The 115,343-nt window shown below is 46.4% G+C and carries 89 protein-coding genes and 1 pseudogene (2 of these 90 cut by a window edge); 28 read left to right on the top strand and 62 right to left on the bottom strand.

What is annotated here, in order from left to right; all coding sequences use genetic code 11:
* The 7 genes from ACUUHJ_RS09825 to ACUUHJ_RS09795 form a co-directional block, all read right to left on the bottom strand.
* On the bottom strand, window positions 1-488 hold the 5' portion of the coding sequence (locus tag ACUUHJ_RS09825; protein ID WP_472298811.1) for a phage lytic cycle repressor MrpR family protein. The gene continues 469 nt to the left of window position 1, outside the view; 488 of the gene's 957 nt are visible here — the first part of the coding sequence; it begins with the start codon at window positions 486-488; its stop codon lies off the left edge, out of view.
* 249 nt (window positions 489-737) lie between these two features.
* Window positions 738-1,391: a DUF3885 domain-containing protein gene (locus ACUUHJ_RS09820; RefSeq protein ID WP_472298810.1), complete on the bottom strand. Its 654-nt coding sequence runs from the start codon at window positions 1,389-1,391 to the stop codon at window positions 738-740.
* 384 nt (window positions 1,392-1,775) lie between these two features.
* The gene (locus ACUUHJ_RS09815) at window positions 1,776-2,285 is read right to left on the bottom strand and encodes a hypothetical protein (protein WP_472298809.1); all 510 of its coding nucleotides are present in this window, start codon (window positions 2,283-2,285) and stop codon (window positions 1,776-1,778) included.
* Between the two features lie 25 nt (window positions 2,286-2,310).
* A complete protein-coding gene (locus ACUUHJ_RS09810; protein ID WP_472298808.1) occupies window positions 2,311-2,979 on the bottom strand; it encodes a hypothetical protein in 669 nt (222 codons plus the stop codon).
* A 57-nt stretch (window positions 2,980-3,036) separates the two neighbouring features.
* Window positions 3,037-4,269, bottom strand: a complete 1,233-nt coding sequence (locus ACUUHJ_RS09805) for an IS110 family RNA-guided transposase (RefSeq protein ID WP_472298807.1) — start codon at window positions 4,267-4,269, stop codon at window positions 3,037-3,039.
* 139 nt (window positions 4,270-4,408) lie between these two features.
* A complete protein-coding gene (locus ACUUHJ_RS09800; RefSeq protein ID WP_007722200.1) occupies window positions 4,409-4,648 on the bottom strand; it encodes a hypothetical protein in 240 nt (79 codons plus the stop codon).
* Window positions 4,649-4,662: 14 nt separating this feature from the next.
* On the bottom strand, window positions 4,663-5,442 hold the full coding sequence (locus ACUUHJ_RS09795; protein ID WP_472298806.1) for a recombinase family protein: 780 nt from the start codon (window positions 5,440-5,442) through the stop codon (window positions 4,663-4,665).
* A gap of 159 nt (window positions 5,443-5,601) precedes the next feature.
* On the opposite strand from ACUUHJ_RS09795, the gene ACUUHJ_RS09790 reads away from it, so the two are divergent.
* Complete coding sequence (locus tag ACUUHJ_RS09790; RefSeq protein WP_047071214.1) at window positions 5,602-5,808, top strand: helix-turn-helix domain-containing protein; 207 nt, start codon at window positions 5,602-5,604, stop codon at window positions 5,806-5,808.
* A gap of 283 nt (window positions 5,809-6,091) precedes the next feature.
* Here the strand turns inward: ACUUHJ_RS09790 and ACUUHJ_RS09785 are convergent, their stop codons facing one another.
* From ACUUHJ_RS09785 to ACUUHJ_RS09735, 11 genes and pseudogenes are all read right to left on the bottom strand, one after another.
* Entirely contained in the window at window positions 6,092-6,532 is a 441-nt protein-coding gene (locus tag ACUUHJ_RS09785; RefSeq protein ID WP_472298805.1) for a hypothetical protein, read from the bottom strand.
* Between the two features lie 63 nt (window positions 6,533-6,595).
* Entirely contained in the window at window positions 6,596-7,006 is a 411-nt protein-coding gene (locus ACUUHJ_RS09780; protein WP_472298804.1) for a hypothetical protein, read from the bottom strand.
* 163 nt (window positions 7,007-7,169) lie between these two features.
* Complete coding sequence (locus tag ACUUHJ_RS09775) at window positions 7,170-8,126, bottom strand: phage lytic cycle repressor MrpR family protein (RefSeq protein WP_472298803.1); 957 nt, start codon at window positions 8,124-8,126, stop codon at window positions 7,170-7,172.
* A 174-nt stretch (window positions 8,127-8,300) separates the two neighbouring features.
* Window positions 8,301-8,792 carry a hypothetical protein gene (locus ACUUHJ_RS09770; protein WP_472298802.1) on the bottom strand — a complete coding sequence of 164 codons (492 nt, stop codon included), beginning with the start codon at window positions 8,790-8,792 and terminating at the stop codon, window positions 8,301-8,303.
* A 7-nt stretch (window positions 8,793-8,799) separates the two neighbouring features.
* Complete coding sequence (locus ACUUHJ_RS09765; RefSeq protein WP_472298801.1) at window positions 8,800-14,259, bottom strand: RHS repeat-associated core domain-containing protein; 5,460 nt, start codon at window positions 14,257-14,259, stop codon at window positions 8,800-8,802.
* 69 nt (window positions 14,260-14,328) lie between these two features.
* Complete coding sequence (locus tag ACUUHJ_RS09760; protein ID WP_472298800.1) at window positions 14,329-15,315, bottom strand: RCC1 domain-containing protein; 987 nt, start codon at window positions 15,313-15,315, stop codon at window positions 14,329-14,331.
* 16 nt (window positions 15,316-15,331) lie between these two features.
* Entirely contained in the window at window positions 15,332-27,046 is an 11,715-nt protein-coding gene (locus tag ACUUHJ_RS09755) for an Ig-like domain-containing protein (RefSeq protein ID WP_472298799.1), read from the bottom strand.
* 357 nt (window positions 27,047-27,403) lie between these two features.
* Window positions 27,404-28,036, bottom strand: coding sequence for a hypothetical protein (locus ACUUHJ_RS09750; RefSeq protein WP_472298798.1), 633 nt, complete (start codon window positions 28,034-28,036; stop codon window positions 27,404-27,406).
* A 51-nt stretch (window positions 28,037-28,087) separates the two neighbouring features.
* A pseudogene (locus ACUUHJ_RS09745) lies at window positions 28,088-28,945 on the bottom strand (RHS repeat-associated core domain-containing protein); the annotation flags it as partial.
* Window positions 28,933-29,238, bottom strand: a complete 306-nt coding sequence (locus ACUUHJ_RS09740) for a hypothetical protein (protein ID WP_472298797.1) — start codon at window positions 29,236-29,238, stop codon at window positions 28,933-28,935. The gene ACUUHJ_RS09740 and the pseudogene ACUUHJ_RS09745, both read right to left, overlap by 13 nt.
* Window positions 29,239-29,413: 175 nt before the next feature.
* Complete coding sequence (locus ACUUHJ_RS09735) at window positions 29,414-30,310, bottom strand: PhzF family phenazine biosynthesis protein (protein ID WP_472298796.1); 897 nt, start codon at window positions 30,308-30,310, stop codon at window positions 29,414-29,416.
* Between the two features lie 127 nt (window positions 30,311-30,437).
* Here ACUUHJ_RS09735 and ACUUHJ_RS09730 point away from each other — a divergent pair, with 127 nt between their 5' ends.
* Together ACUUHJ_RS09730 and ACUUHJ_RS09725 are read left to right on the top strand one after the other, a co-directional pair.
* The gene (locus tag ACUUHJ_RS09730) at window positions 30,438-31,307 is read left to right on the top strand and encodes a LysR family transcriptional regulator (RefSeq protein WP_289677101.1); all 870 of its coding nucleotides are present in this window, start codon (window positions 30,438-30,440) and stop codon (window positions 31,305-31,307) included.
* A gap of 18 nt (window positions 31,308-31,325) precedes the next feature.
* Entirely contained in the window at window positions 31,326-31,703 is a 378-nt protein-coding gene (locus ACUUHJ_RS09725) for a DUF3899 domain-containing protein (RefSeq protein WP_056497658.1), read from the top strand.
* Between the two features lie 51 nt (window positions 31,704-31,754).
* On the opposite strand, the gene ACUUHJ_RS09720 is transcribed toward ACUUHJ_RS09725, so the two are convergent.
* The 10 genes from ACUUHJ_RS09720 to gmd all read right to left on the bottom strand — a co-directional run bounded on the left by ACUUHJ_RS09720 (window position 31,755) and on the right by gmd (window position 45,932).
* Window positions 31,755-32,705, bottom strand: coding sequence for an ABC transporter ATP-binding protein (locus tag ACUUHJ_RS09720; protein WP_472298795.1), 951 nt, complete (start codon window positions 32,703-32,705; stop codon window positions 31,755-31,757).
* Entirely contained in the window at window positions 32,702-33,724 is a 1,023-nt protein-coding gene (locus ACUUHJ_RS09715; RefSeq protein ID WP_472298794.1) for an ABC transporter ATP-binding protein, read from the bottom strand. The genes ACUUHJ_RS09720 and ACUUHJ_RS09715 overlap by 4 nt, the downstream gene beginning before the upstream one ends.
* A 20-nt stretch (window positions 33,725-33,744) precedes the next feature.
* Complete coding sequence (locus ACUUHJ_RS09710) at window positions 33,745-34,680, bottom strand: ABC transporter permease (protein ID WP_039960745.1); 936 nt, start codon at window positions 34,678-34,680, stop codon at window positions 33,745-33,747.
* A 9-nt stretch (window positions 34,681-34,689) separates the two neighbouring features.
* Window positions 34,690-35,622, bottom strand: a complete 933-nt coding sequence (locus ACUUHJ_RS09705) for an ABC transporter permease (RefSeq protein ID WP_472298793.1) — start codon at window positions 35,620-35,622, stop codon at window positions 34,690-34,692.
* Window positions 35,623-35,637: 15 nt separating this feature from the next.
* On the bottom strand, window positions 35,638-37,071 hold the full coding sequence (gene pepV, locus ACUUHJ_RS09700) for a dipeptidase PepV (protein ID WP_472298792.1): 1,434 nt from the start codon (window positions 37,069-37,071) through the stop codon (window positions 35,638-35,640).
* Complete coding sequence (locus ACUUHJ_RS09695; protein WP_472298791.1) at window positions 37,068-39,143, bottom strand: sigma-54 interaction domain-containing protein; 2,076 nt, start codon at window positions 39,141-39,143, stop codon at window positions 37,068-37,070. Before ACUUHJ_RS09695 ends, pepV begins: the two co-directional genes overlap by 4 nt.
* 75 nt (window positions 39,144-39,218) lie before the next feature.
* Entirely contained in the window at window positions 39,219-40,889 is a 1,671-nt protein-coding gene (locus ACUUHJ_RS09690) for a peptide ABC transporter substrate-binding protein (protein ID WP_472298790.1), read from the bottom strand.
* Window positions 40,890-40,968: 79 nt separating this feature from the next.
* A complete protein-coding gene (locus ACUUHJ_RS09685; protein ID WP_472298789.1) occupies window positions 40,969-41,994 on the bottom strand; it encodes an asparaginase in 1,026 nt (341 codons plus the stop codon).
* A 361-nt stretch (window positions 41,995-42,355) separates the two neighbouring features.
* Complete coding sequence (locus tag ACUUHJ_RS09680; protein WP_472298788.1) at window positions 42,356-44,809, bottom strand: BMQ_0737 family morphogenetic spore coat protein; 2,454 nt, start codon at window positions 44,807-44,809, stop codon at window positions 42,356-42,358.
* A gap of 154 nt (window positions 44,810-44,963) precedes the next feature.
* Window positions 44,964-45,932, bottom strand: a complete 969-nt coding sequence (gene gmd, locus ACUUHJ_RS09675; protein ID WP_472298787.1) for a GDP-mannose 4,6-dehydratase — start codon at window positions 45,930-45,932, stop codon at window positions 44,964-44,966.
* A 191-nt stretch (window positions 45,933-46,123) separates the two neighbouring features.
* Here gmd and ACUUHJ_RS09670 point away from each other — a divergent pair, with 191 nt between their 5' ends.
* Window positions 46,124-46,918, top strand: coding sequence for a glycosyltransferase family 2 protein (locus ACUUHJ_RS09670; RefSeq protein ID WP_472298786.1), 795 nt, complete (start codon window positions 46,124-46,126; stop codon window positions 46,916-46,918).
* On the opposite strand, the gene glf is transcribed toward ACUUHJ_RS09670, so the two are convergent.
* Window positions 46,919-48,040, bottom strand: a complete 1,122-nt coding sequence (gene glf, locus ACUUHJ_RS09665) for a UDP-galactopyranose mutase (protein ID WP_472298785.1) — start codon at window positions 48,038-48,040, stop codon at window positions 46,919-46,921. It abuts the gene before it with no gap.
* Window positions 48,041-48,145: 105 nt separating this feature from the next.
* Between glf and ACUUHJ_RS09660 the strand changes: the two genes are divergently transcribed.
* Window positions 48,146-49,882, top strand: coding sequence for a phospho-sugar mutase (locus ACUUHJ_RS09660; protein WP_472298784.1), 1,737 nt, complete (start codon window positions 48,146-48,148; stop codon window positions 49,880-49,882).
* A 6-nt stretch (window positions 49,883-49,888) separates the two neighbouring features.
* Here the strand turns inward: ACUUHJ_RS09660 and ACUUHJ_RS09655 are convergent, their stop codons facing one another.
* Window positions 49,889-50,617, bottom strand: a complete 729-nt coding sequence (locus ACUUHJ_RS09655) for a hypothetical protein (RefSeq protein WP_472298783.1) — start codon at window positions 50,615-50,617, stop codon at window positions 49,889-49,891.
* 179 nt (window positions 50,618-50,796) lie between these two features.
* Between ACUUHJ_RS09655 and ACUUHJ_RS09650 the strand changes: the two genes are divergently transcribed.
* The 6 genes from ACUUHJ_RS09650 (at window position 50,797) to ACUUHJ_RS09625 (ending at window position 57,589) form a co-directional block, all read left to right on the top strand.
* Window positions 50,797-51,654, top strand: a complete 858-nt coding sequence (locus ACUUHJ_RS09650; protein ID WP_289677084.1) for a hypothetical protein — start codon at window positions 50,797-50,799, stop codon at window positions 51,652-51,654.
* Window positions 51,655-51,779: 125 nt separating this feature from the next.
* A complete protein-coding gene (locus tag ACUUHJ_RS09645; RefSeq protein WP_472298782.1) occupies window positions 51,780-52,751 on the top strand; it encodes a GDP-mannose 4,6-dehydratase in 972 nt (323 codons plus the stop codon).
* 45 nt (window positions 52,752-52,796) lie between these two features.
* On the top strand, window positions 52,797-54,032 hold the full coding sequence (locus ACUUHJ_RS09640; RefSeq protein WP_289677082.1) for a glycosyltransferase family 2 protein: 1,236 nt from the start codon (window positions 52,797-52,799) through the stop codon (window positions 54,030-54,032).
* A 30-nt stretch (window positions 54,033-54,062) separates the two neighbouring features.
* Window positions 54,063-55,019: a GDP-L-fucose synthase family protein gene (locus ACUUHJ_RS09635; protein WP_472298781.1), complete on the top strand. Its 957-nt coding sequence runs from the start codon at window positions 54,063-54,065 to the stop codon at window positions 55,017-55,019.
* The gene (locus ACUUHJ_RS09630; protein ID WP_472298780.1) at window positions 55,016-56,122 is read left to right on the top strand and encodes a glycosyltransferase family 4 protein; all 1,107 of its coding nucleotides are present in this window, start codon (window positions 55,016-55,018) and stop codon (window positions 56,120-56,122) included. The genes ACUUHJ_RS09635 and ACUUHJ_RS09630 overlap by 4 nt, the downstream gene beginning before the upstream one ends.
* A gap of 27 nt (window positions 56,123-56,149) precedes the next feature.
* Window positions 56,150-57,589 carry an FkbM family methyltransferase gene (locus ACUUHJ_RS09625; RefSeq protein ID WP_472298779.1) on the top strand — a complete coding sequence of 480 codons (1,440 nt, stop codon included), beginning with the start codon at window positions 56,150-56,152 and terminating at the stop codon, window positions 57,587-57,589.
* 51 nt (window positions 57,590-57,640) lie between these two features.
* Here ACUUHJ_RS09625 and ACUUHJ_RS09620 read toward each other — a convergent pair whose 3' ends face one another.
* The 6 genes from ACUUHJ_RS09620 to ACUUHJ_RS09595 all read right to left on the bottom strand — a co-directional run bounded on the left by ACUUHJ_RS09620 (window position 57,641) and on the right by ACUUHJ_RS09595 (window position 63,422).
* Window positions 57,641-58,528: an NAD-dependent epimerase/dehydratase family protein gene (locus tag ACUUHJ_RS09620; protein ID WP_472298778.1), complete on the bottom strand. Its 888-nt coding sequence runs from the start codon at window positions 58,526-58,528 to the stop codon at window positions 57,641-57,643.
* A gap of 36 nt (window positions 58,529-58,564) precedes the next feature.
* On the bottom strand, window positions 58,565-59,158 hold the full coding sequence (locus tag ACUUHJ_RS09615; protein ID WP_012685468.1) for an FkbM family methyltransferase: 594 nt from the start codon (window positions 59,156-59,158) through the stop codon (window positions 58,565-58,567).
* Between the two features lie 13 nt (window positions 59,159-59,171).
* Entirely contained in the window at window positions 59,172-59,951 is a 780-nt protein-coding gene (rfbF, locus tag ACUUHJ_RS09610; protein ID WP_472298777.1) for a glucose-1-phosphate cytidylyltransferase, read from the bottom strand.
* Between the two features lie 24 nt (window positions 59,952-59,975).
* Window positions 59,976-61,067 (bottom strand): CDP-glucose 4,6-dehydratase, encoded by a 1,092-nt coding sequence (gene rfbG, locus ACUUHJ_RS09605; RefSeq protein ID WP_472301165.1) that lies wholly within the window; start codon window positions 61,065-61,067, stop codon window positions 59,976-59,978.
* Window positions 61,060-62,463: a sugar phosphate nucleotidyltransferase gene (locus tag ACUUHJ_RS09600; RefSeq protein WP_472298776.1), complete on the bottom strand. Its 1,404-nt coding sequence runs from the start codon at window positions 62,461-62,463 to the stop codon at window positions 61,060-61,062. The genes rfbG and ACUUHJ_RS09600 overlap by 8 nt, the downstream gene beginning before the upstream one ends.
* A gap of 113 nt (window positions 62,464-62,576) precedes the next feature.
* Window positions 62,577-63,422 carry a hypothetical protein gene (locus ACUUHJ_RS09595; RefSeq protein ID WP_289677075.1) on the bottom strand — a complete coding sequence of 282 codons (846 nt, stop codon included), beginning with the start codon at window positions 63,420-63,422 and terminating at the stop codon, window positions 62,577-62,579.
* A 208-nt stretch (window positions 63,423-63,630) separates the two neighbouring features.
* Between ACUUHJ_RS09595 and ACUUHJ_RS09590 the strand changes: the two genes are divergently transcribed.
* The gene (locus ACUUHJ_RS09590) at window positions 63,631-64,479 is read left to right on the top strand and encodes a DUF1698 domain-containing protein (RefSeq protein WP_289677073.1); all 849 of its coding nucleotides are present in this window, start codon (window positions 63,631-63,633) and stop codon (window positions 64,477-64,479) included.
* A gap of 123 nt (window positions 64,480-64,602) precedes the next feature.
* The gene (locus ACUUHJ_RS09585; protein WP_289677072.1) at window positions 64,603-65,790 is read left to right on the top strand and encodes a glycosyltransferase family 2 protein; all 1,188 of its coding nucleotides are present in this window, start codon (window positions 64,603-64,605) and stop codon (window positions 65,788-65,790) included.
* Between the two features lie 4 nt (window positions 65,791-65,794).
* Here ACUUHJ_RS09585 and ACUUHJ_RS09580 read toward each other — a convergent pair whose 3' ends face one another.
* Window positions 65,795-66,142 carry a DUF1360 domain-containing protein gene (locus ACUUHJ_RS09580; protein ID WP_289677070.1) on the bottom strand — a complete coding sequence of 116 codons (348 nt, stop codon included), beginning with the start codon at window positions 66,140-66,142 and terminating at the stop codon, window positions 65,795-65,797.
* 95 nt (window positions 66,143-66,237) lie between these two features.
* On the opposite strand from ACUUHJ_RS09580, the gene ACUUHJ_RS09575 reads away from it, so the two are divergent.
* Window positions 66,238-67,344 (top strand): peptidoglycan-binding protein, encoded by a 1,107-nt coding sequence (locus ACUUHJ_RS09575; RefSeq protein ID WP_289677069.1) that lies wholly within the window; start codon window positions 66,238-66,240, stop codon window positions 67,342-67,344.
* Window positions 67,345-67,399: 55 nt separating this feature from the next.
* Here the strand turns inward: ACUUHJ_RS09575 and ACUUHJ_RS09570 are convergent, their stop codons facing one another.
* Entirely contained in the window at window positions 67,400-68,761 is a 1,362-nt protein-coding gene (locus tag ACUUHJ_RS09570; RefSeq protein ID WP_289677068.1) for a hypothetical protein, read from the bottom strand.
* Window positions 68,762-68,897: 136 nt separating this feature from the next.
* Here ACUUHJ_RS09570 and ACUUHJ_RS09565 point away from each other — a divergent pair, with 136 nt between their 5' ends.
* The 4 genes from ACUUHJ_RS09565 to ACUUHJ_RS09550 all read left to right on the top strand — a co-directional run bounded on the left by ACUUHJ_RS09565 (window position 68,898) and on the right by ACUUHJ_RS09550 (window position 77,038).
* Window positions 68,898-69,782 (top strand): glycosyltransferase family 2 protein, encoded by an 885-nt coding sequence (locus tag ACUUHJ_RS09565; RefSeq protein ID WP_012685457.1) that lies wholly within the window; start codon window positions 68,898-68,900, stop codon window positions 69,780-69,782.
* A 108-nt stretch (window positions 69,783-69,890) separates the two neighbouring features.
* The gene (locus tag ACUUHJ_RS09560; protein ID WP_041749331.1) at window positions 69,891-71,093 is read left to right on the top strand and encodes a BMQ_0737 family morphogenetic spore coat protein; all 1,203 of its coding nucleotides are present in this window, start codon (window positions 69,891-69,893) and stop codon (window positions 71,091-71,093) included.
* Between the two features lie 149 nt (window positions 71,094-71,242).
* Window positions 71,243-76,360, top strand: a complete 5,118-nt coding sequence (locus ACUUHJ_RS09555; protein ID WP_472298775.1) for a hypothetical protein — start codon at window positions 71,243-71,245, stop codon at window positions 76,358-76,360.
* 288 nt (window positions 76,361-76,648) lie between these two features.
* Window positions 76,649-77,038: a M67 family metallopeptidase gene (locus ACUUHJ_RS09550; protein ID WP_472298774.1), complete on the top strand. Its 390-nt coding sequence runs from the start codon at window positions 76,649-76,651 to the stop codon at window positions 77,036-77,038.
* A 36-nt stretch (window positions 77,039-77,074) separates the two neighbouring features.
* Here the strand turns inward: ACUUHJ_RS09550 and ACUUHJ_RS09545 are convergent, their stop codons facing one another.
* From ACUUHJ_RS09545 to ACUUHJ_RS09515, 7 genes are all read right to left on the bottom strand, one after another.
* The gene (locus tag ACUUHJ_RS09545; protein ID WP_472298773.1) at window positions 77,075-77,263 is read right to left on the bottom strand and encodes a hypothetical protein; all 189 of its coding nucleotides are present in this window, start codon (window positions 77,261-77,263) and stop codon (window positions 77,075-77,077) included.
* Window positions 77,264-77,279: 16 nt separating this feature from the next.
* Window positions 77,280-77,576: a ferredoxin family protein gene (locus ACUUHJ_RS09540; RefSeq protein WP_012685452.1), complete on the bottom strand. Its 297-nt coding sequence runs from the start codon at window positions 77,574-77,576 to the stop codon at window positions 77,280-77,282.
* Entirely contained in the window at window positions 77,576-78,871 is a 1,296-nt protein-coding gene (locus ACUUHJ_RS09535; protein WP_472298772.1) for an FAD-dependent oxidoreductase, read from the bottom strand. The genes ACUUHJ_RS09540 and ACUUHJ_RS09535 overlap by 1 nt, the downstream gene beginning before the upstream one ends.
* On the bottom strand, window positions 78,864-79,886 hold the full coding sequence (locus ACUUHJ_RS09530) for an electron transfer flavoprotein subunit alpha/FixB family protein (RefSeq protein WP_012685450.1): 1,023 nt from the start codon (window positions 79,884-79,886) through the stop codon (window positions 78,864-78,866). Before ACUUHJ_RS09530 ends, ACUUHJ_RS09535 begins: the two co-directional genes overlap by 8 nt.
* Window positions 79,883-80,713, bottom strand: coding sequence for an electron transfer flavoprotein subunit beta/FixA family protein (locus ACUUHJ_RS09525; protein WP_142495607.1), 831 nt, complete (start codon window positions 80,711-80,713; stop codon window positions 79,883-79,885). Before ACUUHJ_RS09525 ends, ACUUHJ_RS09530 begins: the two co-directional genes overlap by 4 nt.
* Before the next feature lie 217 nt (window positions 80,714-80,930).
* Window positions 80,931-82,193, bottom strand: coding sequence for a group II intron reverse transcriptase/maturase (gene ltrA / locus ACUUHJ_RS09520; RefSeq protein ID WP_106834678.1), 1,263 nt, complete (start codon window positions 82,191-82,193; stop codon window positions 80,931-80,933).
* Between the two features lie 609 nt (window positions 82,194-82,802).
* A complete protein-coding gene (locus ACUUHJ_RS09515) occupies window positions 82,803-85,064 on the bottom strand; it encodes an immune inhibitor A domain-containing protein (protein WP_472298771.1) in 2,262 nt (753 codons plus the stop codon).
* A 397-nt stretch (window positions 85,065-85,461) separates the two neighbouring features.
* Here ACUUHJ_RS09515 and ACUUHJ_RS09510 point away from each other — a divergent pair, with 397 nt between their 5' ends.
* The 8 genes from ACUUHJ_RS09510 (at window position 85,462) to istB (ending at window position 93,436) form a co-directional block, all read left to right on the top strand.
* Window positions 85,462-86,220, top strand: coding sequence for a TrmB family transcriptional regulator (locus ACUUHJ_RS09510; protein WP_289677057.1), 759 nt, complete (start codon window positions 85,462-85,464; stop codon window positions 86,218-86,220).
* A gap of 414 nt (window positions 86,221-86,634) precedes the next feature.
* Window positions 86,635-87,348: a response regulator transcription factor gene (locus tag ACUUHJ_RS09505; protein WP_472298770.1), complete on the top strand. Its 714-nt coding sequence runs from the start codon at window positions 86,635-86,637 to the stop codon at window positions 87,346-87,348.
* A gap of 4 nt (window positions 87,349-87,352) precedes the next feature.
* On the top strand, window positions 87,353-88,294 hold the full coding sequence (locus ACUUHJ_RS09500) for a sensor histidine kinase (RefSeq protein ID WP_472298769.1): 942 nt from the start codon (window positions 87,353-87,355) through the stop codon (window positions 88,292-88,294).
* Between the two features lie 83 nt (window positions 88,295-88,377).
* A complete protein-coding gene (locus tag ACUUHJ_RS09495) occupies window positions 88,378-89,301 on the top strand; it encodes an ABC transporter ATP-binding protein (protein WP_173608570.1) in 924 nt (307 codons plus the stop codon).
* A complete protein-coding gene (locus ACUUHJ_RS09490) occupies window positions 89,294-89,989 on the top strand; it encodes an ABC transporter permease (RefSeq protein ID WP_289677055.1) in 696 nt (231 codons plus the stop codon). Before ACUUHJ_RS09495 ends, ACUUHJ_RS09490 begins: the two co-directional genes overlap by 8 nt.
* Window positions 89,990-90,015: 26 nt before the next feature.
* Entirely contained in the window at window positions 90,016-90,186 is a 171-nt protein-coding gene (locus ACUUHJ_RS09485; RefSeq protein WP_173608571.1) for a hypothetical protein, read from the top strand.
* A 1,031-nt stretch (window positions 90,187-91,217) separates the two neighbouring features.
* A complete protein-coding gene (gene istA / locus ACUUHJ_RS09480) occupies window positions 91,218-92,720 on the top strand; it encodes an IS21 family transposase (RefSeq protein WP_472298768.1) in 1,503 nt (500 codons plus the stop codon).
* Window positions 92,717-93,436, top strand: a complete 720-nt coding sequence (istB, locus tag ACUUHJ_RS09475) for an IS21-like element helper ATPase IstB (RefSeq protein ID WP_289677051.1) — start codon at window positions 92,717-92,719, stop codon at window positions 93,434-93,436. The genes istA and istB overlap by 4 nt, the downstream gene beginning before the upstream one ends.
* A 297-nt stretch (window positions 93,437-93,733) precedes the next feature.
* Here the strand turns inward: istB and ACUUHJ_RS09470 are convergent, their stop codons facing one another.
* Window positions 93,734-94,459 (bottom strand): CPBP family intramembrane glutamic endopeptidase, encoded by a 726-nt coding sequence (locus ACUUHJ_RS09470; RefSeq protein ID WP_289677050.1) that lies wholly within the window; start codon window positions 94,457-94,459, stop codon window positions 93,734-93,736.
* A gap of 507 nt (window positions 94,460-94,966) precedes the next feature.
* Between ACUUHJ_RS09470 and ACUUHJ_RS09465 the strand changes: the two genes are divergently transcribed.
* Entirely contained in the window at window positions 94,967-96,154 is a 1,188-nt protein-coding gene (locus ACUUHJ_RS09465; RefSeq protein WP_289677049.1) for an MFS transporter, read from the top strand.
* A 123-nt stretch (window positions 96,155-96,277) separates the two neighbouring features.
* Here the strand turns inward: ACUUHJ_RS09465 and ACUUHJ_RS09460 are convergent.
* Together ACUUHJ_RS09460 and ACUUHJ_RS09455 are read right to left on the bottom strand one after the other, a co-directional pair.
* Window positions 96,278-97,608, bottom strand: a protein-coding gene (locus ACUUHJ_RS09460; protein ID WP_472301122.1) for an IS1182 family transposase whose coding sequence is annotated in 2 segments (ribosomal slippage) — window positions 96,278-97,068 and window positions 97,068-97,608 — 1,332 coding nt in all. Because the reading frame shifts where the segments join, the coding sequence is not laid out codon by codon here.
* Between the two features lie 197 nt (window positions 97,609-97,805).
* Window positions 97,806-99,140, bottom strand: a complete 1,335-nt coding sequence (locus ACUUHJ_RS09455) for a sensor histidine kinase (protein ID WP_289677048.1) — start codon at window positions 99,138-99,140, stop codon at window positions 97,806-97,808.
* Between the two features lie 241 nt (window positions 99,141-99,381).
* Between ACUUHJ_RS09455 and ACUUHJ_RS09450 the strand changes: the two genes are divergently transcribed.
* Entirely contained in the window at window positions 99,382-100,566 is a 1,185-nt protein-coding gene (locus ACUUHJ_RS09450) for an amidohydrolase (RefSeq protein WP_472298767.1), read from the top strand.
* A 57-nt stretch (window positions 100,567-100,623) separates the two neighbouring features.
* On the opposite strand, the gene ACUUHJ_RS09445 is transcribed toward ACUUHJ_RS09450, so the two are convergent.
* From ACUUHJ_RS09445 to ACUUHJ_RS09380, 14 genes are all read right to left on the bottom strand, one after another.
* Window positions 100,624-101,787, bottom strand: a complete 1,164-nt coding sequence (locus ACUUHJ_RS09445; RefSeq protein WP_472298766.1) for an FAD-dependent monooxygenase — start codon at window positions 101,785-101,787, stop codon at window positions 100,624-100,626.
* 15 nt (window positions 101,788-101,802) lie between these two features.
* The gene (gene cysK / locus ACUUHJ_RS09440; protein ID WP_173608576.1) at window positions 101,803-102,717 is read right to left on the bottom strand and encodes a cysteine synthase A; all 915 of its coding nucleotides are present in this window, start codon (window positions 102,715-102,717) and stop codon (window positions 101,803-101,805) included.
* Window positions 102,718-102,853: 136 nt separating this feature from the next.
* A complete protein-coding gene (locus ACUUHJ_RS09435) occupies window positions 102,854-103,906 on the bottom strand; it encodes a hypothetical protein (RefSeq protein ID WP_472298765.1) in 1,053 nt (350 codons plus the stop codon).
* A 261-nt stretch (window positions 103,907-104,167) separates the two neighbouring features.
* Window positions 104,168-104,842 carry a hypothetical protein gene (locus ACUUHJ_RS09430; RefSeq protein ID WP_472298764.1) on the bottom strand — a complete coding sequence of 225 codons (675 nt, stop codon included), beginning with the start codon at window positions 104,840-104,842 and terminating at the stop codon, window positions 104,168-104,170.
* A gap of 110 nt (window positions 104,843-104,952) precedes the next feature.
* Window positions 104,953-105,939: an ROK family protein gene (locus ACUUHJ_RS09425; protein WP_289677040.1), complete on the bottom strand. Its 987-nt coding sequence runs from the start codon at window positions 105,937-105,939 to the stop codon at window positions 104,953-104,955.
* A 27-nt stretch (window positions 105,940-105,966) separates the two neighbouring features.
* A complete protein-coding gene (locus ACUUHJ_RS09420; RefSeq protein ID WP_472298763.1) occupies window positions 105,967-106,791 on the bottom strand; it encodes a sugar phosphate isomerase/epimerase family protein in 825 nt (274 codons plus the stop codon).
* Between the two features lie 5 nt (window positions 106,792-106,796).
* Window positions 106,797-107,771, bottom strand: coding sequence for a Gfo/Idh/MocA family protein (locus tag ACUUHJ_RS09415; protein WP_472298762.1), 975 nt, complete (start codon window positions 107,769-107,771; stop codon window positions 106,797-106,799).
* Between the two features lie 15 nt (window positions 107,772-107,786).
* A complete protein-coding gene (locus ACUUHJ_RS09410; protein ID WP_472301163.1) occupies window positions 107,787-108,761 on the bottom strand; it encodes a Gfo/Idh/MocA family protein in 975 nt (324 codons plus the stop codon).
* 19 nt (window positions 108,762-108,780) lie between these two features.
* On the bottom strand, window positions 108,781-109,770 hold the full coding sequence (locus ACUUHJ_RS09405) for a Gfo/Idh/MocA family protein (RefSeq protein ID WP_472298761.1): 990 nt from the start codon (window positions 109,768-109,770) through the stop codon (window positions 108,781-108,783).
* Window positions 109,771-109,798: 28 nt separating this feature from the next.
* Window positions 109,799-110,614 (bottom strand): carbohydrate ABC transporter permease, encoded by an 816-nt coding sequence (locus ACUUHJ_RS09400; protein ID WP_026133913.1) that lies wholly within the window; start codon window positions 110,612-110,614, stop codon window positions 109,799-109,801.
* A gap of 57 nt (window positions 110,615-110,671) precedes the next feature.
* Window positions 110,672-111,631 (bottom strand): carbohydrate ABC transporter permease, encoded by a 960-nt coding sequence (locus ACUUHJ_RS09395; protein WP_472298760.1) that lies wholly within the window; start codon window positions 111,629-111,631, stop codon window positions 110,672-110,674.
* A gap of 71 nt (window positions 111,632-111,702) precedes the next feature.
* A complete protein-coding gene (locus ACUUHJ_RS09390; RefSeq protein WP_472298759.1) occupies window positions 111,703-112,983 on the bottom strand; it encodes an ABC transporter substrate-binding protein in 1,281 nt (426 codons plus the stop codon).
* A 152-nt stretch (window positions 112,984-113,135) separates the two neighbouring features.
* Window positions 113,136-114,341, bottom strand: a complete 1,206-nt coding sequence (locus ACUUHJ_RS09385; protein WP_472298758.1) for an ROK family transcriptional regulator — start codon at window positions 114,339-114,341, stop codon at window positions 113,136-113,138.
* A 409-nt stretch (window positions 114,342-114,750) separates the two neighbouring features.
* Window positions 114,751-115,343 carry the end of a YcdB/YcdC domain-containing protein gene (locus ACUUHJ_RS09380; protein WP_472298757.1) on the bottom strand. Its footprint extends 940 nt past the window's final position, so only the last 593 of its 1,533 coding nucleotides appear in the window; the start codon falls outside the window, past its right edge — the gene reads right to left on this strand; its stop codon occupies window positions 114,751-114,753.

The following is a 115,343-nucleotide window of genomic DNA, read 5'->3' as shown; positions in this document are numbered from 1 at the left end:
ATCAATATCACTGTTCGTTTCTCATCATTGACTTGTTCACGTTTTAGATTGCGTAGTTCACTTACCTCTCTTCCACCCGCACCTTCGAATAACAGGGAGAGAATCACTGAATCTTGATCGTTATTACATTGGTCAATAATTGCATCGATTTCTTGCTTCGTAATAAATTGTTGGTAGGTGTTTCCTACCATGTTCTTAAACCATTCTTTTGAAACGGACTCCAGTGGATTGGTGTCCTCTCTAAGCCCCTCTGCCCTTGCCCAATTCAAGTAAGCAGAAATCGTTCTCCCAGCGGTATTGAGAGAATCTCCTGTAGAAGCATGGAAGCTGTGCAGGGCAGTTTCAATCTCATCCAATGTAAAGTGGTACAAATCCTTATCCTTTTCCATCTCAAACTTCATTGTCAGGTTGAAGACTCTTGAATAGGCTTTCTGGGTATTCTCTTTGTATCCTTGTAGAAAGGCTGTTTTTATTTCGGGGTTAAACATGGTTACACACCTTTCCAAATGGAACAGGGTTACTATAAATTTGTAGTTTGAATTCCTTGGATTGATAATACTATAAATTTACAACTTAAATCAAGAGGTTTTTACTTTTTGGTTGGTCAACTTTTTTATGAGCGTTTACGGCTAGGTGGTCAAGAATTGGATTAGCATTTACAATTGCCGCCCGATTTATTCGGCACTGGATGGGGCACAAGAAAAAACCTTGGAGAGAGTCACCTCTCACAAGGCCAGTCAGGAAAATATTACGTCAACCCTATTTCGATCATAATCTAATATCCAACTATCGTATTGCTGATAAACTTTCCGTAAAGTCTCTGTTTTTTCAGCCACAATATCCAAACCTCTGTCGTCATAAAGATGATAAATAGTACTATTCGTCTCATTTATCAAATATATGTCACCCGTAATAATGGGTTTCAAACCAAGAGTTCGATTTGCAATTGCCCTAATCAGACTTTCCACCTTCATATCTTGGACTTTCACCTTGGCACAGTACCTAATAGTTACTATATTATCAATCTCATCTACGTCTTTATATCGAAACTCCTGTTCTTTCTTAGATATTTGGTCTAAGTCTATTCCATCAACATAATTACCGAATGTCTCAAAAACATCATCCTCCAAGGAATTAATTGATTCATCACCCCAACGATCAACAAATAGCACAAAATAAATAATATTATCGTATTTATTTACCGTGTCAAATAAGGTTATCGTCCTCTTTTTTACCTGTTCTACTCGTTTTTCGGGTATATCAATGTCTCCACCCATTTCAAATCTAATGCCGATTGAAGCATTATAAAATAAAGGTTTTTTTAAATGGGTTCCTTCAAACATAACGCAATAGAAAGTTATCCAAATTTTGATTGCATTCCATCTCATCATCCCCAGAGAGTAGCCGTAAAGAAGACTTATCGTTCCCTTTACGGCACTAATATTAAACTTTATACCTTATTTCGCATGGTTTATTCTGCTTTGGTTAAACTGTTCGTGGAGATGAAAAATCATTGACAAATGTTCATTTATACCCTTCCTGTTCTATTTGAACACTTTTCCGAAGCAGATTCTCGTACAATGTCTGTCAAACGCCTTCTCATCCATTACCGCCAGTTGAATATGCCGAGTAATCTTGGTACTTATTATTAAAAATTGCTTCCTCCCTTTTCCCCGTGTGTCTTCAAGCAGCAGAACGAGCAAGAAAGAAAGAACCCCCGACGAGCGTTGATTAGTCGAGGGTTAAGATATGTTATAAAACTCTTGCTAAGTAAATCATTCGGAACTAGCTTCTAATTCTATTTCTGTTAATGCCATTGATTCTCCCCCCATTAAGTTATCTTCCCATAATTTTTTCACACCTAGCCCACCAATATTAAGCCCTAAGCTGGTTGGGTCTATAAAAATATCTTGTCCATTCGCTAACCTTAAATTTATAGCAACGCATCTTAAATTTCGTTCACTAACTTCAAGATCAAAAAAATGCATATTAATTACTTTATTAATATTTAACGGATTATCTAAAATGATTTCTGTAATTCTTGATTTACTTGGTATAACATCCTCAAAATCTATTTGGTGCCTAATTGAATCCACAATAGTAATACCTAATCTTGAATACTGATCGATAGACTCAAATTCTATTAAATGATTACCGAACTTGAAGTAAACTAAACTAGAGTTAGCTACAAATTCAGCAATACCATTATCGATGTCCACAAACCCCGTTAAATAGATGTCTTCAATTTGATTTACACCTATAATTGACCTAACTTTTTCTAGCATTTTATCTACACCCCTCTTAAATATTTTATTTGAATATGATATTTAAATCCATTCCAAGACCAGTTTCGAGCAAAGTAACCCATTCACCACTAGGTTTTGTAACAACTGTAATACCATTTCCTCGGTAAATATTCATCACTTCCGAATTTTTATTTAATGTACCTTGTCCTACAAACTTAACTGTACCGTCATCAATAATTCGTCCAATATCCTGTAAAAACTTAGGTCCATCTTCTTTTAGTTTCGAATATTTTGTACCAAGAGTTGTTTCAAGGAGTTTTTTGTGCCTTAGAAAATGATCCTTGAAATTTTTACCCCCGGTAATTACAGTTACAGCCTCTTTACTTACATTCTTTGTTACCTCTGTTATTAAGGCTTTACCAGCATTTCGAACTATCTTCACTCCGCCATATCCAGGTAGCATTGAGGCTGGATCTGCCATCATTCCTACGATCTCACGATGTTCCTCTGGTATGGCGTCTGGTCCATAAGTGTTATAAATGTGGATATAGGCGTCCCTTGTCCTCTCATCCAGCATTATATTATGTCCTATTTGCTGAGATGTTAGCGAATTTCCAATTTCAGTATACTGATTACCACTCGCATCAACATAACGCAAAGGATTATTCGCAACATACGTATACCGATGCAACGACAACGGATTATTCACTTGCCCTTTATAAGTATCCTCCATGATAAAGCGCTCAATAGATAAAGGTTAGGTGGCAACCTTTCCGCTACCACCCTGCTACTACGCCGCCTGTTCTGTAAGGACTGGCATCTTATATTCCGTCTTATACTTCATCATGCTGTATATGACATTGACCAATTTACGCATTACACAAATAATCGCTTGCCACTTGGTTTTCCCTTCTGCCATCTTTCTCTCATAGTAGGAATGGTAAACAGGATGATTGGGTTTCTTCGCCCTTGATACACCAAGTTGACGAATGGCAAGGTTATAGAAGATATCATAAAGGCTACGGTTGCCTAACTTGCTCTTTTTACTCTTCTGCTTGTTCCCTGAACTATGCTGCACAGGTGCAATCCCTGCAAAGTTCGCTAGTTTGTCAGCACTGGAAAAACGTGAAATATCGCCAATCTCCGCGATTAGTTCCGCTGCCGTGACCGTACTAATTCCGTGCATGGTCTCTAGTTTGTAATCCAGTAAGGCAAGATGCTTCGCTAACGCTGTGTCAATTTGCCTTAGTTGATGCTCTCGAATAATCAAGTCCTGAACCACATTTTTGACAAGAAAATCATTGACTCCTTGATAATCTTTCGATGTGTCTCCGTCTTGCTGTACGAGAGATAGAATGTCCTCTGCCTTCTTGGTAGACATGTTGCGATTGCTCTTCTTATACAGAAAGGTAGCCAATTCATCCACACTCACCCCACGCACACAACTTGGAGAAGGATACTTCAGCCAGAAAGCTAATGCTGTTTTCCCATCTACTTGTGAGAAAAATTTCTTGTAACTTGGATAGTGATAGCCTAGCAACTGATGAAGCTGCAACTTGATTCCTGTTACAACACTCACAATGTTCTCTCTTCTTGTGACAAGCTGTGAGATTGCATAATAAAGGTCATGTGGATTCGCAGTCGGCAGTGTATCCAAGTTGGAAATCAGAATGCGAGCCACACACTCTGCATCCCATGCATCTGTTTTCTTGTTATTTGGACTGCTTCTCCGAATAGATATCGTAAGGGCAGGGTTAACCGATTTTACTTCATACTTGTGTTCGTTAAGGAACATGGTCAATCCTCTTCCGTAGCCCCCAACATCCTCCAAGCCAAACACAGGGGTCAAGCCTTCCTTCTTGGCTAGTTTTTCTACTTGTTGCAGAAACTTCGGAAACGCTGACGGCTTGTTCTCGAATTGGATTTCGTCTCTCTTTTCATGGAAACAGGTCATCATCACCGCTGTATGATGACGTTTATGTAAGTCTACTCCGATATATAGGTACTTCAATTTATGATGCAAAAAGACTTCACCCCTATCTTTGATAAGTAATGATGTAGAGAAAAGAATGCCAGCACCCTCCGAACAAGCATTATTCAAAGATGAACACGCACGGATACGTTAGCTCGTACATTCTTTTCATGTCATTATCGTTCTATCATTACGGTTGTAATTTGGTGCTAGACAATGCCTTCGCTAAACGGATTTGCAGCAAGTATTCTCGTTGATGTAGTTCCACCTGAAAGATGGCTTTTATTATTTCCTCTATCGTAGCGATGTTAAATACAGCGTTCTCTTGTTGAACATAGTCAAAAATTAATTGTGTACCTATTTCGCATGTCTGAATCTTATCAAGAGAGCGTATCTCTTCCTGTTTATAATGAGTGAATTGAGCTTCCACGTTCGTTCCTCCCGCTACATAATGGCTTGGTGAAGTCCATTTGCTTCAATCTGACCGTAGCGGTAGGTGCCCCTGTAGAAGGCTTCACGATCAATGATTCGTTTGACCTGTACCTTGGTAAAGGATTTATCGTGTGTCGTAGTATACCCCTCTGTATTCAGTTGGACAGCCAATTGGGAGAGTGACCAAGTGGGATGCGTTTCACGTAAGGAAAACAATCTCCGCACAGTCTCCGCCTGTCTCTCATCTATCTGAATGGCTTTTTGTCCTTTCGTTGCCGTATATCCGAAAGCAACGCCACCTCCTGCATATCCTCCTTGTTGCGCTTTCTTTTTTCTTCCCCGCCCTAGTTTGAGTGCGATCTCCAAACGTTGGTATTGATCGAGTAATTCCATCATGCCATTGATTAGAAAATCATTCGGGTCATGGGCATAAATACTATAGTTGGGCTGTTCAATTGCTTTTACGTCTACGCTGTGCCGTTTTAATTCTCTTTGAATGAGGACTTTCACCATGTCGGCTCTCCACAATCGGGAAGTGTTGAGAACGATAATATGGCTTACTTTTTGATAAGTAAAACTGGATAAGAGTTCTTGTAACCCTTCCCGTTCAATGGTCAATCCATCCTCATCCACTTTTGCTCCACTTATCCCCTCATCCTTGTAGATGTTCAGTAATTCTAGATTATTATCCTGACAATAACGCTGAATCTCCTCTACTTGGTAGGCTAGACTATACCCATCTTTAACTTGTCCTTTTGTCGATACTCTGACATATCCCACTACTTTTTCCATACTATTCCCCTTCCCGTTACAGGAATTTGAATCATTGTAACGCCTAGTAGATACAAAACAATTATATATCGCTTAGCAGATACAATCAACGACCTTTTCCTCGTGCTAAAATTGCACGTATAATGGATAAAGAATGTTCACGGGAAAGAAGGACTCAAAATGCCTATAATTGTAAAGTTAAAAGAAATCCTTGATCAGAGAAATATGTCTCAACGAGAGTTGGCAAGACTCACTGGTCTTAGACCGAATACAATCAGCCATCTCTGTTCCAGCCAAGTAGATAGGGTTCACCTTAGTACATTTGAAACGATCTGTAAGACATTAGATATTGAGTTGCATGAATTGCTGGTGTTGGAGGGAGAGTAATTTTCCACCTCAAAACTTAATCGCCTAAAATCCAACCTACCTATGGGACTAGATGTGTAATGCCCCTATTTCATGTCCATTCACTATATAGAGATGTAAAATACCCCCGAATGGCAGCAGGTTGTATCGATACGGTATCGTAGAGAGACACATTTTCTTTGTAAGGACTGCTCTATTTGCTTATTTTTCTTTATTAGTAAGCTCTGTCCATTCAAAATTTATCCAAAGTTCTCTAATTTTTATCGTTATCGTGTTAACAACAATACGGTGTGAGTGGATGTCTTCAACCATGAATTGAATCAACAATCTCCAATCTTTTTAACCCTTCCTTTTTCGGGATGGTTATTTTCTTTGCCAAACTCCTACGATTAGGAAGAGTGGATGTTGTATAAATTGCTCTTATTCCACTTTCTTGGAACAAATTTTTGATCATAGTGAAACCTAGATAGATCTCAATCTTTGATATTTCCTCCTTGTTTTCCAAAAGCCATTCATAATCAATGGTTTCCACATTTTCTGTGTATGGCAATCCCTCAAGTGTCCTTTTGATTATGTAGGTAAAAAAGGAATGAGTGACGAGATGAATGGCTCTCTTCTCTTTGGTATATTTCTTCATGTCATTGTCGCTAGGTCTAATTTCTAATCGTAAAATTCCCTTGGATTGCTCAATGATCTCCTTCGGTTCCTTCACTCGTTTACATTGCTTGTATTTATCGTATAGCATGACTCTGCTACTCTTGTTATAAAATTCTACTGTTTCGTCATGATTAAAATTTCGCGTATCTTTTTAGGGCATTTTCCCTTTGCTCAACTGACGAACATACTCCCCTGTTCGATTCCCAACATGGAAATTGCAGCATACATCTAAACGGGTAATTCTCCAATCTTCATGGGCAATATGGATACCGAATAATTGCTGTAATCGTTCTTGTACTCGTTGAAAGAAGATAGGAATATCTGATTCGTTGATTACTTTGACATTATTTCCATAAAGCAGCTTAGGAATGGAAACTTGAATAGTTAAAGTGCCGCTTGCTTCTTGATATTTGATATATGGAATGATCTCGTCTTGCATTTGGAATGTGGTTATAACACCTGCTTTCTGATTACGGTATGTAAAAGATGCAAAGTTATATTGTCGTAATATTTCAGGTTGAATAAATACGGAACTTACTTTCATTTTGATGGAATCAAACAATTATATACTCTCCTTTTTACTATAAATTTTAATATATTGGATATGATTTGGACTGTTATAACAAAAGATAACAACTCATGTGTTTGATCACCTCCCTTATCGATTTACAATAAATTTTTAGTTTTATCTTGTTTTCCCAGAGGAATTACATCCTCTAGGTGCGTTACTCGTACAATGCAGCAATCATGTCTGGATTAACGAAGTCTTTTAATCCCCACCACATATACTCTAGCTTGTTTCCATTCATGACTTGGCTAATGCCGAACTGTTGGCATATCTCATAATACTGCTCTTTTCCGAGTTCACCATCACGTTCAAGCAGTTGCTTTCCCATCCAAATCATCCCGCTACGTTGAATCGTTTTCACTCGTAGATTGTCCAAACCAAAGTATTCTTCTAATGCATGTAATCTCCCATAAATCAGATGAGGACTGACTTGTTCCATATGAACATTTCTTGTCTTGGCTGGCCTGATTACATAGCCTGTTTCAATTAATTCACTTGTTTCTTTGAGATGATCTCGTCTCATCTCCCCATTCCCTTTGAGATAATCCTTTTGCTTGATTGCGCCATTTATTAATTTCAGACACTGCTCGGATATTTGAATTTCTCTTGTTTCTTCTTTATCGTTAATCAATATCAATGTTCGTTTCTCATCATTGACTTGTTCGCGTTTTAGATTGCGTAGTTCACTTACCTCTCTTCCACCCGCACCTTCAAATAACAGAGAGAGAATCACAGAATCCTGATCGTTATTACATTGGTCAATGATTGCATCGATTTCTTGCTTCGTAATAAATTGTTGATGGGTGTTTCCTACCATGTTCTTAAACCATTCTTTTGAAACGGACTCCAATGGATTGGTGTCCTCTCTAAGCCCCTCTGCCCTTGCCCAATTCAAGTAAGCAGATATCGTTCTCCCAGCCGTATTGAGAGAGTCTCCTGTAGAAGCATGGAAGCTGTGCAAGGCAGTTTCAATCTCATCCAGTGTAAAGTGGAGCAAATCCTTGTCCTTTTCCACTTCGAACTTCATTGTCAGGTTGAACACTCTTGAATAAGCTTTTTGGGTATTTTCTTTATATCCTTGAAGAAAGGCTGTTTTTGTTTCGGGGTTAAACATGGTTACACACCTTTCTTGATGAAACAGAAATACTATAAATTTATAGTTCGACTTCCTTGAATCGATATTACTATAAATTTGCATTTTAAATCAAGAGTTATTTACATTTTTATGAAAAAAAGACCCCTAACGAGCGTAGATTACTCGTTTGGGGTGTAATTCTTTTTCGTAGGATTAGTCCCTATTCCCTTTGTATGTATACTTTTCTGGATTTCTTACATAGTCGCCAGTCAATACACAATTATTTGTTTCAAATGACACTGTCACTTTTCCAGTTGCGTTAATACCTAGTTGACAATAACCACTTGGCCAGTCTAATACTCCACCAAGATGATATTGATATTCTTCTTGATCTAAAGGCTCCCCCCAGCTTTTTGTTAACTTTAAATATCTGTCATTGTTAATCTTAATAAATTCATTTCCGTTAGGGTGGTATACCGAAACTTCTAATAGACTAGATGTCACACCTTCAAAGCTGATAGTAGAAATTCCAGATACATAGTAATCCTCATTTTTTTGTGTTCCTTCTAATGAAAGCCCCCACACTTCAATTTCTATTGACTCAGGTAATTTTCTATAGCAGTGGAAGAATAATGTCGATTCTGTAAAATCCACTTGATCAAATAATTTACCTGTAACATCAAGTACTTTCCTAATTTTACTCACCCATTTCTTAATCAAAATGTAATTTATATAATGTAATCTGTTTTAAAGTGTCTGGATCAATTGCTTTACCACTCGTTGTAAAACTAGTTAGTAAATCATCCGCAGGCTTTCCTTTATACATTAGACCAAAACCAGCATTCCTAAGTTCTTGCTCTGTTGCATTGAAGACATTTTTAAAATACTTATTACCATAGTTACCCACAATAGTAAATGTTCCACCTTCTTTTAAAACTCTAAACGCGTCAGATGTTAACGGATCAAATCCAAAAGGGCTAACAGACACAATTGCATCAAAAGAAGAGTTCTGAAAGGGTAATTTATTTGCATCTGCAATAACATTTACTCCTTTGCCTGCTTTTATGTCCACATTAATTGCTCCAACAATTGGGTTATCACCTGATGCTAAATTCAATAGTTTAAACGTTGACGTGGAAGGTACTCTTGAATATTTCATTATACTCGATAACGTTGAAGCTCCACCTTTATCAGGAGCAAAAATACTTCGAGACATGCCGTACAAAGCCTGAGCTTTTTGCTTATCTGTGCTATCAGGGTTAGTAAGAACCCACATAGCTTCATACGGAGTTAAATCTCTTGAGTCTTTCCAATTTCCGTTGCTAGGTGCCACACCTAGACCTTGTTCAGGTGCATGCCCACTTGGATCCACAAACCTCAATGGATTATTATGCGTGTACGTATAACGATTCAACGACAACGGATTATCCACTTGCCCTTTATACGTATCCTCCGATATAAACCGCCCTATCTTCGGATCATAATACCGGGCCCGCAAATAATAGAATCCGCTCTCTTTGTCAAACATCTCCCCCGCATACATAAACGGGTTGGAAATCGTCTCTTTGACCTTATCCGCAATCAGATTGCCCCAAATGTCATAATCATACGTATTCAGGACGTTGCCGTTCGGGGCTTTGATTTTAACAACATCGCCGTGGCTGTTGTAATAGTAGGTACCTTCAAGATTCGACGCATAGTCTTTTCGCCAAATCAACTGGTTACCAAACACATTCCGCGCCTTGACCCTGCCATCCTGCGTCAGCTCTTCAATGACTTGCCCATCCAAATAGACGTAGTGAGTCGTATCCGTCACGCTACCAGTCTGTTGCTTGGTCGCACGCAGCCCACCTGGATAATACGTGTATGTCGTCGTCCCCTTCTCGTCCTTGTACTCCTGTAAACGATTAAACAAATCGTGCTTCATTTCATAGGAGCGCAGGATATCTACCGGGGCATTTGCATACACTTGGCGGTTGCCGCGCTTGTCATAAGCGTATTGCTTAACGTTACCCTCGACCGATTCTTCCTTGATCCGGGAAAGCTTGTCGTACACAAACAATCCATAATTCGTACCGGAGCGCTTTTGACTGGTGATATTCCCAAACAGATCGTAGCCATTTGACTCATTCCAGCCGTCTGCGTGATTCAAGGCTGTTTTTTCACCAAATGAGCTAACCGATTGCTGCATCGCTTTCGGTTGACCCGGATACGATACTTCATTGGTTTCTCCTGAGTTACTGATATCGTACGTGTACGTGGTTGTTCCGACTCCCGGGATCGCCACCGAATTTAAGCGGTTCGCGTTGTCATAGGTGTATCCGACACTTAGAGATGGGGCTGAACCAGATACCGCCCCCCTTGCTGGGTATACGAGTGTATCTATCGTATCGTCGTTGTCGGAATATAGAAGCTGGTAATCCTTACCCATCATCGTTTGGCGATTCTTCCGATGGAACCCATCGTAGCCATAGCTAATAGAGTTTCCTGTGTGATTATTTTCGCTCAAAAGCAGACCAGACTGTGGATCGTACACCCGGTCTTCATAGAAAGAAGCGCCAGAAGAAACTTTCTTCAACTCATGGAAAGGCGTGTAGTCGTAGTTAAATGTGACGCCGTTTTTGTCCTTGTAACTCTTCACAAGACCGCTTTTTTCGTAGGTGTACGTCTCCGCTTTTGTCTCTGGATTCTTCTCCGAGAGCTTCCACGACAAACTATTGTAGGTATACTCTGCCGTAGTCGTGCCATTCTCCAATACACTGGTGAGATTGCCTAGCCCATCGTACCCGTATACATTTACGTTATTTTCCGGGTCCTGCAAATAAACCAGGTTGTCGTTATGGTCGAAGCGCATACTCCACGCTTGGGAAGTTTTGCCGTCTGAGATTTCTTTATTGGTTACTTTCCCGAATCGATCCGTCTGGTAGTTCGTCACGCGATGGTGACTGCCGCTTTGCGTCGTCTCCTCCGTGCTCTCCACTTTTCCATACAAATCACGGTACGTGGTCGCGATATACCCATTCGGAGAGAGCGTTTGTTCCGTCAGACGGGGTAAGTATCTTGTTCCATCCGAGTAGGCATTGTTTCGATGGCTCTTAGTAGTTCCTAAGGAATTCGTCGTTTGGTACACAAAACCGTCCCAGTCATACAGGTACGAGGTGCTTTGCTCCTGCTTCCCGTAAGGAACCGTGCGACTAATCTCCATTCCATCTGGCGTAAACTCGTTTTCTACCAATGGACGCTTCGCACCTGACGTGCCCACTTGCTCTTGGTAGGCGGTATCTCCATATGGGGTGTAGTAAGTGATCAGCTTCGATTGATCCGGGGCAATTTTCTCCACGATGCCCGGTCCCTCTGAACTCGATCCAGAAGCTTCGCCATCCCGATACACATACGTAATGGTTCGTTTTGCGCCTTGATTGTGAAAAGTCTCCGATAACGGTCGGCCTAACTCATCGTAATCATATGTAGCTTTGCTTCCGTTTGGATAGATCTGGCTTTTGATTTGGCCTTTGTCATCGATGTCGTAGGAAAAATTCAATACATCCGATTTACTGCTTTCCAACTCAACACCTGCGAGTGCGATTTGTGTTGGCTGAACGCCATATTGATCATAGGCGGTAAAGGTCTGCGTCCTTGTCTTTGCTCCGCCAAAGTTTTCCGTAATTGAATAGAGCTGATTATTGGTGTACTCATATGTCCGTTCGATCGATTGGCTCTTGTGATTATTGATCAAATTGGCAGGGAACGAGTTGATCTCCGTTTCCTTCCGAAGCAAATATTGATTGTTGTACTCGAATGTCGTATTCGAATAATACGGATCGCCCGAGGCGGAGGTTGATTGCGTTCTGGCTGCCTTTAATACGGAGAAGGTCCGGAATCCCCATGGATTTACCCCTTCTGCATCATATGTCCATGTACTTACAATCCCGTCCGGTGCAATCTGCTTGGTTAGCTGTCCGTAATCGTTATATTCCAAATACGTCTCTTGAGCGTAATTGTTGATCTTCGCCGCATACCGTGAGCGATTGGAAAGGTTCGGGTCTTTCAAGTAGGAATTGTAAACATCTAGATCGCTCACCGCCGATGTCGGTTCCAGGAAAACGTATTGATACGTCGGCTTTGTGTTCCGGCCGGAATAGGCATAGGTTGTGTACGTAGTTGGATTGTACTCCACCCGATACTTCGCGCCAGATACATTCGTTCCGCCTTTGCTCACGCCTGTTGTCTTAACGCTTCGCAGCAACGTATTTCCGTCTTGATTGACCTTGTAAATAGAATTCTTCGTGTAACGGGAAGCCTCAGATTCTGTGACCTGGATGGTATCCCCATGACGTTCCGCAAAATTCTTTAATCTGGGCAGTTGTTCCTTTGGTACCTTCCATATCTCGCGGAGGTTGTCATTATTGGCATAGCTCTTTTCCAGCTTATACGTATTGGTTCCTTTCGGCGTTTTCTGCGTATAGCTGTACGATACTTTATTGACTGGATGATAGGCTACATAGCTCAGTGCATACTTGTCTTGAAAAATCCGTACGAGACCGTCATTGAACGTCGTTTGACCTAGTTGGTAGGGACGATATTCGTAGTTGATTTTTAATCCTTGCAACGGATAGGAAACCTCTTGCATGAGCAAGTAATCGATTTCCTTACGCTTCTTTGTATCCGATTCCCAATACTTTGCTGAATCTTGAAGGCTTTGATCAGTTGGGAGCTTATCCAGCGTATATTCTTTGTTTAAGTTGAAATAAGCAATACCCTTGGTAGTAGGATTATGATAGGAATAATTTGCTACTGTATAAGAACCGCTTCCACTCCCTGCTGTCGGCAAGACTTCTACTCGGACGAGCTGAAAGTAACCGTTCAATGCTAGCTTTCGTTCAAAGTGGTAGCGAATGTGCTTGAGCACGGTGGTCTCTGTCTTGTCTTTGTAGACAATCAAGTCTTGCGTGGTGTCGTTTTGCTTTCGTTTCAGCACGACATAACGGCCGACACTGTCTTCAATGCTGACTGGCTCTCCATCGCTGTTCAGGTTGTACTTGATCGTGTCCCCATAAATATTGGATTTGACGACCGTTCCCAGCTTTACATCAAATTCATACTTCAGATTACGGTAATGCAGCGTGTACTTTCGATTCACGTCGTCCGTGATGAACATGATGTCTTTATATGGATAATTCACAAACTTGTTAAAACGATATTCTAAAGATGTCCCGTCCTCTAGGCTAATGTAATAACGATTCGCCGTTGGACTCTTGTCTACTTTGGTGGAGTAAATTTGCTGGCCTGGATTATATGGGTCGTCCCTTACCGTGGCTGCCTGCTCACGCGTGACGATATCCAGTCTTGGCATATTAAAATCCCAACCGGTTGCAAATTTTTCATTGTCCCTTAGGGCTTCATTCTTGTCTAGATCATCATCCCAGCTTGGTGCACTGATTTTACTGCTCATGGAGTGGTATCTGCGTTTTATATCCAGATCCAGTCCATGCTTTCCTGGTAAGTAGAGATCTTGCTCGACCAAGTTGGCAGAGCGATATACATCATCTACGGCTTGCTCTGTTTTTGAACGAGCAAAGCGAAACTCCTGATCTTTTTCCGAGTAGAGAACTTCTGGAGGAGTTGTATTCACTGCTTGAATGTCGAGCGTTTCTTCCAGACTCTTGAGTTCATTTACTTTCGATGCTACAAGGGGTGTAAGGCGATTTAAGAGGGCCTTATTTTCCTGACTGAAATGATCGAATTGAGAAATGAGCTGGTCACTGGAAAAAGCATTTACTTCTGAGTGTTCTTCTGTTGAAAGTAGCTGCAATAGATCTGGATAGAAATAGGCAGCGTATTTTAGTAAGGTTCGGTCGAATGTTTGGTGGATTTCGATTGCTGTGTTTGCATCCAGCTGAGTCCATGTTAGTGAAGCGATGTCCTCGGCGTTATATGATGCGGGATTTTTTGCTTCTGTTTTTTCTGGTAAAGGGTTGAGATTTTGCTCTGAGATGGATTGCTGGATTTCATTTATTGTTTCGGTTGGAATTGGTGGTTCTATACTTTGTGTATTATCCGAATTCGGCAGTGACAGATCATTCGCGAGGATACTTGCTGGTGATATCATGGTCGTTATTAGAGAACTGCATACCAAAAAGATCAAGATTGACTTTATCGACAGGTGTTTCATAATGCCTCCAAGAGAGAATATTATTCCCCCCTTTAGGAGAAGGGGGGAGTCTTTGGAACCATGAGGTGATTATGGAATTGTTGTGATTTTTATGGGTTTATTACTACTAGTAGTTGTACCATTCCCTATTTGTCCATAATAATTGGATCCCCAAGCATAAATTGAACCATCTTTACTCATTGCTAAACTATGACCCGAAGAGGGTCCACTTGCGATTTCCTTAATATCTTTTAGATCTGGAATTTGCACTGGAGTAGTCCGCTGAGTATTTGTACCATCTCCTAGCTGTCCAGAATCATTATTTCCCCAAGCGAATACTTTCCCATCTACGTCTAGAGCTAGGCTGTGCTGCCGCCCAGCAGCTACAGATACAATATTTGCGAGATTGTATACTTTATTTGGAGATAACCCCGGACCAGTATGATTAAGTCCTAATTGTCCACTATGGTTATCTCCCCAAACCCAAACTGTTCCATCTTTTTTTAGTGCAAGACTATGCCCAGATCCTGCAGCTATAGCCTTAACATCTGTTAAACCATCTACTTTAATTGGTCTATTACTTTTATATTGACCCGTTTCCCCCCAGATCCACACTGTTCCATCTTTCTTTAATGCTAATCCAAAATAACTCCCAGCTGCAATTTCTGTTACATCCGTAAGGCCAATTACTTGCACTGGTGTAACACTATTGTCTTTGGTGTCATTCCCCAATTGCCCCTTTGGGTTCCATCCCCAACTCCAAACTGTTCCATCGGTACGTAACGCTAAACCATGATCTCCTCCTGCAGAAATTCTTGTTACATTAGTTAATCCTTTTACCTGAACAGGAACATTTTTTTGTTCAGTTGTGCCATCACCTAATTGCCCATTATAGTTATACCCCCAGGCCCAGACTGTACCATCTCCCTTAAGAATCAAAGAGAATCGATCACCTGCTGCACTACTTACCGCATTTGCTGCAGCAAGAGCCGACTCTTCAGATAAGAAAAGTACTGTGAAAATAATTAAGATAACATTACATATCCTTTTTGATGTTTTTATTAGTTTTTTCCCCATTTAGTTTCACTCCATATTAATTTACTTGTGTTTTTACAGGAATTAAACTGTTTAGTACACTATTAATCCCTAGTTGTCCTTTTTCATTGTAGCCCCATGCCCATACACTTCCGTCTTCCTTCACCATCAGCGTGTGTGCTCCACCTGCGGACAAGCGATTGACTTTCACTTCGATATCCTTGACTTCGACTGGGATCATAGTCGATTTGTTATAGTAGCTCACTGTAATGCTCGTTGTCCCTACCGATACCGCTGTGATCACACCTGCTGCATCTACCAATGCTACCGCTGGGTTACTGCTCTCATACGTCGACTGCTTCGTGACATCTTGCGTGCTGTTATTTGCATAGGTCGCCGTGATTTGCAATGGCTTGCTCTGAGACGTCGGCAGCAACACCGTACGTGGACTCGCTACCAGTTGCTGCGCCGAAATGACCAGCATACTTTCTATTGGCGTTGTCCGATTTTGTACCGTTCCATCTCCTAGTTGCCCCTTCTCATTTTGACCCCATGCCCATACACTTCCGTCTTCTTTCACCATCAACGTATGTGCTCCACCTGCGGACAAGCGTTTGGCTGTCACTTCAGTTTCCTTGACTTCCACAGGGACCGTGATTGTTTTGTTATAGTAGCTGACTGTGATGTTCGCTGCCCCTACCGATACCGCTGTGATCACACCTGCTTCATCTACCAATGCTATCGCTGGGTTACTGCTCTCATACGTCGACTGCTTCGTGACATCTTGCGTGCTGTTATTTGCATAGGTCGCCGTGATTTGCAATGGCTTGCTCTGAGACGTCGGCAGCAACACCGTACGTGGACTCGCTACCAGTTGCTGCGCCGAAATGACCAGCATACTTTCTATTGGCGTCGTCCGATTTTGTACCGTTCCATCTCCTAACTGCCCCTTCTCATTTTGACCCCACGCCCATACACTTCCGTCTTCTTTCACCATCAACGTATGTGCTCCACCTGCGGACAAGCGATTGACTTTGACCTCTGTCTCTTTGACTTCTACAGGGACCGTAATCGTTTGGTTATAGTAGCTGACTCTGATGTTCGCTGCCCCTACCGATACCGCTGTGATCACACCTGCTGCATCTACCGATGCAACCGCTGGGTTACTGCTCTCATACGTCGACTGCGTCGTGACATCTTGGGTGCTGTTATTTGGATAGGTCGCCGTGATTTGTAATGGCTTGCTTTGGGACGTCGGCAGCAACACCGTACCTGGACTCGCTATCAGTTGCTGAGCAGAGATGACCAGCATACTTTCTATTGGCGTCGTCCGATTCTGTACTGTTCCATCTCCTAGCTGCCCTTTCTCATTTTGACCCCACGCCCATACACTTCCGTCTTCTTTCACCATCAACGTATGTGCTCCACCTGCGGATAAGCGATTGGCTTTGACTTCTGTCTCCCTGACTTCCACAGGAACTGTGATTGTTTTGTTATAGTAGCTGACTGTGATGTTCGCTGTCCCTACCGATACCGCTGTGATCACTCCTGCTGCATCTACCGTTGCTACCGCTGGGTTACTGCTCTCATACATCGACTGCGTCGTGACATCTTGCGTGCTGTTGTTTGGATAGGTTGCCATGATTTGCAATGGCTTGCTTTGGGACGTCGGCAGCAACACCGTACTTGGACTCGCTACCAGTTGCTGCGCTGAAATGACCAGCATACTTTCTATTGGCGTCGTCCTATTTTGTACCGTTCCATCTCCTAGCTGACCCTTCTCATTTTGACCCCATGCCCATACACTTCCGTCTTCTTTCACCATCAATGTATGTGCTCCGCCGGCAGACAAGCGATTGGCTTTCACATCTGTCTCCCTGACTTCTACAGGAACTGTGATCGTTTGGTTATAGTAGCTGACTGTGATGTTCGCTGTCCCTACCGATACCGCTGTGATCACACCTGCTGCATCTACCGATGCTACCGCTGGGTTACTGCTCTCATACGTCGACTGCGTCGTGACATCTTGAGTACTGTTATTTGCATAGGTCGCAGTGATTTGCAACGGCTTGCTTTGAGAGATTGGCAACAGCACTGTGCTTGGACTCGCTACCAGTTGCTGCGCCGAAATGACCAGCATACTTTCTATTGGCGTCGTCCTATTTTGTACCGTTCCATCTCCTAGCTGACCCTTCTCATTTTGACCCCATGCCCATACACTTCCGTCTTCCTTCACCATCAATGTATGTGCTCCGCCGGCAGACAAGCGATTCGCTTTCACATCTGTCTCCCTGACTTCTACAGGAACTGTAATCGTTTGGTTATAGTAGCTGACTGTGATGTTCGCTGTCCCTACCGATACCGCTGTGATCACACCTGCTGCATCTACCGATGCTACCGCTGGGTTACTGCTCTCATACGTCGACTGCGTCGTGACATCTTGGGTACTGTTATTTGCATAGGTCGCCGTGATTTGCAACGGCTTGCTTTGAGAGATTGGCAACAGCACTGTGCTTGGACTCGCTGCCAGTTGCTGCGCCGAGATGACCAGCATACTTTCTACTGGCGTCGTCCGATCCTGTACCGTTCCATCTCCTAGCTGCCCTTTCTCATTCTGACCCCATGCCCATACACTTCCGTCTTCTTTCACCATCAATGTATGTGCTCCACCTGCGGACAAGCGTTTTATCTTATCTTCTTTCAATACTTGGGCTACTTTTACATTCGCGCTTACCTTGGTTCCCAAATAGTCAATGGTTATTGAGGTGGTTCCTTCCTTTATTCCTGAAAGGAGACCACTTGCAGAAACAGATGCTATAGATGGATCCGCCATTGTAAACAATGATTTATCCGCTACATCTACTTCAGTACCATCCGCAAGCTTCAATAGCACATTTAATTGTTGTGTTGTCCCCTCTTGAAGAATGATGTCTTCCGGGATGACCTTGATGTTCTGAACCGGAATTTCTGCTGTAACAACAACAGGCACAGCCACATTTGCTCCCCCAAAGGTAACAGTGATGTTCGTACTACCTGCCTTAACAGCCGTAACCACTCCATTCGCATCAACAGTTACCACTGTGGCATCTCCTGGCAAGTAGACTGCTTGCCCCGAAACATCCATGTTCTTGCCATCCTTATAGGTCGCTGTAACTTGTAGCTGCTGAGTCTTCCCAACCAACATGTTCAGACTGACAGGTGTAACAGACAAGCTCTGCACAGGCTCTTGCGTCTCTGTAACCTGAATAGGAACGGTAACGACTTTCCCACCAAAAGATATGGTTACAGTAGATGACCCGACCGCCACCCCAGTGACGGACCCACTTACTCCAACACTGGCAATAGCAGGTTGCGAACTCTGATAAGTCGCCTGATTCGTTACAATCGTTTGGCTGTTATCACTGTAGATCGCCTTCACTTCCAACTGCTGGCTGGCTCCTTTGCCAATGCTCACTGTCGCTGGCGTAACAGCCAAAGACACGAGAGAGATGGCATTTCCTGAAACCGTAACAGGAATGATCGTACTTTGCCCACCGTAGCTTACCGTGATTTGCGTAGCTCCTGGCGAAAGTGCTGTTATCAGTCCACCACTATCCACTGATGCAACATTGGCATTACTACTTGAATACACAGCTTGCTTTGAAATATTTTCTTCGGCCCCGTTCGAGTAAGTCGCCATGACACTAAGCTGTTGAGTACCACCTGCAACCAACGACACTTGCACGGGGGTCCCTTTTATTTCTTGGATGGTAGCCCCTTGAACAGTTATCTGGCTGGATGCGTTTTTACCATCATAAGAAACGGTAATCGTCGCTGTTCCTGCTTTGATACCCGTTACGACACCTTGGCTGCTCACTTGCGCAACAGATGAATTCGAGGTGTCAAAGCTGGCAACGCTGCTGATATCTTTGCTGTTACCGTCTGAGTAATAAGCGGATGCGTACAAGCGTTGGATTTGGCCTTCTGTTATCGTTGATTGTCCTGGTGTAAGACTGATCGATGTCAAATGAACGGATGGTGCATCAACGGTAATGGCAAAAGTCTTCGACTGCCCACCGAAATACAACCTGGCCTTCGTCGTCCCGCCGTTCACTGCATACACAATCCCCTTGTTGATATAAGCAACCGAAGGATCCTCCACGACATATACAGCCTGCGCGCTTACATCTACCTGACTCCCGTTGTCCAACGTTGCCATGACCTTGATTGATTTGGAGTTACCGGGTGATACATCCACCTTCTCCAGATCAAGACTCAAGGCTTTGGCTTTCTGTGGTGTAGATGCGTTTTGCTTTACGCTTTTTGTGATATTTCCGTTCTCGTCATGATAAAAAATGACGCTTTCGACTCCGTTTTCTTTGATCGCCTTGATTCGATTGTTTTGATCGTATACATACTCGTAAACCGTTCCCCCAGCCGCTGGAGCAAAAACTGTAAATAATACATTGACTGGATTACTTTCTGTATTGGTCAGCTTAATCGTATAGGCACCTGCCGCCAAATCATAAATGACCTCCGCTGCACTTGGCTTCTCCCTTGGCGACACTTGAACCCCATTGGAATAGACCGTTACAGCAGGATACTTCTGACTTGGATTTTTCAATTGCGTAACCATGCGATACTTTCCAGGAATGATAACATTCATGGCGATTTCTACCGTTTGTCCACCTGGAATCGTGATATCGTTTGGCTGATTAAAAACAAAGGCTTCGCCTCCTGGCTTTGCCAGAAGCGTAGCGTAAAACGCACTTTTTCCTACAATCTTCACATAATACGTTTTTCCGGCAGCAAATACTGGATTCACTCTCCCATTACTTCCTGAAGATATCTCCTCATGATCCAGCAAGCTCGCCCCTTTATAAACAGATATATTCGCATCTGCCGCTAATCCCGAGTCGTTATTTAACGTGAACTGATAAACTCCGCTCGTCTTCGCTGTGATTTTAAAGTATTTTGCCTGATTGACAGGAAAATGCATCCGTACCGGATTATACTCTACCAACAGATTAAAATTGCTTTCTGCCGGTTTCGTTTGGACTGTGTAGGGGCTACTGCTATAGCTGCTAGTACCGGATGAATTGTACGCCCAAAGTATGATTGTATAAACGCGATCCGGTTGTAGGCCCGTGATGGTATAAGTGGATACGTTGCCTACCCGCTTGATCCCGCCGCCATCTACTTGAATGCCGTAGTCTGTTGCTCCTGCGACAGGACTCCAAAATACTTTAAGAGAATTCGTCTCTGCCTCTACTTTAATAATGTTAGGGGCATCTGGTTTCTTCTCGATGGTCAAGCTTCCGGGATAAACCGCTACAAAACCGCCGCGATTGGATACTTCGATGTTCGGATAGGTGCCTTCTCCAAGATCCCTGCCCCTCCAACTAAGGCTCCAATGACCTGAGCTACCAGTAGTAGTAAATTCCTGCGGATTTTTAAGACGATTCATCCTTCCAGATATGACATCGCCTGCTTGAAGATGGGTATAGACCCCTTCCAGAGTAAAGGTCTCATCAATGTCCATGACCCTCTTTGCCCCAGGGGTATAAATGACGATCTTCGGGAGAGCATCTTCCAATCGGGATGTGTAATTCGCTGGTGTAGTCCATGCCCCGCGATTATCCTGAGCTTGAACTGTCCAATACACGGTTTGATACAACATTTCTTTTGTGATGGGGAAAAAATATCTGCCGGACGCATTCCCATTTTGGCTCGATTCGGAAATCGCCTCTTCTTTCTCACCCAGCTCGTTTCCGCCTTGAGTCAGTCCCACTCTTAATTTTGTTGATACGATTTTGTCTGAAACATCATTATCTCTAAGCGAATAATTGATTAATCCTGTACGGCCACTATCCATGATGACAAGCTCAGTATTTACGACGACAGGCGCTTGATTCGTGGCTAATAGATAAAACTCCAATTTAGCGGTACTGCCTTCAAGGATTTTCGGGGCATCGCTCTTCATTACCGCTTTTAGGCGCACATCAATGAGTGCGTTTTTTTGTATATAGCTTGTATCAAATACATAAGAACGGGCTGTACCTGTTAATTTCTCCCGTTTTGTAGAAGTGACATGCCCGCCCTCGCTGATATAAATGATTAATTCTTGCGAGGCTATATAACTTGGATACCCTTTACCGTTGTAGTAGTCCCAATCCAACGTAATCGACTGCCCTTTTGGTATTTCTGCTCGATCTTTCGGATATTTCCAATTCGCAGAAATGGTTATCGGGTCCTTTTCAGCTTGCGCTCTCATATCCAAGCTAATATCGACTTTTTCGACGAGAGATTTACTGGATTTCTGATCGACTGCCCAAACACGAAGTGAGTAGAGATGATCTGGTTTCAAATTTCGGATGGGCAAGTTATACGAAAATTCATTTGCGCTCTCAGACGCCGTAAAACGAGTCAGTTCATGAGGATCTTCTTCATCTAACTGATACCAAATATGAACTTGGTCTCCGATATTCGGATCCATCGCAATGCCTGATATGGTGATGACATCCTCTGAATGAACAGTAGTGACAGCCTTCCCTACCACTGGTGAGATCAAATAGACTTGGGGAGCAGAATTATCGTTCACCTCGGTCGTTATGTAGGTGATTTCAGGTGTCCATTTGAGAAGATCCCCAACATTGTTTTCTTTCTGGTTGACCTGAAAAATCAGGGCGTCTCCTTCTTCAATGGAAAGCTCCTCCTGAAGTTCCACACCAATCTCATCGTTAAAGTCAATCGATTGCCAGCCTGAGGAAGGCCAAATTTGAGCATCGTTTTTCAGTAGTCGAACGTTGACTCCGTCTCCCTCTTCCACTTGAATTTTGGAAATCCAACCGCTTACGTGAATTCGACCTGAACGCGGTGCCTTCCATTTCAAGATTGGATCTGAGCTCCCGACTTTTATCCACGTATTTCCGATTGCCGTCTCGTTTTGATTACTCTTCCATTCCTCGGCAGCTTTGTCCCATTCCAAGTCAGTGAAGCGATCTCCGCTTACTTCCTGATAAGACCAATTGTTCTGTCCTTGCTGATTAGAAAATTGCAGCCAAAAAGCATACGTGTCATGTATGGGTTCAACAATCGTGATTGTCTTCTCCATACTCGTTTGCTTCCCATCTTTTTCTGTGACCAGCACCTGTAATTGGTGTTCCCCTACTTGCATCTGGTCAACTTCCAGCAGATAGGAGAAGCCTGGTTTTAGATGTGGTGCGTCTGGGTATTTGCGCTTTATATCTGGTCGTGCAAGCCCATATTTCGCCTCGCCCAGCTTATCTCCATCCATCAAAACCTCGATTTTCTCCACTTCACCAGAAGAAACGAACCATCCTGTTATGTTGTAATTCCTACTGATCAGTTCGTTATCTTGCGGGGTGTCAATGGCGCCCCCTGTTACCAAGACGTCGCCTTTTACAGTGACAGGGTATTGCTTCACGATGCCAGCATAAGACACGGTAAGAACTGCACTTCCTGATGAGAGGCCTGTTAGTAGTCCTGTTGCATCTATTTTGGCAATAGCTGGATTATCGATCGTGTAGGTCGCTTCTCCTGTTACATCCTTGGTACTCTTATCTCGATAAGATGCAACGACCGTGAATGCTACGCTCTTGTCTTTTTCTAAAGTAACTTCCGAATAATTCGCTGTGATTCCCGTAACGGGACCAATTATGATGTTACTTTCCAGCACGAGACTCTCCGCACCCGTTTTATCCGTTACTTTTATGGTCAGTTTGTGATTCCCTTCCGCAAACAAGGACGTATCCAGTAGATATTGAAAACCAGCATTTGCATTCTGGTAGAGTGGATACATGGCGAAAATGTCTGGACGAGGTCCGCCATATACGGCAGTTCCCTGTAATTGTCCATCCACCAAAACCTCGATTTTGGAGACACCGCTCGGGTCCAGAATCCATCCTTGTATGGTTGTGATTCCACCAATAACTGTGCCCTCTTTTGGGATATCCATTTGCCCTTTGGCAACCAGCGAGCCTGATTCTGATTCTGTGACAACAACTGGAATCACCAATGACTGATTTCCGTAATTCACATAAATCTTTGTCATTCCAACCTTCAGACCTGTAACGATTCCCAGTGGACTGACATAAACGACATTCGGATCTTCTACTGTATAAACAGCTTCCCCTGTAATGTCCTTTGGATTTTGCCCTTCAAAATTGGCCGTAATCTGCAATCTCTGCATAGCGTCTTTTGCTACGCTAATAGTTGATTCTGTAGTTTGCAGACTAATGGCTGGAGCAACTTTTCCAATCACGAAATTTCTTTCTGGTAGTGGATGTTGCTTTCCTTCGCTATCCGTTGCGATCACAGAAACGGTATGATTACCCGGTTGCAGCTCGTTCAGATCAACGGTATAGCTGAATCCTGCTTGCGTATTTGTATATTCCGGATGAAGCAGGGCAATATCCGGTCGAGCAAGGCCCGATTTTGCTTTCCCATGTTCTACCCCGTCAATGACAACCCGATAGTCTGAGATAGCAGAAGGATGTAAAAACCAGCCTGAAATCGTATAGGTGCCATTAACAGTAGAACCATTTACAGGCGTTTCTATCTCTCCCAAAGTTTTAAGTGCTTCCGCTTCCGTAACCTTAATAGGAATGCTGATACTTTGATCCCCATATTTTATAGTGAGACTCGTACTTCCTTGGGCTAGAGCCGTGACCAAGCCATCTATGCTCACCTTTGCTACGGAAGAATTCTCTATGTTGTATAGGGCCAGCTTGGTTACATCATGACTGCTCTGATCCTCCAGTACCGCCATGACAGTCATTTGATGCGTTTTTCCTTGAGGAACGATTACCTCTGTAACGTTTGCCTTTAATCCGATTGCTGGTAGCAAGGTAACGACTTGAATCGTTCTGTTCCCCAGCATTACCTGATTTCCACCCTTGCCTGTTCCTCTAACAGAAAGAGTATGTGTGCCTTCCCGCAATTTTCCTGTATCGAGATTATAGTGGAATCCTACGTTTCCATCCGGTTTAGAAGCATCCATAATTTCTATTTCCGGACGAGAAATGCCATAGGTTGCTTCACCACTTACGGATCCATCGACCAGTACTTCAATCTTTTCAACACCAGTAGAGTCAATAAACCAGCCTGTGACAGGGTAAACTCCACTGATTAATGCATGGTCTGCGGGACTGTCAATGCCTCCCCGAGCCAGCCCCCCTGCTGCTTTGACCCAAACAGGTATCGTAAGCGTTTGTTCCTGGTATTTCACGATGATATTGGTTTGACCGATTTCAATCCCCGTAACGATCCCTTTATCTGAAATACTAATGATCGTAGGATTCTCAACCGTGTATTGAGCTTCTCTTGTCACATCTTTCGTTTGTTGATTCAGTAAAACAGCAGAAATGGCTAATTGCTGTGTATTCCCTTGTATCAAATCTACCTTGCTTATATTTGCCACAATACTTGTGGCCGGTTCAGCACGCCCAATGAAAACAGCTCGCTCTGTCAGAACTTGCTCAGCGCCGTCTTTATTTACAGCCGTAACCTTAATCGAATGCTGCCCTTCCATTAGCTGCGTTGTGTCTAAACGGTACTCAAATCCGGCTTTAGCATTCTGATATTGTGGATACGAGGATTCAATATCAGGGCGGGTATGCCCATAAGAAGCTTCCCCTACTACTGTTCCATCCACATGAACCTCTATCTTGGAGACACCTGATGGATCTAGGTACCAGCCTTTGATGAGTGTGACGCCTGTCATCATGGAATTACTGGTTGGCGCTTCTAACTCCCAACGCGGTATCAGTGGCTCATCCTTTTTGATCGTAACGGGGATCGTGATTGATTGACCATCATATCGAATGGTCACAATCGTCGCGCCAGCCCCCATTGCTTTTACAAGCCCAGTAGCGTCTACTGTTACGACACTTTCATCTGATGAAGCGTACTCTGCAAGACTTGTAACGTCTTTCAGGGTGTTATCTTCTAAAACTGTAGATACCACCAACTGATGCGATCCTTCATTCGTTAGTTCCAGCTTGGTCACATCAGCATGCAGACCATTCAACGGCTCCACGTCACCAATGTAAAACGTCGTTCCATCCATTACGGTTTGTTGTCCATTCGTATCTTGAACTTCCACCGTAATGCTATGTGTGCCTGCCATTACATTTCGAGTATCCAGTTGATAGTGAAATCCAGCATTGCTATTCTGATAAGCTGGATATTTCGCTTCAATATCTGGTCTCGGGTCGCCATAAGATGCCTCTCCCACATTCGTACCATCAATCAGGATACTGATTTTCGATACTCCGTCTGGATTGAGATGCCATCCTTTAATGGTATACGTACCACTGATTAACTCGCCTTTTTGGGGAGTGTCGAGCCCACCTATTGGGCTCAAAGGAGCTCTTTTTGACACCACTATCGGGATCTCAATCGTTTTGTCACCCAACTCAGCGATTAGTTGCGTATCTCCCATTCCACTTCCTGTGACGAAACCTGAAGGTGTAACCGTAGCAATTTTTTCATCCTTGCTCGTATACGTAACTTCCTTGCTGACATCTCTGGTGTTGCCATTTGTCATGTTCGCCGTAATTTTCAGTTGATAATTCTCACCTTCGGAAAGCCGCAATTCGTTCGGCGTCGATTCCAGTGAGGTAATCTCAGCGGAGTCTTCATTCCCTAGTCCCAGCGCTTTCTCCAGGTTTACAAGCCCTTTTCCGTAAAAACGTGATTCCCCTAAAGTTGTTGCGCTATCGACTAAACGATCACGCACTTCGCGATTGGTGGCTCCACCCATTTTTGACCAAATAACAGCTGCTGCACCGGTTACGTGAGGAGCTGCTAAAGATGTGCCTGAACGTTGCTCATAGTCTCCATGGAGGGACGTACTTAGAATATCAACGCCAGGAGCCATCAGGTCTAACCCACTGCCAACACTTGAAAAGTCAGCCCGTTGATTGTCCTGATTAATCGCACCAACGGACAATGTCTCAGCATATTTCGCAGGATATAACTGGGTATCCTCACCCATTCCTCGATTCCCTGCTGCTGCAATAACCAGTATCCCTTGTTGATTCGCTCTTTTTATCTGGTCGTGTAGCGCTTGACTGTCAATTCTACCACCAGCACTAATGGAAACGATGTCCATGTCATTCTGTATCGCCCATTCAATCCCTTGAATCATGCTGGAATATGTGCCGTGACCTTTTTCATCAAGGACTCTAATGGCATAGATTTCAGCTTCTGGTGCAACACCAACAATCCCAACATCGTTATCTTTACCAGCGATAACACCAGCCACCGCAGTTCCATGCCCGTGCTCGTCATCAAAATCTGATTTTCCTTCTACATAGGAAATGCCTCCTTTTACTTGGAGGTCTTCATGATTGGATATACCTGTATCAATAATTCCAATTTTGATGTTTTGGCCTTTGTAATGTTTTTCGTGAGCTTGATTCGCCCCGATGTGCTCAATCCCCCACGGAATTTCCTGCTTTTCTGTTCTGTTTGTTTCTGCTAACTCTATTTCACTATCTTCCTCAATATAGGCTACATTCTCGTCCTGAGACATTACCTCCATTTCATTCTCTGTTAATTGAGCAACCATCACTTCCGTGCTAAGTTGCTGGATCGACGATCTTTGAATAGCCCTTACTTTTGTTTTCTTGTTTTCTTTAAAACCAATTAAATACGTTTTACTACTAGCGCTTGCGATAGCGTGCTCCGGGACAAGTTGCAAAAACAGTAAAGCAAGCAGTAGGAATAAATTGAAACTACTGATTAAGCGGATGAATCTAGGGTTCATTCCTGTAACTCCTTGTCATATTTGTCTTGAGCTTTGGTATCATTTCTTTTTTACTCTTTATCTCCTCCCCAAAAATAAGTACAGAAAAAATGTAAATTTTACCTAAACAGCATTTAGAATTATAGTGAAATCCTGATATTGGTTCAATAGGAACGTACCAATATGTTTTGACTAACAAATTACTAGTCAGCCAATATTACTGATTAGCAGAAGTGATTTTCCAAGTTAGTATATGTTTCCCTTGCTTGTAGGTCAGTCTTGCTCTCTCAAAAGCAGATTGTTTCCGAAGTTTCCTTCTTCAGACAAAAAAGAACCCCAAACGAGCGTAGATTACTCGTTTAGGGGATAGAGGTAGTTCTATTCATTGTTTATTTTTACTGCTGTTTTCTCCAGTATATTAATTTCATATTTCTCATTTGGAAAAGGAAACTCCTCGGTAGTGTTAAGTATGTAAATATTTGAGTTAGTAGTTGGTTCGAGCTTAACAAAGTAATTTACATCACCCCAAGATACACCTGTGATCTCCTTTGTAGGAAACTCTAAATGAATTCTTATTTCCTCCAATGTCTGGGTATTCTTTAAATATAAGCGAGCTGAACTATTTTTCTGAAACAAATTAATTAGTTCCATGCAGTATTCAAATCTACCATCCGGTGTCTGCTGTATGGAATCAGTTCTTATTTTTTCTGTTAACCACCCACTCGTCTCTACGTTTTTATACAAATGTGGTGTCATTAAAAGCATGGTAATGATGATAATTAAAACCCCAATGAACTCCCACCACCTAGATGGACTCCACTTTTTCAATAATAGAAAACTAGAAACGACTATCAATAAAATTGAGGGTATACCTAGATACAAAAGTATTACCGTGGAAATCAAGTCTATACCGCGTTGAAAATTTGCAGTCGAGCCAAGTACAAACCAGATAACACCTGATAAATTAACGAGTATAGTGATGATCCAAATTAACTTCACCCACAATCGCATTGGGCATTCCCCCTCCTGCTAATTAATCTAGTTTCGCAGTAAGATTATTTTTTACCTTTTTGGTTCCACATAAAATTTTGCGAGATACGGCGTTATATATTTTTTCCACCTTTCAACATTAGAGTGCATTGCAGAGTGAGCCTCAATTGGGTCGTACTCCTCCCCTAATTCAATTTTTATATTTGCTGCATTTGTATACTCCCGTTTGGCTTCGCCAAGTAACCATACGCTTCCCCCATTTACCTGTACACCATCTCGTTCATTGTAAACATGTAGATGCTGTCCCACTGGATACTCTAAATAATATTCAAGTTCCCTTACAGGAGTAGCAATAGTAACAAGCGTTTCCACCTGAATTCCTTCATGTTCCAAAACATTTGCTGCTAAAATTGATACATTTCCGCCATGACTATGACCAATTAGCCGAATTGGTTTCTTCTCATTACCTTTAATACTTCGCCAATTCATGATCTCGCTTGCCAAAGATTGTGCTGCCTTTACCCTTGCCGTATTATCGTTATCACCTGACCACTCAAATTTTCTTACATCCTCTTTATATAAACCTTTGAAATACGTAACAAAATCATCCTTCCAAGTAGAATTATCCGAAAACGTCCCATGAACTAGCCATGCATCATGTCCTGTAGGATCAATATACCTAACCGGATTGTTGTGACTATACGTATACCTGTTGAGCGTCAACGGATTATCCACTTGCCCTTTATACGTATCCTCGGATATAAACCTACCTATCTTCGTATCGTAATACCGAGCACGCAAATAGTAAAAACCGCTCTCTTTATCATACATTTCCCCCGCATACATAAACGAGTTAGAAATCGTCTCCTTGACCTTATCCGCAATCAAATTGCCCCAGATGTCGTAATCATACGTGTTCAGAACCTTACCTCTGCTAACTCCGTGTCACTATCTTCCTCTATGTAGGCTACACTTCGATCTTGAGATAATTCCTCCCTCTCGCTTTCAGTTAAGGTAGCCACCATAATTTTGGAGCTGAGCTGTTGCACAGACGTTCCTTGAATGGCGCTCCTTTTCGTTCGTTTACTGTCCTTGAAACCAATCAAGTATGTTTTGCTTTTTTCCGTTGCACGCACCTGCTCAGGAACCGCTTGCAAAAACAGTAAAGAGAGCAGAATAAATACGTTACAAATACTGACGGAACGGATGAATTTACTATTCATCTCTAAGACTCCCTTCCCCATACCGGTTCAAAACCGAAAAAATAAGTACAGGTAAAATTATTCAAATATTCCTTAAACACACAATTCGAATTATAATAAATTCCTTATATTGGATTAACAGGAAATAAAGACAAAAAGACGTTCTTAGACAAGAACGCCTTTCTCTTTTGCTTATTTATCCCCTCATCTGCCCTGCAATCGTCAAATGCGCCTCACCTGCTACACGAATAACAGGCTCCCCTCCAGATCGATCAACCGTTACATACAGCTTTCCTGGTCGATCAATCGCATGTCCTTGCCCAATGACGAGCTCTGTCACTTGTCCAGCGGGCAGCAACTCTTCCAATGCCAGATAGCCAGCCAGAGCCCCATTTGCAGCACCTGTTACAGGATCCTCCGCAATCCCGATCGCAGGCGCAAAATCTCTCGTGTACAAGTCATAGCCTTCAGGAGCATCCCACGTAAACAAATGGGTGGTTGTGATGCCGTGCTGCCTATTCATTTCTGCGAGCGAAGCGAGCAATGGCTGGGCTGCATCGATTGCCTGACGGGTGCGGACTGGAACGAGTAGATGCCTATTTCCAGTGGAAGCGAGCTTCATCGGATAGCGATCATCCAGATCGGCCAATGTTATGCCAACAAGCCTCGCTATCTCTTCGCTGTCTAAATCAATCTCCTTCACAGATGGCTTGATTTGGGTCATTTCTACTCGCTGTAACTGGCCATCCTCCATCACCAGTTGAACAGGAATCAAACCAACGTTTGTCTCAAACACGATACGACTACCCTTTTCCAACCATCCACGCTCTGTCGCCAATAGCCAAGCAGAACCCACTGTCGCATGGCCGCAAAAATCGATCTCAACCGAAGGAGAAAAATAGCGAATGCGAAAATCAGCTTCTGGATGGTCGGATGGCATCAAAAAGGCAGACTCAGGAAGATTCAACTCATTGGCAATTTTCTGCATTTGGTGTAAAGTCAAAGTACCTGCTTCCGGGATGACGCCCGCGGAATTGCCTTCAAACGGCTCTCTTGTAAAGGCGTCCACATGATATACGCTCACATGATTCATGGTTATTTCTCTCCTTTTATTTAACAAATGCTTCTCTTGCTTTTCATCTTAAAGTGATGCAACCGCGCTGTAAAATGAAGCTTTCGCATACCAACCATGATAAAAACTTCATGAAAGGAGAAGCTCTATGACTCTGTTTCAAATGGAAGTCCTTGTGGCTGTCACCACCGCTGGCAACTTCACGCGGGCTGGGGAACAAATCGGATTGAGCCAGTCGGGTGTAAGTCATACGATCGGCGCACTGGAGAAAGAGCTCGGTGTTTCCTTGTTCACCCGCAATCGCAGTGGTGTTAAGCTGACCACAGCTGGCGAAAAAATCGTCGCCTCGGCCCGGATCATATTGGATAACGTCTCAGTGATTAAACAGGTGGCTGCCGAATCAGGCGAGCATGTGGAGGCAACGCTCCGGATTGCTTCTTTTCCCAGCGTAACCGCTCAGCTCCTACCAAAATTGCTAAAGTCGATAGAAAGTCACTATCCGCATATGCAAACAAAGCTATATGAAGGAAGCTATCAAGAAATAAAAGAATGGGTTCGCTCGGGGGTTGTCGATGTCGGTTTTCATGTGTGGCCCGATGACGAGCTGGAGGGAATCCTGCTGACGACAGACTCCCTGCATGCTGTCGTGCCAGCCAATCATCCTTTGGCAAAAGAGCACTCTCTCACCTTGGAGCAATTAGCCCGCGAATCGTTTCTCATGCCTATGGCGGGTTGTCACTTGTTGATTGGCGCGGAGTTTGCCAAGGCTGGGCTTACGCCAAATGTTTCCTATGAAATCGCTGATAATACAACGATACTAGCCATGGTAGAAAGCGGTGTTGGGGTGACAGTCGTTCCGTCACTGACTCTACCAGCACAACTACCCGATGTCGCTGTCAAAGAAATCACGCCGCCTCTCTCTCGGCAAATCGGCTTGGCTGTACGTTCGCTTCGTGAAGCCCCACCTGCCGTTCAAGCTTTTTTGCGGGAGGCAGAGCGCATTGCACCTACACTATAAAAAGGACGTGCTTCTTCGTTGAAAAAATGGCTCATTCTCCTACTCGCTCTCTCCGTGATCAGCAGTGTGATTTTAGGAATTACCATTCAAGCCGGTACGTTGGTGCCATTGATTAACCAGAGTTTTTTAATCGGCCTTTTCCTGTTGATCGTAGGGAGTATTGCCGTCGTGACACGCTCTGGGTTTTTTACGATTTTTCTGCGTGGATTCAAGCAGTTGAAAGGGATGTTCTTTCGCAAGCCGCGCATGATGGACAGTGACATCGTTCAAGCTAACGACCCTGCTTTCGAAGAAAAGAAGGAGTCGTTCGTGCGAATCGGAACCTCGCTTTTTCTTACATCGGGTACTGGACTGATTGTCTTCTCAATCGTTCTTACCTGTTTCTACTATTTATAATCTCACAAGAAAGGGCTGTCCCAACGATCGGGAACAGCCCTTCCTCCTCTCTTACGACTCTAACAAATGGCATGCCACCCAATGCCCGGGTTGTGCCTCCTGCCATCTCGGCACTTCTTCCGCACAACGAGGTTGAACGAGTGGGCAGCGTGTACGAAAACCGCAGCCACTCGGCTTGTTCGCTGGACTCGGCAAATCTCCCTGCAAAACGATACGCTCTCGCTTCACCGTCGGGTCAGGCACTGGCACAGAAGAGAGCAAAGCCTGCGTATAGGGGTGCAACGGACGAGCGTACAGCTCATAGCTCGACGCCAACTCGACCATTTTTCCCAAATACATGACGCCAATCCGGTTGGAAATATGTTTGACCATGGACAGATCATGCGCGATGAACAAATAAGTCAATCCACGATCATGCTGCAAATCCTCCAATAAATTAACGACTTGCGCTTGAATCGAGACGTCGAGTGCGGAAATCGGCTCGTCCGCAATGATAAATTCCGGCTCTACTGCCAACGCCCGCGCGATTCCGATCCGTTGGCGCTGTCCCCCACTGAATTCATGCGGAAAACGCTGCGCATGGTCCTTATGCAAGCCCACTAGATGGAGCAGCTCCGCCACACGCTCTCGTCTCATCCCGCGGTTCAAATGGTGGATGTCTAAGCCCTCTGCAATGATATCCTCGACGGTCATACGCGGGTTCAGACTTGCTTGCGGGTCTTGGAAAATCATCTGGGCATCCCGATTGAACTGCTCCGCTTCTTTTCCCCGAAGCTGATGAACATTCTTCCCTTTGAACAACACCTCGCCATCTGTATGGTCATACAGGCGAATAATCGTCCGACCTAACGTAGACTTCCCGCAGCCACTTTCACCGACCAGACCGAATGTCTCCCCTTTGTTGATCGTAAACGAAACACCATCGACTGCTTTCAAATCAAATCCCGTTCCAAGCGAAAAATACTTCTTCAAATCGCGAACATCAAGCAACGCTTCTGTCATACTCCCTGCCTCCCCGCTGCCACCAGCTCCTCTATTCGCGGTGCCCGTGGATCGTGAAGCCAGCAAGCAGCCTGATGTCCACGACCGAATTCGTTCTTCACAGGCATCTGCTGTTCGCATATCTCCATCGCAAAATCACAACGGGCAGCAAACGGACAGCCGACTGGCGGATGAAATAAATCCGGCGGACTGCCTTCGATGGGAACGAGCCGTTGCTTTTCGCCTTCATCCAGACGCGGAAGAGAACACATCAGTCCCCATGTATACGGGTGACGAGGATTTGCAAAAACATCCTCAACCGTCCCAGTCTCTACCACCATTCCCGCATACATGACAACCATGCGATGAGCAATCTCGGCTACAACTCCCAAATCATGCGTAATAATCACCACCGATAACTCCTGTTCCTCTTGCAGTCGCTTGAGCAAATCCAAAATCTGCGCCTGAATCGTCACATCCAGTGCTGTCGTCGGCTCATCCGCAATCACCAGCTTGGGTTGGCAAGCAAGAGCAATCGCAATGACCACTCGCTGACGCATCCCTCCGCTGAATTGGTGCGGGTACTGATCGATTCGCTTTTCCGGATCGGGAATTCCTACGAGGGAAAGCATCTCGATCGCTCGCTTTCGCGCTTCCTCTCTCGATACTCGGTGGCTGCGAACGAACCCCTCTACGATCTGTGTCCCTACCTTCATCGTCGGATTGAGCGCTGTCATCGGGTCTTGGAAGACCATGCCGATCTGCGTTCCGCGAATACCCAGCAGCTCTTTTTTGAGCAGGTGGCTAATTTCGGCTCCTTCAAATACAACCCTTCCCCCGACGATTTTTCCAGGTGGATCAGGGATTAATCCCATGATCGCTTGAGCCGTAACGCTCTTGCCACATCCACTCTCCCCTACGATGGCAACCGTCTCCCCTTTGTCCACGTAAAAGGACACACCCCGCACGGCCTGAACCTCTCCGCCATACGTGTTGAAATTCACTCGCAAGTCATCGATTGTCAGCAAATGCTGATTCATCCTCATTCCCCCTGTCGTCTCTAATCGCGTAGACGCGGATCAAGCGCATCCTGCAAACCGTCGCCGAATACGTTGAAGGCGAACATCGTCAGCGAGATCATCAATGCCGGGAAAAACAGTCGCCACCAATCGCCCGTCAAAATAACGCCCAAGCCATCGTTTGTCATCGTCCCCCAGCTGGCGACGGGAGCTTGTACACCGAGTCCAAGAAAGCTGAGAAACGACTCAGCAAAAATGGCCGATGGAATCGTAAAGGTCAAATTGACGATAATGACGCCAAATGTGTTGGGAATCAGATGCTTGAGCAAAATTCGTGAAAACTTTGCTCCCAGTACTTGGGCAGCCAGAATGAACTCTTGATTTTTCAATTGCAGGATTTGTCCGCGCACCAACCGCGCCATGCCAACCCAACCCGTAGCAGACAGGGCAATAATAATCGTCAGCATTCCCGGCTCCATTACCACCATGAGCAAAATGACGACCAGCAAATACGGCAGCCCATACAAAACCTCGATAATACGCATGATGATCGTATCGATGCGATCCCCTCGTTTGCCTCGTCCTGCCATATAGCCTGCAATCCCCCCGACGGTCACTCCGATGACCAGGTCGATCAATGCCGCGACAATGCCAATCGTCAAAGAAATCCTCGCCCCATACCACGTACGGGCAAACATATCACGTCCCAGCTCATCCGTACCGAACCAATGCTCTGCGGAGATTTCCTGATTTTTGGTCAGCAAGCTCTGATCGGAATAACTATACGGCACGAGATTCGGGCCAATGATCGCCATGCCAACCAAAGCGAGAATAATGAACAGCCCGAGCATAGCCAGCTTGTTTTTCAGCAGCTTCCGAATGACCTGCTGCCCATTGCTGAGACTGGGTCGTGCAATGACATTCGCCTGCGTGTTTTTCGCCAACGGACGAAATAACGGGTCTACTTTGTGCTCCATCGCCACAGTTTATCTCGCCTTGTTGGTCAGCTTGATCCGCGGATCTATCAGGGTGTATGCGATATCAATCAGGAAAATGGTAAAAATCAGAATCGCACTATAAAAAATCGTCGTACCTAAAATGACCGGATAGTCACGGTTGAAAATGCCGTCTACGAAATACTTGCCAATGCCGGGAATCGCAAAGATTTTCTCCACGACAAAGGTCCCCGTTATCAAACTGGCAATCAAAGGTCCGAGAAAGGTGACAACAGGCAGAATCGCATTACGAATTCCATGTCTGACGACGATGATAAACATCGGAATCCCCTTTGCTTCTGCTGTTCGAATGTAGTTCTGGTTCATGACTTCAATCATGCTGGCACGCATGTAGCGGGTAATGACTGCAACTGGACCAAAGGCGAGCGCCAGTGAAGGCAGTATCGTATGCATCCAGGTACCCCATGTCGCAACCGGAAAGAGCGGCAGCTTGATCGCGAAAAAATTGATCAGAAGCGGTGCCATAATAAAGCTCGGGATCGCTACCCCCAATACGGCAAGCGCCATGGCAACGTAATCCAGCCATTTGTTGCGATTAAGCGCTGCGATAATGCCCAATGTAATGCCGAAAAGGAGTGCGACCCCGATCGCTTGCGCACCCAACCAGGCAGATGCAGCAAAGCCATCGGAAATCATGTCATTGACTCCACGAGAGTCTGACTTGATGGATGGACCCAAGTCGAGAATTAACAGATTTTTCAGATATAAAATGTATTGAACAGGCAACGGCTCGTCCAGGTTGTATTTGGCACGTAAATTATTGAGAATTTGCTCTGGCAACTGATCCGACTCGGAGGCAAACGGGTTCCCCGGAATGGCATGCATCAAGGCAAACGTCAGCGTCACGATAATCCACAGGGTGACGAACATCATCAAAATACGTTTTACCAGATAGTTTGACATGGAAGTCCTCCTCGTTTACTTAGCCAGCTCGTAAATGGCATGCGCGTAAATCGCCATGGCACGCAGCAGGTCGTCAATCTCGGCATATTCATCAGCGAGATGGGCCATAGACTCCTTCCCCGGAAAGAGCGGACCGAAAGCAACACCATGCGGCATGATTTTGGCGTAAGTGGCTCCTCCTGAGGAAAGAAGGGTAGCTGGCTCTCCCGTGTGCTCCTCGTACACGCGCGACAAGGTTTGGATCACAGGATGCTCTTTGGGTACAAAATGCGACTTGGATGTCCGCAGAGCGGAAAGCGTCCAGCCCAGCTCCGCAGTCCTTTGCTTCAATTTCTCAACGTATTCTTCACAGGAAATGGTCGCCGGATAGCGGATATTGAGCCGAACTGTCCCCCCTTCGCTGGAATCGTAATGTAAAATCCCCGCGTTGACCGTCAGCTTGCCTGACACTTCATCCTCGCAAGCCATATGGAGATGGTGAGCAAAATAATCTTCATGCAAAACATCAGCCAACATCGTAAGAAAGGACAAACTGGAGCCACCAAACGGGTACGCTCGTAAGAAAGTAGCCAACAAGGTTCCCGCATTCACGCCTTGGAATGGCGCCATCCCATGAGCTGGCTTTCCTGCGAGCGTGAATTGCAACTGTCCCAGCCCTACCAGCTCCATACGACCAGTTGTGTGATTTTTATTCAGAAACATCTCCCATTCTTCCGCCAATCGGGAAAGGACGACCTCCTGCCGTGCCTCGGAGTCCAGTCGTACTAGAGCGACTGCTTTTTCGGGTACACTGTTGCCTTGATCACCGGAGACAAACGACGCTAACTGCCATGCTCCATTTCGTTCGATTGCTTCCATCACGGGAATCGTCAATGTCGGGTTGATTTGTCCCTTCTCGGCATGTGTCATCGGGAAGGAGGAATCCGGTGAAAAGCCAATCGGCGGGATACGATCATGCTGGGCAAAATGCTTCATGCACAGCCAGCCGCTCTCTTCATCCGTTCCGATGATCATACGCACGCGTTTTGTCAGTGGCAAGCCTGAATCCTTGACCAGCTTCAGCGCATAGTACGCAGCCATCGCTGGGCCTTTGTCGTCAATCGCTCCCCGCGCATAGATGCGACCGTCGCGAATGCTCGGTTCAAAAGGCGGGGTCGTCCAGCCTTCTCCCACAGTGACAACATCGATATGCACGAGAACACCGATCTCTTCTTTCCCGTCGCCGAACTCGATTGTCCCTGCGTAACCATCCAGGTTTTTGATCTGGAAGCCATCCAGCTCACCGCGTCCGAGCATGGCTTCAAGCGCCGCCGCAACACCTTCGCCAAATGGCTTTCCTTCTTTTGCCGTCGTCATGTCTTCGATGCTGTTAATGGAAAGAAAGGATTTCAAATCATCCAGGTACTGCTCTCTGTGCAGAAGCGCTTGCTGCCTCCAGTAATCGCTCATATACGTTCCCCTGCTTTCATCCGATGTAAATAGGCAAGAAACGATTCACCTTTCGAGGAAATCTGACTTCCTTGTCTTCCTTTTCCCACTTGAATCAGCTCATCCTGCTGCAAAAGCTTCAGGCGATAGCGCAGCTGTTGCAAGGTAACCGAGTGACCTCTTTGTTGCAACTGCGCAAGTAGCGTATAGCGTCCACCGCCACCTTGCTCCAGCTCCTGCAAAATAGCCGTGATTTCATCCAGAAATCCTCGTTTTTTATATGCAGCGACGATGCTTTCACATTCGTTGTTTAGACCATCTACAGGTAACGGCGCTTCCGGTATTTCCCGCAGAAACGGCAAATGATACGGATACGCTTCATCCTCCACGACATGCGCTAAATACTCGATCACATTTTCGAGCTCGCGAATATTTCCAGGCCAATCGTACTCATGGAGCGCTCGCATCGCTTCATTGGTCAACGTAAACGGCGGGCGGCGCAAATCATAGGAATATTTTTTTATAAATTGTTGGGCCAACCACGGGATATCCTCCCGTCTGTTCCGAAGCGGCGGCAAATGAATCGGCAAGATATTCAGGCGATAATACAAATCAGCACGGAAGGCTCCTTCCGCAATCATCCGCTGCAAATCTTGATTCGTTGCTGCGATGACGCGAATATCTGTCGGGATGATCTTGCTGCCGCCTACGCGCATAATCTGGCGTTCCTGCAATACACGCAGCAGTCGGTTTTGAATAGCCGCGCTGGCATCCCCGATCTCATCAAGAAAAATGGTCCCTTTGTGGGCCAATTCAAACCAGCCGATATGTCCGCCTTTACGCGCTCCGGTAAAGGCCCCTTCTTCATAGCCAAACAGCTCGCTTTCCAGAAGAGATTCCGATATGGCAGCGAAGTTGACCCCAACAAACGGCTCTCTTCTGCGTGGCGAAGCATTGTGGATAGCCTGGGCGAGCAATTCCTTCCCTGTCCCTGTCTCTCCCAACAACAGCACGGTGGAGTTGCTTCTGGCGATTTTGCGGGCAATCTGAATGACTTTTTGTACAGGGGCACTCTCCCCATAAAAATCATCAAACTGGTATTTGGCTATCAATCCTTTGCTGTATAGGCGCATGCGGTAATCATGCTCCAGCTTTTCAATTTCTGCCGCTTGACGAAACAAAAGCAGACTCCCCAGAAAGCTGCCTTCCATGACGATGTGCATTTTGCGGAAAAAGTAGGTCTTGTTCGCCCAATCTACCAAAACATCCTTGTTCTCTTCACACTGCCGGATCAACTGATAAAAACTCGCGGGCAAGCAATTGGACGCCCGCTCACCGTCGACTCCATTCCCTTCCATTTGCAACGTATCGATTGCTTTCTGATTGACAAAACGGATGTTTTCTTTTTCATCCATGGCAATCACTGCGTCCTCGATTCGATTGACGATGGCCTCCAAATATTTGCTCAACAGATGCGCATGCTGAATCTCGTTGTTCAGCTCTTTGGTGATATCGACCAACGATTGCATAGCGCGTGCGGTCACCTTTTGAAAATTACCGTTTTTAAAATAAGAGTAGATGGCAAGCCATGTAGATAAATCGATGATCCGATACCCGATATCGACGACTTTGCGAATGTGCGTAGGGACATGCTCTGCCTCTCCTGGCGTAACCGCAATCTCGATGTCAGGTGGATAGTCAGCACCTGGGTAATAGGGATACAGTTCAAAATCCATCCCTGAAGCACGCAGCAATTCCACATTTTCTTCAGCAGTTTCCTTGGTGTCACTGACGAGAAGCACTTTCACGCCTTTCGGGATTTCCAGCATCCCGCGTAAATTGTGATACGGCAGCATTCGCTTGGCAATGATGATGCTGGATTCTTTCGGCACATACGGTTGCACAAGGGGGACGATTCTTTTGGTGGATACAATGACGAGAGCACCAGGCGTGATCGGGCGTAACGGAAGCTGGTCGACTCGCATCGCCTCGACATGGATATCATCGCCGATTCCCAATTCATGGTATTGACTAACGACAGATTGTAGAAACTCATCCATTCTCGCAATAAATATGATCGATTTTTTGTCCATTTCAGCCGCTCCAAGATGTAGTGTGAAGACAAGAACGTTTCGAATATTCGCTCTTGTCTTCGCTTATTTTACTTACTACTTATTACCGATTTCTACCCATTTGTAGTCAATCGTGCCGACTGGATGGCGAATAATGCCTTTTATGTTTGGCTGCTCCATAAATACTTTTGTCCCGAAATAGATAGGTACAAGTGGCATATCATCCATGAAAATTTTCTCCGCGTCATGCATGAGCTTGAAGCGCTCGGGTTCGTTGGCAGTGTTGCGAATCTTCTCCACAAGTGCGTCATACTCTTTGTTGCTGTAATTGATACGATTCCCAGGATGGTCAGTCACGAACAACTCCAGGTAATTGACCGGGTCTCCGTAATCGGCAGGGATCGTCGAGCGGGAGAATTGAAGAGTGCGGGCACGCTGTTCTGCCAAGAATACTTTCCACTCTTTGTTTTCCAGCTTCACATCTACCCCAAGATTTTTCTTGTACATTTCCTGCAAAACTTGCGCGATGGCCTTATGTGCATCACTGGTGTTATAGGTCATGGTAACAGGCGGCAGGGTTGTCCAGCCTTCTTCTTCCATCCCTTTTTTCAGCAATGCTTTTGCCTGCTCTGCATCGTTATCCTTGAAGAAATCTCCGCCCTTTGTGCGGAAATCCGCTCCGTCTGGCTCCGGGAAGCCCAATGGAACGTGAGCCATGGCAGGTGTTTGCTTCCCTTGCACAACATTGTCGATTAAGGTTTTGCGATCGATGGCCAGTGCAAATGCCTTCCGAATGTTGGCGTTCGTGAACGGAGGAATTGTGGTGTTCATCCGGTAGTAGTAGATGGACGCTTCCGTCTCCACTTTTGCTTCTCCAGAATCGATCAACTGTTTCTTCATATCATTGGGAACGGTCTGGATCATGTCGAGCTGACCTGTTTTGTACATTTGGAATTGTGTATTTTCATCGTTGACCATGACAAACTCGATTCCCGCATATTTGATCGAATCACGATCCCAGTAGCCATCGTTTTTCACCAGCTTCACTGTCTGGTCATGAACCCAATCTTCCATTTTGAACGGTCCATTCGTCACGATGCTTGCAGCGCCTTCTGCCCATTTCGGATTGCTCTCCACGACTTTTTTATTCACTGGGAAGAAGGTCGGCTGCGTCAGGATGTGGAGGAAATAACCTGTTGGCGCTTTCAGCTTTACCTCAAACGTCTTCTCGTCTACGGCCTTTACTTGTACGCCATCTGCATTTCCTGTTCCTTTGTTGAACGCTTCTGCTCCATCGATGTAATAGGCGAGAAAAGCAGACGGGAATGCATTGTTCGGATCGACAATGCGCTTAAACGCAAACTCGAAGTCCTGCGCTGTCACTGGTTCACCATTCGACCATTTGCTATCGCGCAGGGTAAAGGTATACGTTTTTCCATCCTCACTCACTGTCCATTTCTCGGCCATAGCTGCTTGCGGCTTGTGATCCTTGTCCAATCGAACTAAGCCTTCCATTGTGGCGTTCAACACCTCGTTGGAAGTACTGTCAAAGCCCTTTGGAGGATCGAGCGAAGGTGGTTCGGTCTTCAGATTGAGTTTGAGCTTTGCAGCGACATTTACTTGTCCACTTGAATCTGTGGACGCTTGACCTGCTGTCCCTCCCCCTCCTGGCTGTGTCGGCGTTGCCGACTGACTACAACCCGTAATGGCAAGAACAGTGACAAGTGCAGCGGTACTAAGCAGCTTCCATCCTTTTCGCATGTTCATTGCATGTGCCCCCCTTTTCTTTTTAAACAACATGTAGCCTTTGTTGCTTTATGAATAAACGGCACGCTGGGAATGCCATTTATACACGCAATGAAAAATCTGTCTTGGCGAGACGAAAGGAAGTCTCGATCCGTCCAACAACGTTCCCACTCATGTTTGTAATGGGCGGATTGGTATATTCCGCGAGGGCTTCCAATGGACCGTCCATGCCAATTCCCAATTGACGAAGCACTTCATTGACGACCGGGTTGATCGCTCGTGGTCCTCCATCCTCGATCTTGATGGCAATGCCCAATCCTGTTTCTCTATCGCCCAAGCAATACACGGACTCTGCGCCTGCCTTCCCTACGATGCGACCGCTAAATGCTGACATGAGGTCTGTGCAATATCTATTTTCGCCCCCGACCATTTCGGGATGAGCGGTCATGGCATCCGTAATTCGCTGAACAGCTTTTCGTCGCTCGGGATTCTCAATCACCTCTGGTCTCGCCAGCTTGGCGAAGGCCCACGCGTAATGAGCGAGCGGCAATTGATGGACGGGAACCCCACATCCATCTGTCCCGAAGTTGATTTTGTCTTTGGGGTAGCCTGTTATGTCCTCGATTACTTCGAGAATTCGCTGTTGCACCGGATGCGTAGGCAAATGATAGGTAGTCACGTCCTCCCCCATATGTGTCGCAGTGGCAATCATGCCGGAATGCTTACCGGAGCAATTCGAGAATACGGGTGTGAGCGGCTTGCCCTCCCGGATTAGCTGTTTGTAGCTCTCCTCATGACGTGGCACATGTGTCCCGCATTGTAATGCCGCTTCTTGCTGACCTGCTCGCGCAAGTATCGAGAGCGCCCGTGTACGATGGCGTGGCTCCCCACTGTGAGAAGCGCAACAGAGCGAGAGATCAGCCAGCTCAAAACCATACCGATCTGCGGTCCCTGTCTCGATTACCGGAATCGTCTGCAACGGTTTCATACTGGAGCGTGCATATGTGAGGCGATGGGGGTCCCCGTACGAATAGAGCAATCTCCCCTGCGAATCAACAACTGCGATATGTCCAAGATGTGAGCTCTCTACCTGTTCTCCCCGGTATACGTTGGCAACGACGTTCATAGCAAGTCTCCTTTGAGTGCGAATGTTTGAATGTTTGTACTTTTCTAAATAAGCAAGTAGTGTGCCAATAACTGAAAAAACTAAGCACCAGGCGGAGTTTGGCTATTTTCCAGAGAAACAGATCAGCCTTTTCCTAGAATTGAACAAGAATAGGCTAACTCATTCACCGAAATAGGTTCGCCTTAAAAAGGAACAGGGTGACATTTCCATTTTCATTTCAAAACGGAGTACGTTCAGATGACTCCCATAAGCCTATGAGTCACCGCGTTTTTAGCAGAAAGCTTTACATGCTACAAAATAAGAGACGTTCCCCATGAAACGTCCCTCCTTGGCTCGTGTTGTGATCTTATTTTGACAACCCCTACTCCTGAATCGGGAAGATCGATTGGCATTGCCGTGGAAATATAAAAGACGGACAACGAAAAAAGGGCGTAGGAGTAGGGGCAGGGATGTTATTTGGACGCGGAGAACAAAATTTCCCTAACACCTCCATTTTGACTTCCGCATGTACCTGAATCTCCTTGCAGATGATCACTTCCAATTCCACCCTTCCACCAAGCAAAAAGTGCTCATTCGGTGTACACTCGATACCTGTGATCCTACAGGAGATGTTGTTTGCATCCAAAGGCTCCGGTAAGCATAGAATCACTTCATCGTCGAACGAAACGACAACCGGGAATTTGAACAAAAAGTCACCGTTCGCGAAGACGCGGAGTAGGACAGTTGCTTGGAAAACAAACTGTACCATCCCTGCCAGAAAAGTCGTTTGATTGACCGTCATCTGCACTCTCCGAACGTTGACGATGTTGCAGGAAACATCAGAGACAGACTTCAGGTGTGGGCGTTGAAAGAGCGGAAATGGTGGAGGGACGACAGGCTCTATGCATTGAATAGAGATGTCCTGACCAGATTGTATGGCTTCGTCAATCAACGGAAGGAACTCATCAGGGATGGATACCTTGCTCCGTTCCCGGTTCGTAAAGACCACCCAGTCGTATACCTCTTGTACCATGATGCACCTAGCCTCCAGATTGTTCGGGGGCGGAGGCGTGGCAGTTGGAAATACTTCTATAACTGTAACGGTAAACGAACAGGAACTCGTATTTCCAGCCGCATCCATTGCCGTGCACGTCACCACTGTCATTCCCCGCGGAAACGCCATGGTCTCAACTACTTCAGCTACAGGTAAGGACGGGAAATTGTGAACGACGCCAGACGAGCTACAGGAAATCGAAACGATGCCGCAGCTAGGACTTGCCGCTGTTACCGTGTACGTTACGGTTCCGAAATTCACACCTAGATCTGTACCCGTGCTCATATCAGGGGGACATGTGATAGTCGGGGGTTCGACGAAAGGAAAACTGATGATGACCTGACCATTGCCAAGCCCAATCCTCGCCAAGTTAAGCTGATTGCTCCCCCCGTTGAATGAGCCTCCTCCTCCTCCGACCCCAGCGACTAGAGGAAACACGGGATCTAATCCGTTTCCGCCTCCGCCTCCACTAAAGCCGCCACTAGCTCCGCCTCCGCCTCCTCCGCCAAAACCGCCAGTTCCACCGCCGCCGTCGGGTGCTCCACCCGCGCCACCGGCATTGATCGCGGTTCCGCCGCCGCCTCCCCCTGGTGAGGAAGAACCATTTCCAACAATGCCTGCTCCACCGCCTCCTCCATCAACTGGCGCTCCCGCACCACCACCTAACCCATTGATCCCTCCAGCTCCGCCAGGCGCTCCTCCCGTTCCACTTGTGGTTAGAGCTGCATCCCTTCCTGGCAGTAGATTGGCTTCCCCGCCTCCGCCACCCGCTGCTACGAGCAGATTGACTGCTGTCACCGGGTTTGCAGTCCGCCACACAAATGTACCGCCACCCCCGCTTCGACTATTTCCCATTCCTCCAACCAAAACGGTCAATACTTCACCGGGCGTGACGGGAAAATCCCCCTGGACGAACGCTCCTCTGCCAAAATCTAATGACCCGCCGCCTCTCGCCCCTACTGCCTGAATCGTCATCGAAGTAACGCAAGAAGGGACAACGAAGGTCTGAAGCTCACCCGTAAAATGGAGTGTAACAGCCGCAAACGTGATGACTACGATACCATCGCCAGTTCCCACACCGGAAACGTTTTTCTGATTGAGTCCGGCATTAAAGGAACCTCCGCCTCCTCCGCCTCCGAATGATTCTACAAGGTTTGTACCGCCTCCACCTCCACCGCCGCTATATCCTCCACCGCCTCCGCCTCCTGCGCTCCCTGCCCCGCCGCCACCAAAACCTCCAGTACCTCCCCCAGCACCCCCAGCATTAATAGCGGTTCCTCCTATGGCACCCGTGGAGCCGTTGGCACCGTTTCCAATGATACCTGCTCCTCCAGCACCTCCTCCCCCTAGGAATCCGTTGCCCCCTCCACCTCCGAGGCCATTCACTCCCCCTGCGCCTCCTAATGTCTCTTGTCCAGCTTGACCCGATATACTCGATTCATTCGCATTTCCGCCTGCGGAGCCTTGAGTACCGCCACCTCCACCGCCTGCTGCAATCAGAATGTTGGCGGCAGTAACGGGACCCGTCGTGCGCCAAACAAATGATCCGCCGCCTCCACTCCCTGCAGTTAAGTCATCGCCACCACCTGCTCCGCCTACGAGGATAGACAATACCTCGCCGGGTGTCACAGGAAAGTCGCCCTGGATATACGCCCCCTTCCCTCCAGCTGTGAGTCCGTCGCCGCCTCGGGCACCCACCACCCGGATCGTCAACGTAGTAAGAGCTGGAGGGACAATAAAGGTTTGAATAGTGCCCGTAAAAGCAAAGTTCTGTGTAGGCATTTCCCACCATTCCTTTCGAAGCATGGTTATACACACATAATTGCCCACTCCTATATATATGTGTTGACTGTAGATACGTCATAGGCGAAACAATAGAAAAAGACGTCCCATAGGCAGGACGCCTCATCACTTGGTCATAGACCTTTCGATTCCGCTATGCTTTTGCCACCCGCTGCATATCCGCTTCGACCATCATGTGAATGAGCTCTTCCAGCTTCGTTCTCGGTGTCCAGTCGAGCTCTCTTTTCGCTTTTTCCGGATTGCCCAACAAAATGTCCACTTCTGCTGGCCGATACAGTTCCGGGTCGATCACGACATAATCCAAGTAGTTCAACCCAACATAATCGAAGGCGATTTTGCACATCTCTTCCACCGTCGATGTTTTTCCTGTCGCGATGACATAATCATCCGGCTTATCCTGCTGGAGCATCAGCCACATCGCTTCTACGAAATCTCCTGCAAAGCCCCAATCCCGCTTCGCCTGAATATTCCCCAGCCGCAGTTCCTTTTGCTTGTTGGCGGCAATTCTTGCAACAGCATGCGTCACTTTCCTCGTAACAAATTCCAGTCCACGCAAAGGTGATTCATGATTGAATAAAATGCCGTTAGTGCTAAACATCTGAAAGCTTTCCCGATAGTTTTTGGTCATCCAGTAGCCAAACAGCTTGGAGACTGCATATGGGCTTCTTGGGTAAAAAGGTGTTTGCTCCGATTGCTGTGGCTCCTGGATTAATCCGTACAGCTCACTTGACGAGGCCTGATACATTTTGATAGCAGGGTCCGTTTCCCGAATCGCCTCCAGAGTATGCAGGACACCCATTCCCGTTACTTGTGCGGTCAAAATAGGCTGTTCCCACGACGAACCGACAAAGCTCTGCGCACCTAAATGATACACTTCCGCTGGTTTACATGCCTTCAGCGCACGCGTCAACGACGACACATCCAATAGATCGCCGTCCTTGTACTCTACCTGATCTGCGATGTTCAAATATTCCAGCCGCCACCTGTCCACTGAGCTCCGGCGTGGAACCAGTCCCACCACATGGTACCCCTTCTCCAGCAGAAATTTTGCCAGGTAGGCGCCATCCTGACCCGTGATTCCTGTGAGGAAAGCTGTTTTCATCCGCTTCTACTCCCCTTCTTCAGGCTGTGCCGTAATGTTCATTCCGGTAAGTTCCCTTGAGCATCTCTTAAGCTTATGCCGGATCATGTTCATACGTTCAGTTGTCAGGCTGAGGGTCAAGAACAGAAGTCCGTAATAAACTAATGAAAGCAAGCCGTTGTCATAGATCAATAAGGAGGTAGGCAGGTAACATGTCGCTCATTACCGTCGTGATTCCAACCTATAATCGGGCGAAGTATCTCCCCGCAGCCATCGAAAGTGTGTTGAACCAAACACACAAGGAATGGAAGCTCCTCATTGTAGATGACGCATCTACTGATCACACACAAGCCATCGTCGAAAAGTACCTCGATGATCCCCGCATTCACTACGTGCTACTCCCTGAAAATTCAGGGATTGGAAAAACAATGGCTGCTGCTCTGGAACGAATTGATACGCCCTACTTTGTCTCACTTGACTCGGATGACTGGTTCGACGGAAAAACCTTAGAAATTTTGTTGGATGAGATGGAACGCCAGCCGGAAACCACGAACGTCGTGTTCTCCAACACCGTTTTTTGGAGGGAAGTGGGTGACACGCGTGAACTATCCGAAATCATGCGGCCTCGGATCTATGAAGATAAGTATGATTACCTGGAAGCTCCAATGGTTTGGCCTCGTTTTTATCGGACACAAGCGGTTCGTGATGTCGGCGGATTTGAATGTGACGATCCCATGCAGGGAAGGTTTTCTCATGACAAGTACATGTTATTAAAATTGATCGGAACAGGTGATATTCACTGGGTCGATGCGAACCTCTATCATTATTTGATTCACGAGAGCAACAATTCCCACACAAAGAACTGGCCGCAATGGACAAAAGCAAGAAAGTACATTCTAACGAAAATCTTGAAACTGTGGGGAGACGAGTACGAGCCTGTTTTTGTGTACACACCCCAGGGCTGGGTCTATGTGAGCAAGCTCATACCAAAAGAGAAGCCTTCCTAACTATTCTGCGACAATCTGCTTAAACAAGGTCAATGCCCGCGCCACCGCTTGATCCATGTTGTAGTATTGATAATCCGCGAGTCTGCCCGCAAAAAGCACCTGATCACGTATTTGCTCTGCTTCTTGTTTATAGAGGCTGTACCGTTGACTGTTTTCCTTGCGGGGAATTGGATAATACGGCTCGTTTTCGCCAGGTGAATATGACTGTGGATATACGAAGGATATAGTTGTGTGAGGAACGACTTGACCTGTGAGGTGCTTTTGTTCGAGGATTCTGGTGAAATCATACTCATTGGGATAATTGACAGTCCCCACTTCTTGATACCATGCCTTTTGATGCGTTTCAAAATGAAAGCGCAGGCTTCGATAAGGCAATTGCCCATGCTTATAGCCAAAAAAGGAATCGATCGGGCCGGTGTAGATCATTCGTTTATACCTAAATTCATCCGCGATTTCTTGATAGTTCGTATTGAGGAGCACCTTTATATTCGGATGGTCCAGCATGCGATGAAACATTGCTGTAAAGCCATGCAACGGAATTCCCTGATACGTGTCCTGAAAAAACCGATTGTCCCTGCTGACATACACAGGAACCCTTGCGGAAACAGACGGATCCAGCTCCTCCGGCTTCAAATCCCATTGCTTGATCGTATACCGATGAAATACTTTTTGATAAATGAACTCAGCCAAAAAGCCAAGCTCTTCATGAGCACTTTCCCGAAGCTTCAGAATCGGAATCTTCGCCCCGAATCCATATTGACGGATCAGCAAGCTCTCCAGTTTCTGAGCATATTGCGGAGAAAACAATGCGGACAATGCATTTAGATTGAAGGGCAACGGTATTTTTATGCCATCGACATAGGCACGCACCTCATGGAAGTACGGCCGCCACTGGGTAAAACGTGACAAATAGTCCCAGACCATCTTGGAATTCGTATGAAAGGTGTGCGAACCGTATTTGTGAATCAGTACCCCACGCTCATCATAGCAATCATAGGCATTTCCTCCGATATGATTGCGCCCCTCTACCACCAACACTTTCTGATCGAGCTCATTGGCAATCCGCTCTGCGAGTGTAGCACCCGTAAATCCAGCTCCGACGATCAGCCAATCCACCTTCATGTAAGTCTCACATCCTCCCGTCTTAATCACATCCACTCACCACTTACCATTCCGTTAATACCCTAGTAAATGATGTCGTACTCTACACGCGGGAGTGAATTCTATATGAATGCAAACTGGTACACACACTACACACGCTGGAATGAATGTGAATCCCTTGATTCAGAGCTTCGTCAGCAGTTAACCGCCATGCACGCTGATGAAAAGCAGCTTGCGGATTGCTTCTCTGCCCCGATTGCATTTGGAACCGGAGGGATGCGCGGAGTCATGGAGCCGGGAATAAACCGCATCAACCTTTACACGATTCGCAAAGCAAGCGCAGGGCTGGCTCTTTATTTACTCGAAACATATCCGGATCTGGCCGTCAAAAAAGTCGTCATTGCCTATGATTCACGCAAACACTCACAGTTGTTTGCCAAGGAAACCGCCAAAGTTCTCGGTCAGTACGGGATTACTACATGTATATTCAAACAGCTGACTCCTACCCCTCTGCTTTCCTTTGCTGTACGCCACTATCGTGCGTGTGCTGGCATTGTCATTACAGCAAGCCATAATCCGCCCGAATATAACGGCTACAAAATTTATGGTGCAGACGGGGGACAAATTACACTCGCGACAGCCGAACGACTGATGGACCTTATCGCTAATGCCGGAAATGAACTCGAAATCACTCCAGCTGATGAGCAAGAGCTGTACAAAAATGGACTGCTTCACTGCATTGACGATTCTCTCTTGCATGCGTATTTGGAAAAAGTAAAGCAATTGCGCGTCCATCCTGACTTATCTCCTTCCATCCGGGAGCAAGTGAAGATTGTCTTTACTCCCCTGCACGGCACGACCCATGACTCGATCACGCGTGGATTGAAACAGTTCGGGTATACACAAGTGAGTGTTGTTCTCGAGCAAGCTATCCCCGATCCTAACTTTTCGACGGTAGACTCGCCTAATCCCGAAGAGCCTGAGGCCTTTCGATTAGCGATTTCATACGCCAAAAAGATGGACGCCGACATGATCATGGGGACGGACCCTGATGGAGATCGCCTTGGCGTGCTCGTCAAAAATAAGGCAGGAGACTACATCGTCCTGACAGGAAATCAGTTGGGAGCCATGCTTCTTCATTACCTGCTGGAAACCAAACAAAAAAAGGGGGAGCTCCCCACAAACGGCCTTGTCTTGAAAACAATCGTCACGTCCGAAATGGGTAGAGCCATCGCGGCAGACTTCGGTGTATCGACAGAAGACACCCTGACAGGCTTCAAATATATTGGCGAAAAAATCGAAGCCTATAAAAAAAGTGAAGCGTACGTCTTCCAGTTTGGGTATGAAGAAAGCTACGGGTACTTAATCGGCGATTTTGTCCGGGATAAGGATGCCGTACAAACTGCTTTGCTAATTGCAGACATGTGCGCGTATTACAAATCACAACACAAAAGCCTCGCTGACACACTGAATGACTTATTCGACCGTTACGGTCATTATGCAGAAGAGCTGATTTCTTTCACATGCAAAGGAGGAGAGGGCATGCAAAAAATATCGGCAACGATGTCTTCCCTGCGCAATCAGCCACCTTCCCAAATCGCCTCCCACCCCGTCCTGGCCATCGAAGATTATGCCAGCGGAATCCGCACAGATTGTCGAACAGGTACAACTACACCGCTCACTTTGCCAGCCTCGGATACGATCAAATACTTTTTCCACGATCATTCGTGGTTTTGTGTCAGACCCTCAGGCACAGAGCCCAAAATCAAAATTTATTTAGGAGTGAAAGGAACGAGTAGTCAGGATAGCCAAGAAAAGCTCTTCACCTTGAAGCAAGCTGTCTTGGAGCTGCTCGATTTCTAGTCAGGACTAGATTTCCAAATAGGGACCGGACTGAGGTGGATGTCCGCCCGCGACTGATCCGTAACGAGGAGGATGATAAGCCTGTTCTGGTGTTAATTCAGGGAAACCTGATTGAAGAAGCAAGTCGCGTCTTACAAAAAAAGCGTTGACGCCCTTTGAATCTGTCCCCACCAAGGCATATCCCAAGCTGGTTCCCAAAATGGCCAAGGAACTCAAGCTGGCACCATAGTAGGTATTGCCACCCCATTTAAAATCCGGTTGATACACGATCACCATTTTTTGTGGAGGCGGAAAAGCCGCATTGTACTCAATAACGACAAGTCTCGGGGTGTAAGCAGAAAGAGCTTGCCATACCCAGTAGTCATTGCCGTCAATGTCGATAGAGAGCAGATCAAATTCTTTTTGGACACCATTTTTTTCGAATAAACCAGCAATATTTTCTCTCGTGATTAACTCATTCTTGATGATGACCTGGGGATAGGCAGCATAATCCGTAGACATTTTATTGCAGCTGTTCAGGTCGCCTTCCATCGCTAATCCGCTCCATCCGTGCTGCGTGACGAGATTTTTGAGCATACATTCCGAGCCATCTCCAACGCCGAATTCTACACAATAGCGATTCGTAGTTCCGATTCGTGAAAATATTTCTTCAATGATGCCGTCTTCTCCATTTTGAGAATACACTTGCCTTTCATATCGGTTTAACACATCCATTCTCTCCATGCCTCCATTCACAATTTCCCTCTTTCCGTATCATATTTATCTTTTTGCGGATACGATTGGTCATTCAAGGAACAGGCCGCAAAACAGGCTATTTGCATGGTTTCAAGGCCCTCCTCGGGACAATATATTAGGATAAAGTTTATCAATAGGAGCCTAGCAGGCATTTTGTAAGACAGAGGAGATGTATAATTGTGAGTTTGCCCATCGTGTTTATTCACAGAACGGCTGAAGAGCATGTAGGATTATGCATGCAACAGGCGAAATACAGCAACCCTTCTTCTCGTGTCATTCTTATCGGGAGCCCAGAAAACAAGTATCTTTCTGCGGAAAATACAGAGCACTTCCTGTTGAGTCGTTTCTACCAAAGTGCCCAAGCTTTTTCTTTTGTTTACAAGCACTCCACTTCCAACACCTACGAATACAATCTGTTTTGCTTCCAACGCTGGTTTATTTTGCGCGATTTTATGAGGAATCAAGGGATAGAACGTTGCTGTTACCTGGACTCGGACGTCATGCTATTCACCGATATCAGCAAGCGATACAACGAGGAGTTCGATGACTTTACGTTTGAGTTTACCTGGACGACCGTATGCGATCTGGAAGAACTCAATCAATTTTGCGATTACACAATCAAATTTTTCCGCGACCCTCTTCACTACGAGACTCTGCTTCAATTCGCAAAAGAAATCGGAGATGTCCCCATTTCCGACATGGTGCTGTTTATCCTGTTTCACAATTACGCGCTTCGCCGTAAAGCTACGTATGGTATGGTCGCCAACGGCTTTTTCGATCATAATCTCAACTGTCCTTTTGCTCCATCCTGCCCGCAAGCTGACAGTCAAGATGGGAAGAAACAGATTTATCAAAAGGCTGGTGCTCTTTTTTGCAAAATAACGGGCACGACTGACTACCTTCCTGCTCATTCCTTGCATTTTCAAGGACACGCAAAAGCCTATATCCCCTTCTTTGGCTCACAGGCTATCCCGAACACAGATGATTTCATGTTTTTCGACTATGCGACCTGCAAATGGGTGCATGCCGAGCCCTGATCCCCATAAAATTCCCTCTGGAAACGAGCTGTACGCCGTGCCATTTTTCACGTTTTTCCATATTCATAATATGTTAAGCTGTTCATCCTTCGCTACGAGCATCATGGACAGGGGGGATTCGACTCATGAAGGCATTGATTACCGGAGTAACGGGATTTGCCGGCAGTCACTTGGCTGAGTATCTACTGTCGCGGGGAGATGTAGATGTTTACGGTACATTCCGGTCCCTTACCAAAAAGGAGCAGCTAGGGCACCTGATAGACCGCGTGCATATGGAAAACTGTGAATTAAAAGATCCCCAATCTGTAAATGAACTCATCCAGAGAATAAAGCCTGATCTCATTTTTCACCTGGCTGCCCAAAGCTTCGTCCCCACCTCGTTGTCGTCTCCTGCGGATACGATGGTGAACAATATTGTCCCACAGTTACATTTGTTCGAGGCGGTACGCAACCATGCTGTTGCTTGCAAAATTCAAATCGCATGCTCCAGTGAGGAGTATGGTTTGGTTTATCCGGAGGAAATCCCCATAAAGGAGACCAACCCACTCCGTCCTCTTAATCCATACGCGGTCAGTAAAATCGCCCAGGATTATCTCGGATATCAATACCACCACAGTTACGGTCTGGCGATCATCCGTACACGTACGTTTCATCATACCGGTCCGCGAAGAGGCGAAAGCTATGTGACCTCCAATTTTGCCAAACAAATTGCCCAGATTGAGCTTGGTCTGCAAGAGCCAAAAGTGCATGTCGGCAATCTTGAGGCCATTCGAGACTTCACGGATGTACGGGATATTGTCAAGGCGTATTGGTTGGCGATTACCCGAGGTGAACCAGGCGATGTCTACAATATTTCCGCGGGTACTCGCTACACCATCGAGGACATGTTGAAGACACTACTGTCCTTGACTGATGTGAAGGTAGAAATACATGTAGACACCAATCGGTTGCGCCCCTCTGATGTGGACATTGTATTGGGAGACTCATCGCTGTTCCGGGAAAAGACGGGATGGGAGCCCGAGATCTCCTTCCAGCAAACGATGGAAGATTTATTGAATTACTGGCGCTCTGAACTACGCCAACAGAACAGCCCTTAAAAACGTCGAGTGGATGAGTAGAAAAAAATCAGGAGGGAACTTCTTATGTCCATGCAATCCCTTCCTCTCGTCAGTGTCATCACCCCTTCGTACAATCAGGCAAAATTTATCAAACGAACGATCGAGAGCGTATTGACACAAGACTATCCCCATATTGAGCATATTGTGGTAGATGGCGCCTCAACTGACGGTACACAGAATATTTTGCAGCAATACAGCCACCTGGCAGACCGCTTCCGCTACGTTTCCGAACCAGATCGCGGCCAATCCCATGCTATCAATAAAGGATTGCAAATGGCACGTGGTGAGATTATCGGATGGCTCAATTCAGATGATACGTATTTTCCCGGTGCCATTCGAAAGGCTGTGGCTGCCTTACAGCAGCATCCCGAATGGGGCGTGGTATACGGTAAAGGGCTCCACATTGATGAGGATGACAAAGCAAAATATCCGTACATTTGGGTGGAGTTTGACAGAAAAAAATTGTTTCATTTCAACATCATCTGCCAACCTGCCGCTTTCCTGCGAAAGCATGCCTTTGAAGCAGTTGGTGGTGTAAATGAAGAACACGACTGGTGCATGGATTACGATTTGTGGAACCGGATTTCCCTGCATTATCCGATTGGAACGATACCGGAATTCTTGGCTAACTCACGCTTATATGACGCATGCAAAACGTTTGTCTATGAATTGGAGCCAGGGTTTTCCGAAATTTTGAAAACAAGCGTGAAGCATCATGGCACCATCTCAAATGAATGGCTCTATCACTACACGCAGAAGCATTACAAGCAAGGAGCCTTTTGGTTTCTCAATAAACTAAAAGCGTATCATGCATTCGGGCCATCTCCCCAAATCATCGCATCCAACCGCTACTCGGACTCATGGGCTCCCCAAAACCTGCGAATGACCATCGAAGCCAGCCATGGACCGATGAACGCTTTGCTTATCAAAGGAAGCAACCAAGATATCGCCCCTCTTCTTCATTTCCATGTCATGAGGAATGGGAAATTCGTATACAAATTCCAAGTTACCCAAGGGCGTTTTCAAGTCGTGATTCCCATTGCCTCAGAGGGACAGCAATGTGAAGTGAGTATTTTTTGCAGCCAGCAGATCCTTCAGAACCACCCCAACAATCCTGGAATCAAACGATCTGTCAGCTACCACCTGGAAGAAGTCCTCCCACTTTCCTATGAGGAGTACCAATTTTATCAGGAATTTACCAAAGGCAAGGCCCAGATCGAAAATTGGGTAAATCGCAGAGTCCCTTCACCTCGAAACTGAATGCGGACGAGAAAGGCAGGTTGACAAGAATTGAATCTGGCGAAAAAACGGATTGTGGTTACGGGTGGATCAGGATTTCTAGGAAGCCACGTCGTTCATCAATTGCGCAAGCTGGACTGTACGGACATCTTCATCCCTAGAAGCCATGAATACGATCTTCGCAAAGAACATGATGTGAACAAGATGTTGCAAGATTTCCGTCCCGATATCATTCTTCACTTGGCTGCCGTCGTTGGCGGAATCGGCGCGAATCAAAAAAACCCCGGAAAATACTTTTACGATAATTTGATCATGGGAACTCAGCTCATGGAGCAATCCCGTTTATTTGGTGTCAAAAAATTCGTAGCCATTGGAACCATTTGCTCCTACCCGAAATATGCGCCTGTACCGTTTCAGGAAGAAGATATATGGAATGGTTACCCTGAAGAAACCAATGCTCCGTATGGCTTAGCCAAGAAAATGATGCTGGTGCAATCACAAGCCTATCGCGAGCAATACGGGTTCAATTCCATTTATTTGCTCCCTGTCAATTTGTACGGCCCGGGCGACAACTTCGATTTGGAAACCTCACACGTCATCCCTGCCATCATTCGAAAATGTGTGGATGCGATTCGCAATGACGAGAAGAAGATCGTTCTCTGGGGAACAGGCAACGTCACACGCGAGTTCATTTATGTCGAGGATGCTGCTCAGGCGATTATTGCTGCAACCATGAACTATGATCAATCGGAACCGGTCAATATCGGTTCTGGTCAAGAAATCTCCATCAAAAGCTTAGCTGAAACGATCAAGCAGCTAAGCGGCTTCCAAGGAGAGATCGAATGGGATAAAACCAAGCCAGACGGACAGCCGCGCCGCCTTTTAGATGTGACCAAAGCAAAAGAGCATTTCGGCTTCGTGGCACAAACGTCCTTACTCGCTGGCTTGGAGAAAACGATCGCCTGGTACATGGTACATCCTCACGTTCAAGGGAGGATCCCTACATGAGAGTCGGAATAAACCTGATGTCAGTGATTCCTGGCAAAATCGGCGGGATGGAGCAGTATGTCAGGAACTTGCTGGCCTACTCGATGAATGCTGGGGACGGCCATCAGTGGTTTCTTTTTTTATCCTCACACAATTTCCATACCTTTGAGGCGCAAAAAAATGTGCGCAAATTCATGGTCCCCGACCATGGTAATGCGCACGCGATGCTTCATTACTGGATTAACTCCCTCCAGTTGAATTTGTGGTTTTGTCCGTTGCTTGTATTGAATCCATCCGATGTCGCAATCCCTTCTGTGATCAACATTCCAGATATCCAACACGAGTATTACCCAGAGTTTTTCGATGCTCATTCCTTGCGCTGGCGACTAGACAACTACAAATCGTCTGCTGAGCGTTGCAGTGCCGTGCTGACTCTCTCGGAGTTTTCCAAGCAAACGATCCTCCAAAAATTCGGGCTTCCTCCGCATAAAGTACATGCGATCCACCTAGATGCCTCGCGGGAATTTTCCTTGCCACATAATGAGGCACTCAACCAACAGGTCATACAAAAGTATAAGCTGCCCAGCGAATACGGCTTTTTCCCCGCGAATACATGGCATCACAAAAATCACCTAAATGTCTTCAAAGCACTTGTCACTTTACGGGATAAACACCAAATCCGAGTTCCCATGGTTTTCACCGGTTTTGCTCAAGAGGCACATCAAAACGTCATGAATTACATCACAAATAACCAGCTTTGGGACCAAGTCAAATGGCTCCATTACGTACCACAGGAAGAGATGCCTTACTTGTATCGGAATGCCCAGTTCCTTTGCTTTCCTTCCCTCTTCGAAGGGTTTGGCATTCCGCTGGTAGAGGCCATGAAGTCCAACATCCCCATCGTTTGCTCCAATGCAGGGAGCATTCCTGAAGTGGTTGGTGACGCTGCTCTCACCTTCGACCCGAATATTTCCGATGATATCGCGGTGAAGCTCGCCCATCTTTATCTGACACCTGAGGCACGAGCAGACCTAGTTGCCAAAGGCATCCATCAAGCCAAGCATTTTTCGTGGGAGAAATGCGCGCGCGAAACATTGGCTGTCTTTTCATCCGTCGCACGCTAATGTCATTTGAAAGGAGGTCATCCTTGTATGTCACGCATGCAGCAAATTCGGGATACGTGGAGGAAGGAGCGCCGAATCCCGTTTCCGTTAACCGAACAAGAAACTTGGGATTTTTGGCTGTTGGAATCACCGACAACCGATTTGAAAAGGTCGAAGATCAAGCATATTGCAAAAACGATGGGCATCCGCACTCTGATCGAGACAGGTACGTTTAAGGGCGACATGTTGCAGGCGATGAAAAACCATTTCGACTTGCTCGTTTCCATCGAGCTGGATGAAGCATTGTTTATCGCGGCAAAAGAAAGATTCTCAGGCGACAGCCACATCCATATCCTCCACGGTGACAGTGGCGTAGTATTGAGCAACCTGATGCACTCTGTTACAACACCTTGCCTGTTTTGGCTGGACGGTCATTACATCCCGCGCTCAACGGAGGCAGCCAAAGGAGACCTGGACACCCCTATCTTGCATGAGCTGGCTGCCATTTTGCAGCATTCTGTTCAAAATCACGTCATTTTGATTGATGATGCTCGTTGCTTTATTGGTCCCAATCCATTGTTGAAAGATTATCCCACTATCCAACAGCTACGAGAATTCGTTCATGCTCTTCGTCCCGACCTCTTATTCGTCGTAGGAAATGACATCATCATGATCTACAATCCACTTGAAGGAGCATCAAATTCGATGAAGAAAGTTGACTTTCACCTGCCGTTTGACAATCAAACCTTTACCGTCTACGGGGACCACTCCGATCAAAGCGTCCTGTACTTTATGGAGTATTACCAAGGATACTATGAAGACTACGTTATCCACCCTCTGAAAAAAATCGTACAACCTGACCATGTTTGCCTAGACATCGGTGCGAACATCGGCCCGATCTCACTCGCCCTGAGCTATCTCGCGCCTCAAGGCAAGGTGTACGCATTTGAACCCTCCGATGTCAATTATCCTTATCTCCTGCGAAATCTTGCCGAGAATCACATCACCAATGTCGAGCCTATTCAGCTCGGAATAGCCGACCGCAACGGGAACATTCATTTTAACGACGACCCGCGTGGAGGCGGATGGTCTTATATCCCGCATGAGCCAGAGGCCGTGGAGAAATCCACCCAATTCATATCATGTGTCAGGTTGGATGACTGGGTAGAGCAGAATATGATCTCGCGCATCGACCTGATTAAAATTGACGTGGAAGGCTCTGAGGTCATCGTCTTGGAAAGTGCCCTGCGAACGCTTAAGCAGTGGGACCCAGATGTGATCATTGAATTCAACCCTGAGAGCATCACGGAAAACTTCGGCAGACATCCACTCGTGCTATACACACTGCTGGAGAAATTGTTTACCCATCTGTATATGTTTAAGCGGGACAATACAGTGGTAAAGGTGAAGAACTACAACCACTTACTAGACGAAATGAAACCTTTTCACGCTGATCTGTTTTGCACAAACAAGACTTTCCTCGATTAAACGCACATGAAAAAACATGGCTGCAGACTCGCCATGTTTTTTGTTTCGTTGCTATTTGAAAGTAGCCATAACCTTTCTCAATCCATCCTCCAACTTCACTCGATGATTCCACCCCAGTGCTTGCAGCGATCGAGTATCTGCATGTGAATGCATGATCTCCCTATCTGTATACGCAATCGATCCGAACTTCAAGACCGTGCTTGATTGCGTCATCTGATGAACCAGTTCTACAAACTCTCGTATCGGAGTAGCCGTACCTGTCCCTACCTGGTATTCCGTAAAGCCTGCGGGTAGACGAGCAGCATGCGCCAACAGCACACGAAAGGCAGCAACAACATCCTCCACATAAATAAAGTCTCTTGCTTGCTTCCCTTCTGTAAGCCTTAGTTCAGGTTGATTTTCGAGACAGCTTTTGATGACTGAAGTGACAAATTTATTCGCATTGTCATAAGGACCATACACATGCTCCAGCCTGACGTTGATGAATTGTAGGGAAGAGGTATCTGCTAGGCATTTTCCCCATTCTCGAAAATGACGCTTCGTCAAATTGTATGGTTGCAGATGTTTGGATAATCGGGTGGGCGCACTGGAAAACGTATCTGTATTTAGAAAAACAGGGGTACCAAAGCGCATGGCCATATCCAGCAGCTTCAGCGGAAAGGTTACATTTGCATCTACCATCGTGGTAATGCTCTCGGTGTTTCGTCCATAACAAGTTGCCGTATGGATGATTGCGTCGATTCTCCCCTGCTCGAAAAAAGGAGCTTCCCATTGACCGCGATCCGCATCATACGTAATCAAATCAGGCAATATGTCCTGGATGCGCGAGCAATCGGAAGTACTCCTTTTCAAGATGATGACAGTATGTCCGTCTAATCGCAGCGCTTTTACCAGCTGGCTTCCGAGAAAGCCTGTCGCGCCGGTCACAAGTAACTTCATTCGGGATCGCTCCCCTTCACGTGCTCTACAATCTTCTTATATCCAGTTCAAGTCGATGTTGTGAATTTGTTTTTCTTGCATGACCCTCCGAAAGTGATCGGCTTTCGTTTTCAAGCCTTCAATCAGCCATTCATGATTTTCTACGACGATTTTTTCGATTTGCAGGTGTAAATTTTGCTCTACGATTTTTTCCAACAGTTCAAATTCTGCCCCCTCGATATCTATTTTGATTAATTTGATCGGCCGATTGAGCATCTGGATGAACTGTGTCAAATCAATGACCTCTACTTCTACATACTTATGGGGATTCGTAACAGGATGATTGTTCAAAAGGGAAGAGGCGTAAGCAGACCCTGCCGGATCCGTATGGTAATGTTCGTGCAAATGCAAACGTAGCTTATCGTTTTTATGCCAAACTGCTTTGTTGATACATATAACATTCGGATAGGCGCCCACCCTTTTTTTCAATTCCTCAAATACGTATGGATTCGGCTCAAACGCAAAGACGAGAGCGCCTTTATCCGCCATTTTTTGAGAAATGACCCCATAATTTGCCCCACAATCGATCGTTATGTCCCCGTATCCGATCGGAGAAAAAACTTCTTCACTGTTCTCGTTTAATCCGCCCACTCCTGCTTCCTCCTTATGTTCGACTGGTTGCCCATGCTGCCTTTCCGGATTTCCACAGTTCTTCCAAGTAGTTTTTATCTCGGAGCGTATCCATTGGCTGCCAAAAACCGGTATGCTTGAAGGCCATTAGTTGATTCGCCTTGGCCAAGCCCTCCAACGGCTCTTTTTCCAATACCGTCTCATCACCCGCCATATAATCAAATACGCCCGGCTCCATGACAAAAAAACCAGCATTGATCCATCCGCCGTCCCCTTTTGGCTTCTCCTGGAATCCTGTTACGTTGTTCCCATTGGCAATATCCAATGCTCCGAATCTGCCTGGCGGTTGAGTCGTGGTGATCGTTGCGAGCTTTTTATGCGTGCGATGAAATTTTACCAGCTGTTCAATATTGATGTCGGATAAGCCATCTCCATACGTCAGCATGAATGTATCTTCTCCCACATACTTCTGTATCCGCTTCACCCTTCCACCTGTCCCTGTGTCTTTCCCCGTATCAATCAATGTGACTCGCCACGGAGCAGCATTGTGGTTGTGAAAAGTGACCTGATTGTCGGTACGAAAATCAAACGTCACATCAGAATGGTGAAGGAAGTAGTGCGCAAAGTACTCCTTGATCATGTAGCCTTTGTACCCGAGACAGATGATGAAATCATGGAAACCGTACTTGGAATAAATGGACATGATATGACAAATGATGGGCCAATCACCGATTTCAATGAGCGGCTTCGGCCGAAGATGCGTTTCTTCTCCAATGCGCGTGCCATACCCTCCTGCTAGGATGACGACTTTCATTGGCTGCCCTCCTTTCTCTGTTGTTCACTTGGCCTCATTGGTATACGCCGCGATTTGGGCCAAACAAATTTCTCTTACGTCTTGTTTTTTCTGATAAGCCTTCTGCCAAGAAATGATACTGTCCAAGGTCCGTTCGAGCGACCAGTTGGGCTTCCAGCCTATTACGCCTTTGGCTTTAGAACAGTCCAGCTTTAAATATTTGGCTTCGTGCCATTGTGGATCGGTTCGCTCTGCTTCAAAACGAGCACCAGCCCCCCAACGCTCACACAATTGCCGGACGATCCACTCTACCGATCTGGCATCTTCCTCATTCGGACCAAAATTCCAGCTCTCGGAGTAATCCTTGCCATTCGCCCACATTTTTTCAGCGAGCATCAAGTACCCCTTCAAGGGCTCCAGGACGTGCTGCCACGGTCGAATTGCTTTTGGATTTCGGATGACGATGGTCTCTCCCTTTATCAAGGCACTTAGGCAATCCGGTATCAAACGATCCATCGCCCAATCACCACCGCCGATCACATTGCCTGCTCGCGCTGTAGCAACGGCAACGCCATGCTGATGATACTGGTCGGGGTGGAAAAAAGCATTGCGATAGGAGGCAGTCACTTGCTCCGAACATGCTTTACTGTTGGAATACGGATCATAGCCGCCCAGCACATCCTGCTCACGGTATCCCCACACCCACTCCCGATTTTCATAAACCTTATCCGTCGTGACATTGATAATTGCTTTGATTTTCATTCCGTTTTGTACAGCCACTCTCGCCGCCTCGAGTACATTCACCGTACCCATGACATTGATTTCGAAGGTTTCCGCTGGATATTGATACGATAAACGCACCAGCGGCTGAGCGGCCATGTGAATGATGATATCCGGGTTGGCTTGGTTGATTGCTTTATGAACACTTTCCTTCGATCTGACATCGTCAATGATTGAATCAACCAATGAGCTGATTTGGGCGCACTCAAAAATACTCGGATTTGTTGGCGGCGACAGCGCATACCCCGTTACCTTCGCCCCCAAGTCATGCAGCCATAAGCACAGCCATGCGCCTTTGAAGCCGGTATGACCTGTGATCAACACTTTTTTGTCTCGCCAGAACGCAGGATCAATCATTGTGATCACCGTGCTTCCTAATCTGCTCCAGAATCGCTGACCACGTCATCCCAAGTCGAACGATATCTTCTTCCACCAGCTGACTGCCCATCTGTACCTCGATGAATGCCAGCTCGGTCGTAGCTTTGATTGCATGCTTGGCTCCTACCGGGATTTGCAATACGTCACCTGGTCCAACCTGGCTCAGCTGATCATCCAAAATGAACTCTCCGCTGCCCTCTACGATAATCCATACTTCGCTACGGTGGTGATGGTACTGATAACTCAAATTTTTCCCGTCGTATACATGGATTTGTTTCGTTAATACTTCCCCCGCGTCTTCATTTTTCTGAAAATGCATAACCTGATACCATCCCCAGCGCCGCTCTTCATACATTGGGCGCTTTGTCCAATCCAAAGACAAATTTTTGACCATATGACTTTGTTCCTTGGAAGAAACAAGGATGCCATCCGGACTCGCCGCTACGATCATATCCGATAGACCGATGGACACGATAGGGATGTCCAATTCGTTGATAACGTGCGTATTGGTGCAGCTCTCATCCAGCAAAACCTTACCAATTGTATTCCTGCTCATTTCTTCCGTGAGCGTATTCCACGTCCCTAGGTCCTTCCAGGCTCCCTCATACGGGAGAACGACTACTTTCTCTGCCTTTTCTACAATCTCATAGTCAAAGCTGATGGCAGGCATTTGGCTATATTGCTCAAGCATGCGGTTGTATTCAGTAGGCAATCCTTTTTGCTCCAATTCGCGAATCAGATAGCCCAATCGAAAAGCAAAAATTCCACAATTCCACAGGGCCTTCTTTTCTACTAAATCCTGCGCTTGCTCAAGGGACGGTTTTTCTTTGAAGCTTTTTACTTTTTGATAGGCAGGGGGTATTTTACCCTGATCCGATTGTGATTCTAGCTGTGGAACAATGTAGCCGTATTTCGTAGATGGATACGTAGGTTTCACTCCGATTAATGCGAGATTCGCGCCAGATTTGAGGATGACGTTCTCTAGCTCCTTGATCCTGTCCATAAAGCGGTCCTCAACGAATGGATCTACAGGCATGATGGCGATGACTTCATCCGGGTCCATTGTCAAAGCAGAGTACAAATAGGTTACCGCTAAAGCAATGGCAGGGAAGGTATCCCTTTTTTCCGGCTCCACGATCAAAGGAACGTCTTCACCCAGTTGGCTTTGAAGCAAATCAACATGTGAGCGGCCTGTTGAAATATAAACAGGCTCCGACCAATTGCGGGAGGCTAGCTGCCTCCATACTCGTTGAACCATCGCCTCTGGTTGGGCATGTGCATTGCCTATCAACTTCAAGAACTGTTTGGACCTGACATCATTGGAGAGCGGCCACAGCCTTTTCCCTGAACCACCCGATAGTAATATCAGTTTCACTCAGGCCACCTCGATCCGTTTATCGTGTTGTATGCACCATCTTATGCGTCTGTCGCAGTCGATGCTCTATCGTCCAATGAAAATGGTCAACTAACACGAGGAATGATAGAAGCCTATAGAAACTGAATCCAACGGTTAGAAATATAATCAAAAATGTAAGAACCGGCTTGCGGGAGATAGGGAGTTGTGAAAAACTTCATATGGTGCTTCGTATATCCTTGAAAATGAAGAGAAAACACCGGCAGATATCGCCCCGTTGCCTTATCCTTGCAGCACAGGACACCATTTATCGAGTAGATTTTCTTATAGCCGTACAAATTTTCCATTGATGTCGCCTGCTGAATATTCCCATCAATTATGCCATCATGAAACAAGCCATTCGTGATTTGGTAACCCTTGAGCCGCTCAAGAAAGAGCAAGGCCAGCACCATATCCGTTATGAGAGGTTGATTGAATCGTACGTGTTCCTTTCTCCGCATGGTGTATTGAACGACTTGCGCGAATGCAATCGGATTGGCAAAATGAGACTTCATGAACTCACAATATTGTTCCAACTTCTGCCTATCTACGAAATTTGTCCATACGAATTCCATCGTAAAGTTTTCAAAGCGCGGATGGTTCACGTCGGTAAACAGCATGACATCCGTATCGATATAACAGCATTTCGGAATCTGATGCCTTTCCATAAACGCCAACAAAATAAACCATCTTTGAAAACAAAATAGATTGTACTCATAGGGCATGAAATGAATATGTTTATAGACTCGCGTCATTTCGCTAGCGGCATGCATGTAATCGTCTATCATCTCATGAATGATGCCGTTCACGGCATACCTTCTGTTTCCCCCGTTCCCTATCAGATAGACAGGCGAATCGGGATTACTTCTTTTCGCTTGCTGCAAGCTGTATGTGAGATAATCATCGTCCCCTCGATGGATGATCACGATGGGCAAGGGCATACTCTTTCCGCCTCCTTTTTCTCCCCATACTTTATGTATGTGACAGACAACGAGAAACGGGCATATGCCTTTTTTCCGAAAACCTAACTTGTTGCCAAGCAACTATAGACGTGAATGGGACAAAATTAATGCATTTATATCATTTCCCCCAGCACGGTCCGAACATATCGTATAGGGCAAGCACTCTGCAATGAAGGGGGACATGTCGATGGGAAGATTTTGGACAGATCAGGAAATTCTCGATGAGATCAGCAAACGGCGATGGTACCATAAGATCCCGCTGCGACCCGGGATTGTCACACCCGGGATTTCGCTTCTGGAAGGTATATGGAATATGACGAGACAATCCAGAGAATACATCCAATATTCGGGGAAACGCGTCCTTGATCTCGCTAGTTTTGACGGAATGTGGGCGTTTGAAGCGGAGCAGCGAGGGGCAAGTCTTGTCGTGGCAACGGACTGTATGCAGCCGCTCTATTTGAATTTTGAGTTTTGCAAGAACATCCTGCAAAGCAAAGTTTTGCCGCTGTACAATACCAGTCCTTACAAACTATGGGAAGGGCTGCAAGTTTTGCTGATGGACGATTTTATAGAACCACTGCCATTCCCTCAACAAATACGGCACAATCAATTTGATGTCGTCCAGCATCTTGGACTGCTCTATCATCTGCGCGATCCGATGTGGACATTGTCGCAATGCCGAAGCGTGATTAAGCCAGGTGGGCACCTCTTGTTGGAAACTGCCTGTATTTTGGATACGAATCAGTCCATCATGGTCTACAACGGAGCTCCTGGACAAATGAACCGGATTTATAAGGACGATACGACTTGGTGGTTGCCATCTGTCCTTTGCATTGAGGAGATGCTCCGAGGCACATTGTTTGAAGTCATTCCTGAATCGGTTCGGACCATCCCTTCTGGCAAAATAAACAATTACGATGCGGGCCGCATCAGCCTCGTGGCAAGAGCCATTCCTGGTAGCGCGATCGACCAGAATTGTCACGCGGAGTTACTCCGTATCTTCCGCAATCCGGGGATCATTCCGGACTACCTGTAATATCTGGGGAATTTGAAATCGGGTGCACAAGATCGACGATGCTTGTGTACCCGATTTTCCATTCTTTCATAGTCTGATGGTAGTGCATGCATTTTTTATGATGGAAAGATGGGAGTGAATCTCGTGTCCCACTCACAGCAACCATTAGTGAGTATCATTACCCCCTCTTTTAACCAAGGCCGGTTTATTCGCGAGACAATAAATAGCATATTGACCCAGGACTATGCAAACCTTGAGCATATCGTGGTAGATGGAGGCTCGACTGACGATACGCTCTCCATCTTGCAAGAATATGCACAAAAAGATCCGCGCTTCCGTTATATTTCCGAACCGGATCGCGGACAGTCTCATGCGCTTAACAAAGGTCTGGCAATGGCAAGAGGGGAAATCATTGGCTGGCTGAATTCAGACGATACCTATGTTCCCGGCGCCATCATGATGGCTGTTCACGCTTTTGCGAGCAACCCGAGCTGGGGAATGCTTCACGGCAATTGCCAAGTGATGAACGAGTACGGTCAAGTATCTTCCACCTATCCGTCAGAACAGGCTGATTCCAAGAAGCTGTATCAGAGCTGCGTGATTTGCCAGCCATCCGCTTTCATCAGGACCCACGTTTTCAGGCATATGGGGGGCGTGGATGAAAAATTGCAATTTTGCATGGATTACGACCTGTGGATGCGCATCGCCAAATTTTATCCCATCGGTTATGTGCCTCACTACTTAGGAAACGCCCGAATCCACACGACCTGCAAATCAGCTACACAATGGCATTCTGTCGGCGTACCTGAAGTATTGCGATCACTAGCGAAAAATTATTCGTCCATCCCCAGCCATTGGATATCGTACGTCCCACACTACAAAGGCATGGGTGTACTCGACCTGTTGAAGATCTATAAGACCTTTCCATCCAATACAACCAGAATTACAAGCATGAATCGGGGGATGGACTTGTGGGCGCCTCCTGTCCTGCGTGCGATTGTCGAATCAGATCCATCTGCACCGGCTCAAATGTTGTTAGTGAAGGGCAAAGTCCCTGGTTCCCCTGCAAAATTGCCGAAGCCCATTGTTTTGACAGCACTCGTGAATGGCGTAAACGTAAAAAGTTACACCGTTGATAAACCCACCTTTGCCCTCGAAATCCCACTCGATCCGAATGCCACAACACTCCGTGTGGACATCGCTTCTTCCAGTGTCGGTGTACCGAACACCCCGCAAGTCCAGCAAAGAATCGTGGGGGGATACATGGCCGAAGAGATTATTCCTCTTTCGTATGACGAAGTGATCGTGTACAGAACTTTTTCAAGGAGTTAACCATTCAACTCGTATATAGCTTCGTTTCAATGACAGCCGCCGCTCCGGCTATGGCAAGCAGGAGCAGCAACGGATAGGCGGCTGGCACATACATATACAACCCCACGATCAAGGCCCCCACCCAAATTCCCACGCACCAATGGCAGCTCAACAATCTGCCTATCCATTGGCGCACCCTTCCGCCTTTAAATTGAAAGTCCCGAACCATTTGCCCCGACTCGTCGGGTACATAGAACACCTGGTAAAATGGGGTTCGCAGAAAAGACGTAATCTCATCAAAAACAATCAAATGCGTGAGACGAAAGCTTGCCAGCACGAGAATGATTAGGTCGATCCAAGAGAGGTCAAACATTCCACCTCCACCTCTTTCCAATATTTTGTGCTTTTCTCATTTGTTCCACATTTAGTACCATTGTGGTGCGACAAAACAGAGAAAGGCGTGATGAGATGAATCGCAACATAAAGAAAATGGCAACCATCCTTTCCCTGTCCGTCCTCGTTACCATGATCGGACAACCTGCGTTTGCGAAAACAAGCTTTACCTCTTTGAAAAAAGGGATGAAGAACTCGCGCGTGCTTGAAGTGGAAAAGATGCTCGATGCACTCCATTACGACTACAAGCTGGTAGTGGACAAGATCTACAACAGCAACACAGCTTATAACGTCAAAGCGTTTCAAAAAAAATACAAGCTGCCGCAAACCGGAATTGTAAACAAAACCACCTACGATAAACTGACGAGCGTGTACCAAGCTCGCAAGCAAGTGCAGCCAACACAACCAGCACAGCCAAGCACACCGTCCAAGCCTAGCAATCCTGCTGAGTCCAATGATTACGCTACGCTAAAATTGGGTGCTAGCGGTGAACGCGTGAAGGAATTGCAAACGATGCTCGCTGGCCTCGGTTACAAAGTAACGGCATCGGGACAATTCGATGAATCTACACGTTTTGCCGTCATGCTGTTCCAGTCGCGCAATAAACAAACCTTGACTGGTGAAGCCGATACCAAAACTTATACAGCCATTCAAACGCAATACAAGAACAATCCCGTGCAGCCCCAACCAGATACGAAGCCAACCACTCCAACAAATCCACCGACTCCCGTAACACCTAGCAAGCCTGAGCAGCCGCAAAACCCTGGTGCTGACGCACAAGTTCCTCTACCCGCAGGTTTGACGGCTGAGGAAAAAGAAATGGTTCAGCTCGTGAATCAAGAGCGCACCAGCCGCGGACTCGCACCCTATCAAGTGGACATGCAGTTGGAGAACGTTGCACGTGTAAAAGCTCAAGAGATGGTAAACAAAGGCTACTTTAGCCACACCTCTCCCACTTACGGCTCACCGTTTCAAATGATGGACACTTTTGGTATTCGCTATTTGGCTGCTGCTGAAAATATTGCCCAAAACTATTCTGTAAGCAGCGCTCATCAAATGTTCATGAATTCCTCTGGGCACAAAGCTAATATCATGAGTCCAACATACGACTACGTTGCCATTGCTGTTGTAAATGGCGGTCCGTACGGGAAAACGTTCGTACAAATGTTCTTAAAAAAATAAAGGCGCGGAACGGAAAAGCCATCATTTCTACTGAAATGGTGGCTTTTCTTCTCGATTAGAAAGACACGGCGATCCGGTTATTGGCGGAAAAGTGTACGGTCTGATCGTTGCACAGCACGACACCCTCGACGACGATTCCCTTCCCCGCTTCTTGTTTCAAAAATGAAATCTGGAAATTCTGGAAGGATTCCGTCGATTCCGGTGCAATGGTTACAGGCTGGATCGGCGCTATCCAATATTCCCCTCTCTCCATCGCTTGGGCAAACCAATCGTCTTCCAAGTATCTCCATCCTTTTAAGCCCGATGTACCTTGTACGGCCATCGTCTCCACGAGCTTCGGCGGCAATACCTGGCCTCCCATTTTGATCGAATCGACAGGTGAGACACGCAGGCAAACGATTGGATTTTTCAGTTCAACGTTCCCCGTATTTTTCACCTGGAGCGTCCCAATCAACAGGTACGGCTTCTCAGCTGATTCAGAGTGAATCAACGTGTAATCAAAATACACTTCTGCCGCTGTACGCATTTCAACCTGTTCTGGCACTTCTTCGACGGGGTGAATGGTCACTACTTGATTCAGCAGTTCTTCTTCTGCCAAGATCAACAGCTCTTCCCGTTCACTGTCTGATTCACTGTTTCCTTCTATATTTGATTCACTGTTCTCAGCACTCGACTGGTTACTTTCCTGAATCGTGTTTTGTTCCTCTGCCCATGGCTTTTCATCTTCTCCCTGCTGACTTTCCTTGTCAGAGGTAATGAACATAGTGGAATAAAACAGCTTTAAAATAGTGGGTGGTAAAAACGCCATTGGTTGAATGTGCAATCCATTTTGGAAATACTCCAAAACCCCTGACGCTAAATGTAGCGCAATTTTTTCCGCATAGAGTTTACGCTTGCTCACTTCCGTAAAGAGCGGCAATTGCAACTGGATGTGAACGATCGATGGTTGCTTTTGGTTTTTGGTTACTTTGTAGTGACACGGGATTCCTGACTGCTGCAATTCAGCGCGCAAACACTTGACCAGGTCTTGCCGCTTTTCATCCTCCGACTGAAAGAAAATCAGTCTTGGCTTTTCCAGAACTCTCATTTCCTTCAAGCTGAAACGTATAGCGACATCCGTATTTTTCGCCAGAGACGGATTGTTTTGGCTTATAACAACTTCCATCCCGCTATCAGAAAGAAATTTTTGTACGTTCCCCAATACCTCCCACTCATAGGCAGTTCCTCCTCCTGAAGATATGCCTGTAAAGAGAACGCAAACTTTTCCTTTCAACCCCGAATCCAGGTCAACTCTTTTATTCGTCGAATCCCACTTCAATTGAAAGCCATTTTGCTTGCAAAATAAACGAAACGCTGGCAGAGCCGCGTACGGCATGGTCCCGCCACGTTGACCACTGTAATATACCTCAACATCCATTCCCATCTCTCCTCACGAAACTTTCCGTCAGTCCGCGATATTGTATGAATGCCCAGTGTCCAAAGTGAACATTTTTGGCGATGACTGTTCCGAAGAAACGCTTTGCGCATACGATGCTACAGAAAGGAGTGGTCATATGCCCACCTCACAAATGCCCCTAATCTCCATTATCATTCCTGTAAAAAATGAGGGGGACAATGTGCGTTCTACCATCACTTCCCTTTTGAATACAAGAACCACGTTTCCATATGAAGTGATCGTAGTCGATGATGCCTCAACTGATAACGGTTGTCACTTTTTACAAGGCCAAGGGCAAAATGAAAAAATAAAATTAATCACGACAGAAGGCATTGGTGCAGCAGCAGCACGAAACTTGGGTGTGAATCATGCCCGTGGCAACTACTTTATTTTTTGCGATGCCCATCTGTCTTTTGAAAACTTTTGGATCGATCGCATGATGGAGCTCATTCTGACAAAGAAAGCAGATGGCGTTGCTCCCGGAATCGCTTCCATGACAGAGCCACATAAAATCGGATATGGGCAAAATCTGAATCAGAAGCTCGAAATCACCTGGTATCCAAAGCCAACGGGCCCTTCACCGGTTGCGATATTGCCAGGGGGTTGCTTCCTGGTCACCCGTGAAGCTTTTATGAAGGTCGGGGGTTTTGACCGTGGTTTTCGCATTTGGGGATTTGAAGATATCGAATTTTCCATTAAGATGTGGCTCTTTGGGTATACGTGTATGGTCCAGCCATCCGTAAAAATCTTGCATTTGTTTAGGCAAGTTCACCCTTACACAGTTGCACATGAGCACATTTATTACAATATGCTTCGAATGGCGTACAGCCATTTTAACGAGCGGCGGATTGAGGCTGCGAAAAAACTTGTGCTCTACGCAAATGCGAGTGAAATTGCGGATGATGTGCTGACTTGCGGAGCTGCTGCTCAGCGTGTTCGATACACTTCCCAAAGAAAATTCGACGACAATTGGTTCTTCCAAAAATTCCAAATTCCTTTCTGACAAGATAGTGACCTAAAAAATAGGCGCATGCTCAACATGCCAAACTCCCGTTGCCCACATAGTATGTAACTGCAAAGCAAACTCCCTAGGAAAGGAAGGATTCTTACGGTGAAACATCACGTGAAGCCCATTATGGGTCGCCAGCTCCCTACACCGACGCCTACAGCAACTCCTCCTATATCGAACAACCTGCAGGAAGAGTGCATTCGCGTCAATAAGGTGTATGACTGGGTAGTATTAGCGAACAGCTACCGAAACAAGATTGCCCTTCCCGACGATTGTCAAGCTCTGGTAGACGCTGCCATTCGTGCTGGGCAAGATATCACGCTCTCCTGCGTTGAGCCAGTTTCTCCTGGTCCTACTTGCAGAGTCGTCAGTATTCGCCGCGAGAACATTACAGTCAATGGGACCACTGTTCGGGTCGGAGTCGTTCGCTTTGTGTTCGGAGCCACTGTGCTCGTTCGCGTTTTCGCAGACGGAACGCCTCTCTGCGAATTCACAACGACAGTGCAATTCGATCAGGAAGTCGTTCTCTGCTTGCCTGAACCGCTTGACGAGGACAATATCTTGTGCCGAATCAGTGCTTTCGAGTGCTCACCAACCGGTACTGTTCTCCTCGGAGGCATGGTTCAACTCGACGTCATTGTCTGCGTAGAAATCCAAGTAGAAGCAGAAGTTAAACTGGAAGTATTGGCGAAATTCTGCTCTCCACGTCCAAACAGCATTCCAATTCCATCGCCAACGCCATCTTTCCGTTGCCCGCCGATTACATTCCCGCCACAATGCCCACCAATCTTCCCAGTACGCAACTGCGATTGCCAGGCGTCCGTCAACGCGTTGGTACCAAACGTTTCCATTTCTATTGGTATCCCACTCGCCGTTGCCGTCGGTACGATTCAGCTCATCGCAGATATCTGCCCAAGCTGCGATCCATCCAGCAGCTCGTTTACCTTTAACTTCTTTGATGCTCTCCTGCCTGATGTCCTTGGTGATCAAAGCTTCAGCTTCTCTCCAACGACTATCAGCTCTCCGACATGCATTACCGTACTGCCTATCCTGCCAATTGTGACAGGTCTCGTCGTAACAGGTACTGGTGTACGGACATTCACAGCAACAGGCGCACAAGAAACCCTGACCTACTCTCTGACACTCGCCGAAACAGGACTCGGCCTGCCAGACGTTATCATTCTCACACTCACCGACTCTTCTGGTGTCCTCGTCTTCAGTGCCACCATTACAGTCGTTCCGGACGAACAATTACTGGTTGCCGATTGCATCACGTTTGGGGATATTGTCATTACCACTCCATAAAAAAAATATTCGTTTTCAATCAGGCGGGAGAAGACTAGCACTTCTCCCGTTTTTTCTATAGATGAACCGTCACTACAATACAGGCACCAATTCCCAACCCGTACATATGTCTATATGGGAAAGCCAGACGGAAAAAGGAGGACAACACTGTGTACAAAAGGAGAATCTCCAATGCGAACAAGTCGAAAGAGAGAGAAAATGAGAAGCTCCTCCTGCTAAAAAAACAAGCACACTACTACGAAGAAAAAACAAACCAACTCATGCAAGAAGTGTGGCACCTACAAAAGCTGATCGAGGAAACATCCCAAAAAAACGAAGCATATAGAGAGCAGCTTGAACATCTGAACCAGAACCTCCACGATTTGGACAGCAAAGGGGCCGAATGGAAGCAGCGCTTGAACGATTCACAAGGCATGCTTCAAGAAATGAAGGGCAAGCTCGACTACTACGAACATCTCTTGAAACAACGCGAAAATGCCATAACCGACCACCAGGAAACAGAGGCAAAACTAAAGAGTTCGATCGACAGCTTGCAAGCCGAGATCAGAGAACAACGAAAAGGTCCACGACTGGAAGAAATCATGTCCAAACATCAAGCGCAGGAAGAACACTTGCGCGAGCACATTGAACTGCTCCAACGGCGATTACAAAGCTACGAACAAAAAGAGGCACAATGGCAAAAGGCGTTACACGAGCAAGATCAGCAGCAGCTGAGTCAAATCGAGGAGATCCTGCATGAACGCCAGCAGCATTTAGACATGATCGCGCATCTGGAGCAGCAACAACTTACATGGAAACAAGCTTTGGATCATGCAAATGAAGAGTTTGAGAGTGCGCAGATAAGACAGCACGAGCAGCTATCCAAAATTGAATCATTGAATCAGCAGTTGGAGGACGCACGGGCACGGGAAGAGCAAACACTCTCTGACCTACAGCAGCTTACAGCAGCAAGCGGAAATTGGGAGCAGCGGGAGCAGGAGCTACAGATGCGAGAACAAGAACTACAGGTGCGCGAGCAAAACCTCCACGCATTTGAGCATAGTCTCCAGGCTCACGAGCAGGAGCTTCACGATCTTGAACAAGAGCTGCGGGGGCAAGGGCAGGAACTGCAATCCCTATCGAGTAGCCTTGAGACGAAAGAGCAGGATCTACACTCCCAGTCGCAACACATACAAAAACGGGAGCAGAAACTGCTCGGTCTTGAACAAGAGCTTCAGACCCAATGGTTAGAATTGCATACGCAAGCGGATCACCTGCAGACCAAAGAACAGGAGCTGCTTGCTACAGATCAGAAGCTCGAGGCTAAGGAGCTGGAGCTACATTCTCAGACACAAGAGTTTCAAGCACGACAGCAGGAACTTCTCTGTTTTGAGCAAGAGTTGCAGGGGCAAAACCAAGAACTGCAATCTTTAAAACACAACCTGCAGACCAAAGAACAAGAGCAGCTTGTTACTGAGCAAAAGCTCGAGGCTAAGGAGCTGGAGCTGCATTCTCAGACACAAGAGCTTCAAGCACGACAGCAGGAACTTCTCAGTCTTGAACAAGCGTTACAAGCGCAAGGATTAGAAATGCACGCTCAGGCACAAGACCTCAACTCACGGGAGCAGGAACTTCACATTCTCAAACAAGAGCTTCAGACACAAGACCAAGAACTTCAATCCTTACAGCATAACCTTGAGACGAAAAAACAACAGATCCAGTCCAAAGAGCTTGAGCTGCATTCTCAAACGCAAGACCTCAGCGTACAGAAACAGGATCTTCTCGAGCTCGAACAAAAGCTTCAGACACAAGGCCAAGAACTTCAATCCTTACAGCATAACCTTGAGACGAAAGAACAACAGATCCAGTCCAAAGAGCTTGAGCTGCATTCCCAGACGCAAAGCCTCAACTCCCGAGAGCAGGAACTTCTCGATATCGAACAAGTGCTTCAGACACAAAGACAAGAACTTCAATCCCTAGCTCAAAACCTGCAAACGAAAGAACAACAACTCCAGTCCAAAGAGCTTGAGCTGCATTCTCAAACGCAAGACCTCAACTCACGAGAGCAGGAACTTCTCGAGCTCGAACAAGTGCTTCAGACACAAGGCCAAGAACTTCAATCCCTAAAACATAACCTTGAGACGAAAGAACAACAGATCCAGTCCAAAGAGCTTGAGCTGCATTCCCAGACGCAAGACCTCAACTCACGGGAGCAGGAACTTCTCGATATCGAACAAGTGCTTCAGACACAAGACCAAGAACTTCAATCCCTAGCTCAAAACCTGCAAACGAAAGAACAACAGCTCCAGTCCAAAGAGCTTGAGCTGCATTCCCAAACGCAAGACCTCAACTCTCGGGAGCAGGAACTTCTCGAGCTCGAACAAGTGCTTCAGACACAAGGCCAAGAACTTCAATCCCTAAAACATAACCTTGAGACGAAAGAACAACAACTCCAGTCCAAAGAGCTTGAGCTGCATTCTCAAACGCAAGACCTCAACTCACGTGAGCAGGAACTTCTCGAAATCGAACAAGTGCTTCAGACACAAGGCCAAGAACTTCAATCCCTAGCTCAAAACCTGCAAACGAAAGAACAACAACTTCAGTCCAAAGAGCTTGAGCTGCATTCCCAAACGCAAGACCTCAGTTCACGGGAACAAGAACTTCTCGAGCTCGAACAAGTGCTTCAGACACAAGGCCAAGAACTTCAATCCCTAAAGCATAACCTCCAGACGCAAGAACAACAGCTCCAGTCCAAAGAGCTTGAGCTGCATTCTCAAACGCAAGACCTCAACTCACGTGAGCAGGAACTTCTCGATATCGAACAAGTGCTTCAGACACAAGGCCAAGAACTTCAATCCCTAGCTCAAAACCTGCAAACAAAGGAACAACAGCTTCAGTCCAAAGAGCTTGAGCTGCATTCCCAAACACAAGACCTCCACTCACGGCAGCAGGAACTTCTCGATATCGAACAAGTGCTTCAGACACAAGGCAAAGAACTTCAATCCCTAGCTCAAAACCTGCAAACGAAAGAACAACAACTTCAGTCCAAAGAGCTTGAGCTGCATTCCCAAACGCAAGACCTCAGTTCACGGGAACAAGAACTTCTCGAGCTCGAACAAGTGCTTCAGACACAAGGCCAAGAACTTCAATCCCTAAAGCATAACCTCCAGACGCAAGAACGACAGCTCCAGTCCAAAGAGCTTGAGCTGCATTCTCAAACGCAAGACCTCAACTCACGAGAGCAGGAACTTCTCGATATCGAACAAGTGCTTCAGACACAAGACCAAGAACTTCAATCCTTAAAGCATAACCTTGAGACAAAAGAACAACAACTCCAGTCCAAAGAGCTTGAGCTGCATTCCCAGACGCAAGACCTCAACTCACGAGAGCAGGATCTTCTCGATATCGAACAAGTGCTTCAAACACAAAGCCAAGAACTTCAATCCCTAGCTCAAAACCTGCAAACGAAAGAACAACAGCTCCAGTCCAAAGAGCTAATGCTGCATTCCCAAACGCAAGACCTCAACTCTCGGGAGCAGGAAATTCTCGAGCTCGAACAAGAACTTCAGACCCACAACCAAGAACTTCAATCCCTAAAGCATAACCTGCAGACGAAAGAACAACAGCTCCAATCCAAAGAGCTAGAACTGCATTCCCAGACGCAAGACCTCAACTCTCGGGAGCAGGATCTTCTCAATTTTGAGCAAGAGCTCCAAGTACAAGGGCAAGAGCTACAAACGCAAGCAGATCACCTACAAACAAAAGAACAAGAACTTCTCACCCAGACGCAATACCTTCAAGCTCGAGAGCAAGACCTTTACACCCTTGAGCAAGAGCTACAAACGCGCGGGCAAGAACTTCACTCTCAGAATCACAACCTCCAGACAAAAGAACAAGAGCTGCTCGCTTTCAAACAAGAGCTTCAGGCCCGAGATCAAGAAATTTTCGAGCGGACGCGAGACCTTGAAGCACGTGAAGAAGAATTAAACGATGTTGAACAAGAGCTCCAGGCCCAAGAAAAAAAACTACAAGCTCATGCACAGGCCTTGCAGGTTCAAGAACAAGAGCTGAAGAGCCATGAACAGGGGCTTCGGGATTGGGAACAAGCCAACCTCTCCCAGGAGCAGGCACTTTTAACGCAGAGCCAAGAACTACAGGTTCAAGAACAAGGACTTCAATCCCGAGAGCAAGCGCTGCAGCTTCGCGGGGAGGAGCTTCTCTCTCATGAGCAGGAAATCCACTCCCACGAGCAAGAGCTACTCACGATGAAACAAGAGCTGAACGCCCGAGATCAAGAACTGCACAACCAAGAGCAGGAGTTGCTTACTCGGGAGCAAGAACTAAACACACTGGAACAGGCACTACTCTCTTTGGAGCAAGAAATCCAAGCTCAAAGGCAAGGGCTGCAAACCCAGGAGCAGGAGCTACAAGTGCAGAATCAAGACATTTACACCCGAGAACAAGAACTCGAAGCACAAAAACAAGATTTGCGCACGAAAGAGCAAGAGCTAGAAGCCACTCGCCATGAGATGTTGCAAAAAGCAATAGATCTCGAGCAAAGTTGGACAATAAAGCACGAAGAGACTTCTCAACAATTAACGGAAGCTCTGCTTGAGCTGGAGGCAGCCCGGTTAACGAAAAATCAACTCGTCGCCGATTATAAAAAGCTGGCCGAATCGCATTCCCTGCATGAGCAAGAATTGCAGCAAAGCATCCAACAACGCGACGAAGAAATCCAACAAACACAAAACACTGTTAAGAGTCTCCAGTCGGAGTTAAAAGAAACACAACAGCAATTAACCGATGCACAGGATCGTATCAAAGCTTTTCAGCAACAAGCCAAGGAAACCGATGAAAAGCTCGCGAACATCTCTCTTCAAAAAAATAAATGGAACGAAGTACTGGAGAAAACAACCCAAAAATATGACTCTCTGTTAACTGAAAAAGAAAAAACCATTGAGCAGTTTACATCCCAGGAGCAAGTGTTGAAAAAGACGATAACCGGACTCAAAAACATGGTGAAAGAACTCCAAAACAACGAAGAAAAATACAAGCAAATCATCAAAGAATTCACGCAAAAAGAAGCTCGATCCAATAAAGCCTTCAGTCAACTCCAGCAAAATGCCCAATTTCAGCCAAACACGCAATTTCAACCAAGCGCCCAATTCCACCCAAATACCCAATTCATGCCAAGTTCTGATCCTTCCACTCAACAGTTATCTTCCACACCAGTAAAAATGCAGATGCCCTATCCCAAAAATGCCAACGAATTCAACCCGTTTCGTTGAAAAAGTGAAAATGTGCGAGAGCCGTTACCATGTGAATCTAACCTGAATACAACATATTACAGTCCAGAAAGGGAGGAAAAACCATGACCCCTGAACAAATGCGTGCACTGTATCATCAACGTCAACAACATCAAGTCCAACCTGCCCAGCGCCCATCGAAAATGCCGCGATCGCCATTGCCAAAATCCGGTCCGGTTCATAGAGTCCAACCGTCGGTCCAGACTAGAACAAGTGGAGGCTGCTGCGGCAGGCGTTGGCAGGGCTAATCTTTTAGAGCCCCCCTTTTCCATGACCCGTGCAGTCTGGGATGAGATCATCCGAGATTCCCTGGAGAAGCGGCCAAATGAAACGTGTGGATTGCTCTCCGGTAGAAATGGAAGTGCACAGACGGTTTGGCGAATGGAAAATACGTTGAAAAGCCCGGTCGCCTTCGCTATGGACCCCAAGCAGATTCAACACGTTTTCCACGAAATGGCGTTGCGTGGGGAGCATTTGGTCGGGATCTACCACTCCCACCCTACTGCACCTCCCATTCCGTCACCTGAAGATATTGCTTACTGTCGCTACCCGGAGGTCGCGTATCTCATCGTTTCACTCGCTTCTCCACAACCAGTTCTCGGCTGTTTTCGAATTGAGGGGTCTTTTGCTCGGATGTATCCTTATACAGTCCGTAACTAGTGATCAAATTCCTCAAAACAAAAGAACAGCGGGAATCTACTCCTGCTGTTCTTTCTGTTTTGGAAGATCGCTTTGTTCCAATGAACTGAGCAACAGCCATTCCCTTTTCTCCCAGCTGACAAAATCATCCTCCCACTTTATCTGGAAGCGGTCCTCCTCCATATGAATGACGACTCCCTTTGCCCCATCCTTTACATATACGACCAGATCGCCTACTTGTATCACCGCTTATCGCCGCCCATTACCCGAGTCTGAAGATGATTCCGTGTCCACCCTTCGGATACACCCACTTGATATTTTCATATGGGCAACCAATACGGCAGCTCCCACATTCGTGACATCCTTCGTAACCGACGTGCATCCGCACTTCTTCCCATTTGTATACTTCCGCAGGACAAAAGATGGTACAGAGCTTATCAGGGCATTGCGTCGCACAAACATCAGCAGAGAGCACATGCAGATGTGACTCCGTATCCGCTTTGAAACGCACGAGATACTGTTTCTCCTCGATTGACTGGCCCTTCGGTATATCCTGCATCACTTCATCACCCTCCACGCATTCATCAAGTCACGCGCCATTTTCCATTTGTCCTTCGCAGAGCCGAGGTCGCTCCAGATTTTCTTCTGCTTGCTCCATTTCGAGGTGCCATCAACCGTGAACATCTGACTCGCCGCTTTGTTCATCATCGGAATATACTGTTCGAAATACTGCGGGAATTTTTCAAAGTGATGCGTTGCGTCCTTGTATTTTTTCAAATCTTGACCGACAAAGCTATTCAACAGATTGATTCGGTATCCGTCGAGCATTTTTTCTGAATAGTCCCCCGCCTCTTTTGCCGCCAAGATCGTTTCCGCCGCCATGACACCAGATGCCATCGCCATATTCGATCCCTCTCGATGGATCGCATTGACGAGCTGGGCAGCATCTCCTACGACAAGGACACCATTGCCGACAATTTTGGGAATGGAACGATAGCCTCCCTCTGGAATCAGGTGCGCCAAGTATTCCTGCTGCTCACACCCTTGGATATACGGCCGAATCATCGGATGATTCTTTACATAGTCCAACAACTCATACGGCTTAATCTTGTTTTTGATCAGACCCGACAGCATCGTCCCTACCCCAATGTTCAAGCTGTCCTTATTCGTATACAACCAAGCCGTCCCCAAAATCCCTTTGGTCGAATCTCCGAAAATTTCAATCGTACAACCGTGATCGCCCTCTAGGTTAAAGCGATCCTCGATTATTTTACGATCCAGCTTCAGTACTTCCATGACAGCGAGCGCTACTTCATCTGGACGAAACTCTTTGTGGAACCCTAACGATTTCGCCAGCAAGGAGTTCACGCCGTCTGCCAGAACGACAACATCTGCGTATAAATCCCCATCCGGTCGATCTGTTTTCACACCGACTACTTTGCCATTTTCAACAATGCACTGCAAAGCCACGGTCTCATTAAGTAAAAGTGCTCCCTGCTGCACGGCTTTGTCTGCAAACCATTGGTCAAATTTCGCCCGCAGCACCGTGAAATTGTTATAAGGTTCCTGGGCCCACTCCATGCCTTTATAACTGAAATTGATGGCTGATTCCCTATCAAGCATCATGAACCGCTGTTCGACGATCGGTCTCTCAACAGGCGCCTCCTTGTAAAATTCGGGGATGATGTCTTCCATCGTTTTGCGATACAACACACCTCCCATGACGTTTTTGGAACCCGGATATTCCCCGCGCTCCATCAACAGTACATTTACACCCGCTTTGGCAAGCGTATAAGCACAAGCTGTTCCAGCCGGGCCTGCTCCGACAATGATTACATCAAATTTCTCAGCCATACGTTACCTCCTTGTCCGGCTCCTTTTGGAATGCTTCCATGAGCAATGGCACAATTTCAAAAGCATCACCGACAATACCGTAGTGACAAGCCTGGAAGATAAGTGCATTCGGGTCTTTATTGATGGCAATGATCAATCCTGAGTTACGCATGCCGACCAAATGCTGGATAGCTCCCGATATGCCGATGGCAAAATAGATTTTTGGCGTGACCGTCACTCCCGTCTGTCCGACCTGATGTTCATGACCGATCCAGCCAGCTTCCACCGCATCTCTGCTAGCCCCGACGGTTGCCCCGATTCGTTCTGCGAAGCGATGAATAAGAGCAAAGCCTTCCTTGCTTCCGAGTCCCTTACCGCCAGCGACGATCACATCTGCCTCATCCAACCGCACCTTTTCCTTCGTCTCCCGGACGATTTTCAGTACTTTTGTGCGAATGTCTTCTTCACGCAGCTCCATGGTTTCCTCGATGATCTCTCCTGTACGTGACTCGTCTGGCTCAAGCGCTTTCATGACTTTTGGGCGAACGGTCGCCATTTGCGGTCGATGTTTTTTGCACAAAATCGTCGCCATGATGTTACCACCAAACGCTGGACGGCTCGCCTCCAACAATCCTGTCTCCGCGTTCACATCGAGCATGGTCGTATCGGCGGTCAGCCCTGTCTCCAAATCCGTCGCAACAGCGCTAGCCAAATCTTTTCCCGTGGACGTCGCCCCATACAAGATAATTTCCGGCTTGTGCTTTTGGACACATTCGATGACAGCTCGCATGTAGGACTCTGTACGATACTCATGAAAAATCTTCTGATCGTATACATACACTTGATCCGCACCGAAGGGAAACGCCGTGTGGGCCAACTCCTTGACTCCATCTCCGATTAACAAGCCAGCAAGCGGCACGTCTCGCTTGTCAGCCATTTGTCTTCCCGCCCCCAACAGCTCGAGTGATACTGGGGCGATACGGCCGTCACTCACCTCTAAAAACACCCAGATGCCACGAAAATCATCCAGATTCATACCTGCTCCTCCTTCACCCGAAACAATCGCTGTTTATCGTGCAAAACTTCCATCAAGCGTGCGATTTGCTCGCTGACGCTTCCTTCGAGCATTTCGCCACCCTTTGGCTTCTCTGGGGGCCAAACTTTTGCAACGATGGTAGGAGAGCCCTTCAGACCTAACTGCGTCCGATCGATATCCCCCAAGTCATCGACGGACCAAACAACAGGATTATACCTAGCAGCTCGAAGCATGTTGGGCAGCGGAGAATACGGTACCTCATTAATCTCCTTCTCCACAGAAAACAAACAAGGCAAGGTCGACTGGATGACTTCATAACCATCCTCCAGCTTTCGATGCACGATGGCGTAACCTTGTTCTTTGTTTATCTCTACTACTTTTTTCACACACGTAAGCGGCGGAATATCCAACCGTCTGGCGACTCCTGGTCCGACTTGTCCCGTATCACCGTCGATGGTCATCTTCCCGCAAATGACGAGGTCGACTGGCTGGCTTTCTGCAATCTTCTCAATGGCTTTGGTAATCGCATAGCTGGTTGCCAATGTGTCTGCTCCGGCAAATGCACGATCCGTTACCAGATAGCCTGCGTCTGCTCCGATCTCGATGCACTTCCGAATGGCCTTCACCGCTGGCGGCGGTCCCATGGTGACGACGGAGACCACACCCCCATATCGATTTTTCAACCGAACAGCTTCTTCTACCGCATGTGCGTCATACGGGTTAAGAATAGCTGGCGCACTGGCGCGATCCATCGTATTCGTCTTCGGATTCATCTTGATGATTTTGGTGTCTGGCACCTGCTTAATGCAAGCGACAATATGCAGCATGATTGATCCCCCCTTGCTGCCGGGCGCGATTCCTATGCCTGTACAAAAGGTTGCCTTTCTTACGCGCAATCAGTTCGGGCAGCTTGTCGTTCATTGTTATAGCCTATTTCGATGCAGCCGAGCTTAGACCAGTAATCATAGAAAATCGAGTAGGAGGGAGTGACTAACTCCCGTCCTCTCACACCACCGTACGTACCGTCCGGTATACGGCGGTTCATCAAGCTTGACGAAGAACAGAATATCGTTGTACTAAACTTTTCAGCCCTTGTTGTTGCCAGTATGCAACTCCGAGGGCTTTGTGTATTTGAGGAGTCTTTGTGGAACGCCACGCACCCTTTCGGGTGTTTGCAATTTCTATTGCTTGGACGTGTGATAAACCCAGAGAACGAAGTTCTCGATATCGGGTTTTTATTCGCTTCCACTGAGACCACAAGCAAAGTCGGAGTCTACGCCGTATCCATTCTTCGATGGATTGTAGAATTTTCTTTGCATCTGCAAGGGCGAAATATCCAACCCATCCCATGAGATACTGGTTTAGCTTCCGAATCCTTTCATCCATAGAGATGCTCCATACCGGATTTGTGATGAAGCGGATTTTCTCTTTCAACTTCAGAAGTGATTTTGGATGAAGCCGAATCCTTGCTTGCTTTGCGTTAGTGAAACTGAAACCGAGGAACTTACGTTTCCAAGGTCGATCCACTGCACTTTTCTGCTCATTTACTTTTAGCTTAAGTACCTTCTCCAAGTAGTTTTGGATACTCTCTTTTACCCGTTCTCCCGCCCGCTTTGTTTTCACGTAGATGTTGCTATCGTCTGCGTATCTACAAAAGCGATGTCCTCTCTTTTCCAGCTCTTTATCCAAGTCGTCAAGCAGGATGTTCGCCAATAACGGACTAAGCGGGCCACCTTGTGGTGTGCCTTCTACTGCCGAGAGGCAGACTCCATTGATCATGATGCCTGCTTGTAAGTATGCGCGAATAAGTTTCAACAAAGCTTTGTCTTTTACTTTTCGGGCAACCCGACTCATTAAAATATCGTGATTTACCCGGTCGAAGAATTTCTCTAAGTCCATATCTACGACAAAGCGATATCCTTCGGAAATATAAGATTGTGCTTGTCTCATAGCGTCATGCGCACTGCGATTCGGTCGGAATCCGAAACTGGATTCTGAAAAGTGGGGATCGAATATGGGAGTAAGAACTTGGAGAATGGCTTGTTGGATTAAGCGATCTATCACGGTAGGAATACCTAATAACCTTACCCCTCCGTCAGTTTTCGGGATTTCGACTCTGCGGACAGGGGAAGGTTTATAGGTTCCTTTCATAATCTGTTCTTTAATGGTTAACCAGTGTTCACGGATATAATCGCGCAGTTGTTCGGTTGAAACACTGTCGATTCCCGCCGATCCTTTGTTTCTTTCCACTCTTTCGAGCGCCACTAATAGATTTTCCCGTGATAGGACTTTCTCCAACAACTCCATGACGATACCCTTTCCTTCGCACGCATCCTTCTAGTCTTGTCGGTCAATACTCAGCCCTCTCTTGTACCCTCAGGGCTTCACCCTTATTCTCCAAGAGTAGTTCCTTACGGAATTCTGCTTCACAGTTTGATCACGAAAGTGATTAGCGGATGTGTTGACTTAATGTTCAGCCCTTCCCCGTTCAAGCGTCCTATACTTGGGTACTATGGCTTCTGCTGACTTCTGCATGTTCAGCGACTCCTTACGGAGACGGTTACCAACATTTGAAGGCACTTCATGCAGACCTCCCCAGGTAAGAACGATAACTTTCATCCCATGTACCTGCCCAAGTTTACTGCTGTATTCCTTGGCTGTATAGGGCTTCGTCTTGTTCAGCAGACTCGCCCGAATACAACAGCCTCAAATTGGATTCGTGTACCTCAGGTCGGGACTTTGCCGCCGGCTTCCTCCAGATTCCACCTCACGGTAGACACCCTTGCCTTGAGCTAACGGTTGGTACAGCCAACCCCCGTTCGGGACTTACACCCTAGAGTTATCGCCCATGCTGGGCGCACCGAAAAAGACGCCAAACATCAGCTTGGCGCTGTGTGGCGTCTTTTGACTTATTCATTAATGTTTGTCAATGGAGAACTCAACCGTAGCATCCGTGAACTTCTTGGAAGCTCTTTTCAGTTTGATTTGCAAACCGATTTGCGGCAGGATTTTACCGACTTCCGGTACTTCTGGCATCGAGTAGTCATCACTATCGTCAAACTCCTTAACGCCTTTCAACGGATCGTATTTCATCGTTCCATAGATGTAATCCAGATCCATACCGGATGTGTTGTTCGGGCTAAACGCAGCATCGTTCACCTGATAGCGGGAGTCTGCGATTGCGCTTTTGTTACCCTCATCATTGTTCCAGTAACGCACTTCCTGATGGGCATCTACCACACCGAGCAAGCCGTAGCCTGGATGCTTGCTCGTATTGTTATCACGTGTTCTTTCGTAGCGACCATCAAAGTACCAGATCACCATACCTGGATCATACGTGAAGAAGGAGTCATTTCGGCGGAAGTACTTCAGTCCAGCGTCAATTCCTTCGTGAGAGCGCAGCTCAACCAAATAGTACGAATCGTACATTTTGCCTTTTCCATCGAAGTGGATGAAGCCATCCAACTTGAACTTCTTCTCACCCTCTGCATCATCCGCGAAGATAACTTGCCCATCTGCCTCTACTTCAAAGTTATCGAGATAGAAGCCGTCCAACACGTAAGCGACGTCCGTCACATAGTTAAACTCGACTTGCACTTTTTTGCCGACAAACTCATTCAGGCTAATTTCTTCTTTGTCCCAGCCTTTTGTTACATCATCGAATTTTTGCACTTCTTTTTTCTCACCTGTATCCGCATCGATTACATTGACGGAGAGGTAATCATAGCCTTCCTCAATGTTTCTCCATGAATCGAATTTCATCGTGGCGGAGCTGACCCCAGTCAAATCAATCACATCGGAAGTCATTTTGGTGTTCAATTTGTTTCCTTCATCCGAGAAGTATGCGTAGCCACCATCTTTTGGCTCAACCGGCGGTTTCTTTTCAACTTTCGGCATATTCAGCTTAACGACTTTTCCGTTTTTCTCAATGCTGCTCGCATCAATGAGCTGAACCGTTTTCTTGCGTTTTTCTACATCTTTGTAGTCCAGAACAGTCGGAGCAATCCAGTTGCCGCCAAACATTTGTTGTAGAACCATTTTGGACCAAGGATCAAGGCCTGTAGGTTCCGTTTGGAAGACCTTACCTGTATGGCTACCGGACGACATGAGGGACCAAGCACCTACTGGCGAATCTTTTCCTGCTCTTGACGTGTCATACAAGTCTGGCAAACCGAGATTGTGTCCGTATTCGTGTGTGAATACGCCTGGTGCGCCATCTTCAGGCTGGATCATGTAATCAAATGCCTTGAGGCTTGTTCCAGGGATTTCCACCGGTTTTTTCAAGGTCCAACGGTGAGACCAGATCGCATCTGGATCTTCCCCTGTCTCTTCTCCGATCCCCGCATGAACGAGCATGAGGTTGTCCAGATTGCCATCCGGCTCCATTAGGTCTCCATCACCATCGATATCATACGGATCGCGCTGATCGTACAATTCCTCTTTCCCGGCAATGGATTCCCCAACCGCCGCCAAGGTCTCGATTACCAGATCGCGCGGATTGGAATCGTCACCAGCCTTGGAGTTCCCTCCATAATACTTGTAGCCGTTCTCTGCCATTTGCCATGGCGTTACCACACCATCAACGGTCCACGTTCTTCCCGATTGCAGATAGAAGTATTTCGCCATTGTTGTCATGCCGATTCCTTCAGGAGTTTTGTACCCCTCCTGATCAAACAGCATTTCTTTGTAATGCTTTTCGTTGAAGTCTTCCGTCCAAAGCGAGTCACTCACTTTTGGTAGCTGATTATGCTCCCGGTCAGGGTACTCGACAAGAGCGACAACGATGTTATCGGTATGTAGACGTTTGGAAGCACGCACTTCATCGCCGTCTTCCATCTCAGCTACTTTCTGCACAGCATCAGCCAATGCTGCCTGCTGTCCTCTGCTCGCTTCCTTACCGTAAGAAGACGACTCATCAATGCCGTGTGGTACTTTTTTGTCTTCGAAGTACTCGAGCAACGCCTCGTCAATCTCTTCCTGATCGGCGTCTTCATCAATGATTCCTTGCTCCATTAACCCTTTAATCAGTCGATCCAGGTTAACAGTGGACAAGTCGACCTGGAAATCATGTTTGTCCTCTTTTGATTTGGCCAAACCCGTTGCAGGTGCAGCCACGAAAGTACTGAGCACGAGTGAGGAGGAAAATAAAACGGATAAGAGCTTTTGGCTTTTCTTCACTGCGGTTCACCCTCTTTTTCTATCTATTTGTGAAGCATCGGAAAATTATACCCCCAATTCCGACTGTTCTTAATTATTACGCGATACGTAATCTTTGCCAAATTTTTTCCTTCGACAAAAAAACCTTCACGTTCAAAAGAAATTGCTCAATAAGGCTATCGACCTACTTGCAACAAGTGCCGAATTTTCGGCTGATCATTTATACATAGGGTCTCTAATTGATATATGCTTGGTATGTCTACTGCCTAAAGGCCTACAAGAATTTTGTCGAATTACGTCGAGAAAACTCGATACTTTTCGATAAAATATTCCTTTCGCCCCCTCCTCTTTCTTGCAAAACACCTCGATTATCGGTACGATCGAATAAAAATGCTCGTGTTTTCCATGGAGGATTTTGATGCTACAAACATTTGGTTTTTCTCTGTATGAGAGTAAAGTTTATGAAGCGTTGGCGTCTAGCGGCGAGCCTCTCGATGCGGCAATGGTCGTGAAGCATTCGGGGGTGCCAAAGGCCAAAATTTACGAGGTGCTCAATCGTCTGGTAGAAAAGGGGATGGTCCTTGACACCATATCGGAAAAGAAGAAGCGGTATACAGCTCTTCCCCTGGACAGCCTGGTAGAAAAGCTGACCCGCCAATTTCAAACGGACGTCAAAAAATTAACCAGCTCCCTTTCTCATAAAACCGTACGTGACGACCGAGTCTGGAGCCTGAAGGTTGACGAATCGATTCGCGCAGAATGCAAACAACTGATCCAACGAGCGACTCGGTCTATTCGCATCTCCGCCTGGTCCGATGATTTTTTAGAGTATGCCTCCCTACTTGAGAGGAAAGAAAAGGAAGGCGTAGAGATCGAAGCCTTGGTGATCGGGCAGATTAACACCACGCTTTCCTGTGTTCATTCCTTTATCCCGGTGCAAGAGCATCAAGGCTTGGAGCGCTATCAGCTAATCGTAGTGGATCAAGATGAAATGATCTTTGCAGGTGAAGAGGACACAGGTTGGCATGCGATTAAGACACGCGGTCAACCGTTCGTCAAATTTTTTGCCGATTCTTTTTACCATGATGTCGCACTGACAAAAATCACCCAAAAATATGTGGATCAACTGTTTGACGATGAAGAAATCCGCAAGATGATCATCCGTCTCCGATACTGACAATCCCTGGACTTTGGCTTTTGGTTTTATTAAAAACTACAAAGTATCCAAAATAACCAATAAATATAAATAACTAAATATCATGTTAGCCATTTAAATTACGCGATTTGCTAGCGCTACTCCTATGTGCGTATTTGGAAACATCGTGATGGTTTCGGAAGAGATTTTTTTAATAAGAAGAGAAGATTTTTTTACAGAAAAGATCAGTTAACAAAGAGATTTAGCCCGAAGTCGCTGTAGTTGCTCAAAACTCGATGAGCCGGCAAATTGTGAGCGCAAAACCCCACCACAAATAGTAATAAACCCGAAATAGAGTTATTTAAAATCAATAGCATACTAGTCTTGCAACCAAGGAGCTAAAATAATAAACAATGGGTCTACTTTCGATAAGGATAGGATTAAGGAGAGAACACCATGCCACACAACATACTGCTGATTGAGGACGATTCCCAAATCGTCGAGATGCTTCGGAATCATCTGATCAAAGAAGGCTACGACGTCTTGGCAGCGTTTGATGGACTGGACGGAATTGCCCAGTTTCGGCAAAGCTACTTCGATATTGTCATTGTCGATATCATGATGCCAAAGCTGGACGGCATCGAGGTAATCAAGCGGATCCGAGAAAACAGCTCGGTGCCGATTTTGATCATGTCGGCAAAGGACAACGACGTCGATAAAGCGATCGGGCTCGGCTTCGGTGCCGACGATTACATTGCAAAGCCGTTTTCTCTCATTGAAGTGTCGGCTCGGATCAAAGCGGCGATTCGTCGTGCCACGACGTATTCGAATGCGGGAGCGGGCTCAGCAGATCAGGCATCTCCAGCTGCCAAGGTGCTGATATTCGGAGCCCTGCGTATTGATCTGGAAAATTTTTCGGTCTCGAAAAACGATGTCGATCTGAAGCTGACGGCCAAAGAATTCGAAATCCTGAAGCTGTTCGCCACGAATCCAAATCGCGTGTTTACGAAGGCGCAGCTGTACGGCTTTATTTGGAATGACGAATATTATGGGGACGAAAACGTCATTAACGTCCATATCCGCCGGTTGCGGGAAAAAATCGAAGACCAGCCATCCGCACCACGTTATATCAAGACGCTGTGGGGCATTGGCTACAAGTGGGAAGGATAATGACATGGTGATCGCGCTAGTTGTGCTGGTCGTTCTTTTGCTCGTCGTGATTGCGACTCAATACCGAACTTACCGGGCTAGAAGCTCCAGCCTGGAACTGATTCACCGCAAATTAAAGGACATTATCGAGGGTGGCACAAGCGAAAAGCTGCTTGTTTTTACGGACGATCGCGCATTGATACCGGTCTTGGTCGAAATCAATCATTTGCTGGAGCACAACCAGCAAAGAGCGGCGAATTTCCTGAAGATGGAGCAGTCGATGCGGAAAATGATCTCGAACATATCGCACGATTTGAAGACGCCACTTACCGTTGTACTTGGTTATATCGAAACGATCAATCTGGATCCGGACATGGACGCAGCGAAACAAAAGGTTCTATTGTCCAAGGTGCACGCCAAGGCCAACGAGGTGCTGCAGCTCATCCGACAGTTTTTTGATTTGGCGAGACTGGAGTCAGGGGACGAGCCGATGCCGCTTTCTCGGATCCACATGAACGATATTTGCGAAAAAAATATACTCGCATTTTATGACACGCTGACGGTCAAAGGCTTTGAGGTCGCGATCGAGATCCCGGACAAGCCAATGTATGCGTGGGGGAACGAGGAAGCGCTGGACCGCACCCTGAACAATTTGATCGCCAATGCGATTCAGCATGGCGGAGAGGCGATGGTGGTCGGATTAACATTGCGCGGAGACGACGAGTTTGTATATGTGGACGTATGGGATCGGGGCAAAGGGATCCACGAGCTGCATCAGGACCGGGTGTTCGAGCGGATGTACACGCTGGAGGACTCCCGTAACAAATCGTATCAGGGCAGCGGTCTAGGGCTGACGATTACGAAAAGGCTGATCGAAGCTCAAGGAGGGACGATCCGCATCCATAGCAAGCCGTACGAAAAAACAGTGTTTACCGTCAGACTGAAGCGAATCGCATTCGCGGCTTAAGGAATTTGTAAGAATCAGGTAAGGAAAAAGCAAAATTCGATGCTTACGATAGAGCTTGTAACGAACGAAGGGGGCATCGAACGATGACGTATATCGTAAGAACGAATCAACTGACTCGTGCTTACATGGGTAAGGAAGTTGTTTCGAACGTCAATATGAACATCAAGCAAGGCGAAATATACGGCATGCTTGGTCCAAACGGTGCGGGCAAAACAACGGTCATGAAAATGATCACGAACCTGGTGAAGCCGACGGCAGGTGAGATCGAAATTTTCGGTGAGCGGCTGACTGATACGTCGTACCGACTGCTGGGGCGGATGGGCACGATCATCGAAAACCCGATCTTTTACGAAAAGCTGACGGCCCGTGAAAACCTGGAGCTGCATTGCGAATATATGGGCTACCATGACCCAAAGGCGATTGATGAGGCGCTTGAGCTGGTCAATCTGAAAGGGATCGACAAGAAAGCGGTAAAGGAATTTTCGCTGGGGATGAAGCAACGGCTCGGCATCGCGCGGGCGATCACGACCAAGCCGGAGCTACTGATTCTCGATGAGCCGACGAATGGTCTCGATCCTGTAGGAATCAAGGGGCTTCGCGATCTGTTCAAAATGCTGTGCAAGCAATATGGGACCACGATTCTCATTTCTAGCCATATTCTTGGGGAAGTGGAGCTGGTCGCCGACACGATCGCCGTCATGAACGGCGGCAAGCTGCTGCAGGAAGTTTCGATGGACTATATCGTCAAGCAAACACAGGAGTATATCGAAATCACGACGAACGACAGTAGGAAAGCGGCCTACGTGCTTGAAAACTATTTGCAAATATCCAATGTCCGCGTCACCGACGATGGCCAAATCCGCATTTACGATAGCCGCATTCCGCAAAGCGAGCTGATGAAGACTTTGGTGCTGCACGATGTCAAGATCGAAGCGGTTCATAAGAAAAAAGGGTCGCTTGAGGATTATTTCCTGTCCATTCTGAATGGGGGTGGCGTCGGTGTTTAAGCTCATGAAGCTCGAAATGCGCAAGTTTCGGATCGGGTCTTATATTCGGGCAGCGATGATCGCCAACGTCGTGATCTTAAGTCTAATTTGCTTTATCAGCCTTGACGCGAAAATTACAGAAAAGATGCCTTTTACGAGCTACGATATGGCGTTCTCCGTCATTGATACACTCATTCGGGGAACGTACATTGTGTTCGCGTCAGTGCTTATTTCCCGGCTTGTCATTAACGAGTTCCGCAACAAATCGATCACGGTACTGTTCATGTACCCGATCAATCGCAAAAAGCTCATCGCAGCCAAGCTGCTCGTCGTCGTGCTGTTTACGCTCGTTGCGGATATTGCGGCGAACCTGTTTGTTGGTGTTGGCTTTTATGTATTCAATCTGTTCGCCTCCGTTGTTCCAGAGCCTCTCTCGTGGTCCGTTGCAACCAAATCGCTGCTTGTGGTCGTGATGAGTGCGCTGGCGACCAGCTTTTTAAGCCTGATTCCTCTGAATTTCGGCATGCGCAAACATTCAAGCGCGGCTACCATCGTGTCGTCACTCATCGTCGTGATGCTCGTCTGCCAGAACGTCAACGGCTTCACCTTATATTCCATTCTTGCAGTGCCGATTGGCCTGGCACTCCTCGGCGCGGCCGTCGCGTATATGTCGATTCGAAACATCGAGCATGTCGATGTGCTCAAGTAGCAGAACGGGAGGAGAAGATTAGGATCATGCGACAAGTATTGAAATGGAGCTTTTTGCTTTGCACCGCTTCTTTTGTCTTGAATGGACTGCTGTATGTGGGAACGGGAGACCGACATGTGCTGATCAGTATGCTAGGTGCTGTCGGATTAGCGGTCCTGTCCGCGAGCTGGTTGCTGTTCGCGAAGAAAAAGCAGTGAGCGGCAGGAGCATCAGGGTGAAATGAAACGAGGGCTATTGTAGTGGCGGAGTTACTGCAATCGAAAGAATCATGGACGTAGAGCCAAAGGTAAAGAATTGGGGTTTCTTGGAGCTGTCGCGGCGCGACAAGCTCCTTCTTTTTTTCTAGATGCTAAAAGCTCCTGTTCCCTCCATCAGCCTTGAAGACCTGCCCACTGGCACCATGGTGGCAAAACAGCCAGCTTGGGGTCACCGTCGGAACTATGCTTGTTTTAACCTAGACAAATGATGGCTTGTCCCATAAACGGAAATAAAGACATTCTCAAATGCGTTCAGGTTCGTTGTAATGAAACTCTATCGGAAGATTATATGGACGTTTCTGTTCCTCTTCTATAGCTTTATTAAACTCATATTCGCTTGCGTTTTTAATGAGCGTTAGATGAGGCTTGTGTTTAAGTCTTTCTTTACAATTTGAATTGTACTCTCGCTCCTTCCGTTCCATGAATTGGAGCATCTGATCATGAGCTCGGCGATTTTTTTCTTCATCAAAATAGTGCTCGTAAACTATGATCGTGTCTTGGTTTTCCCACTTCATATCCTTTCCCTATTTTGTTATTTCAGTGGGTTAAATTTGACAAACCGTTTGTGACATTTATCGAATGAAAGTTATCTAAAGTCTGTTCCTTCCAACGTAGTTTAACAGAGTGTAAAACTCGTTCTTCAACATAAAATTTACCCAAAAATTACATAAATAGCTATCAGTATCTTACTATGTATAAATATATATGTATATGGCGTTATATGTAGCATCGTATCGAAATCGCACAAAAAAATAAAGAGGGGCTATCCGAAAAGTGGTATTTCCGACCGGTAACTAAAAAAAGCACAACCCAAGAATGCCGTAAAATCCACATTCTTGGGTTGTGTTTGGCAAAATAAAAGTACACACTTTGGCAACCGAAAAGTGCAGACCATTTACGAACATGAAAAAAGCCTTGCCAGCTAACTAAACAACCCCCTACTCTTCTATTTCGGAACAGATAGGAGAGGGATGAAAGGAATGCTGGCAATGGCTCAACAATACTATATCAAATACTTTCGGGACGTAAAAGATCAATCGATCTCCCAGATAGCAGAACAAACTGGTGTTAACTGGAGAACAGCAAAGAAATATGCAGATTGTTCGGACTGGAACAAAGAAGAGTGTCCTCTTCGAGGAAAATTCCCTATTATGGAAGCTTATCGTGAGCAAGTGGATACTTGGCTTATGGAAGATCAAACCCGCCCCAAAAAGCAGAGGCACACGGCAAAACGTATCTATGATCGCCTTGTTTCCGAATTTGGCTTTGCAGGATCAGATCGTACCGTACGGTACTATGTTGCCAAGCGGAAGTTAGAACTGCAAATCGAAAAATCGGAACCTTATATTCGTTTAAAACATCCAGGTGGAGAAGCTCAGGCGGACTTTGGAACATTTCAAGCAATTATTGGCGGTGAACTGGTAGAGCGGAAAATGTTGATCCTCTCCTACCCTTACAGCAACGCGGCATTTGTTTTTGTTACTCCGAAGGAGAACACCGAGTGTTTCTTGGAAGGGTTACGGCGGTTATTTGAGATGAGCGGCGGAGTGCCTAATCGAATCTGGTTTGACAATCTTTCAGCGGCAGTTGTATCTGTAGGAACCGATGGAAAGAGAAAGCTTACAGACGAATTTCAACGATTTGCTCTTCACTATCGCTTCCAGCCTGTATTTTGTAATCCAGCTCAGGGAAACGAAAAAGGACATGTTGAGAATAAAGTTGGTTATGCACGAAGAAATTGGTGTGTTCCATTACCTGTAGCCAATGATTTGGAACAACTACAGTATGTTATCAATCAGCAAGCCTTTGAGGATTTGAAAAGACTCCATTATGCGAAGGGAGTCTTACAGCAAGAGCTTTGGGAGCGAGAGAAAATCAAGCTTTTGGAACTTCCTCTCGTACCTTACGAGGCTTTCCGTTTAGAATCCGTAAAAGCCAATGGATACGGTGAAGTTCTCGTTGATCAAAAAACGTTAAAGGTTCCATCTATCCGTTCTCACGAACGAGTATGGCTGAAGTATTGGTGGAACAAAGTAGACGTACTAAATGACAGCTATGAAGTCCTCATTTCACTACCAAGGGGATATATAGACGAGCCGATCCCAATTGATCTGCAAACGCTGTTGGAGCCACTTTATAATAGGCCGAAGGCTCTCGATTACAGTTCTGTCCTTGCCTTGCTTCCCAGCCAAACAAAAGCTTTTCTTCAATCTGTGGAAGGAAAAAGTCGCAAAGCAAGAATCGGCTGGATCATTCGAATGCTAAGAACATACCAAATTGAGGAGATTGAAAGATGCCTTACGCAAGAAAAGCAGGATGATGTGAGTCGATTGGAGCATGTTCTGTACCGTTTACGTCATCCAGAGATCATCCCAACACCTATGAAAGACAATCGAACACCGTCTGTTTTCGTTGGGTATCAGCTAGATCTTTCGAGATATGATCAACTTCAACGGACGGAGGTACGAAAATGAGAGAAGAATTACGTCAACTATGCAAGCAGATGAGATTAGCACATGTCATGAATATCTATGATCAAGTACCGTTTGAACACCCAACTCAGTTTCTTCATGCGGTTCTATCAGCGGAACGAAGTTCCCGTGAGCAGGGAAAAATCCGACGATTGTTACAGAAAGCAAGATTTACGCAAATAAAGACTTTTGAAGGGTACTCTTTCGAGTCGGTTTCGCTACCTGAGAGTGTAACGATTGAGGAATTGAAGAGAGGCTCGTTTGTAGAACGAAAGGAAAATGTTATTTTGCTGGGTGCCGTAGGCACAGGAAAGACGCATCTGGCCACGGCAATTGGTGTAGAGGCGTGTAAACAGGGGAAAAATGTGAGGTTTTATCGGGTTGCAGAGTTGGTTTCCATTTTGCAAACCAAGTTTCATGCTGGCAATCTACCGAGATTTCAGAAGGAATTAATGGATGCTGATTTACTAATCTTAGATGAGTTAGGATTTGTTCCGTTTCACAAGGATGGTGCTGACCTACTTTTCCATCTAATCTCAGAATGTTATGAGCGAATCGGTGTCATTGTTACCTCGAATTTGGAATTCAGCCAATGGAATACGGTTTTCGGAGATAACCGTTTAACCGCTGCCTTGATTGACCGTCTTGTGCATCATGCTCACATCGTAGCTTTCACAGGAGAGAGTTATCGCCTTCGGCATGCTCTTTCCCACCGTTAATAATAAAAATTTAGCCTGGCAAGGCTATGCACAAAATGGTTGCCGAACTCTGCACTTTTTACTTGCCAAATACAAACCGGCTTTCGTTTATTTGAACTATCGAAACCAGCTAGTTGAACAGCATCATCTACCGACATGCAAATAAAGGACAAACAGCTCTAGGGGGTCCATGGTTCCCCTTATTTCCTTATTCAAAACTGGCACAAATTCCGTCATTCATGGGACATTAGGCTATATGACGCCTGTTCAGTACCGCCAAGAAGCCCTTAAAATAGAGTTTCCTCATCTTTAATGGCTCTATTTGATGATATGTAGAAATGAAGCAATTGAAGGTAATGTATCTATTCCATAATGTAAAGCAATCAAAATCCAGATGTTCCTATATCTCCACCATAAAAATCCGAAGATAATACCAATAACAAACACTGGTACAATAGTTCCTATGAGAACCGAATAAATATTTCCCGCAGTTCCCTCTACTCCGCTTGAAAGTAGATAACGAGAGGGAAAATGAAATGAAGCAAACAAAAGCGCTGATAAAAAAATACCTAAGATAGCTCCACATACTTTTTCCAATCGAGTTTGGAGTATATATCTATAAAAAATCTCTTCTGGTATAGCCGCTTGCACAAGCGGTAAAAGAAGTCCAACTGTAAAGTTTATCCATATCATGATACCACCATTGGCAACAACTCTATTAATCTCAGCTATGTAACTGACATTTAGAAGCATTCCAAGAATAAAACAACTAAATACTGCTATACATATTTTCCACGTTCGTTTGGTTTTAAATATACTAGAAATTTCGTACCCAAGTCTTTTATAAATACACAAGGGAAGAACAAGTAGAAAAATGATTTTAACAAATACTACATACCATACATCCTGAATAAACCCTGTAGCTCCCAAAATTGGTATAGGAAAATACATTATCGCTACAGAAAATAATGCAACAATGAAAATATATAATAAAGAATATAGTATAAAGATACCCAATTCCTTTTTTGGTTTCTCAATATTCATAGATTAGAATTACTCCTTTATAGCGCCTGTTTAATTAAATTCGAAAGGTTACAAAACCTTAGGCAGTACAGATATTAAGAACTGCCCCCAATTGTTTTCTCAGATGTAGCAAGCCTCCAATCATTAACTGAAAACTGATTTCAGTTCCACTTGATGTTAATACGACATTGCCCTGCTCATCGTTACGATAGATCTTAATTCCTTTCTAGATTCAAACCTGCTTTTGCAGATGAGACTTTTAACCCCTTCTTCGCAATTTCAGTTAAAACATTCCCAACGCGCTACCGCATCGTGGTACAACTTCCCTTTTACATTACACATCCTTCAATAAATTGTTTTACATTGTATTCGATTACTTATTTTTATTGGTCATGATGAACTTTTTATGCTTTTAATTCTACAGTTGGCCGGAGTCTTTTCTATTTATATGGAGAAATTTCTAGTTGCAGAAGACTAAAAAGGTTACTATTATAGTAGTAACCTTTTTAGTCGAGAGGAGCTATTGTCTTGAATCCACGTGTCTTCATCTTAGCGATTGCTACCTTTGTCGTAGGTACGGTGGAATTGATTATCGGTGGTACGCTCGATCTGATTGCTCGTGATCTTCAGGTATCGATTAGCGCTGCCGGACAATTAATCACCATTTTCTCGCTTGCCTTTGCCATTGCTGCTCCTCTGCTCCTGCATGTTACAAGGCGCGTCGAGCGTAAAAAGCTATACTTGTATGCATTAGCAGCCTTTTTCCTGAGCAATGTGCTTGCGGCACTTAGTCCAAGCTACGCTGTATTAATGACGGCGCGCGTCTTGAGCGCAGCAAGTAGCTCCATCCTGATCGTGCTATCGATTACAATTGCAACGAATCTTGTGGAACCTGCTTATCGCGGCCGCGCCATTGGGGTTATTTTCATGGGGATTAGCGGTTCGCTCGTACTCGGCGTCCCTGTCGGACTGGCTCTGGGGAATGCCTTCGGATGGCGTGCCCCCTTTTGGCTCATTGCAGCTCTGAGTATTGTCGCGATGATTTTTATCCTCTTATTTTTGCCAAAAGTTCAAACCGCACCGCCGATCCCGCTGCGTGATCAAATGACTACCCTCCGTAGCGGCAAGCTATTCAGCGCCTTGTTTATCGTCATGTTAATGCTGACAGGTCACTTGACGCTGTATGCATACTTCACTCCTTATCTGCAAACGACGATGAATGTCGATGGAACGACACTGAGCTGGATTTATCTCTTGTTTGGGCTTGCAGCCGTTGCTGGCGGTGGTATTGGCGGTTGGATCGCAGATAAATGGGGAGCAACCAAAAGCATCCTGTTCATCATTCCAGTGTTTGGCTTGATCATGTGTGTCTTGCCGTTTTTTACAGGCTCGCTTTATTTGTTCTTGCCGATCATGGTCATCTGGAGTGCGCTTAGCTGGGCTATTTCGCCAGCACAGCAAAACTATTTGATCTCCTGCTCACCTGCTACTGCGGACATTCAATTAAGCCTGAATACTTCTGCCCAGCATTTAGGTATCGCCCTTGGCTCCCTGGCTGGCGGTCTCGTCGTCGAGCGGTCCTCCGTCATTTACACACCATGGGTTGGAGCCGTGTTCGTCCTGATTTCATTCGGATTTGCCTTCTACTCGATCTCACGTCCATTTCATGCACAGGAAAGCCAAGTGGTGCAGCCTGCGCCAGGACACCATGCATAGAGACTCGCAAAAGCAAAAAGCCGTCAACTGTTTGACGGCTCAGCCTGAAGAGAAACCCCCTTTTGGGGGATTTCTTTTTAGTATTGTTCAGCACGAAGTGCTGAAAAAAAGGATAGCCTGCACCTAACTTGCTTTCGCTAGGTGTAGCGCTATCCTTTTAATGTTTTGTACTGTTGCTGTCATCAATACCTGCTCTTGGACATTTTCACGTCCGCGTAACCTACAATAGCGAAGCCCATGCAGTTCTTTAGCATCTGCAAAGCTTCGCTCTATGGTTTGGTATCTTAATCTATATAAATATTTCCCCGATTTACTTAAACGGTTCTGTCGAACCCATTCCTTACTCTCTTCCCAAACGTGCCTGCTTATCACCTTTTGGTGATTTTTAGATCGGGTACACTCAGAAAGCCTTGGACAAGTTTTACATATTTCTTTATTGGACTTATACATCCTGTATCCGTTTCGATCGGTAGTCGAATAAGTAAGTGTATGTTTTTGAGGACATGTGTACACATCGCACTCCAGATCATATTTAAAGCGCCATTTAGCAAAAAGACCTTTAACAGGTGTAAAGGCACGATGACCGATGACAGCAAATACATTTATATCGTGAAGTGCCTTGCAGATTGGAGTAGTTAAATAACCAGCATCTAATGCAATAGCTTCAATTGTATCCTGAAACCCAAACTTCTCGATTTGGAGATTCAGCCTATCTATGTAAGGAACGGAATCATGGACATTGCCAGCAGTGACATGGACATCGGTAATAATATTGTACTTATGATCGACAGTCCGGTGATCGAGATAGAAAAAGCCTTCGGGCTTGCTGTCTCGAACCATGTAGCCACTTTCCGGATCCGTGGTACTCATCTTGATTTCCTTTTCTTCCTTCACACCCTCTCTAGGCTTCAATCCTTTTTTCCATGTACCTCACGGTCTTCATTAATTGCTACCTCTAAATCTTTGAGATAGGCACGACTCGTTTTCTCGATGACATGCTTCTTAAATTTTCGTTTATTCGCATTTGCTTTAAGATGCGTAGAATCACTTATCAATACACGTCCAGCGACCATTCGATGCTGAATCGCCAAGCGAACAATTTCATCAAAAATCTCCTGAAAAACATTTGTATTTTTAAAACGGGTTCGACGATTCCAACTGATTGTTGTGTGATCTGGAACTCGATCTGTTAAAGAAAGGCCAAGAAACCAACGATAGGCGATATTAGTCTGGATTTCTTTTTCGAGTTGCCTCTCTGAGCGGATACCGTAAAGGTATCCAATGAAAATCATTTTAAATAAAACAATAGGATCAATCGACGGTCTACCGTTATCCTCGCAATAATATTGACGTACTTTTTCTCGGATGAAGGAGAAATCTATATGTTTCTGGATGACCCTTAATAAATGGTCCTCTGGGACCAATTCATCAAGACACACAAATTCGTAATGCATTTGTGGATTTTTATCATTGGAGGTAAGCACAATAATCACCTACTATAAAATGTAATTATAAGAATTATAACAAATTAACGCGGTGTCGCTTTAAAATTAAGTGAAATAAAAATGGCTGTCGACTTTCTCGACAGCCTGAGCCGTCAACTGTTTGACGGCTTTTTCTTATCATCCTTGAATCATTTTTCGTTATGAGCCTATTTCACTGGCAGCCAGACGGTAAATCTCGTGATTCCCCGCTCGGACCAAACCTCAATTTTCCCCTTGTACTTGTGAACAACTGCATCTACGATCGTCAGACCCGTTCCACGCGAGCCACATTTTTTCTCTGTTTTCGTTTTCGTTGTATAGCCATTCTCGAAAATACGTGCTCGTTGTTCTGGCGTGATTTCCGGTCCTGTATTTTCAACTCGGAAAATAACGTGTTCCTCATCACAGCAAAAAGAAATGCTGACTCGCTTTTCCCCATCCGTTAAATCAGCCGCTTCAATCGCATTATCAATAAGATTCGATAAAATTTTGATCAGATCAATGGAAGGAATGCTATCGATTGGATCAGCACATTCTTCAAATTGCATCACGATTTGTTTGGATTTAGCCTGCTCCCATTTGGTGTGAAGCAATACCATTAAGGCAGGATTCGCAAACCTCACGGTGAGGTCCAAAAGCTTAGTTTCTTTCAGCAACGACTGCACGTAATCTCGTGCTTTTGGATAATAGCCGCATTCAATCAAACCGTAGAGCACTTGCATGTGATTGACGAAATCATGGCGTATGGAGCGCATCGAACAAATGACTGAGCGCAATTCATCCTGATAGGTTTCTTCCGTCTCGTCAACTGCTGCCTTGATGGCACGTTGGTACCAGCGTTCCATGCAAAGAACCAGGAAGATCAGTACGACGACAAACAAACCTTGAATCGCAAAAACAGGAATGCTGCTACGAACGACATCATCTCCAATGTCCTCGACGATGGCTACGTCTGTATCTACTCCGATGATTCCGATGATTCTTCCTTCTTTATCTCTAAGCGGCGCGCCAGCAGACAAGTAGACCCCGTAATTTGGATCCCTGATAATATCTGAGTAGTACGCTGATGATCCTTCGTAAATCATTTGAATGTGCTCAGAAGATAGAACAATAGGCATACCGATATCAAAAGTTTGCTTCGCATTTGGAGGCCTTGCAACGATCATCGCGCGACCACTCTGCCTGTCTTCACTGATTTGAATCGTGTATAAATACAGCAGACCGAACTGCTCACGCGCTTGATTCAATTGCTGTTCGATTCGTTTATAGGCGGGGTTCTCTTTTACCGGATTTCGTAAAAACTCCTGATACGCGTCAACATCTAGGCTGTCTGCTACTGTAGAAGCAGCTTTCATGCTTTGATTCGCAATGGAGAGCCGGACGGATTGAATCGTATTGAAATAGGAAATCGCGATGCTTACACAAGTAAAGATTAAAACAAGGATGCTAGAAACGAGCATAATGATTAGAACTCTGGGGTTTTTCGGTTGTGTACTCGTCATAATCTCCTCAATCCATCTGTGCAAAAAGTCGTCTTTTGATTACGCAGCTGTACTAAAAACATGACTTTTTGAACATGTCTCTCTAATATTCTAGAGATTTCTACTGGAAATGTCTACATAATATCAATGTAGCTTCATTATACTTCTCGAAATCATACATTGAATTATGATTCGGAATATTTTTATAATAAGGCGAATACGAAATACCAATCTCTTTCCCTAGGAAAAAGGAGTGGGTTCGATGGAAGAAAAACTGTTTGCCCGGCTACAGGAGATTTATCCAGAGCTTGTTACATTCAGACGTGATTTGCATATGTATCCCGAGCTTTCCTTTCAGGAGGAAAACACAGCGAAGAAAGTAGCAGACAAGCTGGCTTCTTTTGGTATAGAGGTACAAACTGGTGTCGGTGGCATGGGTGTTGTCGGTCTCTTGAGGGGTGGAAAGCCAGGAAAAACAGTTGCGTTGCGCGCTGACTTCGATGCCTTACCCATCCAAGATGAAAAAGAAGTACCGTATAAGTCCCGCATTCCAGGCGTCATGCACGCGTGCGGTCACGATATACATACCTCCGGACTTTTAGGAGTCGCACAAGTGTTGAGCGAGTTTCGCGATGAGCTCCCAGGAAATGTGGTATTCCTGCATCAATTCGCGGAAGAGCTGCCACCTGGTGGCGCCAAAGCCATGGTGGAGGCGGGTTGCCTCGAAGGTGTTGATGTCGTGTATGGCGCGCACGTTGCCTCCGAGCTTCCCGTAGGCACTGTCGGGATCGGACATGGCTACATTACAGCAGCAGCAGACAGCTTCGAGATCGTTTTGTACGGAAAAGGCGGACACGGTGCTTATCCTCATACTTCCGTTGATCCAATCGTATTGGGCAGTCAGGTTGTCATGAATTTGCAGCAGATTGCCAGCCGTCAGGTAGATCCGCTGAAACAAGTCGTTCTGTCTGTCTGCTCCTTCGTAGGCGGGGGTGAAGCGTTCAACGTCATCCCTGATCAAGTGAGGCTCAAGGGGACTGTCCGCACGTATAACGAGGAAGTGAGGGCAGCGGTCGAGCAATCTCTAAAACGTATCGTGGAAGCCAGCTGCCAGGCAGTCGGCGCTACTTGCGAAATCATGTACCAACGCGGCTACCCAGCTACTTGGAACGATGAGACAGAAACTCCGCTACTTGCAGAAGAAGCCAAACGTATTTTTGGTGAGGAGCGCGTCTTGAAAATTCCACCTGGCATGGGTGGAGAGGATTTTGCTTACTTTGCCCAAGAGCGCCCCGCTACCTTCTTCATGGTCGGTGGGCGCAATCCGGAGATTCAGGCGACATATCCGCATCATCATCCCAAATTCGATGTCGATGAGCGCTCCATGATCCAAACCGGTCAGTTATTCATTGCGGCGTTGCTTGCCTATCAGGCACGTCATCAATAAGCGAAAAAAGTCGAAAGGCAAGGGCCTCATGCTCCTTGCCTTTTTTTGCCACCGTTTTCACACTTCGTGTCCGACAATCCAGTCCAGTCTTCTGCTCTGGATACGGGCAGGGATCGTTTTTAGCAGGAAATGACGAGCCGCGATGGCGAGCGGATGTTCCCATTGGGTGACTGCCCCCATCAAGCGGGAACCTTTCACAATCGCATTCGCTCGCTTCTTCCGTATCTCTTCATACATGCGCAAAGCGTGAGCCGAGTCCGTGTCGTTATCTGCCAGGCATCTGGCCAGCACAAGTGCATCTTCCATTCCCTGACCCGCGCCTTGCCCCAGATTCGGCAGCATCGGATGTGCCGCATCGCCCACAAATGTAATCCGCCCCTCACTCCATTTCCTGAGAGGTGCACGGTCGTAAATATCATGGCGCAAGATGGCTGCATCCTCTGTCGCCTCAATCACTGCACGTACTGGCTCATACCAGCCTTCAAGTCGGCTCAACGTCTCTCGCTTCCGGCCCAATGATCCATCTTGTTCTCCCTCAGGTGCATTGATAGCGGCAAACCAATGTATTCGATTGTTGCCGATATGGGAAAATCCGAAACGAATTCCCTTGCCCCATGCTTCAAAGCCTCCCCCTGATTCCAGTGGATAACGAGGGTCTTGATAAGTAGCAATTCCGCGAATCGCCGTATACCCGGAGTATCTCATCATCTCTTCACCGAACAAGCTCTTCCGTACACGGGAGTGAATCCCGTCCGCTCCGATCAGAATCGTCCCATGTGTACGCGACCCATCTGCAAAAGCGGCATGAACCCTTTCCTCTTCTTGAGAAAATGAAGCGAACTGCTTGCCTAAAATCAATTCATTCGTCGAGATTTTCGCCAAAAGAGCCTGCTGTAGATCAGCCCGATGAATCAAGTAGCTGTCAGCCCCGCACCGTTCTGCTTGTTCCGCGACAGGTAGCTCGACTAACAAATTTCCTTTCCAGTCGCGAATCCGTGCTGAACGGACAGCTGCCCCACGTTCGCGTACTTCCTGTCCAACTCCCAGCTTATCCAATGCCTTCATGGCATTGGCAGCCAAAACAATTCCAGCGCCGATGCCTTTATGCTCCTTTGCCTGCTCATAAAGCGTCACTTGCCAGCCCTTTTGCTTCAAAGCAAGCGCTGCTGCGAGCCCACTCAAGCCTGCCCCGATGATCACCGCGTGTTTTTCGTTGCTCATCGCCTTTTCTCCTCATTAGAAAAGATTCATACTCAAATACCGCTCTCCCGTGTCAGGCGCAATGCAAACGACTCGTTTCCCCACTCCCAGCCTTTTGGCAATCGTGATGGCAGCAAAGACCGAGGCTCCCGATGAAGGGCCGACGAGAATCCCTTCCAACGCTGCAAGCTGCCTCATGCTTTGTAGAGCGTCTTCGTCTGCGATTTGAATGATTTCATTATAAATGCTTGTATTGAGGATTTGTGGAACAAAACCGGGGCTCGTGCCCACCAGTTTATGTGGACCAGGCTTTCCGCCAGACAGAACCGGGGAGCCTTTTGGTTCGACGACAGCGATATACAGCTCCGGAAGCTTTTCGCGCAACGCTTCGCCTGTTCCGGTAATCGTTCCTCCCGTCCCAGCTGTGGCGACAAAAGCATCCAGTCGCCCATTCATTTGCGCAAAAATTTCCTTAGCTGTCGTCATTCGATGAATGTCCGGATTCGCCTGATTTTCGAATTGCTGGGGAATAAAGCTGCGCGGAATCTCTTTTTGCAGCTCTTGCGCTTTGGCAATCGCCCCCGGCATCCTCAGCTCGCTTGGTGTCAAGACAACCTCTGCCCCATACGCTTTCAATAGATTGATCCGTTCCTTCGACATATTGTCAGGCATAACCAAAATCGCACGATAGCCTTTTGCTGCGGCATTCATCGCCAAGCCGATTCCGGTATTTCCGCTCGTCGGCTCTATGATCGTATCCCCCGGTTGGATCAGTCCCGCTTGCTCAGCCGTCAAAATCAGATTATAGGCAGCGCGGTCCTTCACACTCCCGGACGGATTGAATTTCTCTAGCTTCACAAAAACTTCTGCTGCTCCTTCAGGAACCATGCGCCTCAGTTGAACAATCGGCGTGTTTCCAATCAATTCGGTAATGTTCTGGTAGACGCTCATCGTATTCCTCCTGGAAAATATGCCTTCATGTCATTATCCCTTAGTAATACTATAAGAATAATACAATTTTTCCGACCTGAAAACGATAAGGGTGCTTAAATGAGAAAAAGCTCTCGAAGGAGAGCCTTGTTCCTGTCTAAAAACCATACTTTGCTTTTGTCTGATTCAGTACATTCACCGCTTGTTGATACAGACCGTTCGCGGTTTCTTTCACTTTTGCTTGTCCGCTTTTGTCTACCGAGCTTTGGCGCTGCTTCGCCTGCGCGATTGAATCAGTCGCCGTCTTGATAGCCGCGAGGACTGCTTTTTCCCGTTTCTCGGCATCCGGCACGCTCGCTTTGATTTCCGCCCAAATCGTTTGGATATCCTTCATGTCGGTCTCCATGATGGCGATCATTTCCTGCATGTTTTTGTTTTTATCCTGGATCGAGCCATCCATGGTGTTCATCCCATCAACCAACACCTTCATACTGCCCAGCGTTCCTTGCATGACCTCGAATTCCATCTTGCTCAAGCCTGGCTGCGTCGAATAGGTACGAATCTCTTCCAACAGTCTTTGCAGCTCCGCTATTTGATCATTTGAAAACTGCGCTTCATCCGTAAATTGCAGCTCGTCCAAATACTTTGCCGTTTCAATCAGATCAGCCTCTAGCTTTCCTGTCTTTTCTACTTTTTTGGCGAAGTCCACACGCGCTTTTTCTTTGGCTTGTTGTTCTACTGCTGCTTTCTTTTTTACTTCTGCTTCCTCGTTGATGCGCTTGGTTAATGTCGTCAATTTGCTTTCGTACGCCCTTTTGTTTGTGGCAACAAGACTCGACTGTCCCTTATTTCCATCCATCAGCAGCCCGTCAAATTGGAGCTCGTCACCCTGCACTGTACCGATGATATCCTGACCAGTCGCCGGATTTTTGAGGGTCAGCTGATCCCCATCCATCGTTCCCTCCAGCAGGATCGATTCGGTTTTCAGAACGGGGATGCTGTCTTCCGTTTCGACGATGGAATCTGTTATTTCTACGTTTACTTTCTCGTTATTTACTGTGACACTCGTGTATAGCATACGTGTATCGTCTTCGTACAAATACCCTTCTGCCAGTGTCACAGGAGCAAAGAAACGATAGCCTGCGTATCCCAGCAATGCGACGATGACCAGAGCCATGACGATCATGATGCTTTTGTTTTTTCCCTTCATGCTGCGGCGACCCCTTTACCCACAAATTCTATTACGTTTGACCTGTTTTTCCTGCCAAAACGTGCCATAGTTTTATGATACATGAATCGCGGTGGAAAACCCTATGAGTCTAAAGGCCAAAACAAGATTAATAGAACGTATTACCAAAATCGTGACTGAAATCGAGTGTTTGACCTTCTTCGATTGTAATCGTGGAGAGTTCATATTTTAAATGTAATAGACTAATCCTTACAAATGAATCCCAATTTCTGATGTAAGGTTTCAATATACTTGTGAAATATTCATCAATAGGCTCATTAATATTGCGAGTGGTTTGTGCTGATACGACCAAGATGTGATATTCTCCAGCCGGTAAGTTACCAACCTCGTAATTTCCATATCCATTTGCTTTTGCAGCAAATAATCCCACGTTTTTTTTGGTACTGTACCTATTGCAAATATACTCTCTTCATCATCAGTGAGCGTATTCTTATCATAACCTTTGGAAATGAGTAGAATCCTTGCATTCACATCCGGCTTCGTCCCAACAAAATCGTTATACTGCCAAGTAATCGTACCCTTGAGCGATCCCTTTTGGGTAGGAATTGCTGGTTGTGCTACTTGTCCTACGACATTATTTTGTTGGCCTACCGTTTCAACTGGATAAGCTGCCGCCATCGCCACGTCCGTTGTACTTTTCCCCTCCGACGATACAGCTACAGCATTTGACTGCTGATTTGCGCCCACTTCCTGACCTGTAGACACTGGATTTACGGGTGCAGGCTGATTCGTTTCCTTTTTTGCTACGGGGCGCGATCCTAGCAGATCCTCAAGGTTTTTCCCAGATAAATAGAAAATAGCACCGCTAGCAATTCCGAGGATGATGGCAATTACCAATAGAAAAGTAAGGAGTTCTTTGAAAAATCCGGGCTTCTTCGCTGCTTTTGCTGTTTTCAATATTTTACCAATAGATAGAATCTAGGTCTAGGCTCCTATGACTTGCACTGTACAGGGAACAGGAAAAAGCCGATGTATCCCAAACATCGGCCTCTCGCACTTTCATTCCGTTATACCTCAACCATTTCACGCTCGGACGGATAATACATACCGGCTGCACCAAGCACGCCTGCTTCCGCACCAATTGTTGTCAACTGGATGCTCGCTTGGTTTGCCATCCGAGAGATAGAGCGCTCGCGAATGACGTTCTTCGCTTCTGCAAGCAGCAGCTGTCCGTTCTTCATCACACCGCCACCCATGACGATCACCTGTGGATTGAACAGATGGATCAGATTGGTTAGTCCCACCCCGAGATAATAACCTGCTTCCTTCATCAAGGTCATGCTGAGCAAATCTCCGCGAACCGCTGCCTCTCCGACCTCTCTGGCCGTTATCCTGCTCAGGTCATTCCCATTTTCAACAAGCAACGAGCTTGTAACCCCCTGTAGAAGCTGCTCCCTGGCTCTGCTTGCCAAAGCCAGCCCAGACGTGTAATTTTCCAGACATCCTCTATTCCCGCACACGCACAACGGTCCTTCTGGATCAAGCGAAATATGCCCAAACTCACCAGCACTATCGCCAACACCTGTAATCAGCCGTCCTCCACTGATAATCCCAGCACCAACACCTGTACTGACCGTTACATAGATCAAGTCTTTCGAGCCTCGTGCACTTCCAAACGCCCATTCTGCTACCGCTGCTGCATTGGCATCATTGATCAATTGGACGGCTACGCCAAACCGCTCCTGAAGCATCGCGCCGATCGGCACATCGCTCCAGTTTAGATTGCTCGCAAAAATGACCATTTGGCGCTGCGTATCAATAATTCCCGCAGTTGCAATCCCGATCCCACGAATGCGAGAGAGATTAATTCCGCTCTCGTCTAGAACCGTCTGCACCAAATCACCGATACGACCGATAACTGCCTGCGCTGCCTCTTCTGTTTGGGTCGCTGCGTTCGCCTGCCTGAGGATATTCCCATGCTCGTCGACGATCGCGGCCATGATCTTCGTGCCTCCCAGATCAATCCCGATGGCATATGGTTTGTCTTGATTCATCTTCCACTTCACATCCTTGCTGTCCATTCACGATTGAAAAATGGCGTCCAACGCTTGGGACGTATGCACGATCAATTGCTCAGGCAACTGGCTGTAAGGCGAGATTTCCGGGATGATGTAGCCGTCGTACCCAATCTCACGCAACGCTTCCATCACGCGGTTCCATGGAATATCGCCAGCGAGCAGCGGCACGAAACCTGTGATGTTGCCTGTGGTTGTCTTGAAATCTTTGACGTGAATAGCTTGGATTCTCTTGCCCAAAATGCGAATCCATTGCTCAGGAAAACCGAATTGCAGGACGTTGCCTACATCAAAATAAGCGCCTACCCACGGACTATCTACTTCATCGATCAAGCGGGCCATCTCCAGTGGACTAAGCAAAAACTTGTTCCACACGTTTTCGACTCCGATGTATACCTGATGCTGCTCCGCCTTTTTCGCCAAGCGCTGCAATGCTTCACGTGCCCGTTCATAGGCCGTATCATACGACACCTCAGCTGTTACGAGACCTGGGACGACGAGGACGGTTCGCGAGCCAAAAATGCTTGCCGCCTCTATCATTTTCTCGACAACACGAATGCCTTGCTCGCGGGTAGCTTCCTCATTGTGCGTCAACGGATATTTCCATAAAAGGGCAGTAGAGACGCTTGGCAGCTCCAAACCGAGTTCGCGAGCCTCGTCTGCCAGCCCCTTTAATTCCTGCTCTGTCATCCCTAGATGAAAGGGAGCATCTCCCTCGTCCAAATTCAGTTCTACCCCTTGATAGCCATGCGCTTTCGCCTGGCGAAACATTTCTTGCACGCTCGTTTCCTTTGGGAAGCACCAAGCATTGATCCCCTTTTGAAAAACCATGCGCCTCACTCCCCTTTTCTCAAAATAGTGACAGGCTTTCCTTCTTGTGCCGACTGATTCGCTGCCAATGTTACTTCCAGCGTCTTTCTCGCTGATTCATACGGCGACAGAATCAAGCTGCGATCCCCTGTCACAATCGCGGTGATAAACGCCCGATCTTGCTCCACGTACATATCCACTGTGCTCTCTTTTGTACGCGCTCCCTGCTCATCGATGATCGATAATTGCTTTCCGTCAATCATGACGCGGAAATCTTTGCCCAAGATTTCTACATTCGTACGGTGATCCGGCTGAATGAAGCACGTATCCAGATGTCCTAGCGCCCCTGACTGAAACACCATACTAATGGAAGTCACGTCTGGAATATCGATGTTTGGAATGTCACGCGAGACGAGCAAGGCCATCTGCGCATAGACCTTCTCGATATCGCCAGCCAAATACCGCATCATGTCCAGCGTATGTGTCGCCTGCTCGACAAGCTGTCCACCTGACTTGCCCATTTCCCTCCACCAAGGTGTCGTAACGAACTTGGTCAAATAATGACCGCGGACGAGTGCAATCGACTTGCCTTCCAAGTACGCTTTCGCTTCCTGTACGATATCGAGATAACGCAGGCAATAGCCAGTCGCGGTGATAATCCCTGCCCTTTCAATCGCTGCTTGCTTTTCATTTACTATCTGTATGTCCAGCCCAATTGGCTTTTCCACAAACAGATGAATCCCTTTCGCAGCCGCCGCTTCCTCAATCTCTTCATGCGCAAAAGGTGGGACGCACACAAACAAAGCATCCAGCTTTTCTGACTCTACCAGCTCACGCCAAGAGGTGTAGCCATGCGCACCAATGCGCTCAGCAGTCTCAGCAGCCGCCACTTGGTTCACGTCGCACACTGCAACGACCTTTACCCTTTCGTCCGCCAACAAGCCTTTTAGATGATGCTGCCCGATTCCACCTACGCCGATCATGCCTACACGTACACTCATGCGTCCTTCACCGTTCTAGCGTAATACGACTGGTTGCTTCTGTTCAGCGGATCGATAAGCGGCGAGGGCAACTTCCACAGCCCGCAAGCCGTCTTCACCCGTAATCGACGGCGCTTTCTTTTCTCGTACGCTGGAGACGAAATCCTTGACCAATTGACTGTCCATGTCATCGCCCCAGTTGACCCACTTCAAGCCTTTTTCATTGGAATACACATCCAGCTTTTGAGAAAAAGCGTCGAGCGAAATTGTGCCCTCTGTCCCGATAATTTCCATCGTCACGTCTCCCCAAGTTGGGAACGCCTTGTTGCGAGACCAACTGCAATCGAGTGTAGCAAATACCCCATTTTCAAATTCCATGGTCAAAATGCCGCAATCATCAATCGGCGTATCGGAAAATTTGCTGTCTATCTCCGCGTAAACCTCACGCACTTCAGCGTTCATAAACCAGCGCATCAAATCGACAACGTGAACCGTGTGATCGATCACTGCACCTCCGCCGGATTTTTCCGGATCGACGAACCAACCACCAGGATTTTGTCCACGGTTCGTACCCCGGATTGCCATGATCCGCCCGACTTTGCCTTGCTCCACCAATTGCTTTGCTCGAACAACAGCTGGATGGAATCGCACTGGGAATGCTGTCTGCAAAATGACGCCCTGTTCGCGGCAAAAGTCGATCATCTCTTGAGCAGCCTCTGCTGTTGTCGCCAGTGGTTTTTCGCACAGGATGTGCTTGCCAGCCTTCGCTGCCGCTATCGTATGCTCTTGGTGCTTGGCGTTTTCTGAGGTGACGATGACCGCATCGATATCCTTTGCGAGCAACTCATGATAATTAGCGAAGAACGGAACGCCAAACTTTTCAGCTGCGGTCTTTCCACGCACTTCATCCTCGTCTGCTACCCCGACTAATTGAACCCCATCTAGTTTCGCAACCGCATTTGCGTAACTGTAGGCATGCATATGTGCAACACTGATGATTCCGAGTTTCATGTCCATGTCCAGTCCCCTCCTACACCAAAGTTACGGGTTTGCCCGTTTCGATTGACACAAGCGCGGCACGAGCGATTTCTACCGCTTTCACGGCGTCTTCTGCCGTCACGAGTGGCTCCAGATCATGGTCGATGCACTCGATGAAATGCTTCAGTTCTCGGAAATACGGGTTTTCACGCAACGGGCTCTCCGGAACTGCGACTCCGTTCATGCCAGCTTGCTTCGAGCGATTAACCGCTACTAACGGTTTTTCCTTCGAGCTGTCGTAGGAAATGATACCCTCCTTGCCTGCCAGCTCCATTTTCATCGCGAAGCCTTCATGTGCCCACGAGCCTTCCACATGCGCAATCATGCCGTTCTTGAAGCGAAGCGTGACCAGCGCGTAATCCATCCGTGCAAAGCCTCGACCAAGCAAGCCTTTCGCGTACACACGCTCCACATCCCCGAAGCACCAACGCAAAAAGTCAAAATCGTGAATGATCATATCTAAAACAAGGCTGCCACTGTTTTTGTAGTCGGCGTACCAGTCATTCCACGCTGTCGGGAAGATACCACCACGGAACGTCCGTGCCACACCAACGTTGCCAATCGCATCGTCATGAACCAGCTGACGGGACTTTTCGTACTCCGGGAAGAAGCGAAGGACGTGTCCGACGAACAGCTTGACGTTTTTCTCCCGGCAATAATCAACGATAAAACGAGCTTCTTCCTTATCACGGGCCAACGGCTTTTCGCAAATGACATGCTTGCCTGCATCCGCAGCCTTTTTCACATAGGTCTTATGAAGGTACGTAGGCAAACACACGTCTACAATGTCGACCTGCGCCAGTTTTTCCAGTGCCTCTTCATAGCTCTCAAACCATTCTGTTTTTGTCTCGGCTGCCAGCTCTTTTCCTCTCTCGCTGCGGATATCGACGATCCCGACCAGCTTAACGTTCTCCATGGCAGCATACGCTTTCGCGTGAACAGTCCCCATGGTTCCTGCTCCGATTACCAGAACATGATTCATAATGGTTTCACTCCTTTTGGGAAAAAGTCTATTTGGACCCAGTTAGGGTAATTCCCTCGACAAAATGCTTCTGCAAGAAAATAAAAACGATGATCATCGGCCAAATGGCAAGGACGGAGCCCGCCATCAAAATCGGGTAGTTCGTCAAATTGGTGTGCTCGCCCGTCAAGTACGCCAAGCCAGCAGAGAGCGGCATTTTATCAGGCGTGCTGTTGACGATCAACGGCCACATCAGGTCGTTCCAAGACCATAAGGCTACGAAAATAGCGAGTGCGATCAAGCCGGGCTTCGCCAACGGTAGCATAATTCTCCAGTAAATCTGAAAATGGTTGCAGCCATCGAGCTTCGCCGCTTCTTCCAGTTCTTTCGGCAGCGACATGAAAAACTGACGCAGAAGAAACGTACCGAATGCACTGAACAATCCAGGTACAATCAGTGCTGTCAACGTATTCAGCCAGCCAAGCTCCTTCATGATCATAAATTGCGGGAGCAGAAACACCTGGCCTGGCACCATCAAAACGGTCAAGAACAGGATGAACAAGGCGTTTCGCCCTGGAAATTCAATTCGCGCGAATGCGTACGCCGCAAGCGAGCAAAGGAATACTTGTCCGATTACCTTCGCCACAGTTGTGATTACGGTATTCCAATAAAAGTCCAAGAAGGGCAGCATCTCAAAAATATGGGTGTAATTCTCCCACTGGTACTTGGTCGGCAAAATGACCGGAGGCACCTGTGTTGATTCGCCTAGTGACTTGAGCGAGGTGAGAACCATCCAGACGAATGGCGCAATCATCACGAGAGCACCTGCAATCAACAGCAAATGAATCAACAACTTCTTGCCCATTTTGTTCCGACTCGTATAAACACTCACTCCATATCCCTCCCGTCTGTTCAGCTTTGATTAATCATAGTGAACCCATTTTTTCTGCAACTTCATTTGAATCGCGGTAACAATCAGGATCATCACCAGAAGCACGACAGCAACTGCGGCCGCATAGCCACCGTTTCCTGATTCAAATCCATTCGTAAAGAACAAGTACGCCATCGTCTGCGTTTGTTCAGTTGCTGGATTGCCCATTTTGCTTCCAAGCATCAGGTAAATCAGGTCAAATACTTGAAAAGCCCCAATCAAGGAAGTGATACTGACGAAAAAAATCGAAGGAGTCAACAGCGGCAACGTAATCTTGAAAAACATCCGAACCGGCCCCGCTCCATCAATTTCTGCCGCTTCGTAATAGCTTCTCGGGATGCCTTGCAGTCCGGCCAGGAAAATCACCATGTTGTATCCGATGGAGCTCCAAACGGCAACGATAATCACCGCATACAAAGCAATGGCGGGATCAGATATCCAGCGTGGGCCCTCAATACCTATCGATCCCATCAAATAATTGATCAGACCGTAATCAGCGTTGTACAACCATCTCCACACCATCGCCACAGCTGCTGCCATCGTCACAACAGGCAGGAAGTACAGGGTGCGATAAATCGCAATCCCCTTAATTTTCTGATTAAGTAGTACAGCGATAAAAATGGAGATAGCGATACCTACCGGAACTGCGATTACTGTATAAATCAGCGTATTTTTCAGCGCGATCCACAAGTTAGGGTCCTTCAACAACAGCTCGTAATTATGTAAGCCAGCCCACTTGTACTTGCCGAAGCCTCCCCATTTGGTAAAGCTTAAATAAATGGTTTGTACGATCGGCCATAAGTAAAAGACACCCAACCCGATCAGTGTGGGAGCAATCATGAGATACGCCCAGAACCAATCACTTCTTTTCATGCGATTCAACGATTTATTCGTTTTTGGCTGGACGGCGGCGTGCATTTCAGGCTGCAACTGGCTGCTCATCGCATTCATTCCCTCCTTACATCAGCTTTTCAAAAAAGGATGGCCTCGTCCATGATGCGAAGCCATCCATCATAGACCTTTTATTCTTGGCTAAGCATTTCGTTCATTTTTTGCGCGAGCTCTTTGGATGCATCCTCTACGCTCATTTGTCCAGCCCATGCCTTGGTCATGAGCTCTGTTTCCAGCTTGGCCCATTTTGCCGTGTCCTTCGAGATCGGATACGGTTTCGCCACAGCTGCCTGATCAATGAAAATTTTCAAATGAAAGTTCGGCATGGATTGCATCCATGTATCCTGTGTTCCGTTAAATGCCGGAATCGCAGCACCCGATTTTGCGAGGATTTCTGCCCCTTCTTTCGAGCCCAAGAATTTCACGAATTCCCATGCTTCCTTCGGATGCTTGGTATTAGCCGAAATCACGTTGCCCAGGCCGTGAATGACGCTTGTGTTCTCTTTCCCTTTTGGAAGATACGTCACGTCCACCTTGTCCTTCGTATATTCATTCTTATAAAAAGCGGATGCCATCCATGAACCGTTGTACATCATCGCGATCTTGCCTGACTCAAATAGCTGTGTTGCCTCTGTTTCGGACAATTGCGCTGCTGTTGGTGATGCTTTTTCGTTGATCAGGTCTGTCCAAAACTTGAGGCCCTCGATCGTTTCCGGTTTGTCATAGCCGGACGTTTTCTTGTCTTCCGAAATGATATAGCCACCGTTTTGAAGGATTGTGTTATAGAAGCCGTCCTGTCCATAAGGAGGTGCTGCAATTCCCCAAACGCCTTTTTTCTCATCCGTCAGTTGCTTTGCTACTTCCTTCAGCTTGTTCCAATCCCAGGTTTCGTCTGGATACGGTACTTTTGCATCGTCAAACAGCTTCTTGTTATACCAGAGGCCAATGGTGTCGAAATCTTTCGGTAGCGCGTAGTTTTGTCCATCGTAGGTGTAGAGATCAACGAGAGCTTTCGGATAATTGTTCAGATCGATGCCATCTGCCTTAATTTGATCTGTAATCGGCAAGAGCATGTCATTATCTGCGTATTTAATGATACGCGGACCATTAATCCAAAAAATGTCCGGCAGGGTGCCACCGGTTGCGGCTGCCTCCATCTTTGTCCAGTATTGCTTGTTAGGTGTTAGCTCGATCTTGATGTCCACGTTCGGGTTCTTTTCGTTAAACTTTTTTGCCATTTCCTCCATCGCAGGCATTTGGTTTTTGTCCCACAGCGCATAGGTGAGCGTTACCTTTTCGCCTGAAGCAGCACTGTCAGTTGTTCCAGCTGGTGCGGAGCTCTGCCCGCCGCCCGAACATCCTGCTACTGCTACCAAGAGAGCAGCCATTGCAATCGAAACCAACTTCTTCATCAGAAACCCCTCCTCGATTTACATTCTCCTCTTTTACCCCCAAAATATGGCCAAACTCGACGCGCTTTCCTTTTCGACTCGCCCCCTTTCAACGATTTTTGATGGGGTAAACTTTCTTTTTCCAATGACCGAATAAAGTATATAAAAAGATGTTACAAGCTGAAGTGAAAAACATCTTGTAACAAAACAGCAGCAGCAGCCTTGACCTCGAAATCAGCCCCCAGTACAGTTGGACGGAATTCCAGCCCTTCGACCATCGTCCCCATCGCTTGGGCCATCACTTGTTTTTGGATGCGCTCAAACAACACTTGGTTGTCCCGGATCATTTCTCCACCCAGAATGATCAGGCTCGGGTTGAACAAATTCACCAGATTCACGATGCCGATTGACATGTATGAAGCGATTTCGTCAACGATGTCTTGGCATACCTGATCCCCTTGATGCAGTGCTTGGCGAAAGACATCAAATGTGATTCTTGTCATATCTCCGTCAGCCAAATCCATGACGAGCGTTTCTTTTCCGCGTGTAATGGCGGACAGCAAGCCTGAGTAAATGGCTGGCCACGCCACGTAGTTTTCCAAACAGCCGACATTACCGCAGTCACAGCGCATCCCACTTCGATCAACTGTCGTATGCCCGAATTCACCTGCTCCACCTCGACTTCCACGGAAGATGGAACCGTTTACAACGAGGCCCGAACCAACCCCTTCTCCTACAGTAACAAACAGGAGATTGTCAGCATTCAGTCCACCACCGAAGTTTTTTTCCGCTAGAGCGATTGCATTGGCATCGTTGTCGAGCCATGTGTTTAGCCCAAAACGCACTTCTGCCATGTCCTTTAATGGAACATCATGCAAACGTAGCTTGGAGTTGAAGCGAATGACCCCGCTCGCTGCATCGACAATCCCTGGTGCGATGATGGAAATGCCCAAACAACGGCTGACATCATCCACCGACTGGAGAAAGTCCCCGATCGAATCCAGCACATACTGGATGATCAGGTCACTCACTAGACCAGCTTTGACCGGATAGACTTTCTTTTGCTTTGTAGCCGCTTCCAAATTCATTTCGGCTATCGTAATCGCTGTATTCGTAATCGAGACGCCAATTAAAAACTTCCCATCTGGACAAAAGCGAACCATAATCGGCTTACGACCACCCTTTGACTCACCAGTTCCATCTTCTGCAACCATGCCGTCACGGATTAGCTCGTTGACTGCCGAGGTGACTGTAGTTGGGCTGATGCCCTGCTTTTTGGCGATATCACTTCGCGAGATGGGCCCAAACTGGCGAATGGTGTCGAGTATAATAAAGCGATTGAGCTCTTGAATTAGTTTTAGATCTCCAGTTCTGCGCATCGTATTCGTTCATCCTTTATTTTTCCAATGACTTTATAAAGTGATCATACTGAAGTTTGTATTTTGTGTCAATTTTGTTTTTTCTTAGATTTCGATCAACTTTTTCTGATTGAATCCACTTCATCGATTCATACGCCTATCTCACCTTGGATTCGAATAGTTCTGGAGACTTTATATGAGGCTACGATGAAGCGAAAACCATTCCACTAATGAATGGCACAGCCAAGTTCGGTTATAACGGCCCATTAGCCATTCTCATCTGAAAAAACGGCACCACCCAGTATGAACTAACCTACCATTTTTATTATGAGGAAGATGTGGAAGCCAAGCTGATGGAGATTGCCCGTACATATAACGAAAAGAACCTCCCTTAATCCGTTGGATAGGGAGGTTCTTCTCGCTTTATTACTTATTCTGTAGACCCGTAGGTATAAAACTCACCCGTCAACGCATCTATTTTTGCATCGAATAGCCTAGGTAACGTATAAACAAGAGAAGCTTTGCCTTCCTCTTGCAAGATATACTGTAGCTGCAATGGATATTTCTTGAGCAAAGCGGCTGCCGCTTCTTCTTGGGAGATTGCCTTCTTCGGATCAGAGATCACTCCATCGACCTTTTCATTGCGATCGATCCCCATGACTTTCCCGTTGCTACCGTTGATCGAGATATGCGTCAGCCAATCCTCAACAGGAATCTCTTGCTCTTTCCTCACAAAAATGAAGTCGTATTGATTTGTACTTTCATCATATTCTCCGGGCTGAAGTAGCAGCAGCTCGCCTGTACCAGCTGGAGTGATCTCTGCTAATTCATTTATGGCCAATTGCAAAGCCTGCTCTTGCGTCAATTTTTTGGTAGCGGTCTTTGACACACTTGTATCGATGACATGATAGCTCACAATTGACCCTGTCTTCGGTTCGATTAGCATGCTCCCAATCCATCCGTCGTCTGTTCTCCACGAATAATTAGTACGTCCCTCCCATTTCTTTGTTTTCCAGAAATATT

This window comes from Brevibacillus schisleri (genome assembly GCF_055685845.1).
Note: the sequence above shows the minus strand (reverse complement) of the source record. Positions and strands in the feature narration are given on the sequence as shown.

Excerpts from the sequence above, each read along its gene's own strand:
- ACUUHJ_RS09820 (WP_472298810.1), bottom strand. The coding sequence starts at position 1,391 with ATGATGAGATGGAATGCAATCAAAATTTGGATAACTTTCTATTGCGTT.
- ACUUHJ_RS09815 (WP_472298809.1), bottom strand. The coding sequence starts at position 2,285 with ATGCTAGAAAAAGTTAGGTCAATTATAGGTGTAAATCAAATTGAAGAC.
- ACUUHJ_RS09810 (WP_472298808.1), bottom strand. The coding sequence starts at position 2,979 with ATGGAGGATACTTATAAAGGGCAAGTGAATAATCCGTTGTCGTTGCAT.
- ACUUHJ_RS09795 (WP_472298806.1), bottom strand. The coding sequence starts at position 5,442 with ATGGAAAAAGTAGTGGGATATGTCAGAGTATCGACAAAAGGACAAGTT.
- ACUUHJ_RS09790 (WP_047071214.1), top strand. The coding sequence starts at position 5,602 with ATGCCTATAATTGTAAAGTTAAAAGAAATCCTTGATCAGAGAAATATG.
- ACUUHJ_RS09785 (WP_472298805.1), bottom strand. The coding sequence starts at position 6,532 with ATGCTATACGATAAATACAAGCAATGTAAACGAGTGAAGGAACCGAAG.
- ACUUHJ_RS09775 (WP_472298803.1), bottom strand. The coding sequence starts at position 8,126 with ATGTTTAACCCCGAAACAAAAACAGCCTTTCTTCAAGGATATAAAGAA.
- ACUUHJ_RS09765 (WP_472298801.1), bottom strand. The coding sequence starts at position 14,259 with ATGAAACACCTGTCGATAAAGTCAATCTTGATCTTTTTGGTATGCAGT.
- ACUUHJ_RS09760 (WP_472298800.1), bottom strand. The coding sequence starts at position 15,315 with ATGGGGAAAAAACTAATAAAAACATCAAAAAGGATATGTAATGTTATC.
- ACUUHJ_RS09755 (WP_472298799.1), bottom strand. The coding sequence starts at position 27,046 with ATGAACCCTAGATTCATCCGCTTAATCAGTAGTTTCAATTTATTCCTA.
- ACUUHJ_RS09750 (WP_472298798.1), bottom strand. The coding sequence starts at position 28,036 with ATGCGATTGTGGGTGAAGTTAATTTGGATCATCACTATACTCGTTAAT.
- ACUUHJ_RS09740 (WP_472298797.1), bottom strand. The coding sequence starts at position 29,238 with ATGAATAGTAAATTCATCCGTTCCGTCAGTATTTGTAACGTATTTATT.
- ACUUHJ_RS09735 (WP_472298796.1), bottom strand. The coding sequence starts at position 30,310 with ATGAATCATGTGAGCGTATATCATGTGGACGCCTTTACAAGAGAGCCG.
- ACUUHJ_RS09730 (WP_289677101.1), top strand. The coding sequence starts at position 30,438 with ATGACTCTGTTTCAAATGGAAGTCCTTGTGGCTGTCACCACCGCTGGC.
- ACUUHJ_RS09720 (WP_472298795.1), bottom strand. The coding sequence starts at position 32,705 with ATGACAGAAGCGTTGCTTGATGTTCGCGATTTGAAGAAGTATTTTTCG.
- ACUUHJ_RS09715 (WP_472298794.1), bottom strand. The coding sequence starts at position 33,724 with ATGAATCAGCATTTGCTGACAATCGATGACTTGCGAGTGAATTTCAAC.
- ACUUHJ_RS09710 (WP_039960745.1), bottom strand. The coding sequence starts at position 34,680 with ATGGAGCACAAAGTAGACCCGTTATTTCGTCCGTTGGCGAAAAACACG.
- ACUUHJ_RS09705 (WP_472298793.1), bottom strand. The coding sequence starts at position 35,622 with ATGTCAAACTATCTGGTAAAACGTATTTTGATGATGTTCGTCACCCTG.
- pepV (WP_472298792.1), bottom strand. The coding sequence starts at position 37,071 with ATGAGCGATTACTGGAGGCAGCAAGCGCTTCTGCACAGAGAGCAGTAC.
- ACUUHJ_RS09695 (WP_472298791.1), bottom strand. The coding sequence starts at position 39,143 with ATGGACAAAAAATCGATCATATTTATTGCGAGAATGGATGAGTTTCTA.
- ACUUHJ_RS09690 (WP_472298790.1), bottom strand. The coding sequence starts at position 40,889 with ATGAACATGCGAAAAGGATGGAAGCTGCTTAGTACCGCTGCACTTGTC.
- ACUUHJ_RS09685 (WP_472298789.1), bottom strand. The coding sequence starts at position 41,994 with ATGAACGTCGTTGCCAACGTATACCGGGGAGAACAGGTAGAGAGCTCA.
- ACUUHJ_RS09680 (WP_472298788.1), bottom strand. The coding sequence starts at position 44,809 with ATGCCTACACAGAACTTTGCTTTTACGGGCACTATTCAAACCTTTATT.
- gmd (WP_472298787.1), bottom strand. The coding sequence starts at position 45,932 with ATGAAAACAGCTTTCCTCACAGGAATCACGGGTCAGGATGGCGCCTAC.
- ACUUHJ_RS09670 (WP_472298786.1), top strand. The coding sequence starts at position 46,124 with ATGTCGCTCATTACCGTCGTGATTCCAACCTATAATCGGGCGAAGTAT.
- glf (WP_472298785.1), bottom strand. The coding sequence starts at position 48,040 with ATGAAGGTGGATTGGCTGATCGTCGGAGCTGGATTTACGGGTGCTACA.
- ACUUHJ_RS09660 (WP_472298784.1), top strand. The coding sequence starts at position 48,146 with ATGAATGCAAACTGGTACACACACTACACACGCTGGAATGAATGTGAA.
- ACUUHJ_RS09645 (WP_472298782.1), top strand. The coding sequence starts at position 51,780 with ATGAAGGCATTGATTACCGGAGTAACGGGATTTGCCGGCAGTCACTTG.
- ACUUHJ_RS09640 (WP_289677082.1), top strand. The coding sequence starts at position 52,797 with ATGTCCATGCAATCCCTTCCTCTCGTCAGTGTCATCACCCCTTCGTAC.
- ACUUHJ_RS09630 (WP_472298780.1), top strand. The coding sequence starts at position 55,016 with ATGAGAGTCGGAATAAACCTGATGTCAGTGATTCCTGGCAAAATCGGC.
- ACUUHJ_RS09625 (WP_472298779.1), top strand. The coding sequence starts at position 56,150 with ATGTCACGCATGCAGCAAATTCGGGATACGTGGAGGAAGGAGCGCCGA.
- ACUUHJ_RS09620 (WP_472298778.1), bottom strand. The coding sequence starts at position 58,528 with ATGAAGTTACTTGTGACCGGCGCGACAGGCTTTCTCGGAAGCCAGCTG.
- rfbF (WP_472298777.1), bottom strand. The coding sequence starts at position 59,951 with ATGAAAGTCGTCATCCTAGCAGGAGGGTATGGCACGCGCATTGGAGAA.
- rfbG (WP_472301165.1), bottom strand. The coding sequence starts at position 61,067 with ATGATTGATCCTGCGTTCTGGCGAGACAAAAAAGTGTTGATCACAGGT.
- ACUUHJ_RS09595 (WP_289677075.1), bottom strand. The coding sequence starts at position 63,422 with ATGCCCTTGCCCATCGTGATCATCCATCGAGGGGACGATGATTATCTC.
- ACUUHJ_RS09590 (WP_289677073.1), top strand. The coding sequence starts at position 63,631 with ATGGGAAGATTTTGGACAGATCAGGAAATTCTCGATGAGATCAGCAAA.
- ACUUHJ_RS09580 (WP_289677070.1), bottom strand. The coding sequence starts at position 66,142 with ATGTTTGACCTCTCTTGGATCGACCTAATCATTCTCGTGCTGGCAAGC.
- ACUUHJ_RS09575 (WP_289677069.1), top strand. The coding sequence starts at position 66,238 with ATGAATCGCAACATAAAGAAAATGGCAACCATCCTTTCCCTGTCCGTC.
- ACUUHJ_RS09570 (WP_289677068.1), bottom strand. The coding sequence starts at position 68,761 with ATGGATGTTGAGGTATATTACAGTGGTCAACGTGGCGGGACCATGCCG.
- ACUUHJ_RS09565 (WP_012685457.1), top strand. The coding sequence starts at position 68,898 with ATGCCCACCTCACAAATGCCCCTAATCTCCATTATCATTCCTGTAAAA.
- ACUUHJ_RS09550 (WP_472298774.1), top strand. The coding sequence starts at position 76,649 with ATGACCCGTGCAGTCTGGGATGAGATCATCCGAGATTCCCTGGAGAAG.
- ACUUHJ_RS09540 (WP_012685452.1), bottom strand. The coding sequence starts at position 77,576 with ATGCAGGATATACCGAAGGGCCAGTCAATCGAGGAGAAACAGTATCTC.
- ACUUHJ_RS09535 (WP_472298772.1), bottom strand. The coding sequence starts at position 78,871 with ATGGCTGAGAAATTTGATGTAATCATTGTCGGAGCAGGCCCGGCTGGA.
- ACUUHJ_RS09530 (WP_012685450.1), bottom strand. The coding sequence starts at position 79,886 with ATGAATCTGGATGATTTTCGTGGCATCTGGGTGTTTTTAGAGGTGAGT.
- ACUUHJ_RS09525 (WP_142495607.1), bottom strand. The coding sequence starts at position 80,713 with ATGCTGCATATTGTCGCTTGCATTAAGCAGGTGCCAGACACCAAAATC.
- ltrA (WP_106834678.1), bottom strand. The coding sequence starts at position 82,193 with ATGGAGTTGTTGGAGAAAGTCCTATCACGGGAAAATCTATTAGTGGCG.
- ACUUHJ_RS09510 (WP_289677057.1), top strand. The coding sequence starts at position 85,462 with ATGCTACAAACATTTGGTTTTTCTCTGTATGAGAGTAAAGTTTATGAA.
- ACUUHJ_RS09505 (WP_472298770.1), top strand. The coding sequence starts at position 86,635 with ATGCCACACAACATACTGCTGATTGAGGACGATTCCCAAATCGTCGAG.
- ACUUHJ_RS09500 (WP_472298769.1), top strand. The coding sequence starts at position 87,353 with ATGGTGATCGCGCTAGTTGTGCTGGTCGTTCTTTTGCTCGTCGTGATT.
- ACUUHJ_RS09495 (WP_173608570.1), top strand. The coding sequence starts at position 88,378 with ATGACGTATATCGTAAGAACGAATCAACTGACTCGTGCTTACATGGGT.
- ACUUHJ_RS09485 (WP_173608571.1), top strand. The coding sequence starts at position 90,016 with ATGCGACAAGTATTGAAATGGAGCTTTTTGCTTTGCACCGCTTCTTTT.
- istA (WP_472298768.1), top strand. The coding sequence starts at position 91,218 with ATGAAAGGAATGCTGGCAATGGCTCAACAATACTATATCAAATACTTT.
- istB (WP_289677051.1), top strand. The coding sequence starts at position 92,717 with ATGAGAGAAGAATTACGTCAACTATGCAAGCAGATGAGATTAGCACAT.
- ACUUHJ_RS09470 (WP_289677050.1), bottom strand. The coding sequence starts at position 94,459 with ATGAATATTGAGAAACCAAAAAAGGAATTGGGTATCTTTATACTATAT.
- ACUUHJ_RS09455 (WP_289677048.1), bottom strand. The coding sequence starts at position 99,140 with ATGACGAGTACACAACCGAAAAACCCCAGAGTTCTAATCATTATGCTC.
- ACUUHJ_RS09450 (WP_472298767.1), top strand. The coding sequence starts at position 99,382 with ATGGAAGAAAAACTGTTTGCCCGGCTACAGGAGATTTATCCAGAGCTT.
- ACUUHJ_RS09445 (WP_472298766.1), bottom strand. The coding sequence starts at position 101,787 with ATGAGCAACGAAAAACACGCGGTGATCATCGGGGCAGGCTTGAGTGGG.
- cysK (WP_173608576.1), bottom strand. The coding sequence starts at position 102,717 with ATGAGCGTCTACCAGAACATTACCGAATTGATTGGAAACACGCCGATT.
- ACUUHJ_RS09435 (WP_472298765.1), bottom strand. The coding sequence starts at position 103,906 with ATGAAGGGAAAAAACAAAAGCATCATGATCGTCATGGCTCTGGTCATC.
- ACUUHJ_RS09425 (WP_289677040.1), bottom strand. The coding sequence starts at position 105,939 with ATGAATCAAGACAAACCATATGCCATCGGGATTGATCTGGGAGGCACG.
- ACUUHJ_RS09420 (WP_472298763.1), bottom strand. The coding sequence starts at position 106,791 with ATGGTTTTTCAAAAGGGGATCAATGCTTGGTGCTTCCCAAAGGAAACG.
- ACUUHJ_RS09415 (WP_472298762.1), bottom strand. The coding sequence starts at position 107,771 with ATGAGTGTACGTGTAGGCATGATCGGCGTAGGTGGAATCGGGCAGCAT.
- ACUUHJ_RS09410 (WP_472301163.1), bottom strand. The coding sequence starts at position 108,761 with ATGAAACTCGGAATCATCAGTGTTGCACATATGCATGCCTACAGTTAC.
- ACUUHJ_RS09405 (WP_472298761.1), bottom strand. The coding sequence starts at position 109,770 with ATGAATCATGTTCTGGTAATCGGAGCAGGAACCATGGGGACTGTTCAC.
- ACUUHJ_RS09400 (WP_026133913.1), bottom strand. The coding sequence starts at position 110,614 with ATGGGCAAGAAGTTGTTGATTCATTTGCTGTTGATTGCAGGTGCTCTC.
- ACUUHJ_RS09395 (WP_472298760.1), bottom strand. The coding sequence starts at position 111,631 with ATGAATGCGATGAGCAGCCAGTTGCAGCCTGAAATGCACGCCGCCGTC.
- ACUUHJ_RS09390 (WP_472298759.1), bottom strand. The coding sequence starts at position 112,983 with ATGAAGAAGTTGGTTTCGATTGCAATGGCTGCTCTCTTGGTAGCAGTA.
- ACUUHJ_RS09385 (WP_472298758.1), bottom strand. The coding sequence starts at position 114,341 with ATGCGCAGAACTGGAGATCTAAAACTAATTCAAGAGCTCAATCGCTTT.